The sequence below is a fragment of the Sphaerisporangium sp. B11E5 genome (assembly GCF_039871875.1).
Classification (GTDB): domain Bacteria; phylum Actinomycetota; class Actinomycetes; order Streptosporangiales; family Streptosporangiaceae; genus Sphaerisporangium.
This window is the reverse complement of sequence record NZ_JBDPMD010000022.1, coordinates 1-111497: the sequence shown is the minus strand read 5'-3', so window position 1 is coordinate 111497 and position 111497 is coordinate 1. Positions and strand designations below refer to the sequence as shown.

Here is a 111497-nt window from a genome sequence, read left to right as displayed (position 1 = left end):
TTGATCACCACCCCATCGGGCACGCAACGGGCACGCTCACTGGGCCGTCCCCTGGTCCTCCCCCGTCCTCCTCGTCGCTGCTGCCCCCAGGGCGAGGTCGCCGTGTCAAGGGTCAACGAAGTTGATCGCGCAGCGACGCCGAAGGCGCCCTTGACTCGGTGGCCTCAACCGGGACACTCAAACAGCGAGGAGGATGGAACCTGCGGATTAAAGGGGCTCGGATGATCATGGTTCCAGACAGTCCAGTCCGCTCCTCGCGGGCTCTCTCGCTCGGCCCGTTGTGACATCCTGCTTCAGCTGCAAATCGGCCTAGACCCTGTGAAAACGCGTATCGGCGATTTTCGATCAAGCATTAGGCGAGCGAAGAGGTGGGTCATCCAGGGATTGCTGCACGTATGCAGCTGCTTCGGAATGGCCATAGTCGATGGCCTGCCGGAAAGCTGCCTGGGCACCCTCGACATCCCCCCGCTCGGCCAGCAGGCTCCCAAGGTTGACCGCCGCTGCTGGCGCATGCTGGATGTGGCCGGAGTCGATGGCCCGCTGATAGGCGATCAGGGCACCCTCGACGTCCCCCTTCTGATTGAGCAAAACCCCCAAATTAAACGTCGCTGCCGGCGCATGGTCGATGTGGCCGGAGTCGATAGCCAGTTGATAGGCGGCCCGGGCACCCTCAGCATTCCCCTGCTCAGCCAGCAGGACCCCCAGGCCAAGCGCTGCCGTCGGCAGGTGGTCGGCCTCGTCAGAGTCGATGGCCCGTTGATAGGCGGCTCGGGCACCCTCTACGTCCCCTTGCTCGGCCAGCAGGACCGCAAGGCCGAGCGCTGCTTTCGGTGCCTGGTCAACGTGGCCGGAATCGATCACCTGCCGGAAGGCGGTCAGGGCCCTCTCGACGTCCCCCCGCTCGGCCAGCAGGACCCCAAGGTTGACCGCCGCTGCCGGTGCCTCGTCGACGTGGCCGGAATCGATCACCTGCCGGAAGGCGGTCAGGGCACCCTCGACGTCCCCCCGCTCGACCAGCAGGAGCCCCAGGAAGGACCCCGCTGCCGATGCATATTCGATGTGGCCGGAGTCGATGGCCTGCTGGTAGGCCGCCCGGGCCCCCTCGACGTTCCCCTGATCGGCCAGCAAGCCCCCCAGGAAGGTCGCCGCTGCCGGCGCATGATCGGCGTGGCCGGAATCGATAGCCCACTGGAAGGCCGCCCGAGCCCCCTCGACGTCCCCGTGCCGATCGAGCAAGCCCCCTAAATAGATCGCCGCTGCCGGTGCACGGTCGGCGTGGCCGGAATCGATGGCCTGCTGGAAGGCCGCCTGGGCACCCTCGACGTTCCCCTGATCGGCCAGCAAGCCCCCTAAGAAGAACGCCGCTGCCGGCGCATGATCGGCGTGGCCGGAATCGATGGCCTGCTGGTAGACCGCCTGGGCACCCTCGACGTTCCCCTGATCGGCCAGCAAGCCCCCTAAGAAGAACGCCGCTGCCGGCGCATGATCGGCGTGGCCGGAATCGATGGCCTGCTGGAAGGCCGCCTGGGCACCCTCGACGTCCCCCTGATCGGCCAGCAAGCCCCCTAAGAAGAACGCCGCTGCCGGCGCATGATCGGCGTGGCCGGAATCGATGGCCTGCTGGAAGGCCGCCTGGGCACCCTCGACATCCCCCTGATCGGCCAGCAAGCCCCCCAGTAAGGACGCCGCTGCTGATGCTTTGTCGACTTCGTGGCATGCCATGGCTTTACGGGCTGCGGTGATCGCGTGGTTGATCTGCTTGCGCAAGTAGGCGGCCACGGCGACGGCCAGGGCATCGAAGGGGGTGATGAGGCTGAGCAGTTCGGGCCACATCTCATCGGGGATTGGGCGCGGAGGGTGATCGGTAAGCGTGCCTTCGTCGGCGGAGATCGCGTGGTCGAATACGACCCACCCGCTTTGCCCCGCCTTATGCTCGTCGCCCGCCGGGGATGCGGTCGGAGTGAGCAGTGCCACCTGAGAGGCGATCGGGCGGGCTGCCCACTGGTGCAAGCCGTTGCGAAAGGCGATGGTGGTGGCGGGCATTCCGGCGCGGATGAGCGGGAGATACACAGGGAACAGCCGGTGAAGTTCGGCTTGGGTGATGGGCCGGTTCATCCCGATGCGCCGCCAGTCCACCGCTGCCTGTACCAGCGCACATCCGGCGGGGTCATCGTCTTGCCCGGCCCGGTATCTGGCGATCAGTTCGGCGCCGCCGACCAGGGTTTCGGCGATGCTGCCGCGAAATACTTCCGCCGGGTACAGGCGTTTTGCCTGTTGGTGTTCCTGCGGGGTGGGGGGCCGGAAGGTTAGTTCGTGGTTGTGGGCGCGTTCTACGGCGGTGCGGGCGGTGCGGGTGATGTCGCCACCGGAGGTCAGAATCTGGCTGCGGCGTTTGGCGGTGATGGTGGCGGCCAGCACGGCCCGGCCGCAGATCGCGTCCAGTACGGGGGAGGTGAGGGCTTCGAGATCGGCGGCGGTTAGATCATCCAGGTAGACCAGGCTCGGTGTCTGTTGGCATCCGGGTAGGCCGCTGTGGACCAGTTCGGCTAGGGCCTGGCCGTTGACCGGGATCACCACCGGGGTGTCGGCGGGCAGGATGGCGCGTAGGGCTTCGGCCAGGATCCGGGATTTTCCGGCTTTGGTGGCTCCCCACACCAGCACGAACGGATACGGCGGCCCCGAGTTGGTCAACGCGGCGCGGATCTGCTCATCGTCGGGGATGCGAGGGATGTAGGGGGCGTTGCCGTCACGGGTGTAGCGGGTGGGGGTGGCGCCGAGTTGTACGTTGGTCACCTCCGCCAGTTGGGGCAGGCGGTGTGTGTTGCCTACGGCCAGAAGGGCGGTGCGGCGGCGGTGCTCTTGTTCCAGTGCTTCGGCCTGTCGCTGACGTTCCTCGACCCGGTGTCCGGCCATTGGCAGCACGATGGAGACCGTCAAAAGCACGAGCACGGCCAGAATCGACAAGGTCACGACTTGATCGCTTTGGCCGGGCAGTTGCATCACCATCGTTACCAGGGCGATCAACGCACCGTTGACAGCGGTTGCCGCGATGATCCAGTTCAGCAGATGACGGCGGGCCACCACCGACAGCCGACGTATCGAAGTGCCCGGGTGCGGAGTACGTGCCGCCTGTGGCATCCACTTCCGCCCTTCCCCTCTGACCCGTTGCGGGCAATTATCCATTCACGCGGCGAATCGGCATGCGAACTTAAAAAGCCGTGATCGCTGCAGCGTGGCCCGGAGCTGGCCGCGCGCGAGAACGGCCGAAGGCCGCATGCGCAGCGTGCGGACGAGCGCAGGGCCGCGCGGCGGCGCGAAGCGCCGCCTTGATACATAACAGCGAAATTCGGCAAGATCTTCGATGCTCTTGGCCGACTGCTTCAGAGCAGGTGTGTGCCGTCGTGGTGTCGGATAGCCGGCGTGGGGTCGTCGCGCATGGCGTCCAGGACGCGGACAGCGAAAGCTTCGGATGCGAGAGCGCGAACCTCGTCGGCGGTGATCCAGCGGAATGAACGGGCTTCGTCGGTTTCGGTGAGGGTGCCGCTGATGACCTTGCAGCGGAAGACCAGGGCGATGATGCCTCGGGTCATGTTCTTGTAGACGCCGGTGAGGGCGATGGGGTCGATGTCCAGACCGGTTTCCTCGCGGACTTCGCGGCGTAGGCCGGTGAGGATGTCTTCGTGGTGTTCGAGGACTCCTCCGGGGGCTTCCCAGTGGCCGTTGTCGCGGCGTTGGGTGAGGAGGGCTCGGCCTCGGTCGTCGATGATCACGCCTGCCACGCTGACGGAGTGCGTGTTGTGGTGATCCATCGGGATTACCTCCGGCGGTGTGGGTGGCTGCCTCGTCGAGTAAGGGCGACGCCGATGAGGACTACGAGCATGCCGGCGGTGATGGGGATGGTGATGGGCTCGTTGAGGATGGCGGCGCCGAGGATGACGGCGACTACCGGGAGGAGGTAGTTGACGGCGGAGGCGGTTGTTCCTTCGTCGGCGATGAGGCGGTAGTTCAGGACGTAGGCCGCGCCGGTGCCGAGTGCGCCGAGGATGGTGAGGGCTGTTAGGACGTCCCAGGTGAGGTTGGGTGGGTGGAGGCCGCCGGTGAAGGGGGTGATTAGGGCGAGTTGGGCGGTTGCGGTGATGAGTTGGGCGGTGGAGAGGGCTAGGGGTGGGTGGCCGCGGTTGGTGAGGTGGCGGGTCATGTAGACGTAGCTGATGCCGTAGCTGGCGGCGGCGGTGAGGGCGGCGAATCCGCCCCATGTGGTGATCTGCGAGGCGGATTGCCAGGGGGAGAAGATCAGGAGAGTGCCGAGGAAGCCGGTGAGCAGGCCGGTGAGTTTGAGGGGGGATGGGTGGCGCTCGGTGGCGGTGGTGATGGCGAAGAGGGTCGTCCATATGGGGGTGGTGGCGTTGAGGACGCCGGCGACGCTTGAGGTGATGTGTTGTTCGGCGATGGCGAAGAACGTGTAGGGGATGACGTTGGCGAACAGGGCGGCGATGGTGAGGTGCAACCATAGGGCCGGTTGTTTGGGGAGTTTGAGGTGTTGTGCGCGGGTGACGGCCAGCAGGACCAGTGCGCCTAGGGCGAGGCGGGTGAGGGTGATTTGTGTGGGGGTGGTGCCGCGTAGGGCTATGGCGATCCACAGGAAGTTCGATCCCCACAGCAGGGCGAGGGTTGCTAGGCGTAGCGTGCTGGCCGTGCTTATGGGCATGGTGGCTGCTCGGGGTTATTCGATGGGGGTGTCGTAGAGCAGGCCGGTGAGGTCGGCTCGCATGACGAAGCGGGTGAGTTCGTAGGGGTTGTGGTCCTGGTCGATGCTGAGGTGCAGGACGTCTAGGACGGGGACGGCTGGGGGTAGGTGGAGGTAGCGGGTTTCGTCGGGTTTGGGCATGCGGGCGCTGACGCTTTCGCGTAGCCGGGTCATGGTATGGCCGCGTTCTTCGAGGATGCCGTGGATGCCGTAGGGGTGACCTACTTCGGGGTTGAGCAGGCCGGTGCCTTCGGCGATGGTCCATGGGATGTAGGTGGTGACGCGGTGTACGGGGTCTTGGTCGGCGTAGAAGACGTTTTCGCGGACCAGGACGGAGGGTTCGCTCATCGGCAGGCGTAGGTGACGGGCCACTTCGGCGGACGGCTGGGTCTGCTCGATGCTGAGTACTTCGAAGCGGCCGGTCTTTCCTTGTTTGGCGCATTCCAGGAGGAAGGGGGAGAGTCCGGATTCGCGGTACTTGTGGGAGTAGCGGTCGTTGCCGAGTCGGATGAGGGGGGATTCGCGGCGGACGAACACGCCGCGTCCGTGCTCGGGGATGACCAGGCCTTCGTCGGTGAGCAGGCGGATTGCTTCGCGGGCGGTGTTGCGTGCGGTGCCGTATTGGCCGGCTAGTTCGCGTTCGGAGGGCAGGCGGGCGCCGGGGAGGAGTTCGCCGGTTTCGATGGCCTGGCGTAGGTCGTCGGCGATGCGGCGGCTTGGGAGTTGCCGTGCGTCGGGTCGTTGGGTGTTCATCAGTGCTCTCCCCGTCTTGAGTAGCAGCAGGCTACCGGATGGCTCACGCCATCTACTCAACAGGCTTGAGCCAGTAGGTGGTCATGTGCTCTACTGGCCACAGAGAGAAACTGGCTTGAGCCACTTTAACAGGTGGCTCAAGTAGGTGCAAGCACTCTGGTTCCTCGGGTCCGTTGAAGGCGGTGAAGCGTGATGGTCGATGACACCCCGTGCCCGTCATGTAAGGGACGGAGGTGGAAGTACGTCAGTCCTCGCCGTGGATTACTCGCCGTGGCCGGTGCGGTCGCTTCCTCCGCTCGGGTGCGGCAGCCGTGCTCCTCATGCTGGGATACCGCAGCGTCCGCCGGCGTCGATGAGGTGGCGTCGTGAGCGGCAGGCATCGGCCCGTGCAGGAGATCGGTTCGCAGGGGCGTCCGGTGGGGCGGCATCGGCCGGGACGGCGGCCGGAGAAGGTCACGCGGCGGAGGTTCGACGCTGATGCCATCGCTCAGGCGGCGATGCTCGACCAGCTCGAACCCGGATGGTTGGTGTGGTACGGGCCCTACTTCCGGCGGTTCTACGCCGTCGCGATGAGCGGCAAGGTGGGGCCGTTGTGTGTGACGGCGCGGTCGTGTGAGGCGTTGCGGACGCAGATGCGTGAGGCGGAAGCCGTGGTGCGGGTGGCGGTGAGGGCATGACCCTGCCTGAGGAGATCACGCCGCGGCGGGCCGTCGCACATCGCAGTGCGCTGAGCAAGCTGAGTGTCACTTTGCTGGCGGCCGGGTTGCGCTGTCTGCTGGTGGAACGGGTGCACCTGACGATCACCCGGTCCTACGGCCCTCGGGCCTACCTGCCGCCGTACCTGGAGGTGCGGAACAATCAACGCTTGGTGGCGACGGTCCGGGTGCACGATCGGATCGGGAAGCGGTCGCACTTCGTGATGACGTTGCCGGGCGGACTTGATGTCCAGATGGGTGAGGCCAAGGATGCCGACTCCCTCGCCGGCTACGTCCTTCAGGTCCCCGGCCTGCAACAGAGCGTGGACGATGCCGTCACACGGTGAGGACGTGCCGGTGTCGCTGGCGGGGCTGACCGATACCTACGGCCGTCACTGGGAGATCATGGATTCTGCGGGTGGCGGGTGGATTGCGGTGCGGCGGCATGGGGTAGCCGGTAGTGCGCTGGCGCGCGGGCTGTCCAACGTGCGGTGCGCCGAGACATTGACCGAGCTGGCCGGGCACCTGGCGAAGGAAGCGAAGTTGGAGCAACGGCCCCCGCGTTTCGCCGCGACGTCGGCTGTGGTGGTGCCCTCGCCTCGGCGGTCATCGCGCAGGGGGTGAGCGCACATCGTTCTAACGATCTTCTTGGGTTCGGCTAGGCAGCGTGGGTGCGGCTCAGTATCCTGACGATAAGTCGAGTAGTGGGGTAGTCATGTCAGTGTCCGATGGTGAATACGCGCCGCCGAAGTACGCGCAGATCGTGACCGCGATCCGGCGGAAGATCGAGGACGGCACCTACCCTCCGGGGTCGCAACTGCCCTCGGAGACGCAGCTCGTGCGGGAGTTCGCGGTGAGCCGGCCGACGGTGGTGCGTGCGCTTCAGGTGTTGCAGCTTCGCGGGATCATCGACCGTGAGCATGGCCGTGGGTCGTATGTGAAGGCGGCCCCGCCGGTCGGCCAGGGGGAGACCTCCCGGCCGGGTCGCGCGGTGCTCGATCAGGTCGAGACCGAAGAGGCGGCGGCGGTGCTGACCGCTGGCACGGCTCCGGCGCCGGCGAACGTGGCGGGGATGTTCTCCTTCCCTGCTGGGACGCCGATGGTGCGGCGTCAGGTGTTGCTCAGTGCGGCCGATGAGCCGTGTGAGCTGGTCACGTACTGGTGCCCGATGGAGATCGGGCAGAGTACCGACCTTGGTGGTGAACGACCGCTCACGGTCAATGTGCGGCAGCATCTTCAGGCGGTGGCGGGGGTGCGGCTGGAACACGTGGTGGAACGCCTGGCCGCGCGTCACCCGATGGCCGATGAGGCGAAGGTGTTCGACCTGGGGAAGACGGCGGCCGTGCTCGGGGTGGTGGCGCAGGTGTATGACTCGGCCGGCCGGTTGGTCCTGGTGGTGGAGATCGCGCTGCCGGGGGCGTTGCATGAACTGGAGGACTCCTACCCGCTGTGATGTGAGGTAGGTCACACAACTCCGGCGAAACCTGTTCGTCCGCTCAGGCGTTGCAGGAGTTAGCATCAGCTTGACAGTACGAGTTAGCGACAGAACGACAGGAGATCAACAGCTATGGCTATCCCGCACAACTTCCGCGTCACCTTCGATGAGGCGTTCCCGCACGGCTGCTACATGGTCGGGGAGGTCGAACAGGTCAAGGACTTCGAAGCGTCCACCGCGAGTAAGCCGGTGTTCGCCCGTGACAAGGCCACCGGTGAGTTCGTCTGGCAGGTCACGGTGGTCGACTGCGACCCCGAGGCGCGCGACAAGACGGTCAAGATCAAGGTCAGTTCCCCGGTGCGGCCGGTGCCCCCGGCGCCGCTGGCCGGGCTGCCGTTCATCCCGGTCGAGTTCGACGGCATGACCGTGACCCCCTGGCTCAACGGGCAGCGCATCGCCTACTCGGTCCGGGCCCGTGAGATGCGCGCTCCGCGTGCGGCCGGCAAGCCCTCGGCCGGTTCGGCTGCCGGTAAGGACGCGGCCTGACCGGTGTGGTGGGGCCGCTGGAAGCGGCAACTTCCGGCGGCCCCCAAAAACCTCTCCCCAACGACTCTCACATCACGGAAAGAGGCACCCAGCTTATGTTGCGCAAGCTCCCCGGAGATCACACCCGCGACATCGTCTCCACCGTCCCCACCCAGGTCGTGTTCCGGCCTGTCGTCGTCCCCACCCCCGCCATCGTCACCATCCTCGTCGCGCTGTTCCGGGCCGTGGCCGGGGTGGTGCGCACGGTGTGGCGTCACCCGGTCGCCTGCCTGGCCGCCGCTGTTCCGGCCGGGTTATGCCTGCTGTACGGCTGGCGTACCGGCCTGCTGGCGCCGGTGGCCGTGCTGTCGGCGCTGACCGGGTGGCGCTTCACCCACCCCGCATCGTTCACCCGGTGGGTCGGGCTTCGACTGGGGGCCTGGTGGGGCCTGGTGTGGGTGTACCGGCGACACTGGCAACCGGTCATGGTCGTCTCCGGCCTGGCCAAGCACATCGGTGGCCGGGAGTACCTCCCCCGGCTGCTCAAGGTCACCTGCACCCTGACCGCCGATGTGGTCCGCGTCAAGATGCTCGCCGGTCAGTCGGCCGACGCCTGGCAGGAGCGGGCCGACAATCTCGCTCACGGCTTCGCTCGGCCCCAATGCCGCGTCACGGTCGGCTCTCCTGGCCGGGTGGTGCTGACCTTCCCCCGGCAGGATGTGCTCGCCACCCCGATTCCGGCGCTGCCGATCCCTTCGGTTCCGGTGGTGGCGTCGGTGCCGATCGGGCTGCGGGAGGACGGCGCGCCGTACCTGCTCAAGCTGCACGGCACTCATGTCCTGGTGGCCGGCGCCACCGGTGCGGGGAAAGGGTCGTGGCTGTGGTCGGCCGTGCGTGGACTGCTGCCTGCTGCGGCGGCCGGGCTGGTCCAGTTGTGGGCGCTCGATCCCAAGCGGATGGAGCTGTCCTACGGACGTGCGCTGTTCGGCCCCCGGTATGCGGCCGATCCGGCGGACTGTGCCGACCTGCTCGAAGAGGCCGTCACCGTCATGCAAGAGCGCGCGGACCGGTACGCCGGCATCCAGCGCACCCACACAGCGACGACCGATGATCCGTTTGTTGTGGTGCTGGTGGATGAGGTGGCGTTCCTGACCGCCTACCAGACCGATCGCAAGCTCAAAGAACGCACCCTGGCCGCACTGGCGACTCTCACCACACAAGGCCGCGCCGTCGGCATAGCGATCGTCGCCGCGCTTCAGGACCCGCGCAAAGAGGTGCTGTCGATCCGCAACCTGTTCCCCGACAAGATCGCCCTGAGACTGGACGAACCCTCTCAGGTGGATCTCGTGCTCGGTGACGGGGCGCGTGACCGGGGTGCTTTGGCCGATCAGATCTCGTCCTATCCCGAGACTGGGGCCGGTGTTGGGTACGTGCGGCTGGAAGCCGACCCCGAACCGGTCCGGGTACGCGCCGCCTACGTCAGCGACACCGACATCCTCGCCATGGTCCGCCAATACGCCGGGACCGGTGAGGCCCGATGACGACCCTGGCGCACTTCCTGACCGGCCTGCGCTGCGAGGTCTGCCGATGCCTGGACGTGCTGTGGCTGGATCCGGTGCGCGGCGTCGTCGAGTGCCGCAACTGCCACCAAACCGCGCTGGTCGCCGTCGATGAGACCACGGGTGAGGCCCGGTGACCCACCCTGCCGACCGCACCATCCCCCGCGCCGTACGCGCGTCCATGCCGATGGCCCTGGACGTCATCGAGGAAGTAGCCCGGCAGCATGGCGTGTGTGTGCGGCCGGTTCCGCTCAAGCGCACCGACATCACCACCGGACAGGTCGAGTACGTCAACATCCCCTGCGGCGCCACCCTGGAAGCCAAGTGCGAACCCTGCGCCAAGCGGGCCGTGCAGCTACGTAAGGCGCAGTGCCGGGAGGGCTGGCACCTGGATGATGAACCGGTCGCCGAACCTGCCTCGCCGACCGAACGGCAGCGCTGGCTGATCGAAGAACGTGCCGACGCGCACACCGGCCGGGAGATGGCCCAGGAGTGGGGGGATGACCTCGCCTCGTGGGATGAGGCCATCACCATGATTGAGGACGAACTCGCCACCAGTGGTGTGCGTGGCACGGTGCTTCCGGCTGAGGGTAAGCCGCGGCGGTCCCGCTCCACGCGGCGGCGTCAGGACGCACCTGATCTGCCCAAGCGGCCTCGTGAGGATCGGACCGTGGGGCGGACGTTCGCCGCACCGGATGGCAGGGTGTACCGGCCGTCGCTGTTCATCACCCTCACCTGCGACACCTACGGCAAGGTCCGCCACGACGGCACACCGGTCGACCCGGCCACCTACGACTATGTCCGCGCCGCGCGGGACGCGATCCACTTCCCCAAGCTGGTGGACCGGTTCGTACAGAACCTCCGGCGGGTCGCCGGATACGACGTGCAGTACTTCGCCACCGTCGAACCCCAACGCCGGCTGGCTCCGCATCTGCACATGGCGGTGCGCGGCGCCATGCCACGAAGTGAAGTCAAGGCCGTTGCGGCGGCCACCTACCACCAGGTGTGGTGGCCTTCCTGCGACCGGGTCCGGTTCGACGGCGAACACCTGCCGGTCTGGGTTCCCGACGAACACGCCGCCGACCGCAGCGACGGGCAAGCCGGCGACTACCTCGACACCGACACCGGCGAACTACTGCCGACCTGGGAACAGGCACTCGACCAGCTCGGCACCGACCCCGACGCCGAACCACTGCACGTGGTCCGCCTCGGCCCACAGGTCGACGTCAAAGGCGTACTCGCCGGATCCCCCAGCGCGGACAAAGGCCTGACCTACCTGACCAAGTACCTCACCAAGTCACTGTCCACCTGCCACCAGGTCACCAGCGAGGCGCAACGCGCGCACCTGGAACGGCTGATGGCCGTACTGCGGTATGAGCCGTGCGCACCCACGTGTCCGAACTGGCTGCGCTACGGGGTCCAACCCAAGAACGCCAAGGCAGGGATGCGGCCGGGGGCATGCCGCAGTAAGGCGCACCGGTCCGAACACCTCGGCTACGCCGGACGGCGGGTCCTGGTCTCGCGCAAGTGGTCCGGCAAGACCCTGTCCGAACACAAGAACGACCGCCGGGCCTGGGTGCTGCAACAGCTCGGACTTTCGGCAACCGACGACCACGACGCTCCCGCTGACCCTCACCGGTACCTGTGGCGGCCGGTCAGCCCTGCCGACCACGACGTGCCACCACTGGCCGCACGCCTGCTCAAAGAGATCGCCAACCGGCAACGCTGGCGCGCCGCACTCGACCACGCACGAGCACGCGCGGACGGACAACCCATCGACGAACTTTCGGCAACTGAGGCAGTTGGGAGGGCGGCATGACCAGGAAGAGCGGCCAGGAGCCGGCGGCGCTGCTTCCGGAGTTGGCTCGGGGGCGGTTGCTCACGGTTCAACAGGCGGCCGAACGGCTGAACACCTCGGTTCGGTTCCCTCGTCGCCTGATCGAAGAGCGCCGGATCACCTTCGTGCACGTCGGCCGGAACGTCCGTATCCCCGAAGCGGCGTTGGAGGCGTTCATCGCGGCCGGAGTGGTCCAAGCGATCAACGTTTCGAGACGTAGGAGCGCGGTGTGACGACCAAGAGGCGGTTCGGCCGGGTCCGGAAACTGCCCTCGGGGCGGTGGCAGGCTCGTTATCCCGGTCCGGACGGAATCGATCGGCCTGCGCCGGATACGTTCGCGACCAAGAAAGACGCCGAGATCTGGCTGACCAGGCAAGAGGCCGCGATCTTGGATGACGAGTGGATCGATCCCGACGCGGGAAAGGTCTCGCTCGGCGAGTACGGGCGGACCTGGATCGATGAGCGGCCGAGACTGCGGCCACGCACCGTCGAGTTGTACGGCTATCTGCTCCGCGTGCACATCGCGCCAACTTTCGGGGACAGAGCGCTGAGCGACGTCAAGGACCCGCACGTGCGGCGGTGGCGTAAGAAGCTGCTCGACCAAGGCGTGAGTGAGGTCACGGCGGCGAAGGCGTACCGGCTGCTCAAGGCCATCTTCACGACGGCTGTGGATGATCAGCTCATCAAACGTAACCCGTGCCGGATCAAAGGGGCCGGTCAGGAGAACTCGGCAGAACGGCCGGTGCTCACGGTGGCTCAGGTCTACCGGCTCGCGGACGTCATCGAGCCGCGTTTCCGAGCGCTGGTGCTCCTGGCGACGTTCGGCAGTCTGCGGTGGGGTGAGCTGACGGGGCTTCGCCGGCGGGACGTCGACCTGACGGCCGGAACCGTGCGGGTGGAGCGGCAACTCATCCGCGTCACGGGTAAGGGGCTGGTGTTCACCGAACCCAAGTCCGCGGCCGGCAAGCGGACGGTCGTGATCCCTGAGCTGATCGTCAAGGACCTGGAAGAGCATCTGCGGTACTTCGCGCAAGGCGGGGATGAGGGGCTGATCTTCGCGGGGCCGGACGACGGGCCGCTGTGGAACAGCAACTTCAACCGGCGCTTCTGGGGTCGGGCTCTGGCTGCCGCCGGGCTTCCGAAGATCCACTTCCATGACCTCCGGCACACGGGCAACACGCTCGCGGCGAACGCCGGGGCGTCGATCCGAGAGCTGATGGATCGGATGGGGCACACGAGCACGCGCGCGGCGATGATCTACCAGCACGGGTCGCACGAGCGGCAACGTGAGGTGGCGCGGCAGCTCGACTCGCTCGCGCGGGGGCAGCTCACCAAGGCATCGGGCACGCAACGGGCACGAGGCGAGTGACAGGGTGGATGAAGCGGAAAACCCAGGTCGCCGCGTATGGGCTGACCTGGGTTTTCTTGCGGTGGAGCCTAGGGGATTCGAACCCCTGACTTCCTGCTTGCAAAGCAGGCGCTCTGCCGGCTGAGCTAAGGCCCCTTGGTAGGGAGAGCTTACCTGGCTGTGGTTACTACGGGGGTGGGGGTGGGGGTGGTGTCTAGGACCAGGGCGGGGAAGTCGGCTATGGAGTCGATGATTCTTGTGGCGCCGCCTCTCAGGAGGCGTTCGCGGCTGTGGACGCCTGTGAGGACGCCGGCGACTATGCGGGCGCCTGCCCTGGTGCCGCTCAGCATGTCGCTTTCTGAGTCGCCTGCTACGGCTACTTCTCGGACGGAGCCGATTTTGAGGCGGAGGACGGCGGTGAGGACCATGTCGGGCCAGGGGCGGCCGCGGCCGGCGTCTTCGGGGCAGAGGGCCAGGTCTACTTTGTCCATCCAGCCTACGGCGCTGAGGACGCGGCCTAGGGTGGCGCGGCTGAAGCCGGTGATCAGGCAGATCTTGATGCCGGCGGCGCGGAGTTTCTCCAGGGCTTCCACGGTGCCGGGGACGGGGTAGAGGCCGGCGCGTTCTATGGCGCCTTCGTAGGAGCGTTCGAAGGTGAGGTTGGCGGCTTGGGCTTGGGCCTCGTTGCCGGGGAAGATGCCGCGGAAGACTTCGATCTTGGGGTTGCCGCGAGAGTGGTGGACGTGGACCATGGCACGTGCGTACGCGCTGGTGCCGGGGACTATGCCCTGGGTGGCGATCGCCTCGGCGAAGGCCCGTTCCACCATGGAGATGTCGCCGATCGTGGTGCCGGCCAGATCAAGGCAGGCGAGTTTGATGGACGTGCCGGTCATGCCGTCGTCCTCACCGTGAACCGTAACCATCGACGCGCCCGCATCGTCAGCCGGTGGTCAGTTGTCGCCGCCGGTCGCCTCAGTCCACAGGTCGAGCTCGGCGCGGTCTGCCTTCACCTTGCGCCAGACCAGCAGACCACCGACGGCGAGGATCGCGAGGACGATCAGCTTCTTCACGGTGCAACCCCACTTCTCAACGGTCTCACCAGTAGCGGCTGAGACTACGCCGGGTTTCCAACAGATGATTGCAGCCTAGCAAGGGATCGGGTCGCACCTTTGGCCGCACGAGAAGCGGTTGCCGCCAATCTTCCGACAGGGAACCGTCTTCCCGACGTCTGCCGCACACCTCGGCGCGGTGTGATGGACTCGGAGGTTCTCCCTCTGAGACCTCCCTATGCCATTTTCTCGTTACTCGCCACCCCCTATAGGGGGTGAACCCCCTGACAGCGTCGGCCGTCCACAGCCTGTGGACGGCCGGGCGGCACGAGCGGAGGTCAGGGCAGTTCGTAGTCGAGGACGTAGGCGTGGCCGCCGTCCTCCTGGATGACGATGTCGCCGCCGCCGGTGACGCCCTTCAGCTCACCGGTGCCGGAGTCGGGCAGGATCGTCCAGCTCAGTGACCGCTCCCCCCCGGAGCCCGAGGCGGTGTGGTGCAGGACGAAGGAGCCCTTGCGCCCGTGTGCCGTGCCGGTGAAGCGCTCGAAGGCCACGTACGCGGCCGAGCCCTCCACCTGACCGGCGGCGGTGAGCAGATCGGCCGTACTGGTGCCTTCCAGGTCTCCATGGAAGGTCTTGGTGACGTGGACCCGGCCGATCGTGGCCCCTTCGCGGTCGTCGATGGTCTCCTGATCCCAGCTTTCGATGTGGAAGCCGCCGGTGGCGCGTGGCACGGATTTCCCCCTTCGTCGTGGAACAGTGCCGATTCTTCCCGCCATACCTGACAGCCACCGACAGGTACGGCGACCGGTCATCGAGCATGAATTGCGACAATCGACCTGGTACCGCTCCGCCCGCTACCATGCGATCGCGGTAACTCGCCCGGTGAGCAGTTCTTTCTGCACGTATCGGCCCTGACGTACACGGAGAGATGATGGCCCTGTTCGACCTGCCCCTGGAACAGCTCCGCGACTACCGCCCCGAGCGGGACGAACCCGCCGACTTCGACGGCTTCTGGAAGAGCACCCTGGCCGAGGCCGCCGCCCATTCGATCTCCCCCACCTTCACGCCGTACGACGCCGCGATGGCCGGCGTGGACGTGTTCGACACCACATTCGCCGGATGGGGCGGCCACCCGATCAACGCGTGGATGATGGTGCCCCGCGGCGCCACCGGCGTGCCGTGCGTCGTGCAGTACATCGGGTACGGCGGCGGACGGGGCCTGCCCCTCGACCACCTGCTGTGGCCCGCGGGCGGCTACGCCACGCTGGTCGTCGACACCCGCGGCCAGGGCGCTCAGCACCACAACAGCCCCGGCTCCACACCTGACCCGCACGGCGGGCAGAACATGCAGGCCCCGGGCATGATGACGCGAGGCATCCTCGACCCCGAGCACTACTACTACCGGCGGGTCTTCACCGACGCGGTGCGGGCCGTGGACGTCGCGGCCGCCCACCCGTCCGTGGACGCCGACCGCATCGTGGTGGCCGGGGCCAGCCAGGGTGGCGGCATCGCCCAGGCGGTCGCGGCGCTGCAGCCGAAGGTCGCCGCGGCGTTCATCGACGTGCCGTTCCTCACTCACTTCCGCCGTGCGGTCGAGATCACCGACAGCGACCCCTACCAGGAGATCGTCCGGTTCCTCTCCACCCAGCGGGAGAGCGCCGAGCAGGTGTTCCGCACGTTGTCGTACTTCGACGGGCTGAACTTCGCCGCCAGGGGAGAGGTGCCCGCGCTGTACTCGGTGGCGCTGATGGACTGGATCTGCCCGCCGTCCACCGTCTACGCCGCGTACAACCTGTGGGCCGGGCAGAAGGACATCACGGTGTGGCCGTGGAACGGCCACGAGGGCGGCGGCGGCAAGCAGCGCGACATCCAGTTGCGTTATCTGCGCGACCTGTTCGCCGGCTGAGCCCGGTCACGGCGCCACGGCGGGCGCGTCCACGCCGTACGCCCGCGCGATCGCCCGGGCCCCGGCGAGCAGGGGTTCCACCAGCCGGGGCAGTTCGCGCGCCCGCCGGGACGACACCACGATCCCGACGGCGGCGATGGGGCGCCCGCCCACGATGATCGGCGCCGCCGCCGAGCACGAGCCGAGCGTCATCTCCTCGCTGGTGAGCGCGTACCCCTGGGCCCGCACGGCCGCGAGGTCGCGGGCCAGCCGGCCCGGCTCGGTGATCGTGTGCGGGGTGGGCCGTTCGAGCTCACGGGCGAGGTACGCGGCGACGAACCGGTCCGGCTCCTGCGCCAGCAGCGCCTTGCCGACACCGGTGGCGTGCATGGGCAGGCGCGTGCCGGTACGCGACATGATGGGCACCGCGTTGACGCCGTGCACCTTGTCGACGTACAGCACCTCCATGCCGTCCCGGACGGCCAGGTGGACGTTCTCGCCCGTGGCGGCGAACAGCTCCTGCAGCCACGGGTGCGCCACCTCCCGCAGGCGGCTCGGCGCGAGCTGACCGAGCTCCCACAGGCGGGACCCGATGTGATAGCGGCCGTCGGGGTCCCTGGCCAGCGCGTGCGACGCCTCCAGCTCGCGGACCAGGCGGTGCGCGGTGGACAGGGCGACGCCGCTGCGCTCGGCGATGGCGGTCAGGGTGAGGCGCTGGTGTGCGGCGTCGAAGGCACAGAGGACCGCCATCACCCGGGACGTGACCGACCGCCCGGGTTCACGTGATCCACCGGACACGAGCGTCCTCCCGGCGCCGGGGAAACCTGCCCCGAAATTCTGGCACCGGTTCCCACTGAGCGGAAGCGAAGGCTCGTTCGGGACGGCCCGTCCGCAGCATGCTCGTCATCATGCGGACTCAGGTCGCGATCATCGGTGCGGGCCCGGCGGGTCTGCTGCTGTCCCACCTGCTCCACCTGCGTGGCATCACGTCGGTCGTGCTGGAGCTGCGTGACCGCGCGTACGCGGAGGGCCGGGTACGCGCCGGGGTGCTGGAGCAGGGCACGGTCGACACGCTGGTGGCCGCGGGGCTGGGGGACCGGCTGCTGCGCGAGGGCATGCCGCACCACGGCATCGAGCTGCGCTACGGCGGGCGGGGCCACCGCATCGCGTTCGAGGAGCTCGTGCCCGGCCGGGCCATCACGGTGTACGGCCAGCAGGAGGTCGTCAAGGACCTGATCGCCGCGCGGCTGCGGGACGGCGGGGACATCAGGTTCGAGGTGACCGACGCGGCGGTGCACGACGCCGGCACCGATCAGCCGTACGTGACCTTCGGCGGCGAGCGGCTGGACTGCGACTTCGTGGCCGGGTGCGACGGCTTCCACGGCGTGACGCGGCCGTCCGTTCCCGCCGGCGTGCTGACCGAGTACCGGCGGGAGTACCCCTTCGCCTGGCTGGGTGTGCTGGCCCGGGTCAAGCCGTCGTCCGAGGAGCTGATCTACGCTCGCACCGACCGGGGCTTCGCCCTGCACAGCATGCGCTCCCCCGAGATCAGCCGTTTCTACCTGCAGGTCGCGCCGGACGAGGACGTCGCGAACTGGCCCGACGACCGCGTGTGGGCCGAGCTGAAGACCCGGCTGGAGACCGTGCCGGGCTTCACCCTCGCCACCGGGCCGATCATCGACAAGAGCGTCACGCCGATGCGGGGCTACGTCGCCGAGCCCATGAGGTACGGCCGCCTGTTCCTCGCCGGGGACGCCGCCCACATCGTGCCGCCGACGGGGGCCAAGGGCCTGAACCTGGCGGTCGCGGACGTCCGCCTGCTCACCGGCGCGCTGGCCCGCTGGTACGCGACCGGCTCGGCCACGCTGCTGGACGCCTACTCCGATGCCTGCCTGAAGCGGGTGTGGCGGGCGCAGCACTTCTCGTGGTGGATGACGACGCTGCTGCACACGTTCGACTCCGACGACCCGTACGGGCGGCGGCTCCAGCTCTCCCACCTGGACCAGGTGACCTCCTCACGCGCGGCGGCGACGACGCTGGCGGAGAACTACGTGGGGATCCCCTACGACGAGACGGCTCCCCTGAAGTCATGACTCCTCGGGGTCCCTGGGGGCGAGCACGGGGACCCGGTCGAGCGTCATGCCGAAGTGTGACGTGTAGGCGGCGAGCACCTCGGCGTCCGACCCGAGCTCGTGCTCCCGCCGCTCGCCGGCGGCCGAGGTCTCGATGAGCGTGCGGCCGCTCAGCGTCACCCGCCCGTCGTCGGTGCGGCGCGAGCAGGTGAGCGACCGGGTGAAGTGGGACCGCGGCGAGGTCTGGTGCCACCAGCAGGTCGGGGTGAAGTCCCGCAGGTCGTACGGCCGGGGATCGATGCGGTACTCCAGCGCGCCGTCCTGCACGACGTCGATGTCGCCGTAGCCACCGTGGCGGACCATCGAGAACACCCCGCAGGGGTCGTGCTGGTCGCCGTCGTGGTCGAGGCGCAGGGGATGGTCGCTGAACCGGCCGTACCCCACGTCGACCAGCCACGGCTCGTCGACGTCCACCCGGAGCACCAGGTGGTCGAACGGCGGGCCGGGCTGCTCACCGTCGAACACCCGGGCCGACAGAAGCGACACGCGGTACCCCAGGGCCCGCAGCAACGCGCCGAACGCGCCGTTGAGCTCGTAACAGAACCCGCCTCTCCCCCGCGAAACGATCTTGTCGAGGAGCGTGTCCTCCTTCAGCACGATGGGCTCGCCCATATGGATGCTGAGGTTCTCGAACGGTACCGCCGTCAGGTGCGCGAGCTGCAGGTCACGCAACGCGCTCTCGCCGGGCGACGCGGGGCGCTCCGCGCCGATCCGCGCCAGGTAGGCGTCCACCTGTGATGGCTCCATCGTGCCTCTCCCTCCACCGCCGCCTCGATCAGCCACGGCCGATCCTCCCAGAAGCCGGGCCGGCCGGGGACCGGCCTGTGGACAACCCGGGGACGCGCGGGGTCATTCGACGGGTGGGGAAGCGTCCCGGCCATAGGGTCAGCCCATGGCCACGGACACGACCGTAGGAAGCGGTGAACGCACCGGCCGCAGAGCCATGGTGGCGGCGGCCGTCACCGTGCTGCTCTGGGCATCGGCCTTCGTGGCCATCCGCAGCGCCGTGCACAGTTACTCCCCCGGCGCGCTCGCCCTCGGCCGCCTGCTGGCGGGCGCCCTGACCCTCGGCGCCATCATGCTCGTGCGGCGGGAGGGGCTGCCGCCGCGCGCCGCCTGGCCGGGCATCGCGGTGTCCGGGGTGCTGTGGTTCGGCGTCTACATGGTCGCGCTCAACTGGGGCGAGCAGGAGGTCGACGCGGGTACGGCCGCGATGGTCGTCAACATCGGCCCGCTGCTCATCGCCCTGCTCGGCGGGTGGTTCCTCAAGGAGGGGTTCCCGCGGCGGCTGCTGTTCGGCATGGCCGTGTCGTTCACCGGGGCGGCCATCGTGGGCGTCTCCACGTCCGAGCACATGGGGTCGTCGGCGCTCGGCGTGGTGCTGTGCGTGGTCGCGGCGGCGTCGTGGGCGGCGGCGGTGCTGGCGCAGAAACCCGCGCTGCGGCACGCGTCGGCGCTGCAGGTGACGACGTTCGGCTGCACGATCGGCGCGGTGGCGTGCCTGCCGTTCGCCGGGCAACTGGTGACCCAGGTGGCCACGGCCCCGGCGTCCGCGACGCTGAACCTGCTGTACCTCGGCGTGTTCCCCACCGCGCTGGCCTTCACCACCTGGGCGTACGCGCTGGCCCGCACCACCGCGGGGGCCATGGGCGCCACCACCTACATCGTGCCCGCCCTGGTGGTGCTGATGGCCTGGGGAGCGCTCGGCGAGGTCCCCGGCCCTCTCACCTTCGCGGGCGGCGCGCTGTGCCTGATCGGGGTGGCCATCTCCCGTAGACCCAGGAAATAGGCGCTCACCCTCTGCGCACTATGGCGAGATCGGCCTGCTGTGGCGAGCGCGCCGACCCGCGGGAATCGTCGGCGACCGCGGCGAATCACCGGTGCAGGAGCCGCTCGGGCACCGGCACGTCCAGGTGCTCCAGCAGGGCGGCCAGGTTGTGGTCCAGCTCGACGCCCACCGCGGTGACGTGGGGGTCGCCGAACGACGCGAACGTGGCGCCGGGCTGGTCCACGCTGAACCAGGTCGTGCCCCGGACGTCCTCGTGGATCGTGGTGCGCAGCGGCGCGTACAGCATGACGCCGGGGTCGTGGCGGTACATCCGCTCGGCTGTGGTGTGGTTGCCCATGAGGTACTCGACGCAGCGCAGGTGATGGCCCGCGAGGCCCATGAGGGGGGTCGCCTCGAAGCTCCAGTAGATCATGAAGTGGTGCGGGGCGTTCGCCGCGGCGGCGCGCAGCACCTCGTCCCAGCCGGCGCCGTCCCTGATCATGCGGGCGAGCGTGGCGTCGTCCATGGCGGGCACCGCCTGCTCGTACCGCCCGCGGAACACGTCGAACGGCAGCCCGACGTCGATGTCGAGGCGCCGGACCTCATGCGTGGCCTCCAGAACACCGCCGGAACGGGTCATATCACTGTCCCCCCTTTTCTCTGTGCCGTACCCAGCGGCCCAGAACGCGGAACTCCTTCAGAAACTTTCAGCTACGACGTCGATACTTTCCGATCAACCGCCCTGGTGATTGACGAAATCACCGGTGGAAACCTAGCGTCACGGCACCGAAAACAATCGGCGACCGAGGAGCACCCATGAGAGGGAGAACGGTCACGCTGATCACCGCGGCGGCGATGGTGACGAGTCTGTTCGCCACGGCACCGGCCGACGCGGCCATGTCGCTCGGCTCCCTCGCGGCACAGCGGGGCAAACACTTCGGGGCGGGCATCGACGTCGGGCAGCTCCGCGACGTCCCCTACACCACGATCCTCGACCGTGAGTTCAACGCCGTCACGCCGACGGACTCCATGAAGTGGGACGCGACCGAGCCGACGCGCAACCAGTTCAACTTCACATGGGGCGACCGGATCGTGGCGTACGCGCAGCAACGCAACATGATCGTCCGGGGTCACACCTTGGTGTGGCACAGCCAGGTGCCCGCCTGGACGCAGTCCCTCAACGCCACCATGCTGCGCGAGTCCCTGACCAACCACGTCACACGGCTCGTCGCGCACTACCGTGGCGCGGTCTACGCGTGGAACGTGGTGAACGAGCCGCTCGACGACAGCGGCGGGTACCGCAACTCGTTCTTCTACCAGCGGCTCGGTGCGTCGTACATCGCGGAGTCGTTCCGCGCGGCGCGAGCCGCCGACCCCGGCGCGAAGCTGTACATCAGCGAGTCCGGCGCCGAGGGGTACAACGCCAAGAGCACCGGGCTGTACAACCTGGTGCGCTCGCTGCTCGCCGAGGGTGTGCCCATCGATGGCGTCGCGTTCCAGGGGCACGTGGCGATCGGGCAGGTGCCGCCCGGCATCGCGCCGAACTTCCAGCGCTTCGCCGACCTCGGCCTGGACATCGTGATCAGCGAGCTGGACGTCCGCATGCCGATGCCCAGGACCGCCGCCAAGGACTACCAGCAGGCCACCGACTACTCCACCATGGTGCGCGCCTGCCTGGTCGTGCCGCGGTGCAAGGGCGTGACCCTGTGGACGTTCTCCGACAAGTACTCGCAGATCCCCTATTCGTTCCCCGGCCAGGGGGCCGCGACGCCGTGGGACGTCACCATGCAGCCCAAACCCGCCTACAACGCCATCTACACCACTCTGATCGGCGGATGACGGCCCGCTGACCGGCCGCGGGCCAGGCCCGGCGCGGGGCCGGCCCGCGTGCCGCCGGGAAATGTCGGTGCGGTACGCCATCATGGCCGCATGCTCGATCACTTCGGAATCCAGTGCGCCGACCTCGCCGCAAGCTCCTCGTTCTACGACACCGTTCTCGCTCCTCTCGGCAACGCCCGCGTCATGGATTTCGGCGTCGCGATCGGCTACGGGAAGCCGGCCAAGCCGGTGTTCTGGATCAGCAGCCAGGAGAACGGCTCGGGGTTCCGTGAGTCGCACATCGCCTTCTCCGCGCAGGACCGCGCGTCCGTGCGCGCGTTCTTCGAGGCCGCCGTGGGCCAGGGGGCCGCCGTGCTGCACGAGCCGCGCCTGTGGCCGGAGTACCACCCCGACTACTACGGGGCGTTCGTCCGCGACCCGGACGGCAACAACGTGGAGGCGGTCTGCCACCTGCCCGAGTAGCCCGCGGGCCCTCAGAGCAGGCGCGCGATCACACCCGACTCCAGCACGATCACGGTGCCGATGACGACGAACACGACCGGCACCAGCCAGTGGCCGTACCGCTCCACCACCTCGATGACCTTCTTGTGCGACCCCAGCCAGGCCCCCGCCGCGCACCACACCCCCACCAGCACGGCGAACACCGCGACGGTGACCAGGCTGCCCGTCACCCCGACGGTGCGGAACAACGGCGTGTAGACCGAGATGTTGTCCGCCCCGTTGGCCACGGTGACACCCGCCACCGGCAGCAGGCCACCCGCGACCGCGGGCGGCCCGTCGCCGCCCCCGCCGCCGCTCCGCACAGCCGCGGCCAGTCCGCGTACCCCGAGGGCGAGCGGCACCAGACCGAGCAGGCCCACCCACTGATCGGGCACCACGGTGAGGCCCAGCGCGGCGACGGCGGACACGGCCACCAGGGCCGCGATGCCGGCGTACTGGCCCGCGACCACCTCCCACGGCCGGGGCCGCCCGTTCGCCCGGCCCGCCAGGAACAACACCGTCAAGACGATGATGTCGTCGACGTTGGTGCCCGCGAAGACCGCGACGGCGGTGCCCATCGTCCCGATCAGATGGCTCATGCCCGATGAGCATAGATACCCGACAGCTCCTAGAGTTGAGGCATCTGCCGCCGCGTCAGGTAGAAGGCGATCCTCATGGGCATCGAGCGGCCGTTCTGGCGCGCCATCGCGGTCTACCGCGTCGCGTCGCTCTGTTATGCCGCGATCCTGCTGCTGACCGCCGGCGGGTACGCCCACCCCGTCGCGGGCTGGGCCGTCATCGGGGTGATGGCGTCGTGGACGGCCGGCGCGACCTACGCCTACACCAGCCGTCCCGGACGCACGCTGCTCGCGGCCGACCTGCTCGTCGCCGTGGGGTGCCTGCTCGCCTCGCGGTATGTCCAGGGCGCCGACGCCGGACCGGCCGGGGTCATGCCGGTGACCGCCACGTGGGTCGGCGGGCCCGTGCTGGCCTGGGCGGTGTACGGCGGGCGGCGGGCGGGCGCGGCGGCCGCCCTCGTGTTGTCGGCCGCCGACCTGTGGCTGCGCGGCGTGCGCCACCTCGACTTCGGTGTCCCTCTCAACGGTGCGGTGCTGCTGCTCATGGCCGGTGTGGTGGTGGGCCACGTGGCCCGGCTCGCCAAGCGGGCCGAGGCGCGGCTGCAGCGGGCCGTCGAGATGGAGGCGGCCGGCCGTGAACGTGAACGGCTCGCGCGCGGCATCCACGACTCGGTGCTGCAGGTCCTGGCCCTGGTGCAGCGGCGCGGCCTGGAGATCGGCGGAGAAGCCGCCGAACTCGGCAGGCTCGCCGGGGAGCAGGAGGTGGCGCTGCGCGAGCTGATCCGCAGCGAACCGGCCGGCGCCACACGTGACGACGAACGCGACGCGAACGGTGCGGCGCTCACCGACGTGGGCGCGCTGCTGCGCCGGTACGGCACGGCTTCCGTCACCGTGTCCACCCCCGCGATCCCGCTGCTGCTTCCCGCCGGGCACGCGCGCGAGGTGGCCGCGGCGACCGGGGCGGCGCTGGACAACGTCCGGCGGCACTGCGGCGCGGGCACGCGGGCCTGGATCCTCGCCGACAGCGGCGAGGGCACGCTGATCGTCACGATCAGGGACAACGGGCCCGGCATCTCCGACGGCCGCCTGCCGGAGGCCGAGGCCGAGGGGCGGCTGGGCATCGCCCGGTCGATCCGCGGCCGCATCGCCGACCTGGGCGGCACGGTGTCCGTCGTGTCGCACCCCGGGCAGGGCACCGAGATCGAGCTGGTCGTCCCCGTTCCCTCCGCGGGCCGATGGCCGGCCGTGCGAGCCCGGTGGACCGGGCGGAGGCGGGCCCGGGCCGGGGAAACGGCCTAGAGTTGCGGTCGTGGACGCTGTGCGGGTGATGGTGGTGGACGACCACCCGATGTGGCGGGACGCCGTCGCCCGCGACCTCACCGAGGCGGGGTACGAGGTGGTGGCCACCACCGGCGAGGGCCGGCAGGCGCTCCGCATCGCCGGGGCGGCACGGCCGCACGTGGTCGTCCTGGACCTGCGCCTGCCCGATCTGTCCGGGGTCGAGGTGGCGCGCGGCCTGTCGGCGGCCGACGGTTCCCCGAGGGTTCTGGTGTTGTCGGCGAGCGGGGAGCAGCAGGACGTCCTGGAGGCCGTGAAGGCCGGCGCATCCGGATATTTGCTGAAATCGGCGAGCAGGGAGGAGTTCCTGGACGCCGTGCGGCGCACCGTCGAAGGCGACGCCGTGTTCACGCCGGGCCTGGCCGGCCTGGTACTGGGGGAGTACCGACGGCTCGCCACGCAGACCCGGCCGAGCGACGGCCCGCGTCTGACCGAACGCGAGACCGAGGTGCTGCGCCTGGTCGCCAAAGGCCTGTCGTACAAGCAGATCGCCGAACGGCTGGTGCTCTCCCACCGCACCGTCCAGAACCACGTCCAGAACACCCTGAGCAAGCTCCAGCTTCACAACCGCGGCGAGCTCATGAGATACGCCATGGAACAGGGGATCGACGGGGACTGACGCCGCACGCCGTCCCCGCCCTCCTCCGGCTCCGCCCCCGCGAAGACACCGGTCAGAGCTGTTCGACCTTGAAGGGATCGTGCTCGGCGAGAAGCTTGTCGAGCCTGGCCTGGTCGACCCTGCTCGTCACCTGGGAGACCTCCTGCCGGTCGCGTACGCACTTGGCGAGCCCGAAGGACGAGGTCACCGTGTACAACACGGCGACGGCGAGGAACGCACGCACCCACGTGTCGACCGGCAGATACAAGATGCCGATGACAACACTGCCGAGCGCCAGGCCGAACGAGATGATGCATTGGACGTAGTAAGCGGTGGTCATCACGGGTTGCACTGGTTTCGTCATGTCTCCAACGTCGGCCATCGCCACGCCCGAGGCATGAGTACACGTACTCAGCCGTCCCTGGTCGATGTACTGAGGTGCTTCCGGCGGGCACCTACAGCCGGCCCAGCCACAGCTCCGCCACGGTGGGGAAGTACATCACCAGCACGAAGGGCCCGAGCAGCAGCACCGTGCAGAGCGGCCAGTAGAGCCGGGCGGGCAGGCGCCAACGCCTCCGGATCCACAGGTTGACCGTCGTCCACAGGGTGAGGAAAAGCGCGGCGACCGTGAGCAGGAACAGGTGGGCCTCGATGCCGTCGTTGTCGGTGGGGTCACCTTCCGTCAGCCCCAGGGCGTCCAGGGGGTAATTGGTGAGGAAGTACCGGACGGACTCCAAGGGGAAGATGGCGAGATGGCCCGCCACCAGGTTGACGGCGATCGCGACCACCCAGGCGACCGGCCGCCGCGGAAGGTCACCCATTGCGTCTCACCGGACAAAAGTTACCTCCGAGCCGACGCCGCCCACCGCTGTTTCATGGGTGACAGCGCTCGACACCCGGCACGTGGTACACGCCGCGACTGGAGGCTTTCGACTCGCCCCTGCGCGCCTTCATGGAGATCGGCTGACCTGCAATGACACGAGGCCTGGCGGACCCCGCCAGGCCTCGTTCCAGGCGTCAGGCCCAGAGGAACCAGCGGTATTCGTTGTAACCGAAGGGCGTGGCGACGCATCTGTAGCTCGTCCACCACCCCCACTGGATTCCCAGATTCCCGCCGTTGTAGCAGTCGGACTCGTAGTAGTACACGTACCGGATGCTGTCGGCCTGCGCGGGCGCGCTGCCGAACGAGAACAGAACACCGGCGGCGATAGCCACCGACACGACCAGGGCCCGTAACCTACGCATCGATCCTCCACTACGGGAACGAGGGCACCCCGCCGTTCCACCCGATCCCACGGCGAACGGCACCCGCACTATCGCACCCGCATCCACCCCTGAACAGGTCCACCACCCCGCCCCCACCACCTCATCCGGCATGACCTCGGCGATGAGCACAACACCTACCTGATCCCTGTGAAATGTTCAGGACAAAGCTGACACACCGGGCTACGCAGGTCTGCTCATGGAGAGCGAGGAGACGTAGGCTGCGGGTCAGGTACACGTCGGCAGCGCTAGCCGTATGAGTATTACGCCCTGATGAAGTACCCGTCCTGTAGTTCGTGGGTGGCTCACCGTGGTGGTCATGCCACTTCCGTTAGTGTCCCGGTTGCGTCCGCTGAAGCGTCGCGGGACTGCTGAGGACCGCTCGGTCGATCTGCTGCCCATCGGTGTCGCGCTGGCGGTGACGCTGGTGGCCGCTGCCGGTCTCGCCGCCGTGTTGCTGCTCGGGGCGTTCGCGTGGCTGGGGCCGCCGGCGGTGGGGCCGGGCGGGGTCGGGCTGACGGCGTTGCTGGACATCATCAAGATCGCCCTGGCGGTGGTCGGAGGGATCGGCGGCGCCGTCGCCCTGGTGGTGGCCTACCGCCGCCAACGCCTGGCCGAGGAGGACAACCTGCGTGCCCGGCAGGCCGCGCGCCGTGACGACACCAAGCTGTTCAACGAACGATTCACCACCGCCACCGGCCAACTCGGCAACGACTCCGCCGCCGTCCGCCTCGCCGGAGTGCACGCCCTGGCGGCACTGGCCGACGACTGGGCCGGCGGCCGGCAGATGTGCATCGACGTGATGTGCGCCTACCTCCGTCTGCCCCAACGTCCCGAGCCCGGACCGGGTGGCGCGCCAACGCTCACACCGCCTGGCAGGCCATGGGCGAGGTCCGCGCCACCATCTGGCGCCTGATCACTACCCACCTGCACAAAGGTGCCGCCGTCTCCTGGCACGGCGCCGACCTGGACTTCACCGGCATCCCCATCACCACCGACCTCGACTTCACCAACACCCTCTTCCCCAGCGGCACCGTTCGGTTCGACCAAGCCAACTTCTCCGCCGGCACGGTCAACTTCCGCGAGGCGAAGTTCTCCGGCGGCGAGGTCCACTTCATCGGGGCGAAGTTCTCCGGCAGCACGGTCGACTTCCACGGGGCGAAGTTCTCCGGAGGCACGGTCGACTTCAAGGAAGTGCATGACTGGTCCCACCCAGCCATCGGCCTGCCTGAGCGCGCACCCGGCTTGCGGCTTCCTCCGCCTGTCGCCGGAGAGCCCACCTCAAGGCACGAGTAACGAGCAGGAGAGCGAAAGACGTAGGCACCCGGCGGAGACAAGGCGGAAGGCTTACGCGGTGTCGTGGGCTCTCGGCGCCGGTACAGGTGTCACGACACGGTTCGATCTACGCAGGACTGCCTCGCATCATCACACGCGTACGTCGATCTTCCAGGGCTGACGCTCAGGTCAGGTCGGCAGGCCCTGCGGCCCGCAGTGAAGGCCCATCACGCGGCGACCGGACGACCACACGCGCGGGCTGTCCGGGTCGACGCCAGGAACAGGTGACCGTAAGCGCTTCCGGGTCCCTGGCGTGGGCGGCGGTGCCGGGCAACCCTGGCGCCATGGACACTGTTCCCAAGTGGTTCGTCACCCTGGCCGAGTTACTCGCCGTGCCCTCGGTGGCGGACCGCCCCCCTCGAAAAGGCTCGTTGAGCTGGGTGGTGGGCCTACCAGGACTCTGCTGGAGTGCGCGGAGCTCAGTGCAGCAAGGCGGAACCAGATGACAAGCAGCGACATCTTCCGCCAACGCCAGGCAATCCCGTACACCCCGTGCGAGATCTGCAAGCCAAGATCGGACAATTCGTCGTCCCGGCGCCTCTCGCTGATGTGCAGTCCCTTAGGGCGGTTGTGATACAGCCGGATTGGGAGCCAGTAGATTTATTTCTGCGGCACCAATACTGTAAGCCGCACTGCGGTAACCACCTGGGCGAACTTGATAAGGAACCCGCCGGAATTGCTTTCGGACTGCCGTAAACACTATTGCGCAACTCCCAGAGAAATGCCATTCTATGTCTGCCGCAACCACGGCTCTCTCCAACAGACCTCCGACCAACAAATTTCCATAACGAAAAGGTGTGCTCATGCGTAAGGATTTCACGCGTCTCACAGCACGTACGTTCACCGTCTTAGCTGCGGCAGTGATCGCCGGGGCGACCGCGCTCCCAGCCTCGGCGGCCGGACGGGCCGCCATGCTCGGAACGTTCTGCACGTGGCAGGCCGTGGACTTCCGCGGCGCATCCGAGTGCTTCTCGGCACCTGGCGGCGTTCTCACGTACAACAACAATCTGGTCAGCTCCGTGTGGAACGACACCGGCTACTTGTTGTGCGCGCGAGACACCGCAGGGGGGAGCTTCGAGTTGGCCGTTGACCACGGCCACTATTACAAGGATCTTCGCAAGGACACCTATCCAGGCGGCGGCAACTGGAACGACCGTATTTCCGTGATCGAACCCTGCTGATCGCCTTCACCAGAAGTCGCGCATCGACTAATAGCCATCACCCGCAGCGGAGATCCTCAAAAGCAGGCCGAATCTTTTTTCGCCGTACCTGAAATACTCCAAAATGCCCTGTCGTTCTGGAGAACGGCGGGGCATTGCAATGCCTGCGCAAAGACATCCCGTCGTCCGTCTGCGCACGATCGGCCTGCCAAGCCAGCATGGCCGCATGAGCACATCAGCCCTCAGGATGGTCGGCACCGGCAAGACAGGTGAGGATGACAGCAGCGCGGTGGGCTGAACTGACTGTTCTGCTGAACGATCAGCAGCGGCTTCCTGCCGAGTATCCCAAGGTGGCCGACTACCTCGACATGGCGACAGGGCTGTCGGGAACTGGTGATGTTCAGATGGATGCGGCGTTTGACTTGCGGTTCGTGCACTAGGAGTAGGGACCCGAAGCGTTCGGGGAAGGCCGGGCAGTACTTCAGCGTCCGGAAATGCGCCTCGAAGTAGGGGGTGTCGTTGGAGATGCGGGGCCCGCTGTGGCTTTGCGTGATGTTCAGATCGGCCGGCAACGCGGCGACGGGCTTGGAAGTCATCGAGGTGCCCCGGTCGGCGTGCAGGTGCGCAGGCGCTTGACCGCCGTTGGCGCGGACGGCCGCGGCGATGAACTGCTGGGCCAACTCGGCGTCCTCGCGGGCATGGACCTGCCAGTGCACGACGTAGCGCGAGTAGCTGTCAATCATGACGTACAGGTCGTAGTAGACGCCCTTGACCGGCCCCTTCAGCTTGGTGATGTCCCAGGTGAACACCTGCGAGGGGGCACGGGCGACCAGTTCGGGCCGCACCCGGGCCGCATGTGTGGCCTGCCGCCGGCGCTCGCGCACCTCTTGGTGCTCGCGCAGCAACCGATACATCGTGGAGATCGAACACAGGTAGAGACCCTCGTCCAGCAGCGTGGCCCATACCTGCGCCGGCGTCTTGTCGACGAACCGCGGTGAGCGTAAGACCGCCGGCACCTACGCCCGCTCCTGCTCACCGCCTCACGTGGCCGTGTGGCGTTCTGTACGCACTGGGGGAGACGTCAAGACCCGGAAGTCTCGGCGGGCTCTGGCGCTGCCTAAGCGCTGCGTAGACGCGCTCAAAGGCCACCGTGAGTCTCAGCAGCGCGAGCAAGGTGAAGCCTGGCGGAACGTGGGCTTGTCTTCGCCTCTGCCGCCGGCACCGAACTGGACGCCGCCAACGTACGGGCGCGTTCCGCCAGGTGATCAAGAGCACCACCTTGGACCCGAAGAACTGGACACCACGCGAGCTTCGCCACAGCTTGGTGTCCCTCTCCGACAACGGGACTCCCTTGGGGAAGATCTCGCGGTTGGTCGGACAAAGCACGGCCGTGACAGAGCTGGTCTACCGGTAGCAGATTCGGCCTGTACTTCAGGGTGGCGCGGTGGTCGTGGATCGCATCTTTGAGACGTGATCGGGGAACGGTAGTCACGCAGATAGACACGCAGAAAGCGAAAGGGCCGCTCTCCGATGATCGGATAGCGGCCTTTTGGCTGTTCGGATGGGGTGGGGCTACCAGGACTTGAACCTGGGACCTCTTCCTTATCAGGGAAGCGCTCTAACCGAGCTGAGCTATAGCCCCGTGGGGTGGTGTAGAGAACCCTATCGCTTCCTTGAGGCGGAGGCGAATCGGTTTCCGACACCGGAAAGCTTACCTTGTTCCTGGGGTTGGGGGGACCGTTGAGGGCGCCTGACCGAGCCCTCAACGGTGGATCTCCCCTTCGGGTCCCCCTCGCCTGGCGGGTGGGAGGGGGTGGGTTATTCGGCTTCGCTGAAGGTGACTTCTACGCCGCCTACCAGGTCGGAGGCCACGTTGTAGATCACGGCGCCCAGGGTGGAGAGGGCGGTGATCAGGACGACGTTCACGGCGCCCAGGAGGGCCGTGTAGCCGAGGATGCGGACGGGTTCGAACCAGGACTTGATGTCCAGGCCGCTGCTGGTGTTGCCGTCGGGGACGGTGAGCTGGGTCACCGTGTTCACGATCGAGTCGAAGACGCCGAGCGCGGACAGGACGCCGTACAGGACGGCGACGGCGACGAACAGCACCACGAAGCAGACCAGGGAGACGACGAAACTGAACTTCATCGCCGACCACGGCTCGACCCGGCGCAGGACCAGGTGGGCCTTGCGGGGGGCCTTGGCGGACGGGCGGTCCCGGTCGCGCTGCTCGGTGCGGGCGGCGGGCTCGGTGGACGAGGCCAGTGCGGACATCGAACCCAGGCCGGACTGCTTGGTGCCCGAGGCGGACGACTTGCCGCCCGTGGTGGACGGCTTGCCGGACGGGCGGGGGGCGCCGTCGGGGGTGGGCCGGGTCTCGGACGGCGGACGGGCCGCGGGGCCTGAGCCGACGCGGGTGCCGGAAGACGGAGGCGGTGGTGGCGGGGTGCCGCCGGGGCGCGGCGGGGCGCCGGACGGGGTGTCCGCCGCGGTCGTGGCGCGGGACGGGCCGGCCGGGTCGGGGCGCGGGCCGTCGCCGAAGCGAAGGGAGTCCCCGGGGCGCGAAGGGCCGCCGGACGGGCCGGACGCCGGGCCACCGGGGCCACCCGGGCCGCCTGGGCCGGAACCGGGGCCACGGGACGCCGGAGAGCCGGAGCCGGGGGCACCGGACGACGAACCGCGCGGCGCCGGGCCGGCGGGGCCGCCGGAACCCGGGCCACCAGAGCCGGGCCCACCGGAACCGGAACCGCCTGGGCCGCCGGAACCGGGGCCACCGGAACCGGGGCCGCGGGACGCCGGACCGCTGGAGCCCGGGCCGCCGGGGCCGCTGGAGCCCGGGCCGCCGGGGCCGCCGGACGCCGGGCCGCCGGGGCCGGCGGACGACGAGCCGCTCGGCGCGGGGCCCTTGGCGCCCACGGGCCGGGGGCCGGGGGGCGGCGGGTCGGCGGGCTTCTTGAGGGCCCGGGTGGGGCCGGCGGGTTCGCGGGCGGGGGTCCAGGGGTCGTCCGACGGGACGGCGGACGAGCGGATGCGCAGGGTCGGGTCGCCGTTCTCCTCGCCCGTGGTCTTGGGACTCTTGGGCGAGGTCGCGGCATCGTCGTTGGACACGACGACCACCCTGTCATCACTCGGCTCCGCAGGTGAACGTCCCGGGGCCGTACCGTCCGATTTGTTTACGGTCTCCGTGACCTGATCACGCGTCGGGGAGTTCGCCGAGGTGCGGGGGTTCTTGGCGGGTCCGCGCTTGCGACTGGACGAGCCGGGCGGTTTGCCGGTGCCTCCGGAGGTGGACTGCGGGCTCATTGCTCGTCATCTCCCACGGTGTCCTCGCCGTCCAGCGCTTCGGCGTTGCGGGCGAGCGCAACGACGCTGTCTCCGTCCGAGAGGTTCATCAAGCGCACTCCCATGGTCTGGCGGCCGGACTGCTTGATCTCGCCCGCACTGGTCCGGATGACCCCGCCGGCCGAGGTGATGGCGAACACCTCGTCCTCGGGACTCACCATGACTGCTCCGACCAGCTTGCCACGAGCACTGACAATCTTCGCAGTCAGCACGCCCTGTCCGCCCCTCCCCTGAACGGGATACTGGTCGGCGGGCGTCCGCTTCGCATACCCACCTTCTGTGGCGATAAGCACATCAGGGCCGTCACTGATGACGTTCATCGCCAGAAGCTCGTCACCGTCCATGAAACGCATGCCGATGACGCCGCTGGTGGCGCGCCCCATGGGCCGCAGCGCGTCGTCCGAGGCGGTGAAGCGGATGGACTTCGCGCCGGTGGACACCAGCAGCAGGTCGTCGTTCTCGGAGACGAGACGGGCCGCGATGACCTCGTCGTCCTCACGCAGGTTGATGGCGATCAGGCCGCCGGACCGCGGCGAGTCGTACTCCGCGAGCCGGGTCTTCTTCACCAGGCCGCTGCGGGTGGCCAGCACGAGGTACGGCGAGACGTCGTAGTCACGTAGGTCGAGCACTTCCATGACATGTTCGTCGGGCTGCATCGCCAAAAGGTTCGCGAGGTGCTGCCCGCGGGCGTCGCGCCCGGAGTCGGGGAGCTCGTACGCCTTGATGCGGTAGACGCGGCCCTTGTTGGTGAAGAACAGCAGCCAGTGGTGCGTCGTGGTGACGAAGAAGTGCTCGACGATGTCGTCCTGCCGGAGCTGCGCGCCCCGCACACCCTTGCCGCCGCGCTTCTGCGCGCGGTAGAGGTCGGTCTTGGTGCGCTTGGCGTAGCCGCCACGGGTGATCGTGACGACCATGTCCTCCTCGGCGATGAGGTCCTCGATGGACATGTCGCCGTCGTAGGCGATGATCTCGGTGAGGCGCTCGTCGCCGAACTTGTTGACGATGTCGGTGAGCTCGTCGGAGACGATCTGGCGCTGCCGCGGCTCGGACAGCAGGATCTCCTGGTAGTCCGCGATCTGCGTCATCAGCGACTCGTACTCGTCGATGATCTGCTGGCGCTCCAGGGCGGCGAGCTTGCGCAACTGCATGTCGAGGATGGCGCCGGCCTGGATCTCGTCGATCTCCAGGAGCTCCATCAGGCCGCCGACGGCCTGCGACGCCGAGGGGGAGCGGCGGATCAGGGCGATGACCTCGTCCAGGCGGTCCATGGCCTTGAGGAGGCCGCGCAGGATGTGGGCGCGTTCCTCGGCCTTGCGCAGCAGGTAGCGGGTCCGGCGGACCACGACCTCGATCTGGTGGGCGACGTAGTGCTTGACGAACTGGTCGAGCCGCAGGGTGCGCGGCACGCCGTCCACCAGCGCGAGCATGTTCGCGCCGAACGTCGTCTGCAGTTGGGTGTGCTTGTACAGGTTGTTCAGCACGACCTTGGCGACGGCGTCACGCTTGAGCACGATCACCAGCCGCTGGCCGGTGCGCGAGGAGGTCTCGTCGCGGACGTCGGCGATGCCGGTGACCTTGCCGTCCTTGACCAGCTCGGCGATGGTCAGCGCGAGGTTGTCCGGGTTCACCTGGTACGGCAGGGCGGTGACCACCAGGCACTGCCGGCCCTTGGCGTCCTCCTCGACCTCCACGATGGCCCGCATGGTGATCGAGCCGCGGCCGGTGCGGTAGGCGTCGTCGATGCCGCGGCGGCCGACGATCAGCGCGCCGGTGGGGAAGTCAGGGCCCTTCACCCGGGCGATCAAGGCTTCCAGCAGTTCCTCGTCGGTCGCCTCGGGGTGCTCCAGGCACCAGCGGACGGCGTCGGCCACCTCGCGCAGGTTGTGCGGCGGGATGTTGGTGGCCATGCCCACCGCGATGCCGGCCGCGCCGTTGACGAGGAGGTTCGGGAACCTGGACGGCAGGACGATCGGCTCCTGGGAGCGCCCGTCGTAGTTGGGCTGGAAGTCGACGGTCTCCTTGTCGATGTCCCGGAGCATCTCCATGGCGATCGGCGCGAGGCGGCACTCGGTGTACCGCATGGCCGCGGCCGGGTCGTTGCCCGGCGAGCCGAAGTTGCCCTGGCCGTCGACCAAGGTGTACCGCAGCGACCAGGGCTGGGCCAGCCGCACCACGGTGTCGTAGATGGACGCGTCACCGTGCGGGTGGTACGACCCCATCACGTCGCCGACCACGCGGGAGCACTTGAAGTAGCCGCGGTCGGGACGGTACCCGCCGTCGTACATGGCGTACAGGACACGCCGGTGCACGGGCTTGAGACCGTCCCGGACGTCGGGCAGGGCCCGGGACACGATGACCGACATCGCGTAGTCCATGTAGCTGCGCTGCATCTCGGACTGGATGTCGACCGGTTCGATCCGGTTGGCAGGTGTCCCAGGTGGAATATTGACTTCCGTCACGGGTGATGCGTCCTTTTCGAAGAAGAGTCAGTCTGTACGGCCGCCGCAGCTACACGTCGAGGAACCGGACATCCCGTGCGTTGCGAATGATGAACGATCTACGCGCCTCGACGTCCTCGCCCATGAGCACGGTGAACATCTCGTCGGCCTGGGCGGCGTCGTCCAGGGTGACCTGGAGCAGGACCCGGGTCTCCGGGTTCATGGTGGTCTCCCACAGCTGCGAGGCGTTCATCTCGCCGAGACCCTTGAAGCGCTGCACGCCGTCGTGCAGGCGCGGGTCGCGCTTGCCCTGGTCGATGCCGGCCTGGATGACGGCGTCGCGCTCGCGGTCGGAGTAGGCGTAGCTGGCGTCCTCGCCCCGGCGGTCCCACTTGATCTTGTACAGCGGGGGCTGGGACAGGTAGACGTGGCCGGCCTCGATGAGCGGCCGCATGAACCGGAACAGCAGCGTGAGGAGCAGCGTCGTGATGTGCTGGCCGTCGACGTCGGCGTCCGCCATGAGGATGAGCTTGTGGTAGCGGAGCTTGGCGATGTCGAACTCGGCGTGCACGCCGGTGCCGAGCGCCGTGATCAGGGCCTGGACCTCGTTGTTCTTCAGCACCCGGTCGATGCGGGCCTTCTCGACGTTGAGGATCTTGCCACGGATCGGGAGGATCGCCTGGTACTTCGGGTCGCGGCCGCCCTTGGCGGAGCCACCGGCCGAGTCGCCCTCGACGATGTACAGCTCGCACTTCTCCGGCTCGGTCCACTGGCAGTCCGCCAGCTTGCCAGGCAGGCCGGATCCCGCCTCGAGCAGTGACTTGCGCCGCGTGAGGTCGCGCGCCTGACGTGCGGCGATGCGGGCGCGGGAGGCCTGGAGGGACTTGTTGATGATGTCCTTGGCCTCGCCGGGGTTGCGGTCGAACCAGTCGCGCAGGAAGTCGTTGCAGGCCTTCTGCACGAACGACTTGGCCTCGGTGTTGCCCAGCTTGGTCTTGGTCTGGCCCTCGAACTGCGGGTCGGCGAGCTTGACCGAGATGATGGCGGTCAGGCCCTCGCGGACGTCGTCACCGGTGAGGTTGTCGTCCTTGCCTTCCTTGAGGAACTTCTGCTCGCGGGCGTAGCGGTTGACGATGGACGTCAGCGCCGCGCGGAAGCCCTCCTCGTGGGTGCCGCCCTCGGCCGTGTTGATGGTGTTGGCGAAGGTGTAGACCGATTCGGTATAGGACGCGTTCCACTGCATGGCGATCTCGACGGAGATGCCCTCGGCCTCGGACTCGAAGTCGATCACGGAGGCGTGGACGGGCTCCTTCTTCGAGTTGATGTGCCGGACGAAGTCGGAGATGCCGCCCTCGTAGTGGTAGGTCACCTCGCGGGGCTCGCCGTTGACGTACTCGGGCCGCTCGTCCCGCAGGACCATCGTCAGGCCCTTGTTCAGGAACGCCATCTCCTGGAAGCGCCGGGACAGGGTCTCGAAGCTCCAGGTGGTGGTCTCGAAGATATCGGCGTCGGCCCAGAACGTGGTCGTGGTGCCGGTCTCGTCCGTCGGCTCGCCCTTGGCCAGAGGCGCCTCGGGGACACCTCGGATGTAGGACTGCCTCCAGTGGTGACCGTCGGTCTTGACGTCGACCTTCAGGCGGCTGGACAGCGCGTTGACCACGGCCGCGCCCACGCCGTGCAGGCCGCCGGAGACGGCGTACGACTTGCTGTCGAACTTGCCGCCGGCGTGCAGGACGGTCAGGACGACCTCGACGGCGGGCCGCTGCTCGCCGGGGACGATGCCGACCGGGATGCCGCGGCCGTTGTCCTGGACGCGGACGCCGTTGTCGGGGAGGAGAGTGATCTCGATGTGGTCGGCGTAGCCCGCGAGCGCCTCGTCGACGGAGTTGTCGACGATCTCTTGGACGAGGTGGTGGAGCCCGCGCTCACCGGTCGACCCGATGTACATTCCTGGGCGCTTGCGAACCGCCTCAAGCCCTTCGAGAACGGTGATAGAGCTAGCATCGTAGGACAAGTGCGAAATCCTCCTGCCGCGGACACGCGGCATGGGGAAACCATCATGTGGCTGCCCGTGCCGTGCCCGTCACCGTCGTGAGTGCCTCGATGCGACCACCCGGGGGATCGGCAAGTAAGCCGGGGTGTCCCGCATGCGGACGTGTCCGGAATCCGATTTCATTCTACCGGTCATCAGCGGTTCAGGTGGCATTGACGGCCGCTGTGGTGGCCTGTCGAGCGCTCACCCCCCCTTCCAGCATCCCCCCACCGGAGAGGGGGGTCTGCCGCGCCACCGCGAATCTGATCGGTTCCGGCGGGGGTCATCCCCTCTCGTCGGCCGAGGTGCCCCCACTTGACCTGCCGTCAGCCGTACGTGTCACGGGGACCGCGGCTGCCGGTCACCCGCAGGCCACCGGTGGGTTTCGGGCCGTTCTGCGGGCCGCGCACCCTGACCCGCTGCACGGTGCCGTCGCCGAGCTCCTCGTTCAGGCGCCTGACCAGGCTGGACGCGAGCATCCTGAGCTGGGTGGCCCAGGCGGTGGAGTCGGCCACGACCAGCACCTCGCCGTCGGCGAAGGTCTCCGGTTTGGTGTGCGCGGCGAGATCGGGCCCGACGATCTCCTTCCAGCGGCCGAACACGCCCCCGACGGCGACCGGCTGCTCCCAGCCGCGGTCGGACAGCAGATCGCGGATCGCGCGGCCGAGCAACTGGGGGTCGGCGGCGTCCCTGCGGGGGGACGAGCGGCGCCGGGGCTCGCGGCGGGGCAGCTGCCCCCGCTTGGCGGCGTCGGCCTTGGCCTGGGCGAGTTTCTCCCGCGCGAGTGCCGCGCCCTTGGCGGCGGGGCTCTCGGACGGGCCCGGCGCCCCGGCGGACGGCTCAGCGGACACGGGTCACGCTCCCCTCGGCGACGTCGAACCAGGCACCCGCGAGCTGCGCGGGTACGTCCTCGGCCACCGCGGCGGTGATCAGCACCTGCTCGGCGGGGGCCACCATCTCGGCGAGGCTGCGGCGCCTGCGGGCGTCCAGCTCGGCGAACACGTCGTCGAGGATCAGCACCGGGTCGCCGCCCTCGGCCCTGAGCAGGTCGTACGCGGCCAGGCGCAGCGCCAGGGCGAACGACCAGGACTCGCCGTGGCTGGCGTACCCCCGGGCGGGCAGCGGCCCGAGCCGCAGCAGCAGATCGTCCCGGTGGGGGCCGACGAGCGTGACGCCGCGCTCCAGCTCGGCCTGCCGCACCTCCAGCAGGGCGGCCCGCAGTGTCTCCTCCAGCACGGCGCGGTCGGCCACAGGGCCACGCGTGCCTGTGGACGGCGGGGGCTCCTGCCCGCCGGGCCCGGAGACCTCCGAGGAGGCGGTGGCGGTGCTCGCGCGGTATTCCATGTCGGCCGGGGCCGAAGCGGGCGCCAGCGTGGCGTAGGCGCGCGTGACGAAGGGGCGCAGCGCCTCGACGAGGTCGAGGCGGGCGGCGAGGAGCTCGGCGCCGAAGCGGGCGAGGTGGGCGTCCCAGACCTCGAGGGTGCTCAGGGGGTCGCCGGCGCCGGCGGCGGTGAACGCGGCCTCGGCCTCGTCGCGGCGGGCGCCGCGGCGGCGCCCCGGACGGCTCTGCGCGGCGGTGCGCAGCAGGGCGCCGCGCTGTTTGAGCACCCGCTCGTAGTCGGCGCGAACCCCCGCGAAACGGGGCGCACGGGCGACCAGCAGATCGTCCAGGAAACGGCGGCGCTCGGCCGGGTCGCCCTTCACCAGCGCCAGGTCCTCAGGGGCGAACAGCACGGTGCGCAGCAGCCCGAGGACGTCGCGCGGCCGCGGCACCTGCGCGCGGTTGAGCCGGGCGCGGTTGGCGCGGCCCGGGTTGATCTCCAGCTCCACCAGGGCCCGCCGGTCGTCGCGGACGACGACCGAGCGGATCACCGCGCGGGACGCCCCCTGCCGCACCAGCGGCGCGTCCGTCGCGACCCGGAAGCTGCCGAGTGTCGCGACGTAGCCGAGGGCCTCGACCAGGTTGGTCTTGCCCTGGCCGTTCGGCCCCACGAGTGCCGTCACCCCGGGCTCCAGGGCCAGCTCCACGGCGGAGTAGGACCGGAAGTCGGTCAGCGACAGATGGGCGACATGCACCCCACGAAGGTTAGTGGCCCCCTACGACAACAGCAGCCCCGCCGGCGTCTCAGGCGCTCGGCGGGGTGACGTCGGCACCGGGGGAGTCGGCGCCATTGGCGTGCATGCCCTCGGCCGACGAGACGGCGTGGCCGCCGAACTGGTTGCGCAGCGCCGCGACCATCTTCATGGCGGGGGAGTCGTCCTGGCGGGAGGCGAAGCGGGCGTACAGGGCCGCGGTGATCGCCGGGAGGGGGACGGCGTGGTCGACGGCGGCCTGGACGGTCCAGCGGCCCTCGCCGGAGTCCTCGGCGTAGCCCTTGAGGTCGGACAGCTCGGGGTCCTCGTCCAGGGCGCGCACCAGGAGGTCGAGCAGCCAGGAACGGATCACGGTGCCGGCCCGCCAGCTACGGAACGCGCCCGGGACGTCGGTGACCACCTCGGTGGCCTCCAGCAGCTCCCAGCCCTCGGCGAACGACTGCATGATGCCGTACTCGATGCCGTTGTGGACCATCTTGGCGAAGTGGCCCGCGCCGACGCTGCCGGCGTGGACGTAGCCGTAATCGCCTTCGGGCTTGAGCGAGTCGAAGATCGGCTGGAGGATTCCCACATGCTGGGGATCGCCGCCCGCCATCAGCGCGTAGCCGTTCTCCAGGCCCCACACCCCGCCGCTGACGCCGACGTCGACGAAGCCGATGCCACGCTCGGCCAGCTCGACGGCGTGCTTCTTGTCGTCGAGGTAGTTGGAGTTGCCTCCGTCGACCACCACGTCACCGGGGGACAGCAGCTCGCCGAGCCGCATGACGGTGGTCCTGGTCGGCTCCCCCGCGGGCACCATGACCCACACGACGCGGGGGGCGCTCAGCCGCCCGGCCAGCTCCTCGAGGCTCGCGACGTCGCCGACCTTGGGATCGCGGTCGTAGCCGATCACCTCGTGCCCGGCGCGGCGCAGCCTCTCGGCCATGTTGCCGCCCATCTTGCCCAGCCCGACCATGCCGATCTGCATATGCGCCACCCCTCGTCGAGGTCGTCCGTGGTTCACCGGCGTACGGCTCGCGTACCCCGCCAGGCCGGGAGCATGCCCGGCCGACCGGATCCTAGCTGGACAGCCTGATGGGCATGATGAGGTACCGGTAGTCCGGTGCCCCGCCGTCGTCCACAGGCTTTCCACCTGTGAGGATGGCCGGCTTGGTGGACGTGGTGAACTGCAGCCGCGCCACGTCGGAGTCGAGCGCGCCGAGGCCCTCCAGCAGGAACTGGTGGTTGAACGCGATGTTGATCTCGTCGCCCTCGAACTCGACGGGGAGCACCTCGACCGCCTGGGCCTCGTCGCCGCTGCCGGCCTCCAGCACGACCTCGCCGCTGCGGAACGCCAGGCGCACCGGGGTGTTGCGTTCGGCGACCAGCGCGACGCGCTTGACCGCCTCCACGAAGGACGACGTGGTGATGTCGGCGTGCGCGGAGAACTCGGTGGGCAGCAGCGAGCGGTACTTGGGGAACTCCGGGTCCAGCAGGCGCGTGGTGGTGCGGCGGCCGGAGCTGGAGAAGCCGATCATGCCCTCGCCGGTGCCGCCGGTGGAGCTGAGGGCGATCTCGACCTCGGCGCCGGTGGTGAGCGACTTGGCGGTGTCGGCCAGCGTGCGGCCCGGGATCATCGCGATGGCCGAGAAGTCGGGCTGGCCGGGCTGCCACTTCAGCTCCCGCACGGCGAGGCGGTAGCGGTCGGTGGCGGCGAGGGTGACGGTGTCGCCCTCGATCTCCATGCGCACGCCGGTGAGCATGGGCAGGGTGTCGTCCTTGCCTGCCGCGACGGCCACCTGGGCGACGGCGGAGGAGAACACGTCGCTGCCGACCCGGCCGGCGGCGGGGGGCATCGCGGGCAGGGACGGGTAGTCCTCGGCGGGCATCGTCAACAGGGTGAACCTGGCGCTTCCACAGGTGACCACCGCCTTGGCGCCCTCCACCACGAAGTCCACAGGCTGTGCGGGAAGCGCCCGGGTGATCTCGGCGAGCAGGCGGCCGGAGACCAGGACCAGGCCCGGGTCACCGGTCTGCAGCTCCAGGGTCACCTCGGCGGACACCTCGTAGTCGAAACCGGAGAGCTTGAGCTGCTGCTGCTCGGTGACCTCCAGCCTCATGCCCGCGAGCACCGGCACCGAGGGCCGTGCCGGCAGGCTCCGTGCGGTCCACGCGACCGCCTCCGCGAGTACGTCTCGCTCGACCCGGAACATCACGGGGATCCGCCTCCTGCTGTATCGGCTGTCTGTTGATCGCTTCGCCGGCTCCGCCGCCCGGTGCGCACTCGGTGCCGTGCACCCAAGTGTTCACTCTCCCGCGCGAGCGATGCGCCGGAACCCTTCTATGGGTCTTGAGTTCTTTGTAGGAGAGATAAGAGGTCATCTCATTAGGGGCCGTGGATATGTGGAAGTCTAACGTCTTCGCAGGTCAGGGGCCCTGCGTTGTCCACCGGGCCTGTGGGTGGGCGGTGGGTATCCGAGCCTCGCCTGGGGACGGCCGAGCGTTGCCCACAGGCCGTCCCCAGATCGGGGGGTCTTCATCCACTGCTTATCCACGAGGTTTCCACCGGTTATCCACGGGGTATAACGGGTCAATTCACCTGGGGTTCCACCTCGCCCACAAGGCGTCCCCAGGTTGTCCACGAGTAGTCCCCAAGTCTTCCCCAGGATGTCCCCAGAGTTGTCCCCAGGCTCTGAGCCCGGTTGAATCGGTCGTGCGCTTGGTTGGTCGGGCGATCCGAGGAGATTTCCGCGGATTCGCCAGTGCGGTCGCTGATCCACAGAGTTATCCACAGGCTGTGGATCATCAGGCGGTGCGGGAGTTCTGCTTGATACGGTTCGTCAGCTCCGTGACCTGGTTGTACATCGACCGGCGCTCGGCCATCAGGGAACGGATCTTTCGTTCCGCGTGCATGACGGTGGTGTGGTCGCGGCCGCCGAACTGCTGTCCGATCTTGGGAAGTGACAGGTCGGTGAGCTCCCTGGCGAGGTACATCGCGATCTGCCGGGCCGTCACCAGCACCCGCGAGCGCGAGCCGCCGCACAGGTCGTCGATGGACAGCCCGAAGTACGCCGCCGTCTGCGCCATGATCGTCGCGATGGTGATCTCGGTGCTGGAGTCCTCGGTGATGAGGTCCTTCAGCACCACCTCGGCGAGCTGCAGGTCCACCGACTGCCGGTTGAGGCTGGCGAAGGCGGTGACCCTGATGAGTGCGCCCTCCAGCTCGCGGATGTTCGTGGAGATCTTGCTGGCGATGTACTCCAGCACGTCCCCCGGCGCGGCCAGCCCTTCCTGTATCGCCTTCTTACGAAGGATGGCGATGCGCGTCTCCAGCTCGGGCGGCTGCACGTCGGTGATCAACCCCCACTCGAAGCGGTTGCGCAGCCGGTCCTCCAGCGTGACCAGTTGCTTCGGCGCCCGGTCGCTGGAGATGACGATCTGTTTGTTGGCGTTGTGCAGGGTGTTGAAGGTGTGGAAGAACTCCTCCTGGGTTTGCTCCTTGCCTTCCAGGAACTGGATGTCGTCCACAAGCAGGATGTCGACCGCGCGGTAGCGGGCACGGAAACCGTCGGCCTTGTGGTCGCGGATCGAGTTGATGAAGTCGTTGGTGAACTCCTCGGAGCTCACGTACCGCACCCGCGCGCCGTCGTACAGCCGCTGCGCGTAGTGGCCGATGGCGTGCAGCAGGTGGGTCTTGCCGAGGCCCGAGTCGCCGTAGATGAACAGCGGGTTGTACGCCTTGGCCGGCGCCTCGGCGACCGCGACGGCCGCGGCGTGCGCGAAGCGGTTGGACGCGCCGATGACGAAGGTCTCGAAGGTGTATTTCGGGTTCAGCCGGGCGGGCTCGCTGGGCTTCCCGCCCCGGTTGTCGCGGTTCTCCCTGCCGTCCCAGCGGCCCGGCGCCGGGCGGTCGAACTCGTCGGAGTCCTGTCGCGGGCGCGGCGGGCGGCCCTCGGAGCGTCCGGTGAACGAAGTGTCCGGCGGATATCCACCGGACTGGCTGGGGGAGAACGCCTGGTCGCCGTACGCCGCGGAGGGCTCGCCGGGCGAAGGCTGTGGAGAAGTCTGGGACTGTTCCTTCCCCGGCCGGCCCGGGAAATCGTCCTGATGGGGGAAGTTGTCCCGCTGGTACTCGTCGGGCAGGTACGGCTGCACCGGCTCGGGCGCGGCGCCGTAGGAGCCGTCGGAGTTACCCCCATAGGGGTAGGTGTACGGCTGGGACTGTGGGCGACCCTGTGGATAATCGGTGGACGGCGTGTGGCCCTGGTACGGCTGATGCCCCATAGACCCCTGCCCACCAGGGGTTCCGTAGCCCTGGTTCGGTTGTCCACCTTGTGGATAACCGCCCGGGGACGACTGGGGATAAGCGTCCGGACGTGGGGCCGGGACCTCGCCGGCGCCGGCCATCGGGTCGACCATGACCGCCACCCGCATGGGCCGGCCGAACTCCTGCGACAGCGCCTGGGCGATCAGCGGCCGGAGCTTGGTCTCCAGGACGTCCTTGGCGAAGTCGTTGGGCGCGGCCAGGATGATCGTGTCGTTGACGAGACCGAACGGGCGGGTCATGGTCAGCCACGCGCGCTGTTGCGGCGGGACGCTGCCGTCCGCGAAGGTCCCCAAAGCCCGGGCCCAGATCGGGCCGAGGTCGACACCATCCATGGCTTCGGCCCCTCCTCCCTTGACGCGGCCCCCGCACGCTCGCCGCGGTTCGTTATCCACATGGGCGTCCGCGGGAGCAAGCTCCGTGGGCGCCCGGCCTCGCGGCTGTCCCCACAGCGTCGTCCGCAGGCTCCTTCCGCTGATCCACATCGTTTCCACACGATGTCCACAGCCCTCGGATGCGCGACGGTGCGCATCTGCGAGTTAGAGGGAAGGTTCGGAGGGCCGACAGTAGCGCTGTGCACACCCCTGTTCAAGACGTTGTCCACAGACTAGTGGCAGGTTGGGGGAGACATGATGCACATACTGTGGATGAAGGGGCCCCAGTGGATAACGGGGCTGTGGAATAGTGGATAACCTAGTGGGGCGAACGGCATCACCGTTCCGGTTTGACCTCCGGGCCACTCGCCCCGTAACGTACGACGGTCGGCTTGTCGCGCGACGGCACTTTGGCGTGCCCGTGCATCCGGCAGGCCAAGCCCTGTGTGTCTGTCGCCCGCACGCCGTGCGGGCGGAATCAAGCCTGGAGCCCACTCGTGAGCAAGCGTACTTTCCAGCCGAACAACCGTCGCCGCGCGAAGACCCACGGCTTCCGGCTGCGCATGCGCACGCGTGCCGGTCGCGCGATCCTCGCCGCCCGCCGCCGCAAGGGCCGCTCGGAGCTCTCCGCCTGACGACGCGGAGCGCCCGGGTCTCGGTCGGCACGCCCGTCGGTTCCCGCCGGCGGGCGACAGCCTTCTGAAGGCCCGTGTCCGTCTGAGAGCAGGTCCAGTCGTGTTGTCGTCCGCCTTCCGCATGCGCCGCGGCGATCAGTTCGTCAGCGCGATCAAGGGAGGACGGCGTGCCGGACGCCCCACCTTGGTCGCCCACTTGAGCGATCGCGGAGACCCGGCGGACCCCCCACAGGTCGGGTTCGTGGTGAGCAAGGCCGTCGGGGGCGCGGTGGTGCGCAACCGCGTCAAACGCCGTCTGAGACATCTCATGCGGGACCGCCTCCACTCCCTACCGCGAGGTAGCCTGCTTGTTGTACGCGCCAATCCCCAGGCGGCGTCCGCGCGTAGCGAGCTCCTCGCCGCCGAGCTGGACGTCGTCCTGGAGCGATTGATCGGCCGCCGGTCACGGCGGGCCGATCGCCCGGCCGCGACGGACGGACCAACATGAGCGGCGGTGAGTCGGGTGCCCGAGCCCAAGATGCCCCTGGAACGAGCTTCCGGCAGGCGGTCGTGACCGCGCACACCCCGCGTCAGGTGACGCCGGTGTCCCCCGCGGCCCGCGTCCTGATCATCCCGATCCGGTGCTACCGCGCCTTCATCAGCCCGCTTCTCGGGCCGCGGTGCCGGTTCGAGCCGTCCTGCAGTGCCTACGGACTCGAAGCCATCGCCGTGCACGGAGCATTGCGAGGGCTATGGCTGACCATCCGGCGAATCGGGCGTTGCCACCCCTTCCACCCGGGAGGTTACGACCCGGTGCCTCCGCGCCCGGTCCGGCCCCACGACGAAACGCAAGGGAGCTAGCTCGGTGGAGCTGTCATGGCTGAATTGGCTATATGAGGCCGTAGCCCAGGTCATCGCGTGGATCCACGCGGGCTACAGCACGTTCATCCCCCCGGACAACGGCCTGAACTGGGCACTGACCATCATCACGCTGACCGTGCTGATGCGTCTGCTGATCTTCCCGCTGTTCATGAAGCAGATGCGTTCGTCGCGGAAGATGCAGGAGCTCGCTCCCAAGGTTCAAGAGCTGCGCAAGCGTTACAAGAACGACAAGCAGCGCATGAACCAGGAGGTGATGAAGGTCTACCAGGAGGCCGGGGCCAACCCCCTCGGCGGCTGCCTCCCCATCGTGGCGCAGTTCCCGATCTTCATCTCCATGTTCACCGTGCTGCAGGCGATCGCGCAGGACCAGGCCAAGTACGGCATGTCGCAGGAGATGGTGGACAGCGCCCGCTCCGCGCACGTGTTCGGCGCGCCGATCCCGGCCACCTTCTTCACCAGCTCCGAGCACATCGTGGCGCTCGGCGCCGAGCCCGTGCTCACCAAGATCGTTCTGGGGATCTTCGTGGCGGTCAGCTCGCTGACCACCTTCCTCACCGTCCGGCAGAGCGTCACCCGTTCGATGGCCCAGATGCCGGACAACCCGATGGCGCAGCAGCAGAAGATCCTGATGTACATCTCGCCGCTGTTCGCGATCTTCAGCCTGAACTTCGCGCTCGGCCTTATTCTTTACTGGGTCACCACCAACCTGTGGACGCTCGGTCAGCAACACTGGTTCTACAGCCGTCACCCGATGCCGGTCGTCGACGCCAAGGGCAACGTGGTGCAGCCCGAGCCCAAGCCCGGGTTGTTGAGCAGGATCCTGCCCGGCAAGTCCGCCGCCAAGGAGCCCGCCGACGAGCCCGTGGCCGAGCCCGCGCCCAAGGTGATCCGGCAGCAGCCCACCCGGCAGCCGCGCAGCAAGCGCACGGGCAGCAAGAAGTCCTAGCCGGTTGTCTCGAAGGGGAGTTCGGACGTGACCGAAGTCAACGAGGGGCAGGCCCCGCAGGCCGCACCCGATATCAACGCCCTGGAGCAGGAGGGCGAGATCGCGGCGGACTACCTCGAAGGGCTGCTGGACATCGCCGACCTCGACGGCGACATCGACATGGACGTCGAGGGCGACCGCGCGCTGGTGTCCATCGTCGACATCAAGGGCGGCGACCTGGTCGGCGAGAACGGCGAAGTGCTGGAGGCCCTCCAGGAGCTCACCAGGCTCGCCGTGCACCGGCGCACCGGCGAGCGTTCCCGGTTGATGCTCGACGTCGCCGGCTACCGCCACGGCCGCCGGGTCGAGTTGAGCAAGCTCGCCACCAAGACCGCTGAGGACGTCAAGCGCTCCGGGGAGGCGAGGTCGCTGCAGCCGATGACGCCGTTCGAGCGCAAGATCGTGCACGACGCGGTGGCCGCGGCCGGTCTGCGCAGCGAGTCCGAGGGCGAGGAGCCCCTGCGTTTCGTGGTGGTGCTCCCGGCCTGAGCCCCAAGCTCGTGAAAGGGCCGCCGATCCCGATGGATCGGCGGCCCTTTCGGTTACCTGGCCCCTGAGCCGACGTTCGCTGAAGTTCGCTGACGTCCGCCGAACGAGCCGGGCAACCCGATGCGTCTCCTCCATTGGTAGTCCCTCTCCCCCGCCTTCGCATGGGTGCCGTGCGGCTTGGCCGGAAAATCCGGTCATGATCTGACCGTCCCATGACCCTCTGATGACGCATGGAGCGTGTGCGCCGTCCACAACCTCTCGCGTCGATCACGTTGTGGTCTGCCGGGGCGGCTACCCTTACGCGGGAGATGTTCTGACCGTTCTGGTTGAGTGAGTGATGGCGGAAAGCGATCAGCCCGAAGTGCCCGCCGAGGCGCGCGAGGTCTTCACCGGCGACGCGTGGCCTCGTGCCGAGGCGTACGCGAACATGCTGGCCGGTCCCGGCGTGGTCCGAGGGCTGCTCGGTCCCCGGGAGGTGCCGCGCGTCTGGGACCGCCACCTGCTCAACTGCGCGGTGGTGGCCGAGGCGGTCCCGCAGGAGGCGAGCCTCGTCGACATCGGCTCGGGCGCCGGGCTGCCGGGCATCGTGCTCGCCATCGTCCGCCCCGACGTCACGGTCACCTTGCTGGAGCCCTTGCTGCGCCGCACCACCTTCCTCGAGGAGTGCGTGGCCGAGCTGAAGTTGTCCAACGTCGAGGTGGTGCGCGGCCGGGCCGAGGAACTGGCCGGCAAGCAGGTCTTCGACGTCGCCTCGGCGCGGGCGGTGGCGCCGCTCGACCGGCTGCTGTCATGGTCCATGCCGCTGTTGCGGGAGGGCGGGCAGCTGCTGGCGATGAAGGGTGAGCGCGCCGCGGCGGAGTTGGAGGCCGCGGCCGAACAATTACGGTCGTATGGAGTGCGTACCGCCGAGCTTGTCACCGTCGGGCGCGGTAGGGTCGTTCCGCCCACGACTCTTGTCCGGGTGGTCGCCGGACTCCCGGCGCGGAGCGCGCAAGGTGCGCGCCGCCGACGGAAGAGGTGACGGTCATGCCGGGTGCGTCCACCGGCCTTGGCTGGCCGGATCGTCACGTCGTCGCGTCGGAGGGGAGGCCCTCCGGTCTCGGCTGGCCTTCCGGGCCCACTCGCGCCACGCCGGTGGAAAGGACGACGACCGTGTCCCAGCCCCCCTACACCCCAGGCGATTCGCCGCTGGTCCGAGAGGCGCTCAGCTCAGTGGTTTCACGTGAAACAGCTCCGTCCGCACCCGTTTCGATCGGCTACCCGCCCTCCCGGCAGGAGGGAGACTGGCCGCGCCCGCCGCGCCGCCGGGTCATCACCATCGCCAACCAGAAGGGCGGCGTCGGCAAGACGACGACGGCCGTGAACCTCGCCGCCGGCCTGTCGATGCACGGCCAGCGTGTGCTCGTCGTCGACCTGGACCCGCAGGGCAACGCGTCCACCGCCCTGTCCGTCGAGCACCGCGGCGACGTCCCGTCGGTCTACCAGGTGCTCGTGGAGAACATGTCGCTGCAGGAGATCGTGAGTCCGGTCCCGGACATGCCGAACCTCTACTGCGCCCCGGCCACCATCGGCCTGGCCGGCGCCGAGATCGAGCTCGTCTCGCTGGTGGCCAGGGAGGCCCGGCTCAAGCGGGCGCTTGAGGCGTTCGACTCGATCGACCTCGACTACATCCTCATCGACTGCCCGCCGTCCCTCGGCCTGCTGACTGTGAACGCCATGGTCGCGGCCGAGGAGGTCATGATCCCGATCCAGTGCGAGTACTACGCCCTGGAGGGGGTCAGCCAGCTTCTGCAGAACGTGGAGCTGGTCCGCGTCCACCTCAACCAGACGCTGCGGGTGTCCACGATCCTGCTCACCATGTACGACGGCCGCACCCGGCTGGCCTCGCAGGTGGCCGAGGAGGTCAGGTCGCACTTCGGTGAATCCGTGCTCAACACGGTGATCCCCCGCAGCGTCCGGGTGTCGGAGGCGCCGAGCTACGGGCAGTCGGTGCTCACCTACGACGCGGGCTCCAGCGGCGCCATGGCGTACATGGACGCGGCCCGCGAGGTCGCCTTCCGCGGCGCGGCGGTCACCGGAAGCTGATCCGGTCCCGGTGCCGGTACGCTCCTGTGGAGCGTGCCCGCGCCGATCCGGCGGAACGTCAGGACGAGGACGAGGCGCGGCCGGGGGCGGTGGCCGCCCGAGCGAGACCGGCTGGGCGAGGAGGAGTCGTGGGTCAGCAGAGGCGTGTTGGACTGGGGAAGGGGCTCGGGGCCCTGATCCCCACGGGGCCGCTCGTCGACGTGCGTACCCCGCCGGGCGGCACGGCCACGGCGCCACCGCAGGGCGACGACGGGCTCAAGCCGATCGACGGCGCGTACTTCATGGAGGTCCCGCTCGACGCGATCACCCCGAACCCGCGGCAACCCCGGGACATCTTCGACGAGGACGCTTTGCAGGAGCTGGCCGACTCGATCCGTGAGGTCGGCCTGCTCCAGCCCATCGTGGTGCGTCAGACCGCTCCCGGCCGGTACGAGCTGATCATGGGGGAGCGGCGCTGGCGGGCGTCCCAGCTCCTCGACCTCAAGGTCATCCCCGCCATCGTGCGCGACACCCAGGACGACGCCCTGCTGCGCGACGCCCTGATCGAGAACCTTCAGCGCGAGCAGCTCAACGCCCTGGAAGAGGCCGCCGCCTACCGCCAGCTCCTGGACGACTTCGGCGCCACCCATGAACAACTGGCGCAGCGCGTGGGCCGCTCCCGATCTCACATCACCAACACCCTCCGCCTCCTCAACCTCCCCACCGCCGTCCAATGGCGCGTCGCCGCCGGCACCATCAGCGCCGGCCACGCGAGAGCTCTTCTGGCCCTGAGCAACCCCGCCGCTCAGGAACACCTGGCCGACCGCATCGTCGCCGAAGGCCTCTCCGTCCGCACCGTTGAGGAGATCGTCTCCCTGGGCGAAGCCACCGCCGCGCCCGCCCCCCGCCCCCGCCGCCAGAAGGCTCTCCCCGAACCAGCCCTCACCACCCTCGCCGACCGCCTCTCCGACCACTTCGAGACCCGAGTCCGCGTCGACCTGGGCCGCCACAAAGGCAGAATCGTCGTGGAGTTCGCCACCCTGGACGACCTGGAACGCATCATCACCACCATGGCCCCCCAGGCCGCCACCCCCCTGCACGCCACCGAAGAGTCCTGACCCGTAGGCGCCCGTACCTCGGTGCGTTGCCGATCGCGTTCCGGGGGCCGCGTCACTGGGCCACGGGTGGAGCTCCACCAGGTTTCACGTGAAACAGAGCGAGGGCGGGAGGGTTTCACGTGAAGCAGGGATGGGTCAGGGCTTCAGTGTTTCCTGGATGGCTTGGGCGAAGGTGTCCACGTCTTCTGGGGTGGTGTTGAAGCTGGTCATCCAGCGGACGGTGTTGCCTTGCCAGATGTGGAACAGGAAGCGGGATTGCAAGGTGGTTATGGCTTCCGGGGGGAGGGTGGCGAAGACGGCGTTGCTCTCCACGGGGTAGAGGATATCCAGGGTGGGGAGGTCGGTCACGGCGGCGGCCAGGCGCCGGGCCATCTGGTTGGCTTGGGTGGCGTTCTGGCGCCAGAGCTCGTTGGTCAGCAGTGCCGTCAGTTGGGCGGAGATGTAGCGCATCTTGGAGCCCAGTTGGAGGGTTTGGCGGCGGAGGTAGGGGACGGCTTCGGCCAGGTCGGGGCGGAGGGTTATCACTGCCTCACCCAGGAGAGCGCCGTTCTTGGAGCCGCCCAGGCTCACGACGTCCACGCCGGCGTCGGTGGTCAGGTCGCGGAGGGAGCACCCCAGATGGGCGGCGGCGTTGGACAGGCGGGCGCCGTCCACGTGGAGGAGCATGTCGTTGTCGTGCGCCGTTCTGGCCAGGGCGGCGATCTCGTCGGGGGTGTAGCAGGTGCCCAGTTCGGTGACCTGCGAGATGGAGACGATTTTGGGCTGGACGTAGCTGATGTTGCCGCGGACGGACAGGCGGGACGTCACGTCGTCGGGGGTGAGTTTGCCGTCGGGCGTGGGGACGGTGATCAGTTTGACGCCCAGGATGCGTTCGGAGGCGCCGGTCTCGTGGGTGGCGATGTGGGCGGTCTCGGGGCAGATGATCGCCTCGTACCGGCGGGTCAGCATCATGCTCAGTGAGATCATGTTGGCGCCGGTGCCGTTGAGGACCACGAAGCCGGACGCGTGGGCGCCGAACTCGGCACGGAGCCGGTCGTTCAGGGTGGCGGTCCACTCGTCGTCGCCGTAGGCGGGGGCGTCACCGATGTTGGCGGCGGCGACGGCCTCCATGACGGCGGGGTGGACGCCGGCGTGGTTGTCACTGGCGAAGCTCTTGGCGTAGCGGGATTCGATCACCAGGCCAGGCTACGCCGGGGCCTGGCGCCCTGCTCAGGTGGGGAACGTCAGCGGCGGCGCAGTGCCGCGAGCAGGAGGCCGCGGCACAGGGCGCCGAGGTCCTCGTCGGCCGCGGCGGCGGCCATCGGGAACAGCGAGGTCTCGGTCATGCCGGGGGCGACGTTGACCTCGAGGAAGTACGGCTCGCCGTCGGTGTCCACGATGATGTCGGTACGGGAGATGTCCCGCAGGCCGAGGGCGGTGTGCGCGGTCACCGCGAGCCGGGCGCAGGCGTCGGCGACCTCGGGACGCAGGCGTGCGGGGGCGAAGAACTCGGTGTGGCCGGCGGTGTAGCGGGCCGAGTAGTCGTAAACGCCCTCGTTGGCCACGATCTCCACCGGAGGCAGCGCGACCGGGCCGTCGCCGAGGTCGACCACCGACACCGCGACCTCGACGCCCTCGATGTACTTCTCGATCAGCGCGGTGTCGCCGTAGGCGAAGCACCCGACCATGGCGGCGGGCAGTTCCTCGGCCTTGCGGACGATGGAGCCGCCGAGGGCGGACCCGCCGCGGGACGGCTTGACGAACAGCGGCAGCCCGAGCCGCTCCACGATGCGCCCGAGCACCGCGGTGGCGCCGAGGTCGTGGAAGGTCTCCTTGGGCAGCACGACGGCTTCCGGCGTGCGGACCCCGACGGAGCGCACGACGGTCTTGGCGGTCGGCTTGTCGTACGCGACGCGGCACGCGTCCGGCGCCGCGCCGACGTAGGGCACCTGGAGCAGTTCGAGTACCGAGCGGATGGCGCCGTCCTCGCCGCTGCCGCCGTGCAGGGTGACGAACACGACGTCCGGCGGGTCGGCGAGCACCGCGGGCATCAGCGCGGCGTCGGTGTCGCGCGTCTCCACGTCGATCCCGTCGGCCTTGAGCACCTCGCACACCCGGCGGCCGGAGCGCAGGGACACCTCGCGCTCGTAGGACAAGCCGCCCGCCAGCACCAGTACGTGGCCGAGTTCGATCATGGAGGACCTTTCTGGCGTCGTCGGACCCGCCCGTGGCGGCCCGCGGCGGCGGGCCGCCAGAGCCTCCGCAGCGTATTACATCTTCAGGCTAGATCCGGACCGGGTGTGTCGACGCCCGGGTGGGGACGCATCGACCCGGTGCCGAACGTGTCGCGCAGCACGAGCTCCTGCTGGATCACCCCGGCGAGCCGCCGGACACCCTCGCGGATGCGGTCCGGCTCGGGGTAGCAGTAGGACAGCCGCATGGCGGCGGCCCCGGAGTCGTCGGCGTAGAACCCGGTGCCGGGCACGAACGCGACCCGCTCGGCCACCGCGCGGGGCAGGATCGCCTTGGAGTCCAGCCCCTCGGGCAGCGTCATCCACACGAAGAACCCCCCGGCGGGGCGGGTCCAGTGACACCCGGGCGGCATGAGGGCGGTCAGCGCGCCGAGCAGGGCGTCGCGCCGTTCGCGGTACAGCTCGCGGAACGTCTTGATCTGCTCGCGCCACGGCTGCGTCTCCAGGTACCGCCCCACCGCGAGCTGGGAGAAGCTGGAGTGGGACAACACGGCGGACTCCATGGCCAGCACGAGCTTGTCCTTGATCGGGTGCGGCGCGAGCGCCCAGCCCACCCGGAAGCCGGGGGCGAGGGTCTTGGAGAACGACCCGAGGTACACGACGCCGTCGGGGTCGTCGGCCCGCAAGGCGCGCATGGGCTCGGCGTCGAAGCCGAGCAGGCCGTAGGGGTTGTCCTCCACGACGAGCACGCCCGCGCGGCGGCAGATCTCCAGCACCCGGCGGCGGCGCTCCTGGGTGAGGGTGACGCCGGCCGGGTTCTGGAAGGTCGGCACGGTGTAGAGGAACTTGACGCGGCGGCCGGCGGCGGTGAGCGACTGGAGGGTCTCGGTGAGCGACTCGGGGATCAGCCCCTGGTCGTCCATCGCGACGTGTACCACCGACGCCTGGTAGGCGGCGAACGTGCCGAGCGCTCCGACGTACGAGGGGCCCTCGGCGAGGACGACGTCCCCGGGGTCGATGAAGATGCGGGTGATGAGGTCCAGTGCCTGCTGCGACCCCACGGTGACCACGACGTCGTCGGGGCCGGCGTCGATGCCCTCGAGGCGCATGACCTCGCAGATCTGCTCGCGCAGGTGGGGGTCGCCCTGGCCGGAGCCGTACTGCAGCGCGACGGTGCCGCGCCGGGCCACGAGGTCGGCGACCAGCTCGCCGACGGTGTCCAGGGGGAGGGCGGTGACGTACGGCATGCCGCCGGCCAGCGAGACCACCTCGGGGCGGGACGCGACGGCGAAGAGAGCTCGGATCTCGGAGGCGACCATCCCGGCGGCACGTGCGGCGTACCGGTCGATGTAGGCGTCGATGCGCGACCCTTGGGCCGCGGTCCTCCGACCGTGATCCGGCTCTTGCGTCACGGTCCACCTCCTGGCGATGCGATCAGTGATGCCGATTTGACGTTGCGAGACAACAGAGTACGGCAGTAGCCACTACCCCATTTGGTAATTCTCACCATGAAAGGGGCGAAGCGCCGCGGAAACGGGGCCTGGCCACGAGTTCAGGGGATCCGGAGAGTGCGCATGTCCCTCGTGGGGAGCGCGGCAACGGGGTGTCCCTCGGCTACCATGCCACTTTGGAGACGCCGTAGTTCGTGCGCTTTTCTGCCGTGAACTCGCGTCCGCCTCGCAAGGATAGGGGGCCCGGGGTGTCGCGCCGGCTGGTGAATGTCACGTTGGACAACCTTGACGATCTGCCACGCCGCTGCCGCCGGTGTGTCTTCTGGGAGCTCGACCCGGTCAGCGGGGAGCGCGCACAGAAGGCGGGCGATCCGGCGCTGGAGAAGGAGGCGTGGATCTCCGCCACCCTGCTCGAATGGGGAAGTTGCGGCAAGATCTGCTACGTCGACGGCGTGCCGGCCGGTTTCGTGCTGTACGCGCCGCCGCTGTACGTCCCCCGCTCGGTCGCCTTCCCCACCTCGCCGGTCAGCGCGGACGCCGTGCTGCTCATGACCGCGCACATCATCCCGGAGTTCTCCGGCGGCGGGCTCGGCCGCATCCTCGTGCAGGGCGTGGCCAAGGACCTGACCCGGCGCGGGGTGCGGGCCATCGAGGCCTTCGGCGACCTGAAGTGGGAGCAGCCGGGGTGCATGCTCCCCGCCGAGTACCTGCTCGCCGTGGGGTTCAAGACGGTACGTCCGCATCTGCGCTTCCCGCGGCTGCGGCTGGAGTTGAAGACCGCCGCCTCGTGGCGTGAGGACGTCGAGGTGGCCCTGGAACGGCTCCTCGGCTCCATGTCCCCAGAACGGGCCCTCCGCCCCGTCTGAGAGGCGCTCAGGGCCGCGCGAGCCCCTCCAGGCACATGGGCACCACCGGTCACGGAGCTCGGAAACCGCACAGAGCCCCTCGCGCCGGTGGCGCGGGGGGCTCCGCTGGGTGGGTGCCGCCGGGAGGGCGGAAGTACGGCCCGCGTGGTCGTGGAGGACCCCGGCCGCAGGGGCGTCTAGATGACGCCTTCGAGCTCGCGGAGCAGCATGGCCTTCGGCTTGGCGCCGATGATCTGCTTCACGACCTCTCCACCCTTGTAGACGTTCAGGGTGGGAATCTGGAGTACACCGTAATCGCGCGGAACGCGAGGATTCTCGTCCACGTTGATCTTCACGATGGTCAGCTTGTCCCCCTGCTCCTTGGCGATCTCCGCCAGCACGGGGGCGACCTGACGGCAGGGACCACACCATTCGGCCCAGAAGTCCACCAGAACCGGCTTGTCGCTCTTGAGGACCTCCGCGTCGAATGTCGCGTCGGTCACGGCCTTGATCTCGCTCACGATTTTCCCCTTGTCAACTGGTGTGGTCCGCGAGCCAGCGCTCCGCGTCCAGCGACGCGGAACACCCGGTGCCCGCTGCGGTGATCGCCTGGCGGTAGATGTGGTCGACGACGTCACCGCAGGCGAAGACTCCGTCGATGTTGGTGCGCGTGGTCGGCGCGTCGACCTTGACGTAGCCCTCGTCGTCGAGCTCGAGCTGGCCCTTGAACAGCTCGCTGCGCGGGTCGTGGCCGATGGCGACGAACAACCCGGTCACCGGCAGCTCGGACTCCTCGCCGGTCTTCAGGTTGCGCAGCGTCAGCCCGCTGACCCGGGTGTCACCGTGGATGTCCGAGACGACGGAGTCCCAGACGAAGCGGATCTTCTCGTTGGCGAACGCCCGGTCCTGCATGATCTTGCTGGCCCGCAGCTCCCCCCGCCGGTGGACCACGGTGACCGTGCGGGCGAACCGGCAGAGGAAAGTGGCCTCCTCCATGGCGGTGTCGCCGCCGCCCACGACCGCGATGTCCTGGTCGCGGAAGAAGAAGCCGTCACAGGTGGCACACCACGACACGCCGCGCCCCGACAGCCGCTTCTCGCCCGGCAGGCCGAGCTCACGGTACCCCGAGCCGGTCGCCACGATCACCGTGCGGGCCAGGTAGGTCTCCGTCACGGTCTTGACGACCTTGGGGTCCTGCAGCAGATCGACCTCGACGACGTCGTCGGCGACGAGCTCGGCGCCGAAGCGCTCCGCCTGCTTGCGGAAGTTGTCCATCAGCTCGGGGCCGAGGATGCCGTCGGGGAAGCCGGGATAGTTCTCCACGTCGGTGGTGTTCATCAAAGCTCCGCCTGCGGTGACGGAGCCTTCGAACACGAGCGGGTTGAGATCGGCGCGTGCCGCGTACACCGCGGCCGTGTACCCCGCGGGTCCCGACCCGATGATGATCACATTACGGACGTCGCTCACGCTCTCGCCTTCCTGCCGTGGCTGTCGCCCGCCCGGCCCCCTCCGGGTCGCCGGCGCCCGCCTCGACTCCGATTCATGGGGTGCCAGTGGCGTCAACAGATCCTAGGCGTCCGGGATTCCCGCCGGGGCCACGACCCGCCCCGGGTACACGGCGAGGCCCCGGTGAGCGGATCACCAGGGCCTCGGACGGTTTGACGCGGGAAGGCTACTGCCAGCGGCCCACCGCGGGCTTGCGCAGGCTCGCGCAGTTGCCGTCGACGACGTACACCCAGACGGCGTTGCGCAGGCGGTCCTTCCAGAAGGCCATCACCGTGGCCTCGTTGCCCTGGTAGAGCCCCTGGTCCACGCCGATCGGGGTCGGCGCCTTGCCGGTGCCGAGCTTGCGGCCCACCCGCGCGGCGATCTGCGACACGCAGTTCTCCACTCCGGGGTCCACCGACGTGGCGCCGCCGGAGCCGGGGCCGGTGGCGCCGACGTACGTCGCCAGCGGGCCGTCGAGCACGGCGTCGGAGTAGTTGAAGTCGCTCTGGCCGATGGCGTAGTTGCGGGTCGGGCTGTTGCCGTCCCCGTTCGAGGCGCCCTTGCCGGGGACGACGTTCTGCGGATTCGACTGCGGCGCGGACTCGGCCGGGACCGGAAGCGCGACGGCCGGCCTGGAGGGCTGCCCGCCGGACGCGGACAGCATGCTGGCCACGCCGACCGATCCGATGACCGCGGCCGCGGCGACGCTCGCCGCCACCGGCATCAGCCAGGACCGCCGCCGGGAGGACTTCCCGGCCCGGCGCCGGGCCGGGACGATCGAGCCGTCGTCCGCCACCACGCCGAACGGCGTCTCGCCGGCCGGGGGACCCGCCTGCGTGGGCACCGCCGGGGCCGTGGCCACGGTGGCGGTCACGGGCACCGGGCGTGCCTGCGGAACCGGCCGCAGGGGCCGGGCCGGCGTGAGCGCCGGCTCAGGCGCGGGGGCCGTCTCCCAGGGGGAGTCGCTCATGATGCGGTCCCAGTCGGGCGCCTCGTCGAGACGCAGCCCGCCTCCCGCCGTCCTTGACTCGGCCTCGGCGGCGAGGGCCTTGTCGATGCGCAGCGCGACGCCCATCGGCATCGCGGGAACCGGCACGGCCGCGAGAACCTCACGGACCGCCGCCAGCTCGGCGAGGCTTTCCCCACAGGAGTCGCAGACCGCGAGATGCTCGCGGACCCGCGCCGCCGTGGTGACGTCGAGGAGACCCTCGGCCAGTTCGGCGAGGACCTCGAAGTCGTAGTGCGTATCACCCGTCACGAAGTTCTGCTCCCTTCGGGGGATGAGACGCGACTCAGGTCGGAACGGTTCCGCAGATGCGAAAGAATCGGGGCGAGTTTCGCGCGGCCCCGTGCGCACCGGCTCTTGACGGTGCCCGCGGGCACGCCGAGCACCTGCGCGGCGTCCTCGACCGAGTAGCCCATCATGTCGACCAGCACCAGCGCGGCCCGCTGGTCGGCGGGCAGCAGCTTGAGCGCGGCAGAGACCTCCATGGAGACGTCCCGGTCCCCGGTCTGGTCGGGGATGGGGGTGTCCCGCTCGGCGGCCTCGACGAGCTCGTCGTCGGCCACGGGACGGATGGATTTGCGCCGCATGCGATCCAGGCAGGCGTTCACCACGATGCGGTGCAGCCAGGTGGTGACCGCCGCGTCGCCCCGGAAGCTCTCCGCCTTGCGATAAGCGGAGACGAAGGCGTCCTGCACGGCGTCGGCGGCCTCGTCGGGATCACCGAGCGTGCGCAGGGCGACCGCCCACATGCGGTCACGGTGGCGGCGGACGATCTCGCTGAACGCGTGGGGATCGCCGTCGATATGGCTCGTCAGCAGGTCGGCGTCGCTCAACGCCGACCGTGCGGCGTGCTCGACCGCCGGTGGACTATCGGGAGGAGGGTTCACAACGTGTGTTCCTGTTATGCCGATCCGGGAGAGTGCACGATTACGTCATAGATGGTGCCACGAAACTTCCCCTCAAAGGCTGGAAGGCGCGTAAACCAGATCAAAACGTACTGGCCGCTGACGGGTTTCTCCGGTGTGAGGGTCACCGTGCCCGACACGTTGTCCTGCTTGGCGGCCCGCCGCAGCGCGCCGAGGTCGGCGGCGTCGCCGACCCGCATCTCGATCGTGGCCCCGGGCGCGTCGCCGAGCGAGACGACCACGTCGGCGACGTTGACCTCCTTGCCCATGTCCAGCAGCAGGCCGACGCCTTCCTTCAGCCTGCCGAGCTCGGCGCTCTGGTAGGTGGTGGTGTGCCACTCGGTGGACGCCTTGCCGTCGATGGCGAGGCGGGCGATCTCTGGGTGTTCGGAACGGTCGTCGCCGAGGGGGTCGAAGCCGGTGGCACTGGCCGGCTTCACTGTGACGATCTTGGGGGAGGACTCGGAGGACGGCGTGGCGGACGCGGCCGGGGGCGGTGTGCGCTTGCCGAGGTTGCGGCCGAGTGTCCAGGCGCCGAGGCCGACCGCCGCGATGAGCAGCAGGACGACCACCGCCACCACGGCGCGGCCGAGCGGCCCGCCCGAGGACTGCCGCCGGGCGTGCCCGGCATGCCCGCCGTGCCCGCCGTGCGGCCCGTGACCACCGTGTTCGGAGGGACGGGGCGGGGCCTGGGGCCGTGGGGGGCGGCGGTCGTCGAGGTCGTCGGGAGCCTCGGAGCGCAGGCTCAGCGCCGGCGGCATGGCCGACACCGACACGGGCACCGGCGCCGGGCGCGGCACCTCGGCCAGGGCTTCCGCCACGGCGGCCGGGGTGGCGAGCGGCGGCAGCCCGCGGCGGGGCTCCTGCAGCAGCGCGCGGCAGGTGATGGCGTCCAGGAACCCGGGGACCCCGGCGCGCACCTGGCGCGGGGTGCAGACCTTGCCGTCGTCCAGGGGCGCGGGCGGCAGGCCGGTGTCGCCCTCACCCGGCCAGTGGCCGGTCAGCGCGGTGTACAGCAGCCGCCCGAGGCCCTCGGCGTCCTCGCGCGCGGGATCGTCGCTCTCGACGTCGCGCAGCGTGGCGTCCACGGCCAGGCCGAGCAGCTTGACGGTGCCGCCGGCGGTCCAGATCAGGCGGTCCGGCGTCAGGCACAGGTGGGGCAGGCCGGACTCGTGGGCGTGCGCCACCGCCTCGGCGGCCTCGGCCACCAGGGCCGCGGCCCGCTCGGGGGCCATCGGGCCGGAGGAGACGAGGTCGGTCAGGGTCTCGCCGGTCACCCACTCGCTGACGACGTACGCCTGCCCGCCTTCCTCGGCGGCGTCGAAGACCTGGGTGAGGCGGGGGTCGTTGAGCCGGCTCGCGCCGCGGGCGGCGGTCACGACCTCGGCGACGCGCGGGAACTCCTGCGACAACGTCAAGACGGAGACAGGCCGGGCAAGGACCTCGTCGATGGCCTTCCACAGCGTGGCGCCAGCCGACTCTCTGACGCGGTCCTCCAGGCGGAACCGGTCGGCCAGGCGGCCGCCGGGCTCCACGGCCGGGGCGCTCATGAGGTGGTCCTCTCCCTGGTCGCGGGCGATGTCCGGGTGAATACCCCCACGCCCCTCCTGATCTTAGTCGGCCGGTGGCTCCCGGTCGTCTCCGTGCACCGGGCACCATCGTAGTCCGCGGTGGCTCCGGTCCGTGTTGTCCTTTGAACGCGGCGAAGCGGACTTCCGGGTTACTTATGACTAGCGGCCTACCCGCCCGGCCACAAGTCCAATGATCGAACTGATTTCCGCGATTCTCATGCGGTGTGAGATGAGCAAGTACAGCAGGCCGCCGGCGGCGCCGCCGGCCACAAGCATGATGGCAGAGCTCAGGGGGGTGACGCCCGCCAGTTCGGTGGTCCCCCACAAGGCGATCAGCGCGACGGCGGCCGCGGGGACCGCCGCGACGTACATGCGGGCGAGCGCCGCGCCGACGGCCCGGCCGCCGAGCCCGCCGCCGACCTTGCGCGCCGCCAGGATCCAGGCGACCACGCCGCCGCAGGTGTAGGCGGCGGTGAACGCCAGCGCCAGCCCCATGACGATGAGATCGGGCGGCAGCGTGAGGTAGAGGACGAAGCTCACCGTGGCGCTGATCACGAGGTTGCCCAGCGCGATCAGCGTGGGGGTGCGGGTGTCGCCGAAGGCGTAGAAGACGCGCAGCAGCAACTGGTAGACGGAGAACGGCACCAGCGCCAGCCCGAACACCTGGAGCACGTTGCCGATGTCCACCGCCTGCGCCACCGAGGTGCTGCCGTGCCCGAAGATCAGCACGGTGACGGCGGGCCCGAGCACCATGAGCAGCAGGCCGGCCGGCACGATCACCGACGAGACCAGCCGCACGCCGGAGGCGAACTCCTCGGCGACGGCCTCGGGCCGCCCGTCGTGCACGTGGCGGCTCATGCGCGGCAACATCGCGGTGATCACCGAGACGGCGATGATGCCGTACGGGAGCTGGAACAACTGGAACGCGTAGCTGTAGGAGGCGATGCCCGCGACCTGCCCGGCGCCCTCGTCGGCCGCCTTGCCCGTGGCGCCGGTGGCGAGGTTGGTGATGATGATGAAGCTGATCTGGTTGATCACCACGAACGCGAGGGTCCACACCCCGGCCCTGCCCATCTCGCCGAGCCTGGCGTTGCGCAGGTCGAGGCGCGGCACGAAGCGGAAACCCGCCCGGTGCACCGCGATGACCAGCACGATGGACTGCACGACGATGCCGGCCGTGGTGCCGAGGCCGAGCAGCGCCAGGTCGCCTGGCGTCACGGCGTCGACGTTGCCGCCCGCGCCGCTGGCCACGAGGTACAGCAGCGCGACCCCGATGACCACGACGTTGTTCAGCACCGGCGCCCACATGGGGGCGGCGAACCGGTCGCGGGTGTTGAGGATGGCCCCGGCGATGGCGCCGACCCCGAAGAACGCGATCTGGGGAAGGATGTAGCGGGCCAGCGTGACCGCGGCGTCGTAGCCCCGCGGCGGCAGGTCGGTGGTGAGCAGCGACACCAGCAGCGGGGCGCACAGCACGCCGGCGACCGCGATGGCGACGAGCACCAGCGTGGCCACGGTCATCAGGCGCTGTTCGTAAGCGCGCCCGCCGTCCGGGTCGTGCTTCTGCGCCTTGACGATCATGGGCACGATCACGCTGCTCAGCACGCCTCCGATCAGGAGGTCGAACAGGATGAACGGGATCGTGTACGCGACGTTGTAGGCGTCGCCGAGCGCCGCCACGCCGATCGCGGACGCCAGCACAGCCGTGCGGGCGAAACCGGTCAGGCGGGAGACCATGGTGCCCGCGGCCATGATCGCGCTGGCGCGCAGCACCCGGCTCATGACTGTCCCTCTCTCTGTGCGGCCACCGCGGGTGGCGCCGTCCGGGGCGTGCGGCGGCCTCCGCCGACGCGGCGCGACCGGCGGCGCAGCACGCGCAGCGCGACCGCGGCGAGCAGCACGGCGAGGCCGCCGCCCACGATGACCAGGGCGATGGCGCCGTAGCCCGTGGTGGTCACGGTCAGCTCCACCGGCTCGTCGTACGGTGTGCCGTCGGCGGTGGTGAGCTGCACCTTGACGACGATCTGGCCACCGCCGTTGGCCACCATGGGGATGTCGAGCTGCCGGGTGCCCCCGGGGCCGATGGTCACCGGGGACTCGTACGCGCCGATGGTGAGCAGTCTGCGGTCCCGTGAGGTGATCTTCACCCCGACGGTGGCCTCCTGGTCACGCAGGTCGTTGCGTATGGTGATCGGCACGATGCCGTTCTTGCCGGCCAGGGTGCGCTGCTCGCCCGTGGTGACCGAGATGGCGTCGGTGCGCCGGGCGATGGCCCGGTCGACCTGCTCGACGTACGGCACCGCGCTGCCGGTGCGGCCGCGCCACGCCGAGGAGGTGAGGCGCAGCAGGGCGGTGTCGAACGGCCGCCGCTGGTCCCCCGTGACCGTCGCGGTGAGGGCCGCGCGGTCGCTGAGCTTCTCGACGCCCGCCATGTACGACCTGGCGAGCTCGGCGGCCCGGTCCTTGTCGGTGTAGGTGAGGTCGGCGCGGGGCACGGCCGGGCCGGACGGCTTGATCGAGGTCAGCGGCACCGGCTTGAGCCACGGCACGGAGGCCGCCGTGCGCAGCAGCCCGGTGACGAACTCGGGGTCGGGGCTCCAGCGCCGCGGCGGCGCGACCACCACCGAGCGGGCCCGCGGCGCGGGCTCGGCGCTGATCATGGCGGTCTCGGCGAGGAACCGCTGCTTGGCGAGGACGCCGGCGCCCTCGGCCGGGGTGACCAGATCGCTCAGCACCGGGTCGGCGAGCAGCACGCGGACCTTGCGCGCCACGGTCTCGAGCGAGGCGGCGGCGTCCGGCGTGTAGAGGGGGGGCGCGGACGGCGGCAGCGCGGCGGCGCCGAGCAGCACGGTGCGCACGTCGCCCACGGCCAGGGCGTCCAGGGCGTCGTAGTCGAGCACGCCGCCGACCGGCCAGTTGACGCTCGTGGTGACGTCCTTGCCGAGAATCTGGGTGGCGGTGGCGGCCCCCTTGGAGAGCGCGGCCCCGGTGGCGGTGTCCATGCCGGTGTGCACCAGGGCGGCGACGTCGGGGTCGGCGTAGGGCGTGGCGGTGACGGACGCCTCAGCCAGCGCGGCCCGGAGCCTGCCGAGCCACCCGGCGACGGCCTGGTCACCCGGTTTGGTGGTCCGCTCCTTGCCGTCCTCGCCGCCGCCGAGGGTGTAGCCCCGCGCCATGATCTGGGCGTCGTCGAGCAGACCCGGGTCCACGAACCAGCTCACGCCCTTGGCCGGGGTCTCGGCGATCTTCAGGACGCGGCCGAGCCGCCCCTCGTCGGCCAGGGTGCGCCGCAGTTCCTCGTCCACGAACAGGTCGTCGTCGGCGCGGTGGGGCTGGTCGACGACGGGGAGCGCCCAGGCGATCTTCGTGCGGGGCGGCACCTGGCCCTCGGGGGCGTACACGAGGAAAGTGCGCTGCGCGGCGAGCTGGCGCTGGGCCGAGTCGACGATCTCGACGGTCGCCGGGTAGACGCCGAAGCGGTACATGCCGATCTCGGCGGGCGTGAAGGTGAACTCCCAGGGCACGGAGGCGGACGCGGGGAGCTGGGCCACCGGCACGGCGCGCCTGCTGGTGTCGAGGATCTGCCCCCCGGCGGCGAAGGTCTGCATCTGCTCGCGGCCGGCGAACGGCTGGCGGGAGAACCGCAGGCGGACCTGCAGCCACTGCAGGGGGGTGGCGCCGGTGTTGGTGACCTTGCCGCTGATGGTGATGGGGGTGTTCGGCTCGCTCGGGGCCTCAGGGGTGATGTTCTCCACCGCGACCAGGGTGTCCTGGCGGGCCGCCGCCGCGCCTGCCGCCTCCCGCGCGCCCGCGGCCGCCGGTAGCCCGGCGGCGGCCGCCGCCGGGGCGAACAGGAACGCGGCGGTCAGCAGGGAGATGAGGGCGGCTCCGCGGGTCACGTGCCGGCCAGGGCTGGAGTTCGGCGCACGCCCAGAATGGTATGGCCTAAAGCCGGGCGGGCGGCGACCCGCAGCGAGGCGGGCTCACGACGGGCCGCACCTCCTTGGAGCCGGGCAGCCGCACCGTGCGGTGCCGGGGCGCCTGGAGGTCCACGTACTTGCCGGGCAGGAGGGTGACCAGGTCGACGGCCCGCAGGCGCAGCGCGGTGCGGCGTTCGCCGGTCGGCGAGTACATGGGGTCGTCGGGCTCGCGGACGTCGGCGAGGCGGTCGTCCACGAGCACGCGGAGGTCGGGCGGGAGCAGCAGAGGTGACACCGATGTGGCGGCGTAGTCGGTGGCGGCGTTCACCATGAAAGCGGGCGCGGGACGCACCCGGCGCGCGGCGAGCAGCGCTCCCACGGCTCCCGGTCGCGGCGGCGCGGCGACGGTGGTCACGACGGCGACCGGGCCGCGTGAATCACGGGTGGTGACCTCGAAGACCGTGACCTTCACACAGGAAGTGGGTTCGACGTCCAGAATGCCGGGCAGGTCGTCGACACACGTTAACGCCCGGGGAAGCCTTACGATTTCGTGATGGATCTGGTGGGACAGGAGCCAACGGTGGATCGCGAGGGCGTCTTTCATCGATTGTGCTCCTGTCCTCAGCGGGTGCCCCCGACGGATCCGCAGCCGTGACCCGGTGGCCGCCCGGGGTACGTCCCGTGGTGGGACGTATCAAGGCCGGTGCGGAGGATCGCAACCGCAATCGAAGGACCTACCCAGCTTGTCCGTGTCAAATCTGAGCGTTAGTCAGCAGAAGGCAGTGATCGACCTATTCCGGAGGATCGCACCGGTCGCCAACGAGCTCGGCGAGCGGTTCGCCGTGCACGGCCATCAGCTCGCCCTGGTCGGCGGGTCGGTCCGTGACGTCTTCCTCGGCCGGATCGGCAACGATCTCGACCTGACCACCGACGCGCACCCCGAGCGGGTGCTGGAGATCGTCAAGGACTGGGCCGACTCGATCTGGACCATCGGCATCGATTTCGGCACGGTGGGCGTCCGCAAGGGCAACTGGGTCCTGGAGATCACCACCTACCGCAGCGAGTCGTACGACCCCAAGTCCCGCAAGCCCGGCGTGGTCTACGGCCGGACGCTGGAGGCGGACCTGGAGCGGCGCGACTTCGCGGTCAACGCCATGGCGGTCCGCCTGCCCGGCCACGAGTTCGTCGACCCCTACGGCGGGCTGAGCGATCTGTCGGCCAAGGTGCTGCGCACCCCCGGCCCGGCCGAGCGGTCCTTCGACGACGATCCCCTGCGCATGCTCCGGGCGGCGCGGTTCGCCGCCCAGCTCGGCTTCACCGTCGACCCCGCCGTGGTGGCCGCGATGACCGGCATGGCGGACCGCATCGAGATCGTCTCGGCCGAGCGCATCCGCGACGAGCTGGACAAGCTGATCGGCGGGGCGCATCCGCGCGAGGGCCTCGGCCTGCTCGTGGACACCGGCCTCGCGGCGCACGTCCTGCCTGAGCTGCCGAAGCTCCGCCTCGAGATCGACGAGCACCACCGCCACAAGGACGTCTACGAGCACACCCTGATCGTGCTGGAGCAGGCCATCGCCCTGGAGCAGGCCGGGCCCGACCGGGTGCTGCGCTGGGCGGCGCTGCTGCACGACATCGGCAAGCCCAAGACCCGCAGGTACGAGGAGGGCGGCCGGGTCTCGTTCCACCACCACGAGGTGGTGGGGGCCCAGATGACCAAGAAGCGCCTGCAGGAGCTGCGTTTCCCCAAGGACGTCGTGGCCGACGTCGCGCGGCTGGTCGAGCTGCACCTGCGTTTCCACGGGTACGGCACCGGCGAGTGGACCGACTCGGCGGTACGCCGGTACGTCCGCGACGGCGGCCACCTGCTGGAGCGGCTGCACAAGCTGACCAGGGCCGACTGCACGACCCGCAACCGGCGCAAGGCACAGGCGTTGTCGCGCACCTACGACGAGCTGGAGCGGCGCATCTCCCGGCTCGCCGAGGAGGAGGAGCTCGCCAAGATCCGCCCGGAGCTCGACGGCAACGAGATCCAGCGGGTCCTCGGCGTGCGGCCCGGCCCGATCGTCGGCGAGGCGTACAAGTTCCTGCTCGAGATGCGCCTGGACAAAGGCGTGGTCGGCAAGGAGGCCGCCACCGAGGCGCTGCTCCAGTGGGCGCGCGAGCGGGGCGTCGAGGGCGCCTGAGTCCGGTCACGCCCTCCCGGGAGGGGTGCCACGCTAGGGTGGCCGGGTGAACGCCGATACGCTGCGTGATCTCGATCGCGCGCATCTGTGGCACCCGTACGCCTCGGCCGCCGCGCCGGCGCCCGCGTACCCCGTGGCGGGGGCGGACGGCGTGCGGCTGACCCTGGCGGACGGCCGGGAGCTGATCGACGGCATGTCGTCGTGGTGGGCGGCCATCCACGGCCACAACCACCCGCGGCTCAACGCCGCCGCCCACGCGCAGCTCGACGTGATGTCCCACGTGATGTTCGGCGGCCTCACCCACGAGCCCGCGGTGCGGCTGGCGGTGCGCCTCGCCGGGCTGACCGGCCTGCCGAAGGTCTTCCTGGCCGACTCGGGCTCGGTGGCCGTCGAGGTGGCGATCAAGATGGCCGTGCAGGCGACCGGCCGCGGGCGCCTGCTCACCGTCAGGAACGGCTACCACGGCGACACGTTCGGCGTCATGGCGGTCTGCGACCCGGTGAACGGCATGCACCACCTGTTCACGGACCTGCTGCCGCGGCACGTCTTCGCCGACGCGCCCCCCGGCGACCACGGGCGGCACCTCGGGCCGGACGGGGAGCGCGAGCCGTCCCCGCCCGACCCCGGCTACCTCGCCCACCTGGAGGAGCTGGTGGCGCGGCACGCCGCCGAGCTGGCGGCGATCATCGTGGAGCCCGTGGTGCAGGGCGCGGGCGGCATGCGGTTCTCCCACCCCGCCTACCTGCGCCGGCTGCGCGAGCTGGCCGACGAGCACGGCCTGCTGCTCATCGCGGACGAGATCGCCACCGGCTTCGGCCGCACCGGCGAGATGTTCGGCTGCGACCACGCGGGGGTGCGGCCGGACATCATGTGCGTCGGCAAGGCCCTGACCGGCGGGTACCTCACCATGGCGGCCACCCTGTGCACCGAGGCGGTGGCCGAGCGGGTCGGCGTGCTCATGCACGGGCCGACGTACATGGGCAACCCTCTGGCCGCGGCGGTGGCGGGCGCGTCGCTCGACCTGCTGGCCGAGCGGCCGTGGCGGCAGGAGGTACGGCGGATCGAGGACGACCTCGCCGCCGGGCTCGCCGGTGCGGCGAGGGCCCCCGGCGTGGCGGACGTGCGGGTGCTCGGCGCCATCGGGGTGATCGAGGCCACCGCGCCGGTGGACGTGCCGAAGGTGCAGGAGATCGTGATGGCCCACGGGGTGTGGCTGCGGCCGTTCGGGCGGCTGATCTACACGATGCCGCCCTACGGCGTCACGCCCGGCGACCTCGCGGCCGTCACCCGCGCGATGACCGCGGCCGCGGAGGCCCTGCCCGCCTAGCCCCCTACTGCTGGGGCAACTGCTCGGGTGCCCGGCGCCGGGAGCCGTCCCCGCCCACGGCCAGCCGGAACAGGCCCGCGGCGGCGATGTACCCGACCCCGGCGATGGTCAGCACGAGGGAGGACCTGCCGTTGGCCGGGAGCAGGAACGCGGCCACCGCCGCGGCGAGCACCAGCATGCCGTTGAAGAGCATGTCGTAGACCGAGAAGATCCGCCCGAGGTAGACCTCTCCGACGTCGCGCTGCACGATCGTGTCGGCGCAGATCTTCACGCTCTGCCCGGTGACGCCGAGCACGAAGCCCGCCGCGAGGAACCCCGCCTGGTGGAACGACAGGCACAGCGCCAGTTCGAGTACGCCCCCGGTGGCCAGCATGATGGGGATCCACCCCTCGGGACGGAACCGCTCGGTGGCCCACGGGGTGATGAGCGCGGCGACGAGGAATCCGGCCCCGGAGGTCGCGAGCACGCCGGTGACCTCGCTGAGCCCCGCCTCGGCGTCGTGCGTGAAGTAGTAGCGGTAGAGCATGACGGTCGTCACGACGAACAGGCCGTACATGAAGCGGTGCGCGGCCATGCCGCCGAGCGCCGCCGCGGGAGAGCGGCGGTGCAGCACGTGCCGCACGCCGTCCACGAGGCCGGTGACCACGTTGCGCACCGCCTCGCGCGCCTGGGGGAGGCTCTCGTCGTACGCCGGGCCCAGCAGGGGGCGCGCCATGGTGGCGGCGACCAGCGCGGACAGCCCGAACATCACGCCGGATACCACGAGGATCAGCGCCGTCCCGCCGTGGGAGGGCCCGAACAGCATGCGCAGCAGGAACCCGGCGCCGGCGCCGATGAACGTGGCGACGGTGCCCGAGGTGGGGGTCACCGCGTTGGCGGCGAGCAGCAGGCGCTCGCCCTGGACCACGTGGGGCAGCCCCGCGCTGAGCGCGCTCAGGAAGAAGCGGTTGACGCCGAGCACGAGCAGGGCGGTGCCGTAGAAGTAGAGGTCCGGGGCGTTCAGCGCGACCATCAGCGCCGCGAGCAGCAGGAGGCCGCCGCGCACGATCGGCGCGACGACGAGGATCTGCCGCCGCGACCAGCGGTCGATGAGGACCCCCGCGAACGGCCCGAGGACGGAGTACGGCAGCAGCAGCACCGCGAACGCGATCGCGGCCTCGGTGGCGCTCGTCTGCTTCTCGGGAGTGAAGAACGCGTACCCGGCCACCGCGAACTGGAAGACGCCGTCGGAGAACTGGGACACCAGACGGGTGGCGAAGAGCCGCTTGAAGTCCCGGCCTCGGAGGACGACCCTCAGGTCGGAGACGAAAGACACGCGCGTCAGCCTACTGGCCGGGTGGTGGGCGTCACATCGGGAACATCCCCGATATGGCACCAAGAGTGGGTTATAAGCCTCTTTGCGCGCCGTCGGCCAGGGGGGATGAGGGCTGACCCACCGGGGGTGAGCTTTGCCTCTCCCAGAGGGAAGGTGCTACGACGCGCCGGGCCGCGGCTTCGTGACGGCGACCGGGCACCGCCACGTAATCTCGGACACGTGACCCTTGACGAACATGTCGTGCTCCTCAACGCCGCCGGTGAGGCCGTCGGCACCGCGCCGAAGGCAGTCGTGCACGGCACCGACACGCCGCTGCACCTGGCGTTCTCGTGCTACGTGTTCGACGACGAGGGACGGGTGCTGCTCAGCCGCCGTGCCTCGCACAAGGCGACCTGGCCGGGGGTGTGGACCAACAGCGTGTGCGGGCACCCGCTGCCGGGGGAGGCGCCGGCCGACGCGGTGGCCCGCAGGCTTTCCTACGAGCTCGGCCTGACCGCCGGTCACATAGAGCTGATCCTGCCGGGCTTCGCGTACCGCGCGGTGATGCCGGACGGCACGGTGGAGCACGAGATGTGCCCGGTCTACCGTGCCGTGGTCGCCGGCGACCCGCGGCCCAACCCCGACGAGGTGGGCGACGCGCGGTGGATGCCGTGGAAGGAGTTCGCCGACGACGTGACGAGCGGGCTGCTCGCGATCTCGCCGTGGTGCGGTGAGCAGGTTCCCCTCCTCACCGCACTCGGCCCCGATCCGTCGGCGTGGCCCGCGGGCGACCCGGCCGGCCTGCCGCCCGCCGCGCGCCCCGGCCGTACCACCTGACGCCTGACGGCGGCGGGTGCGACCGGCGTCAGCGCTCGACCTCGCCGCGGATGAACTTCTCGACGGCCTCGCGGGCGTCGTCGTCGGAGTACTGCTCCGGCGGGGACTTCATGAAGTAGGAGGAAGCCGACAGGATGGGGCCGCCGATGCCGCGGTCCATCGCGATCTTGGCGGCGCGCACCGCGTCGATGATGACGCCGGCCGAGTTGGGGGAGTCCCAGACCTCCAGCTTGTACTCGAGGTTCAGCGGGGTGTCGCCGAAGGACCGGCCCTCCAGGCGCACGTAGGCCCACTTGCGGTCGTCGAGCCACGGCACGTGGTCGGACGGGCCGATGTGGACGTCGGCCTTGGCCATCTCGTGCGGGATCTGCGAGGTGACCGACTGGGTCTTGGAGATCTTCTTGGACTGGAGGCGCTTGCGCTCCAGCATGTTCATGAAGTCCATGTTGCCGCCGAAGTTGAGCTGGTACGTCCGCAGCAGCTCGACCCCGCGGTCCTCGAAGAGCTTGGCCATGACGCGGTGGGTGATGGTGGCGCCGACCTGGGACTTGATGTCGTCGCCGACGATCGGCACGCCGGCGTCGGTGAACTTCTTCGCCCACACCGGGTCGGAGGCGATGAACACCGGCAGCGCGTTGACGAAGGCGACGCCGGCGTCGATGGCGCACTGCGCGTAGTAGCGGTCGGCCTCCTCGGAGCCCACGGGCAGGTAGGACACCAGGACGTCGGCGCGGGCCTCCTTGAGGACGGCCACGACGTCGACCGGGGCCTCGTCGGACTCCTCGATCAGCTCGCGGTAGTACTCGCCGAGACCGTCGTACGTGGGACCACGCTGCACGGTGACGCCGGTGGGGGGCACGTCACAGATCTTGATGGTGTTGTTCTCGGACGCGACGATCGCCTCGGAGAGGTCGCGGCCGACCTTCTTGGCGTCGACGTCGAAAGCGGCCACGAACTCCACGTCGCCGACGTGGTAGTCGCCGAACTGGACATGCATCAGCCCGGGGACCCGGGTGGCCGGGTCGGCGTCCTTGTAATATTGCACGCCCTGCACCAGCGCCGCGGCGCAGTTGCCCACGCCCACGATGGCTACGCGCACGGAACCCATCGCACTCGCTCCTTTACTCGTTCGTCTCATCAGGAACGGGCTCGGCGGACTGCGCCTGTGCCCTCTCCGCTCTTGCCCGAACGGCTTGCTCCCGTTCGGTATCGATCAGTTCGTTCAACCAGCGCACCTCGCGCTCGACCGACTCCAAACCGTGGCGTTGCAGCTCAAGGGTGTAGCTGTCGAGCCGTTCGCGCGTGCGGGCGAGAGCGGTGCGGACCGCGTCGAGACGCTCCTCCAAGCGGCTGCGGCGGCCCTCCAGGATGCGAAGCCGCACCTCGGCCTCGGTGAGGCGGAAGAAGGCGAAGTGCACGCCGAAGCTCTCGTCCTCCCAGGAGGAGGGCCCCGCCTGGGTCAGCAGCTCTTGCAGTCGTTCCTTGCCTTCGGCGGTCAGCTTGTAGACGATCTTGGACCGGCGACCGGTGAGCGGCGGGGCGACATCGCTCTTGGCCGCCGTGCCGCAGCCGCCGTCCTCCGGAGGCTCCTCCGCGATCAGCCCGTCGGCGAGCAACTGCCGCAGGCACGGATAGAGCGAACCGTAGGAGAACGCGCGGAACATGCCGAGCAGGGCGTTGAGCCGTTTACGCAGCTCATAGCCATGCAGGGGTGTCTCGTTGAGCGAGCCGAGCACGGCCAGTTCCAGTACTCCGCCTCGTCCGACCGCCACTGGAACCGCCCCCTCTCGCGATGATGTGTTCCTGCGATGTATCGAGTCGATACATCCCCAGGATACGTCGGGCTGGCATACTTGGCAATCAAGAAACTCGTCAAGCGATTGACCTGAAAAGCGAAAAAAGTCGTAGTCTGGCGCTCGTGTGGTCACAGCGACGGGTCGTGGACTACGGCCTAGCGAAGCGGGCGACGGTACAGTCGCTACGCTCCGGTCGCACGACCAAACGCGACGTGTGCGATGCTCATCCCTACCTTCTGCGCGCAGCCAGATACCACGGTGAGCCCACGCAGCGCAGGTGCCCCATATGTGAGCACCAGAACGTGACCCATGTCACATACGTGTACGGCGACCAGCTCGGACGGGTCGCGGGACACGTAAAGGCAACGTCAGACCTTGTTCAGATGGCTCGCGAATACCCGGAATTCAGGGTCTACGTTGTTGAGGTCTGCCAAGGTTGTGCATGGAATCACCTGACGGTCTCCTTCGTCCTAGGCACTGATGGGCCACCGGGCGACCCCGATACGGACCGGCAGATCGCGGAGACCTAGCCGGCCCACGATCGAGTCCCCTGTTCCCTTCAAGGCGCGTGACGCCCCGCCTGCCGCACAGACGTCGAAGACCTCCAGATCGCCAGATGACCCGACGAGGACGCGTGAGTTACAGCAGCTATGGCCCCGAGCCGACCGGCCGCCCCGGCCCAGCCGAGGGATCCGGTGCATCAGCTCGTCCGGGGCGGCGCCGTCGCTCTACTCAGGGGAGCGCGCCCGCCGCTGGACACCAGGCCCCGCCACCGGGCTGGTCGCAGGAACCCTCACCGGGGCGCCGCGCCGCCCCGCCACGCCAGGAGGACCGCGACCGCGCCACCCCGCAGCCGCGGGACCGGGCCGTGCCGCAGGACCGGTACGGCGAGCAGCCGCGCCGCGCGGCGGCCGAGCCCCCGCCCCGGGCGGGCGACCCCCGGGCGGGCACCGGTGAGCGGCGTGGGCCCTCGGGCGCTCCGCGCGCCCGGCGCGCCGAGGCGGCGTACGAGGACACGCAGTCGATGGCCCGGGTCGCCGGGCAGGCGTCCCCGGCCCGTGGTCCCGCCGACCGCGGACCTGGGGCCCCGGGTGGCCCTGCCGGCCCAGGCGGTCCTGGCGCTCCCGGCGGCCCGCGCCGCGACCCCGGCGAGCGGCGCGCCCCGTCCGACGCGGAGACCGTCGTCAGCCGCGAACCGGGCACCCGCGCCGCCCGCCGCCGCGGCGCTCCCCCCGGTGGCCCGGGTGGTCCCGGTGGGCCTGGAGGCCCCGGCGGTCCCGGAGGCCCGGGAGGCCCGGGAGGTCCCGGCCGGCGCAGGGTGGCGAAGGGCGGGGAGCCGCCCCGCCGCAAGGGCTGGAAGCGGTTCCTGCCCAACTGGAAGATCGTGCTCGTCGGCTTCGCCGTGCTGACGGCGGGTGTCTTCGGCATGGTCGCCGTCGGGTACGCCAACACCGAGCTGCCCACGGAGAAGGACGCCCAGGAGGCGGCCGTCTCGCAGGGCAGCACCTTCTACTACGCCGACGGCTCCTACATGGCCCGCCTCGGCACCGAGCGCCGCGCAGTCAAGCTCGCGGACGTGCCGCAGTACGTCAGGGACGCGGTGGTCGCGGCCGAGAACGAGACGTTCTACAACGACGACGGCATCTCCTTCCCCGGCCTGGTGCGGGCGGCGTGGAACACCGCCACCGGCGCCCAGGTGCAGGGCGCGTCCACCATCACCCAGCAGATGGCGCGTGGCTACTTCAAGGGCCTCAGCAAGGATCGGGCGCTCAAGCGCAAGGTCAAGGAGATCTTCATCGCGATCAAGCTCGACAAGGAATGGAGCAAGGACAAGGTCCTCGAGTACTACCTCAACACCATTCCTTTCGGCCGCAACACCTACGGCATCGAGGCCGCCGCGAACGAGTTCTTCGGCCACGGCGTCAAGAAGCTCACCCCCGCCGAGGGCGCCTACCTCGCGGGCCGCATCCAGCAGCCTGGCGCGTTCGACATGGCGGAGGAGAAGAAGAACTTCTCCGGCACCCAGTTCCGGTTCACCTACGTGCTCAAGCAGATGGCCGAGCTGAACCCGCAGAAGTACGGCGCCTACCCCGCCACGCTGAAGTTCCCCAAGATCCAGCCCCGCAGGGACTCCTCGGCGTTCAGCGGCCTGCGCGGCTACATGCTGACCGAGGCGCTCAAGGAGCTGGAGGCCAAGGGCCTGCCGCGCGCGCAGATCGAGACCGGCGGCTACAAGATCTACACGACCTTCGACCGCAAGCTCATGCAGGCCGCCAAGACCGCCGTGAACCAGACCACCGCGGGCCTGCCCAAGGAGGTCCACACCGGCCTCGCGGCCGTGGACCCGACCAACGGGCGCGTTGTGGCGTTCTACGGGGGCAACAACTACCTCGGCAAGAACCCCGACCAGTTCAACGAGGCGTTCCAGGCGCGCAAGCAGGCCGCGTCGGCGTTCAAGCCGTACGTGCTCGCGGCGTGGCTGGAGGCCGGGCACAGCCTGAAGAGCTTCGTGACGGGCAAGCAGCCCCTGAAGCTGGAGGGCACGACCCCGATCTCCAACGGCCACTCCGCGCCGTCCTCGATGAACATCATTTACGCCACCCAGCACTCCATCAACACGGCCTACGGCCAGATGGGCTTCGAGGTGGGCCTGGACGCGGTCAAGCGCATCGCCGAGGACGCCGGGCTGAGCAAGGACGCCATGGAGAAGAGCGTCGCCGACCACAAGTACCTCTTCTCCATCGGCAGCGCCGGCGTCACACCGGTGGAGCAGGCGGCGGGCTACTCGATCTTCGCCAACGCCGGCAAGCACTACCCGACCCACACCGTCATCAAGGTGATCGACCCGAACAAGATTCAGATCATCACCGAGGACAAGACACCCAAGCAGGTCATCGCCGAAGAGGTCGCCGCCGACGCCGTCGTCGCGCTCCAGTCGGTGGTGAAGGGCGGCACCGGAACGGCGGCGGCGCTGTACGACCGTCCTGTGGCCGGCAAGACCGGCACCAACAACGACAACAAGGAAGCGTGGTTCGTCGGGTTCACCCCGCAGTTGTCCACCTCGGTCGGCATGTACAAGGAAGACCGCAAGACGGGCGCCGAGTTGTCCCTCGGCAACAACTTCGACGGCGGTACCGTGCCGGCCCGGGTGTGGCGCGCGTTCATGGCTGAGGCGATGAAGGGCAAGAAGGTCGTCGAGTTCCCCGCGCCGTCCAACATCGGTTCGCCGCTGGACCTCGCGCCGAAGCCCACCCCCACCCCGACGCCGACGCAGGATGAAACTTTCCCCGACGACGACGGTTTCCCGACCGACGACGGCTTCCCCGACGACAACGGCGACACCGGCGAGGGCTGCCTCCCATGGGACGACTCCTGCAACAACGGGGGCGGCCCGGACCCGTTCGGGGGCGACACGCCCGGCACCGGGGCGTCCACCCCTCCCCCCACCCCCGACCCGGCGCCCACGGGCGGACGACGCGAACCGGCCCGGTGAGGGATCATCTGGAAGTCCCGGCGCCATCGGGGTGCCGGGACACGGTGATGGGATGAGGTCATGAACCGATCGACGTACGCCCCGGGAACGGCCGGTTCCGTGGCGCGGGCCGCGGCGCCGTTCGTGCCCCTCGCGCTCTTCGCGGTGGCGGGGGCGCTGCTGGCCTATCTGTGGAAGTGGCCGTGCCGGTTCGGGGGCGCGTGGAACGACGGGACGCAGCAGTTCCTGAACTTCTGCTACACCGACATATATCCGCTGTGGTGGAACGAGAAGCTCGACCAGGGCATGGCTCCCTATTTCGGGCATCCTGTGGAGTACCCGGTCGGCATCGGCGCGCTGATGTGGGTGATCCAGCGCATCGTGTCCGGGCTGAACGAGCCGGGCGTGTGGTTCTACGACCTCACCGTGCTGCTGATGGCGGTGTCGCTGGTCGTCGGCGTGGTGATCATGGCGAGGCTGGCCCTGCTGCAGCGCCGGCCGTGGGACGCCGCGTGGTACGCGCTGGCCCCCGCGTTGATCCTCACCGCGTTCATCAACTGGGACCTGCTGTGCGGCGCGCTCGCCCTCGGCGCCTTCCTCGCCTGGTCCCGCCAGAAACACTTCCTCGCGGGCGTGCTGCTCGGCCTCGCGGTGGCGACCAAGTTCTACCCCGTGGTCTTCCTCGGGCCGCTGTTCCTGCTCTCGCTGCGGGCCAGGAAGATGCCCGCGTTCCTGTACGCCCTCGGCGGCATGGTGATCACCTGGGTGGTGGTCAACCTGCCGTTCATGATGCTGGCCTTCCAGGGCTGGAAGAGGTTCTACGTCTTCAGCAGCGAGCGCGGCGCCGACTGGGGGTCCATCTGGTACTTCTTCCAGATGAAGCAGTGGCCGTACCTCGGGGACTCGGCCCGGCTCGACACCCTCGGCATCGTGTCGTTCGGCCTGATGTGCGTGGCCATCGCCGTGCTCGCGCTCACCGCGCGCACCCGGCCGCGGCTCATGCAACTGTGCTTCCTGGTGCTGGCCGCGTTCATGATGACCAACAAGGTGTGGTCGCCGCAGTACGTGTTGTGGCTGGTGCCGTTCGCCGTGCTGGCCCGGCCCAACTGGAAGCCGCTGGTGTTGTGGCAGATCGCCGAGTGCTGGTACTTCTTCGCCATCTGGCTCTACCTCGTCGGCATCCAGCCGGGCAACGAGGCGCTCGGCATCAGCGACGTCACCTACTTCACCGCGGTGTGGGGCCGGGTGCTGACCATCGGGATCATGGCGGCGTTCGTGGTGCGCGACATCCTGCGCCCCGAGCACGACGTGATCCGGCAGGACGGCGTGGACGATCCCATCGGCGGCGTGCTGGACGGCGCGCCGGACCGCTTCGTGCTCCGCCTGGACCCGGCCGCCAAGCGCGAGGAGGCACCGGCCGCCCCCGCCTGACGACTAAGGCGAGAAACTTTCACGATCGCCCCGGCCGTCCGGCAGACACTCCGAAGTGCGCCGAGGCCGGGGTGATCATGCCTAGGGGGGCACGCCACGCCCTGGCGGGCCGCCGTAATCTAGTCGAGAGTCCGGGATGACCCTCTATTCTCCTCTGTGTGCAGACGTCCCCGCAGGAGGCCGAGGCCGTAGTCGTCGAGCAGTCCTCCACCCGTGACACCGCCGGTGAAGCGGCACTGCTGTGGACGCTCTCGCGGGCCGGCCTCGTCATCGCCGCGACGGTGTGGATCGGCGTACTCGCCCAGGACAAGGACAGCACGTTCCTGGAGCGGTGGCTGCACTGGGACGCCAAGCACCTGGTGGACATCGCGAAGTTCGGCTACGACGGCGACCCCGCGGGGCAACACGACCCCGGCCTGCCCGCCTTCTTCCCCGGGATGCCCCTGGCGCTGCGGCTGGTGCACGTGATCGTCTCGGACTGGACGCTGGCGGGGCTGCTGATCTCGTTCGTCGCGGGCGCGGTCGCCATGGTGGCGCTGGCGCGGCTCGGCGAACTGGAGGGCCCGCCCGGCACCGGGCGGCGGGCCGTGCTCGTGCTTCTGCTGTGCCCGACGGCGGTGTTCCTGTTCGCCGGGTACACCGAAGCCCTGTTCCTCGGCTTCGCGATCCCCGCCTGGCTCGCCGCGCGGCGCGGCAACTGGGTCGCCGCGGGGCTGCTGGCCGCCGGGGCGTCGTGTGTCCGCATCACCGGCTTGTTCCTCGCGCTGGCGCTGATCGTGGAGTTCGTCATGCGACGGCAGCCGGCGCGCCGGGCCCCATGGCTGCTGCTGCCGTTCGTGCCGCTGGTGGCGTACTCGGCCTACCAGTACACCCGCACCGGCGACTGGCTCGCCTGGCAGCACGCCCAGGAAGCGGGCTGGGGACGTTCGATGACGTGGCCGTGGGACTCGTTCATGACGACGTGGCACATGGCCGCCAACGACGGGCAGTTCGCCTGGCCGTTCCGCATGGAGATCGCGGGGGCGCTGCTCGGGGTCGCGGCCCTGCTGTGGCTGCTGATCGCGCGGCGCTGGAGCGAGTTCCTGTACGTCGCGCTGCAGCTCGGCGCGCTGCTGTTCTCGGCGTACTACCTGTCGATCCCGCGGGCGGCGCTGCTGTGGTGGCCGGTGTGGATCCTGCTCGCCCAGGCGGCGACCCGGCGAAAGCCGCTCCTGTGGGCGTACGCGCTGCTCGCCGGGCCGCTGATGGTGCTCAACACGCTGACGTTCCTCAGCGGGGCCTGGGCGGGCTGAGGCGGGCCGGCCTCCTCAGAGGTGCTTGCGCAGGAAGGCGATGTCGGCCGCCTGGCCGTCCCCGGGGGTCTCGACCACCACCGGCGCCCCGGCGGCGCGGCACACCGCGAGGATGAGCTCGGGGTCGATCGTGCCGTTGCCGAGGTTGGCGTGACGGTCGGCGCCGGAGTCGAAGGCGTCGCGCGAATCGTTGCAGTGGACCAGGTCGATGCGGCCGGTGATGGCCTTCACGCGGTCCACCAGGCCGATCAGCTCCTCGCCGCCGGCGTGCGCGTGACAGGTGTCCAGGCAGAAGCCGACGTCGAAGCCGTCCAGGGCGTCCCAGAGGCGGGCGACGCGCTCCAGCCGGCGCGCCATCGCGTTGTCGCCGCCCGCGGTGTTCTCGATCAGGACGGGGATGGGCTGCTCGAGGCGCTCGAACACCTTGCGCCAGTTGTCGAAGCCGAGCTGCGGGTCGTCGGTCTTGCCGACGTGGCCGCCGTGCACGATCAGGCCCTTGGCGCCGATCGACGCCGCCGCCTCCAACTGGGACGCGAGCAGCTTGCGGCTCGGGATGCGGATGCGGTTGTTGGCCGTGGCGACGTTGATGACGTACGGCGCGTGGACGTAGACGTCGACGGCCGAGTCGCGCAGGGCGTCCGCGCCGGCGGGGAGCACCGGCCCCTTCCAGCCCTGGGGGTCACCGAGGAAGAACTGGACCACCTCGGCGTCGCGGGCCGCGGCGTGGGCCAGAGGGTCGTCCTGGTCGACGTGAGCTCCGATGCGCACCATGGGTCGAGCCTAGCCGTTTCGGAAGGCGCCGTATGGGCAGTGGAGCGCCGCGTTGGTACGCCTAGAGACCCGCGTACCGTGACATATAGGAGACAAAAGTGGCCTACTACCGCCGCGGGGTCAGCCTTTTAGGGCTGATCTACATCTTGGTCGGCATTTACGTGGCATGGGTTCACGACTACATCACCCCCGCACTGCTCAGGCAGATCGCGCAGGCTCTTCTCGCGGTGTTCCTCTGGTTCCTCATCCTCCTCGGTGTCGACCTGCACATCGGTGGCAAGTGACGGCGCCGCTGACCACCGGCGGGGCGTCTTCGGGGAACGCCCCGCCCGCTGTCCCGGCCCCGCGACGGGTCCTCCGCGCTCTCAGGGGATGAACCCCCCGTGGAAGATGCCGAGGGCCACGCCGACGAAGGACATGATGATGCCCACGATGTTGATCGACCGTTCCGCTGTGGTGGCCGAGACGTACTGCGCGTACAGCCCGATCGGGAAGCCGAGCGCGCCGGCCCAGGACGCGGCGACGTGGGCTTGCACGATGAGCCCGCACGCCAGGGCCACGACGCCGAGGCCGAGCGCGGTCAGGGTGAGGGCGTTCTCCAGCGGGTGCCGCTGACCGTCGGAGTTGAGCGTGAGTCTCGGGGTCTTGAGTCTCAGCGGGCCCAGGGTGTGCGGCATGCCGGCCGCCTCCTTCCTCCTTGTCCTCCACTCCCTCTACTCGGCATGACGTTCCCGGTACGCGCACGCTTACGCGCCGCCCGCGAACGTCTCCGGCCGGTGGCGGAGCGCTGGTAGACTCGGGCGAGCTACGTCGGAAGTTGTGCGCGTGTCAGCACCGCGCGATCACCGGGCCGCCACCGAAGGCGGCGCGACGACGTCAGCGTCCTCCTGTCACGGCATGGTGTCGTGACCGCAAGAGTCCAGAGGAGGTTGGAAGTCCTATGCGTCGTTACGAGCTGATGGTCATCCTCGACCCGTCCCTCGACGAGCGCACGGTCGCTCCCTCGCTCGACCAGTTCCTCACCGTGGTCCGCAACGACGGCGGCACGGTGGAGAAGGTCGACGTGTGGGGCCGCCGCCGTCTCGCCTACGACATCACCAAGAAGTCCGAGGGCATCTACGCCGTCATCGACGTCACCGCCGCGCCGGCGACCGTCAAGGAGCTCGACCGTCAGCTCAACCTGAACGAGGGCATCCTGCGGACCAAGGTGCTGCGTCCCGACGTGCACTGAGCCGTGCCGCCGGTGAGGCCGAAGCCCGGTTTTTGTCGGGCGTTGGCCGTACTCTGGGCCCGATAGCTGCGCAGATTCACCCACGAAGGCGAGAGCGACCGATGGCAGCAGGCGACACCACCATCACCATCGTCGGCAACCTTGTCGACGACCCGGAGCTGCGTTTCACCCCTTCGGGGCAGGCCGTGGCCCGGTTCCGCATCGCGTCCACTCCGCGGTTCATGGACCGCCAGACCAACGAGTGGAAGGACGGCGAGAGCCTCTTCCTGACCTGCAACGTCTGGCGCCAGGCGGCGGAGAACGTCGCCGAGAGCCTTCAGCGTGGCATGCGGGTCATCGTCCAGGGGCGGCTGCGCCAGCGGTCGTACGAGACGAAGGAAGGCGAGAAGCGCACCGTCTACGAGGTCGAGGTCGACGAGGTCGGCCCGTCCCTGCGCAACGCCACCTGCAAGGTCAACAAGACCTCGCGCCAGGGTGGCGGCGGCGGTGGCGGCGGCTTCGGGGGCTCCGACGACCCGTGGGCCTCGGCCACGCCCGCGCCGCCCGGTGGCGGCTTCGGCGGTGGCGGCGGTGGCGGCTTCGGCGGCGGCTCGCAGGGCGGTGGCTACAACCAGGGCGGCGGCTTCGGCGGCGGCTCCCAGGGTGGCGACCTCAGCGACGAACCGCCCTTCTGATCCACGTTCCATCCACATCCAGTAACCGATATCGACCATTCCCGCGTAAGCGGGGCTCTCTAGGAGGAGCACCACGATGGCGAAGCCGGCACTGCGCAAGCCGAAGAAAAAGGTTTGCCTGTTCTGCCATGACAAGATCTCCTACGTCGACTACAAGGACACGGCGCTGCTGCGGAAGTTCATCTCCGACCGCGGCAAGATCCGTGCCCGCCGGGTGACGGGCAACTGCACCCAGCACCAGCGTGACGTGGCGACCGCGATCAAGAACGCTCGTGAGATGGCCCTGCTGCCGTACACGAGCACGGCGCGCTGACGGGAGGTCCCAGAGATATGAAACTCATCCTGACCACCGAGGTCTCCGGCCTCGGGGCCCCTGGTGACGTCGTCGAGGTGAAGGACGGCTACGGCCGCAACTACCTCATCCCCCGCGGGTACGCCCTGCTGTGGACCCGTGGCGGCGAGAAGCAGATCCAGTCGATCAAGAAGGCCCGCCAGGCCCGCGAGATCCGCGACCTCGACACCGCCAAGGAGGTCGCGGGCCGCCTCGGCAACCTGCGGGTGACACTGCGCACCCGCGCGGGCGACTCCGGCCGGCTGTTCGGCTCGGTGACCACCGGCGACATCGCCGACGCGGTGAAGGCCGCCGGCGGTCCCACCCTGGACCGCCGCCGCATCGAGATCAACAACGCGATCAAGAGCGTCGGCTCCCACCGCGTGTCCGTCCGCCTCCACCCGGAGGTCTCCGCCAACCTCGACGTCGAGGTCCTCGGCTCCTGAGCACGGCCCTCGCCCTTCACGGCGAGGCCGACCCGCTCGGCCCGCGACCCCTCCCCGGCCCTCCCGGGGAGGGGTCGCGTCGTTTCCGTGCCCGTGCTCAGGCGCCGGTGACGAGCCAGGCGCGGCCGTTCGCTCTGAGGGACAGGGTGACCGCGCGGGCGGCCATCCACAGGCCGAGGGCCGCCCACAGGGCCACGAGGCCGCCGCCGAGGTGGATGACGAGGTAGGCGGCCGGCAGGTAGACGACGGTGGTGGCGGCGGACGCCCAGGCCAGGTAGCGGCGGTCGCCCGCGCCGATGAGCACGCCGTCCAGCACGAACACCAGCCCGGCGAGGGGTTGCAGCAGCGCGACCAGCCACAACACCGACACCAGGTGGGTGGCGACGGTGGGCTCCGCGCCGAAGAGGTGGGGGATGACGGGCGCCAGCGGCAGGATCAGCAGGCCGAGCACCACGCCGTACCCGACGCCCCAGATCACCATGGTGCGGGTGGCGGCCCGGGTGCGCCGCACGTCCCCGGCGCCGAGGGCGTGCCCGGTGATGGCCTGGCCCGCGATGGCGATGGCGTCAAGCGCGAACGCCGCGAGCGTCCAGATCTGGGTGGCGATGGCATGCGCCGCGAGCGGTGCGTCGCCCATGCGGGTGGCGACGCCGGTGGCCACGAGCAGCACGACGCGCATGCAGACGGTCCGGATCAGCAGCGCGATGCCCGCCGTCCCGAGGGCACCGATGCCGGCGAGGTCCGGCCGCACCGGCACGCGGTGCCGCCGCGCGGCCCGGACCACGGTGGCCAGGTACACGGCGGCGCCGGCGGTCTGCGCGAGCACCGTGCCCCAGGCGGACCCGGCGATGCCCCAGCCGAACACGAGCACGAACAGGGCGTTCAGCACGGCGTTGAGGGTGAAGGAGCCGATGGACACCGTCAGGGTGGTCACGGTGTCGCGCAGGCCGCGCAGCACGCCGGTGCCGGCCAGGATGACGAGCATCGCGGGGGTGCCGAGGAGGCTGATGCGCAGGTACGTGACCGCTTGGTCCGCGACGTCCGGGGTGGCGCCGAACAGCTCCACCATCCACGGGGCGATGGGCCAGCACACCGCGATCAGCGCCGCGCCGATGGCGATGGCCAGCCACATGCCGTCCACCCCCTGCTTCACCGCGCGCGGCAGGTCGCCCGCGCCCGCCTGCCTGGCCACCGCGGCCGTCGTACCGTAGGCGAGGAAGACGCAGATGTTCACCAGAGTGGTCACCGCGGCGCCCGCGATGCCGAGCGCGCCGAGGGCGGTGGTGCCGAGGCGGCCGACGATGGCGTAGTCGGCGAGGATGAACAGTGGCTCGGCGATCAGCGCGCCGAACGCGGGGACGGCCAGGCGGAGGATCTCCCTGCCGTCCGCACGCGATGTAAGAGTCACCCGCCTATTTTGCCTATTACGCCCGGGTGGCCGTCACCCGGGGTGGCCGTTCAGGGCGTGTCCTGCCCACTTTCTTTTCTCCACAGCCGGTGGATACGGTTTTCGCTGCTCAGTCGGGGTTGTGGACAACCGCCCCTGAGTTATCCACAGAGTTGTCCCCAGTGTGCCCACACCCTGGGGCGAGAACTGCACACGTTATCCACAACCTTGTCGACAGGACACGTTGCCGGTTCTCACGGAACCGGCGAAACTGTCACCCCGGCTACCTCGGGGGTGCCGGTGGGTTCAAGGAGGGGCGTCCGGATGAGCAGCGAAGTCGCCTCGCCGTTCGAAACACCGTTCGAGCGCACGCCGCCCGCCAACATCGAGGCCGAGCAGTCGGTGCTCGGCGGCATGCTGCTGTCCAAGGACGCCATCGCCGACGTGGTCGAGGTGCTGCGCTCCGACGACTTCTACCGGCCCGCCCACCAGATCATCTACGACACCATCCTCGACCTGTACGGCCGCGGCGAGCCCGCGGACTCGGTGACGGTCTTCGGCGAGCTGTCCAAGCGTGGCGAGATCGCCCGGGTGGGCGGCGGCGCGTACGTCCACACCCTGACGGCCGTCGTGCCCACCGCGGCCAACGCCGGCTACTACGCCAAGATCGTGCGCGAGCAGGCGATCCTGCGGCGGCTCATCGAGGCGGGCACCCGCATCGTCTCCTACGGGTACGGCGGGCAGAACGAAGAGGTCGACGAGCTGGTCGACCGCGCCCAGGCGGAGATCTACGCGGTCACCGAGCGGCGCACCAGCGAGGACTACCGGCCGCTTTCCGAGATCATGCCGGGGGCGCTGGACGAGATCGAGGCCATCGGGAGCCGCAGCGGCCAGATGGTCGGGGTGCCCACCGGCTTCCAGGACCTCGACGCGCTGATGAACGGCCTGCACCCCGGCCAGATGATCGTGGTGGCCGCCCGCCCCGCCATCGGCAAGGCGCTGGCCCTGGACACCCCGCTGCCCACACCCGGCGGCTGGACCACGATGGGCGAGGTCCGCCCCGGCGACCTGCTCATCGGCGCCGACGGCAGGCCCACCCGCGTCGTCGCCGCCACCGGTGTGCTGCGCGGCCGCCCCTGCCACGAGGTGGAGTTCGACGACGGCACCGTCATCGTCGCCGACGCGCTCCACCAGTGGCGCGTCACCCTTCCCGCCCTCGTGCCGTCCCCACGCGGCACCGCTCCTCGTTCCCTCCCCACTGAGCCCACCGCCGCCCGTTCCCTGGTCCTCACCACCGGGCAGATCGCCGCGGCCCTGCCGGGCTCGGACGTGGTCGTCGAGCCGGCCGCGCCGTTCGAGCTGCCCGCGCGCGACCTGCCCGAGCAGCCGTCCGTGCTCGCGGCGCGGCTCGGTGACCTCGGGCGCATCCCGCGGGTGTACCTGCGCGGCTCGGTCGCGCAGCGGCGGGAGCTGCTGGCCGCCCTGTGCGCCACGGCGGGCCGCCGCGCCGATGGTGTGGTCGAGCTGGATCTCGGCGGGCCGGGTCTCGCCGCGGACGTGCGCGAGCTGGCGCTGAGCCTCGGCGCCACCGCCACGGTGCGGGCCATGGCCGTCCACGGCGCCCCGGCCACCCGCCACGTGGTGTGCTTCACGGACGCGGAGATCGCGGGGGTGCGGCCCCGTCCCCGGCGCGTCGTGGCCGTGCGCCCCGTGCCGTCCCGCCCGGTCCGCTGCGTCGAGGTGGACAACGCCGACCACATGTACCTCGCCGGCCGCTCCTGCGTGCCGACGCACAACAGCACGCTCGGCCTGGACTTCGCGCGGTCCGCCGCCATCAAGCACCACATGACGACGGTGGTGTTCTCGCTGGAGATGTCCCGCAACGAGATCACCATGCGCCTGCTGTCCGCCGAGGCCCGCGTCGCGCTGCACGCCATGCGCGCGGGCACCATGAACGACGAGGACTGGACCCGCCTCGCCCGCCGCATGAGCGAGGTCGCCGAGGCCCCCCTGTTCATCGACGACTCCCCCAACATGTCGATGATGGAGATCCGCGCCAAGTGCCGCCGCCTCAAACAGCGCCACGACCTGCGCTTCGTCATCGTCGACTACCTCCAGCTCATGAGCTCCCCCAAGAAGACCGAGAGCCGTCAGCAGGAGGTCTCCGAGATCTCCCGCGCGCTCAAGCTCCTCGCCAAGGAGCTGGAGGTCCCTGTCATCGCCATCTCCCAGCTCAACCGCGGCCCCGAGCAACGCACCGACAAGCGCCCCCAGGTATCAGACCTACGCGAATCTGGATGCCTGACGGCAGATACTCGCATCTTGCGGGCCGACACCGGGGCCGAAGTCTCGCTCGGCGAGCTGCTGGAGACAGGTGCACGTGATGTTCCGGTCTGGTCTCTCGATGAGCGGCTCCGGCTCGTCCCCCGAACAATGACTCATGTCTTCCCTAGCGGCGTCAAAGAGGTGTTCCGGCTCCGGTTGAGGTCGGGGCGTGAGGTCAAGGCCACCGCGAACCACCCCTTCATGACCTATGAGGGATGGCAGCCCCTCGGCGAGCTCACGACCGGCACGCGGCTCGCGGTCCCTCGCCACATCCCCGCTCCCACCGAGCTGCGGGAGTGGCCGGACGACGAGGTCGTCCTGCTCGCACACATGATCGGCGACGGTTCGTTCGTGCGGCGGCAGCCGATCCGGTACGCGAGCAGAGACGAAGCATGCCTCACGGCGATGTCCCAGGCTGCGAAGCACTTCGGGGTAGAAGCGGTCCGTGACGACTATGCCGCTGCTCGGGTCACCACCGTGAGACTTCCTTCCCCGTACCGGCTGGCACGGGGAAGACGTAATCCCATCGCCGCCTGGCTTGACGGATTGGGACTCTTTGGCCTTCGGAGTCATGAGAAGTTCGTCCCGGAGGGGATCTTCGCACTACGGAGAAGGCAGATCGCGCTGTTCCTCCGCCATCTGTGGGCCACGGACGGCAGCGTCTCCTGGGATGAGAAGCATGGTCAGGCGAGGATCTACTACTCTTCCACGAGCCGGCGCCTGGTGGACGATGTGGCTCAACTGCTGCTGCGGTTCAATGTGATGACCCGCGTGAAGGAAGTGCGCAAGAGCGGTTACCGGCCGGGGTACCACCTGTATGTCTACGGTTCTGAGAACCAGCTCCGGTTCCTGAACGAGGTGGGCGTGCATGGTGAGAGGTCGGCCAGGGCCACCCGCTGCCTCGCGATGCTCGTGGCGATCAAGGCGAATACGAGTCTCGACACCGTGCCCCGCGAGGTCTGGGACCATGTCCGGGGCGTTCTGACGGAACGGAGTATGACTCACCGAGAGTTCTCCGCCCGGCTCGGGAGCCAGTTCTGTGGCAGCACTCTGTGGAAGCATGCTCCAAGCCGGCAGCGGCTGGGCAGGGTGGCCACGATTCTCCACGATGCCGATCTCGAGATGCTCGCGACGAACGATGTGTTCTGGGATGAAGTTCAGTCAATTGAGAGCCTCGGCGAACAACCGGTCTACGACGCCACGGTGCGAGACACCCACAACTTCGTGGCGAACGGCGTATCGGTCCACAACAGCATCGAGCAGGACGCCGACGTCGTCATCCTTCTGCACCGGGAGGACGCCTACGAGCGGGAGTCGCCGCGGGCGGGTGAGGCCGACCTCATCGTGGCGAAGCACCGCAACGGGCCCACGGCGACGGTGACGGTGGCCTTCCAGGGGCATTACAGCCGGTTCGTGGACATGGCGCCGCACTGACCGTCGCTTTCCTTGAGTATGGTTGAGGTCCGCGGACGGTGATCGGTGGTGGTCGTGGACGGCATCAGCTTCGAGCTCACCGTCGGGGAGCTGGCGGCGCGTAGCGGTGTGGCCGTGTCCGCGCTGCACTTCTACGAGCGGCAAGGGCTGATCAGCAGTCGCCGCACGGCGGGGAACCAGCGGCGGTACCGGCGGGACATGTTGCGCCGTGTGGCCCTCATCCGCATGGCGCAACGCGTCGGCATCCCCCTGGCGGACATCGCCGCGGTCCTCGCCACCTTCCCTCCGGACCACGTGCCCACCCGCGCCGACTGGCGGCACATGTCCGAGGTCTGGCGAGAGGAGCTGGACGAGCGCATCCGCCGTCTCCAGCAGATCAGGGACGACTTCAGCGACTGCATCGGCTGCGGCTGCATGTCCCTGGACCGCTGCCCGCTGATCAATCCCGGCGACCGGCTGGGCCACCACGGCCCAGGCCCCCGCCGCCTCCTCGGCGGCTGAGCCCACGGCCGGGCGGCCGGCTCCTCGGTCTGAAGGCGTCCGGCGGCCCGGACCTGATCCGGGCCGCCGGGGCCCTTTTCCGGAGCCGGGGTCATTCCCAGCGGAACAGGCGAGCCGCCGCGATGCTCGCGAGGAGGGTCCAGGCGGCGAGGACGGCCAGGTGAAGCGGCTCGGGGGTGGTGCCGGCCCAGGCGTCGCGCAGGGTCTGGCCGAAAGGGCCGGTGGGGGTGAAGTCGCTGATCTGACGGAGGAGCTCGGGCATGGCCTCCCTGGGGACCCACATGCCGCCGAGGAACAGCAGGGGGAACATCACCACGGCGCCGATGGCGCCGGCCGCGCGGCTGCTCGGGATCGCTGCGGCGAGCAGCAAGCCGATCGCGAACATCGCGCCGACGCCGAGCACGAACGACACCGCGAACCAGCCGAGCTGGGCGGGCAGCCGCGAGTCCAGCAGGAGATGCCCCATGACGATGGTGAGCGCGGTCGCCACCACGGCGGAGGCCAGGTTGACGACGAGCTGCGCGCCGAGCAGCCGGGACGGTGGGACGGGCGTCACCGACAGCCTGCGCAGGATGCCGCGCTCGCGGTAGACGGCGAGTGCCGCCGGGATCGCGCTGAACGCCGACGTGGACACCGACAGAATGATCATCATGGCGGGCAGTTGAGTGTCCACGACCCGCTGGCCCCCGAACTCCGGCAGCGGGACGCGGAAATCGGGGATCGAGAGGCCGAGCCCCAGCAGCAGCCCGATCGGCAGCCCAAGCGTCATGAACGTCGCCATCGGCTCACGCAGATAGATCAGCGCCTCGGTCGTCAGCAGCATGCGCATGCCCCCGGCACGCGTACGGCGGCGAACCGGCCGCGGATTCCTCGTGGCAGCGGACTGCCGGACAGGCGTGGCCATGCTCATTCCTCCCCCGCGACATCGTGGTCCGCGTGGGTTCGGCGTGGAGCGGAGGTGTCGTGGCTGTCGTCGGCGGTGTGGCCGGTCAGGGACAGGAAGGCGTCGTCCAATGTCGCGCGGTCCATCGTGAAGTCTCTCGGGGTGATGTGGTGGGCCGCCAGGGCGGTCACCACCGCGAGCAGGAGGTTGCCTGAGCCGGTCACGGTGTGCCGGTCGCCTTCCGTGGTGACGGTCGCCGCCTCGGGTAACGCCCGCAGCACGGCCCCGGCCTCCGGGGCGGCCCGGAAGCGCAGCCGCTGGCCGTTGTCCACGCGGGCGATGAGGCCTTCCGGTGTGTCCACGGCCGCCACCCGGCCGCCGTCCAGCACGGCGACGCGGTCGCAGAGCCGCTCGGCCTCCTCCATGAAGTGGGTGACCAGCAGGATCGTGACGCCCCGGGCCCTGACCTGCTCGATGAGCTCCCACGTCTCCCGGCGCGCCTTGGGGTCCAGGCCGGTGGTGAGCTCGTCCAGGATCGCCACACGCGGCGAGCCCACCAGGGCGAGGGCGATGGACAGCCGCTGGCGCTGCCCGCCGGACAGCTTGGCGAACGCGGTGTCCCGCTTGGGGCCGAGGCCGACCTCTTCCATCAGCGCGCGCCAGTCGGCCGGGTGGTCGTAGAAAGAGGCGTAGAGGCGCAGCGCCTCGCCCACCCTCAGCTTGTCGGGCAGCGTGCAGTCCTGGAGCTGCACGCCGAGGCTCCTGCGCAGCTCCGCCCGGTCCTCACGCGGGTCCAGGCCCGCGACGCTGACGGTGCCGGCGTCCGGCACCCGCAGGCCGGAGACGCACTCCACCGTGGTCGTCTTGCCGGCGCCGTTGCGGCCGAGTACGCCGAACACCTCGCCTTCCGCAACGCTGAACGAGACGTCGTCGATCGCCGCCCGCCCGCCGTACCGCTTGCGCAGGCCGTTGATCTCGATGATTTCCATACTCATCGACGGTAGGAACGGGCGGCCGCGGCCGGAATGCGGCTGCGGCCCCGGCGGGGGTGTATCCAGGTACACCCCGGCTGGGCAGCCACGCCCAATGACCGGCGCGGCGCCGGTGCCGCAAACTGACCCTATGATTCTTCGGACGCTCAGAGGGCTGGGCCACAGCCTCGCGCTGGTGACGCTCGCGGTTGCCGATCTCGCGATCGCGGCGCTTGTCGTGTGCCTCCACGCGCTGAGCTTCGGGCTCGGGCTGGTGTTCCTGTACCCGTGCAGCGTGCGGCTGCTCCGTTCCCGGTGCGGCCAGGCACGTGCCCTGGCCGAGGCGTGGTCGGAGATCCCGATCGCGCCGCCGTACCGTCCCGCGCCGCCGCCGCCCCTGCCGGACCGCGACGGGTGGTACCGCGAGGGGTCGATGCGCTACCGCACGTCCCTCGTCCCGCGGTTCAACCGCGAGTTCGACTGGATGATCCGCGACCCGGCCACCTGGCGCGACTTCGCGTGGTTGGTCGCCAACCCCGTGGTGGGGCTCGCGCTCGCGGCCGCGCCGCTGCTGATGCTCGGCGGCGGCATCGTGCTCATCGCCACGCTCGCCCCGCTGAAGGTCCTCGCCGGCCTGGTGCTGCTGGCGGCGATGCCGTGGGCGGCGGTCCGCACGCCCGAGATGCACGCCCGGTGGACCCGCACTCTGCTGCGCCCCACGATACGGGCCCGCCTGGACCTGCAGGTGAAATACCTCAACCGGTCCCGCACCGAGGTCGTGGACGCGCAGGCGGCGGAGTTGCGGCGCATCGAGCGTGACCTGCACGACGGCGCGCAGGCGCGCCTGGTGGCCATCGGCATGACCCTCGGCGCGGCCGAGGAGCTGGTGGAGAGCGATCCCGCCGCCGCGCGGGCGCTCATCGCCAAGGTGCGTGAGGCGTCGGCCGCGTCGCTGACGGAGCTGCGGCAGCTCGTGCGCGGCATCCATCCGCCGGTGCTCGCCGAGCGCGGCCTCGGCGACGCGGTGCGTGCGCTCGCGCTGGACAGCTCGCTGGACGTCATGGTGGCGGTGGACCTGCCACGCCGGCCCGAGGCGCCCGTCGAGTCCGCCGCCTACTTCGTCATCAGCGAGCTGGTGGCCAACGCCGGGCGGCACTCAGGGGCCCGGTCCGTCACGGTGGACATCAGCCATCGGGGGCCCGCCCTGCGCGTCACCGTCATCGACGACGGGCACGGCGGCGCCGACCCGGCCAGGGGGAGCGGCCTGCGCGGCATCGAGCGGCGGCTCGCCGCGTTCGACGGCGTGCTCGCGTTGCGCAGCCCGGTGGGCGGGCCCACCACGGCGACGGTCGATATCCCGCGGGCCTTCCCGGGGGAGCCGTGCTCAGCGCTGCCCGTGTGGCGGCGCCGCCTGGTGAACATCTGCTGGACGTTGTTCTGGCTGCCACTGTTCCCGCAAGGTCTGGCCGCGGGCGCGTTCAAGCTCTTCGAGATGCCGGAGCGTAGCTGGTTCCTCGCGCTGTACATGCCGGAAAGGCTGCAGTGGCCGATGATCCTCGGCATGATCAGCTTGGGTGCGGCTATGGTGGTCTTCGCCGCGCAGAGCCTGCGCGCGGTGAAACGGGCGGAGCTGGAAGCGGTCACGTGAGAGTTGTCATCGCCGAGGACCTTTTCCTGCTGCGGGACGGCCTGGTCCACCTGTTGCGGGCGCACGGGTTCGAGATCGTGGCGGCGGTGGAGTCCGGGCCGGAGCTGCTGAAGGCCCTGCTGGACGAGCGGCCCGAGGTGGCGGTGGTGGACGTCCGCCTGCCGCCGACGTTCACCGACGAGGGCCTGCAGGCGGCGCTGGCGGCCCGGCGCAGCATCCCCGGCCTGCCGGTGCTGGTGCTGTCGCAGCACGTCGAGCAGTTGTACGCCCGCGAACTGCTCGCGGACGGCACCGGCGGCGTCGGCTACCTGCTGAAGGACCGCGTCTTCAACGCCGGCCAGTTCGTGGACGCCGTACGCCGCGTGGCCGGCGGCGGCACCGCCATGGACCCCGACGTCATCGCCCGCCTGCTGGCCAGCAACGCCCGCAACGAGCCCCTCGGCCGCCTCACCCCCCGCGAGCGCGAGGTGCTGGAACTGATGGCGGAGGGCCGTTCCAACGCCGCCATCGCCCAGCGCCTGTTCCTCAGCGAGAGCGCCGTGGCCAAACACACCGCCGCCATCTTCGCCAAACTCGACCTCGCCGTCTCCGACGACGACAACCGCCGCGTCCTCGCCGTCCTCGCCTACCTGAACGGCACCAGGAAGTAGCCTCTCCCGCCGCGCGGATGCCCCCGCGGACGGGTGGTTGGCCGTCAAATGTCTGAGCTACGCGTTACCTTTGCGTGGACGGACGTTTTTGAGGGGATGGAGCGGCGTGAAGTTCCAGGTGAACCGAGATGTCCTGGCCGACGCGGTGGCATGGAGCGCGCGGGTGCTGCCGGGGCGGCCGACCGTGCCGGTGTTGTCCGGGATCATGCTGGATGCGTCGGACGCCGGGGTGCTGCTCTCGGTGTTCGACTACGACGTCTCGGCTCGGGCCTCCGTCGAGGCCGACGTCGCGGAGCCGGGGAAGGCGGTGATACCGGGCCGGGTGCTGGCCGAGATCACCAAGAGCCTGCCGAACGAGCCGGTCGAGATCGCGACCTCCGGCAGCGAGGCGGTGCTCACCTGCGGCAGCACCGAGTTCGGCCTGCTCACCCTGCCGGTGGCCGACTTCCCGACGCTCCCGGCGGCGCCGCCGAAGGCCGGGTCGGTGGGCGGCGGCGTCTTCGCCACGGCGGTGGGGCAGGTCGCGGTCGCGGCCAGCAAGGACAACTCGCTGCCCATGCTCACGGGCGTGCGGGTGGACGTGGACGACGTGAACGTGTCGCTGGCGGCCACCGATCGCTACCGCATCGCGGCACGGGACTTCCTGTGGCACCCGGAGGCCTCCGGGCAGCGGCTGTCGGCGATGGTGCCGGCCCGGGTGATCGCCGAGGTGGCGCGTTCCCTGCGGACGGGCGAGGTGTCCATCGGGTTCGGCGACGGCATCGCCGGGTTCGAGTGCGCGGGCCGTGCCACCACCGTGCGCCTGATGGACGACCAGTTCATCGACTACCGGTCCCGGCTCAGCGACGAGTGGCCCATCCGGGCGGTGCTGAAGGTCGCGCCGTTCGTGGAGGCCGTCAAGCGCGTGGCGCTGGTCGCCGAGCGCCACACCCCGGTCCGGTTGTCGTTCACCAGCAACCAGGTGCTGATCCAGGCGGGCGGCGGCGACATCGGCCGCGGCGCCGAGGCGCTGCCCGCGGAGCTGGACGGCGACGAGCTGCAGATCGCGTTCCAGCCGCATTTCCTGCTCGACGGCCTCGCCGGCGTCGAGACCGAGGACGTCCGGCTCAACATGGCGTCCCCCACCCGGCCGGTCCTCGTCACCGACCACGACGACGACCCGGCGTTCCGCTACCTGGTGATGTCGCTGCGGCTCGGCTGACGCCGAGGTGCCGGGCTAGTCCTGCTGCTCGGTGAGCGCGATGGCGATGTGCTCCATGCAGGCGTGCCCGGCGCGCTCGGCCGCGGTCGCGTCGCCGTCCGCGATGGCCCGGGCGATGGCGTCGTGCGGGATGTGACCCGCGAGCGGCGCGCCCGCCGCCGCGATGCTGGCGCGCAGCGCGGCGGAGAAGTCCTTGTAGAGCTCGATGAGCACCCGGTTGTGGGTGGCCTCGACGACCGCGATGTGGAACGCCAGGTCCGCCTCGACGAAGGTGTCGGTGTCGGCGGCCGCCCAGGCCTCGTCGCGGCGCTTCAGTGCTTCCTCGATGAGCTCGATGTCCCCCTCGGTGCGGCGCACCGCGGCGAGCTTGGCCGCCTCGATCTCCAGCGCGCGGCGGACCTCGAGGATCTCGAGCTGCTCGGCCGCACGCAGACGGCGCGCCATCGCTCCCGACAGCTCGCTGATGGCCCGGACGTAGGTGCCGTCGCCCTGGCGGCATTCCAGCAGGCCCGCGTGGGTGAGGGCGCGCACCGCCTCCCTGACGGTGTTCCGGCCGACCCCGAGCTGCTCGGCGAGCACCGTCTCAGTCGGGATCTTGGCATGCATCTGCCAGGAGCCCGAGGTGATCTGGTCCTTGAGCTGCTCGATCACCTGATCGACGAGGGAAGCCCGCTGTGCCGTACGCAGACTCACAGTCTGCCTCCTCCGAGGTAACCAATCATCCCACGAGTCAATGATTGGTTGACCTTAGTTATTCCCGTGCCTCGGCGCCAAATCCGAAAGCGCAGGGAAGGAGGCCTACCGGGCGAACACCGCCGATGTCACGACCCCGGCGACGGTCGACCTCACCCCGACCGCTTCGAGTGCCCTACGATACGCCCGAGCCTGCTGATCACGGTGACCGGCCCTGCCCCACAGATCGCCGAGCTCGCGCCAGACCCGGGCGATCTCGCGGTCGCGGACCGTTCCCGTGGCGGGAGCGGCGTCCAGCAGGGTGACGGCCTGCCGCAGGCTGAACGCGGGGTCACCGTCGGACCGTGCCAAGGCGGACTCGGCCTGCACCAGGTGCGCGGACGCGGCGACGGCCACGGGGCCGCCGGCCAGCAGTTCCAGCGCGCGGCCCGCGAGGTGGGAGGCGTCCAGGTGGTCGCCCGACCGCAGCCTGACCCGGGCCAGCACGATGAGGCTACGGCCGTGCTCCGCCGCGGCGGAGGGCAGCACGGAGAAGACCTCGCTCGCGCCCGAGACGAGACGGTCGAACTCCTCGGCCGCGACGTTGCCCCGTGCCGCCGACAGTTCCGCCCAGCGCATGGCGAGCTGGGCCATGCGGGTGGCGATCCTGGCGGGACGGCCGGCGGCCAGCGCGTCGTCGGCGAACCGCACGGCGAGCGCCGAGTCCTCACCCTCCGCGGCGGACACGCTGGCCTGCCACAGGGAGAGGATCTCGGTGGTGCGGTCCTCGGGGACGGGCACACCGGTCGAGTCGAGGACGTCCTCGACGTACGACAGGCCGATCTCGGCCTCCGCGAGCGCGGCGGCGAGCTCGACGGCCACGTCTCCGTGCATGAGCGGGAGCCGGGTCACGTGCTCCAGCGCCTGCGTGCCGAGGTCACGGGCGCGAAGAACGTCGCCCGCCCTCTGGTAGCAGCGGCACAGCGCCACGGTCAGAGGAAGGTCGGCCAGCCGCTCGGGGTGCGCGGCGGCCTCACGACGAAGCCGCTCGTACGCCTCGACGGCGCTGCCGATCTTGCCCTGGGCCTCCAGCGCGCGGGCGCGCCCGAAGCGGGCGTGCGCCGCGAGGAGCGCGTTGTCCTCACCCGCGGCCCGGACGATGTCGCCGAAGCGTTCGGCGGCAAGGGCGGGGTCGCCGTGGTTGAGTTCCAACTCGGCGTGGCGCAGCCCGAGCTCGGTGTCGATCCGCTGGCGCGGCTCGATCCCGTGCAGGAGGAACTCGGTGGTGCACCCGAGCCGCTCGGCGAGCAGACGGGCCACCACCGGCGTCGGCGTGCGCTTGCCGGACTCGATGAGAGAGACATAGCTGTCGGATAGGTCGGGTCCAGCCAACTGGGCCTGAGACATACGCCTGCTCAGCCGCAATCCGCGGACGCGGTCACCGATGGTTCCCTGACTCGGCATGTGATCTCTTAGGGCGAGGATTTGGTCAATGGTTCCGCCATGATGGCACGAAGGAGCCGAATCGGGTATACCCACGTCAAGAATCCCGAGGGAGACCCGTGTCTCACACCTCGGGATTCTGGACGAATCATGACTAATCGTCGTCGTTTGAACTCGGAAAGAGCATCTGGCAGACCTCCAGGTAGAGAGTCTCCGGATACGGGATGTAGGGAACCGTCGACAGCGCCTGGTCCTGGCCGGCCGACTCCAGCACGAACTCGCCGTACCCGAGCATGCGCCCGAGCAGCGACCGCTGGAAGCTCATGTCGGTGACCTTGCCGAGAGGCATCATGTCGACACGCCGGGTGATGAGACCTCTGGTCAGCAACATGCGCTTAGAGGTCACCACGAAGTAGTCGACCGACCACTCCGCCACCTTCCACACGAAGCGGATCAATAAGAGCAGCCACGCCCACCAGACGATCACCAATGCCTGGGAGCCGGTGCTCTCACCGAGCCACTTGCTCAGCAGCCCCGCCAGGATCAAGCCGCCGAAGACCTCGGCGACCGGCCGTAACAGCACCGCCGGATGGCGGCGTACCATGATGACCTGGTGTTCGTGGGGGAGAAGGTAGCGGTTGACCGACGACGGAGCAGAGTCCCCGTGCGTCACCAGCCTCATGTCAGCTTCGTGAAGAATAGAGCCAGCGAATCCGCGGCATTCACCACAGTGTCCATTGCTCCCTTGACCGCGCTGGCTGCGTCAGCCGGTCTGGTGAACAGGTAGAAAGCCACAAACGCTATGGCTGCGTACGTTAGAACCTTCTTGACCTGCACTGCCGCCTCCGATTACCACTCACCCACTGCACCCACCGTATAGATTACCCAGCCGCATGGCAGGGTAAAGCGCATCCTGACCCACCAGTCTTACTTAAGGGGTCTGGATGCTGGTCCGCGTCACCCTCGCTCGGTGGCGATCACGGCCAGCACCTGCAGGTGCTTGCGCGCGATGCGCTCCACCAAGCCCGGGTAGGCGTACCCGGTGACTTCCATCGCGCCGTGGTGAGCCGCTTCGATGCAGCGGGTCACCGTCGCGGCGGGATGGACTCCGGCGAACTCCATCGTGAGCACGGTCTCGACCTGTGAGTAGGTCGCGCCGTCCGGGTGATGGTCCATCGGTCTCCCAGGCGTGCCTCCCCGGCCCTGAGGCCGGAGACACGGATGACTGTCTTCGTCACTATGAGTACCCAGTGGGCGACAGTATGTAACAGCCTGCTTGGCAAGCTGCGGGAGAACGAAGGAAAAAGGGTTTCAGACGGCACCGTAAAGGCGGTCCCCGGCGTCCCCGAGGCCCGGCACGATGTAGCCGTGCTCGTTCAGCCGCTCGTCCAGCGCCGCGGTGACCACCCGTACCGGGGCGAAGTCGGCCAGCGCCTTCTCCATGTACGCCAGCCCCTCGGGTGCGGCGAGCAGGCAGATGGCCGTCACGTCCTCCGCGCCCCGCTCGAACAGCAGCCGCACCGCGGCGGCCAGCGTGCCGCCCGTGGCCAGCATCGGGTCAAGGACGTAGCACTGGCGGCCGGAGAGGTCCTCGGGCAGCCGCGTCGCGTAGGTCTGGGCCTTCAGGGTGCCCTCGTCACGGATCATCCCGAGGAAGCCGACCTCGGCGGTCGGCAGCAGGCGGGTCATGCCGTCGAGCATGCCGAGGCCCGCGCGCAGGATCGGCACCACCAGCGGCGCCGGGCGGGCCAGCCGCACGCCGTCGGCGGAGGCGACCGGCGTGTTCACCGTGGTCTCCACGACCTTGACGTCACGCGTGGCCTCGTACGCCAGCAGGGTGACCAGCTCGTCGGCGAGCCGGCGGAACGTCGGGGAGTCCGTTTGCTCGTCCCGCAGCGCGGTGAGCTTGTGCGCGACGAGCGGATGATCGACGACGAGGGTCTTCATGGCTGCCAACGGTATCCTCTGTGACCCGGTGAATGGTACAAGCGGGCTGGTAGCGACCATCGTGCGCTCGCGGGGCCTGACCGCTCGTTTTTGATCACAATTTGCCCGAGCGCCGTACGAGGACCCAAGGATTCTGGGAGCATTGCCAACTGTGAGAACCGCGTCGGTGGAGTGAAGATGACAGACGTAGACGCTCTTGACTTCGCCATCGTGGTCTACCGTGAGGACGACCAGTGGGAAGCCGAGATGCTGCCCGTGGGCCTCACCGAAGACCTGCACGGCCTCATCCACGCGCTCCGGCAGCAGCCGAGCATGGGTGCCACGATTGGCCTCGTCGCGGTGGGGGATGACTTCTTCGTGGCATTACGGGTCTTCGGCGATCGCGTCGACGTCTTCCTCTCCGACATCACCGCGTCCTGGGACTGGCCACTGGCGCAGCAGGTCCTGGAGTTCCTCGAGGTGCCCGTGCCGGAGGAGGAGGAGCTCGACATGGTGCTCCCCGCCGGGGACCTGTCGATCTTCGCCGACCTCGGGCTCGACGAGATGGAGCTCGGCGCCCTCTCCGGCGATCTCGAACTGCTGCCCGACGAGGTGCTTTCCAGCATCGCCGCCCGGCTGGGCTTCTCCCAGCCATTCGAACGTGCCGTCGATTCAGCCCTAGGCTGACCTCGGGAGCCCCGATCATGCCCTCGAGACCTTCACGTGGTTCTCTGTTCGCCGCCGCCTTCGTCCGCCTTCCCGACGGGTGGAGAGGTGCCGAGGTCGACCTCGGCACCGCCGAGATCGCCGACGACCTCGGGGACGCCCTCCAGGAGGCCCTCGGCCTCAGCGGGGACGAGCTGGCCCTTCTCTGTGTCGAAGTCGAGGATGAATGGTTCGCCATCGTCCGCTACGAGGACGAGGCCGAGCCGAGGGCGTTCGTGTCCGACGCGCACGCCGCGGCCAACGACCCGCTGGGCGAGTTGTTCAACGAGCTCGCCGGGGTGCTCGTGCCGGACAAGGAGGCCGACCTCGGCGTCCGGCCGGCGGGCGACTTCGAGTTGTTGAGTGACCTCGGGGTGTCTCCCGAGGAACTGCTTGAGCTGGCTATGGAAGAGGGCGTGCTTCCCGCCGACACCCTCTCGGTGATCGCCGAGAAGTTGTCGTTCGCCGACGAGCTCGACCGCCTGCGTTAGGGCAGGGCCGAAACTCCCGTGAGCACACCCGCCGCCGGGTTCGAGGAGCCGATGCGGCGGGCGCTGGCGCAGGCCGTACTCGCGGCCGGGCGCGGCGAGGTGCCGGTGGGCGCGGTCGTCGTGGGCCCGGGCGGCGAGATCCTCGCCGAGGCGGGCAACGACCGCGAGGGCTCGGCCGACCCCACCGCCCACGCCGAGGTGCTGGCGTTGCGCGCGGCGGCCCGCGCCCTGGGCGGGTGGCGGCTCTCCGGCTGCGCGCTCGTGGTGACCCTCGAACCCTGCACGATGTGCGCGGGCGCCGCGGTGCTGGCGCGGGTGGACCGTCTGGTGTACGGCGCGGTGGACGAGAAGGCGGGCGCCGCGGGCTCACTGTGGGACGTGGTGCGCGACCGGCGGCTCAACCACCGTCCCGAGGTGATCGCCGGAGTGCTGGCCGGCGAGTGCGCCGCCGTGCTGCGCGACTTCTTCGCCGAGCGGCGTGGTTGACCCGCAGCATTCCCCACGTTTCCCCACATGCCGGACGCTCACCGTGCACGAAGCAGGTGACCGATCCGGTAAGCTGCTCCGCGGTGGAGTCGCCTAGTGGCCGAGGGCGCACGCCTCGAAAGCGTGTGATGGGGCAACCCATCCGTGGGTTCAAATCCCACCTCCACCGCCACACCTCGGCGACTCCGATGCAGGTAGACGACCTGACCGGAGTCGCCGAAGTCGTCTCTAGGGCCCGATTGGTCACACAGTGGTCACAGACCCCGGTTTGATCATGGTGTTCAGCGGGTCACGACTCGGCGCCCGACACCAGCGCGGACACCTTTGCAGCGGCATCCGCCTGCATCTGAAGATCAACATGTGAGTACGTGCCCAAGGTGATCGCGACGTTGGCGTGTCCGATTCGCTCTTGCACGATTCGGGGTGAGATGCCGGCGCGGAGCGCGAGGGTGGCCCAGGTGTGCCGCGCGCCATGGACCGTCAGTCGCGGCAGCTTGAGCCGCTTCACGGTGTGGTCCCAGTGATAGGAAAAGGTCTTGGGGTGGAGCGGCCCGCCACCCACGGCACAGAAGACCAAGTCCTCATCGCTGTACCCGGCGCCCAACGCCAACTTCTCCGCGGCCTGCCGCTTCCGATGCTCGCGGAGTGCGCGAACCGATGCCGGGTCTAACGCCACTGTACGACGGCCCTTCTCAGTCTTTGGCTCCGACCACGCCATGCCCGGAGAGTCTTTACGTCGGGCGTCCACCGTGATCAACGCCCGGCGGATGTGCAGGCACGCGCCGTCAAAGTCAATGTCGGCCCACTTCAACCCGAGTAACTCACCTCGACGCATCCCAGTGGACAGCAGCAGCGCGAAGGCGCCGTACAGGCGGTGCTCGGTGGCTCCGGCCAGGAACGCGCGGACCTCTGTGGCGTTCCACGTTTGCATCTCCGGCTTCTGCGACTTGGGTGGGTCGGCATCGTCGGCAGGGTTGCGGACGATCGCTTTCCATCGGACAGCGTCCCTGAACGCCCGATGCATGATCGTGTGAATGTAGTAGACGGAGCGGCGGCCCAGCGCCCGGTGATCGTCGTCACCGGCCAGCAGTAGTGCGTACAGCGCGTTCAGGTGAGATCCCTCAACGGCCTGAAGCTTGCGTCCGCCGATCGGCCGTCCGGCGATGTGGAGCCGTACGTTGCGCGTGTAGGACTCAAAGGTGCTCCGGCGGATGGTGTGCTCAACGGCCGGCAGCCATGTCACGTTGAGGAACTCGCCAACGGTCTGGTTCTTCGGCGCCACATACGTCTGTTCGGCCAGAGACCCCAGGATGCGAGTCAGCTCGGCCTGTGCGGCTTTCTTGGTTTTGAACCCTCGCCGTCTGGTCTGCCTACGCGGTCGCACGCCCGGTGGCGTGATGTCCACCACCAGGTAATAGGTACCGTTCGTGTCCGGCTTGACGCTACCGCGGCGACCGTCGCTCATAGCTCTCCCGCCTTGCCTCTGATGCTCTCGCCGAGCTCTCCGGCGGCCCGAGCTGCCTTCACCCAGTGCCGGGCGGTTCGGTCAGAAGCTAGGCCGAAATGGTCGGCAACTGCCTTCGTCGGGTTGCCGTCAACATGTAGGCGGTAGACCTTTGCCACCTCGCGGAGGAGTTCGGGTGTGAGCTTGCGCCGCGCCTGAGTGCGTGCGACGCGAGTGTGTCTGACTGCGTCGAGTACGTCATCAGGCACATCACGCATGACGGCGGTTCGCGTCCCATCGTCGGCAACCTCAACATGCCAGGCAACGCGAGAGATGGCGTATTCGAGGTAGTCCTCGACCTTGAGCCCACGCGCGTCGCTACTTTGCACCTGCCGGCCATCGCTGGTTGCCACGATGTGGATTTCTCGACACTGCGGCACCCCATCCCTTACGGCGAACTCCATGCGTAGAGACGGCGCCACGCCGTCCGGGTCGTGCCACGTCAAGGTGAACAACTCGGGAACCTCCTGATGATCGCCGAATGGGACGTGTCGGACGCCCATGCCTCGCGAGACCTTCGGCAACCCCATGTCGTCTCTCCCGAACTAGGTAGATAAGTTGTCGGCTAGTTGCCTAGGACGTATGCTCCGCCATACACGAGACTACTTGCCGTGACTACTACGGACAACGTCCTACACAATCCGCACTCTACGGGAGTTCAGTTGCCTGACCCCAAGGTTGAGCCGACGATCAGCGTCCCCCGTGCGGGTGCGCTGGTCGGTCTCTGCCGTGACTCGTCCTACGAGGCCGCGCGACGTGGCGACTTGCCGACCCTGAAATTCGGTCGCCGGGTCGTCGTCCCTACCGCGCGGCTCCTCGCGATGCTCGGCCTCGACCAGGCCGAGGACGGCGGTGCCCTCTGATGATCTCCACCAACGCCGAAGGGCGGACCCCCGGCCAGGAGTCCGCCCTCAATTCGGCGCCCTACAGCACCAACAACGCTGACCCTCAGGGTACCGCCCAGACGGGCCCCCGTCACGGTGGTCAGCAGACGAGCCTCCCCGGTGTCGTCGAGGCCCTGCTGTTCATCGACGCCCACCGCGTGACGGCCACGCTGATTGTGGTCGGGTGTGAGCGGTGCGGTGGTGACCACGAGCACCGCTGCCCGCTGCCCGTGCCGTCCCTGACGCGGGAGAAGCGGGCCCGGTGCGGGCTCAGGTACCAGATCATGCCGCGCCGTCTCCGTGCCACCCGTCGCGGAAGGCGGGCGGCGTGATGTGCGACCACGACCACGTCGCCGAGCTCCGGCGCCTCCTGGCCGACCTCGACGGCCAGCGCGACCGGGAGAACGCCGCGTTCCGGCAGGGCTTCACGGTCGGGTTCGCCCACGGATTCGACCTGGGGGAGAAGAACCGGCTCCGCGAAGAGGCCGAGCTGTGGGCCGCTCTCGCCGAGAAGGTTCGCCAGATGGGGCGGTCCCGGTACCTGAACTTCGCCGAGTTGGAGCACGCCCGGTACGGCGGCCCGCGTGCCCTGGCCGGCCTGCCCCGTGACGGCGACTACCCCGGGAGGAACGCGTGACGTTGCGCGTGGTGGGACAGCAGTCCGGCGCCGAACTCCTCGACGAGTTGAAGAGCGCTCTACAGCGGTACATCATCCTGCCGTCCGATGAAGCCGGGGACGCGATCACGCTGTGGATCGCGGCCACGCACGCCGTCCCGGCATGGGAGATCGCTACCCGCCTGTTCATCAGCAGTCCGCAGAAGCGGTGCGGCAAGTCGCGGCTTCTCGACATCATCGAGGCCACCGCCCATGACGCGCTCGTGACGGTCAACATCTCGCCGGCCGCGCTGGTGCGCTCCATCGGCGAGGACCCGCCAACGCTGATGCTCGACGAGGCCGACACCGTGTTCGGGCCGAAAGCGGCGGGTGATCACGAGGACTTGCGTGGGTTGATCAACGCGGGTTTCCAGCGCAACCGCCCGTACATCCGGTGGGATGCCACCATCCGGAAACCCGAGGTGTGCCCGACGTTCGCCATGGTGGCGCTTGCCGGGATCGGCAACATGCCTGACACGATCATGGATCGGGCCGTGGTGGTGCGGATGCGGCGCCGGGCGCCCGGTGAGACGGTCAAGCCGTACCGCACGCGCCGCGACGGCCCGCCGCTCAACAACCTGCGCGACCGGCTTCACGTGTGGGTCCGGTCGCGGTTGAAGGATCTGGAGAACGCCGAGCCGGACATGCCGGTTGAGGACCGGGCCGCGGACGCGTGGGAATCGCTGATCGCTGTAGCCGATACTGCGGGCGGTGAATGGTCCAAGCGTGCCCGCGCCGCGGCGAAGGCGTTCGTTGAGCGCGACCAGCAGGCCGACGCGTCGGCGTCGGTGTCGCTGCGCTTGCTCACCGATCTGAGGGCCGTATTCGGGGATGAGCGCTACCTGTACACCACGACGATCCTGGACCGGCTGCACAAGATCGATGAGTCGCCGTGGGCCGACTACTACGGCCGGCCGTTCGGCCCCCGGGACCTGTCGAAGTTGCTCACCGCCTACGAGGTCGAATCGAAGAATGTCCGCGAGAGCGGCGGCCCTCCGAAGAAGGGCTACAGCGCGGATGATCTTTGGGATTCGTGGTCCCGGTACATCTCTAGGCAGGGGGAGCGCTACAAGGGCTACAAGAGCGACGATGCAGGTCAGGCCGGTAGCGGAGAAAATCCTGTAGCGGATGCATCCGCTACAGGCCAATCGTCCGCTACTGCTCTGACCTGGGAAGTCGCGGATGTAGCGCATGTAGCGCACATCCCGCCTAAGCCGCGCCCGAAGCCTCCCGAGCAGTGGCCCAACTCCTGCGTTGAGTGCAAAGGCATGCTCGACCCCGCCGCAGTCAAGGCCGGGCACACCAAGCACCGCGGATGCGAGTGACCGACGTGAGCAAGGGATTCTCCCCGTTGGAGCGTCGTCTCCTCCTCGCATTGGTCTCTCTTATCAGAGACCGCGAACCCGAACCGGACGAGCCGCCCGGCACCTGGCTACTCGACTGGATCATGCTCGGCGATTTGTATGAGCGCTGCTACCACTTCGACCCCGACAAGTCGTATGAGCTGCAACGCCGCAACCAGCGACAGGCCATGCGCCGCGCACTCGGACGGCTCTACAAGCACGGGTACGTCGAAGCACTCGCACTCGCCTGGCTCAACATCCGGGACGGCGAGGTCATGGAATGGCAGGGCGGTGGCCGGCGAGTAGGCCCATACAACGACAAGACCCCCAACTGGAGAGCCGTCTCGTTGAGCACGATCGGCCTGGAAGCCGCCCTGCTCTTGGAGGGCGAGGGCTGATGACCACCTCACCGGCCGGGCGCCATCGGAGGGCGCCCGGCCCCCTGCCTAGAAAGGACCGGCCCGTGACGACGTACGGCCCCGGGTACCACGCCCGGCTCTACCGCTACCCCCGCGGCACGTTCACCCCGACCGACCGGGGCGCCGCCGCGCTGTTCGGCATCACCGAGGAACAGGCCCGGCTGTACGGCAAGGCGTACACCGACCCTCCCGCCGCGTGGGTCAAAGCCCTGCGCAGGCTCACCCGGGAAGCCGCCGCCCACCTCGGCTACACCCCCGACCTCCGGCAGCTCCTCGACTACATCGCCGAGAGGGACACCGACGAGTGACCAGCACCACCACCGCGGCAGGGCCGATCTCCCCCGAGGGACTGGCCCTGCTCCGGCGCCTACGCGTCGACTACCGCGACCACCCCGCATACCCCGACCTGCTGACCCTCTCCGCCATCGCCCTAGCACTGAACGCATGTGCGACTACCGCAAACGGAAACGAACTGGTAATCGAGAAGGCACTCACGGGACAGTCAACCCTGACCACGCAGGACGTAGCGAACATCACCGGTCTCACCGACCGCGCCGTCCGCCTCGCCTGCCAGCAACAGCGGCTCCACGCCACCCGGCACGGCAGAGACTGGCACATCACCCACCTCGCCCTAGCCGAATGGATCACCACCCGCGCCGCCTGACCCCAGGGAGACCCGTGCCCACCGACCACACCAACCAAGCCGCACAAATCCGCGACGCCTTCACCCGCAAACTCGACAAGCTCCGCGACCACCACAACCGGGGCATCATCGGCACCACCATGCGCGACCACGAGATCGCCAAGGCCTACCGCGACGCCCGAGACCAGCTCGCCACCCTCGACACCCAGGAACAGGCCGCCCGCAAACAGCGCCGCGGCACACTCCTCCGCGAACTGTTCACCCCCGGCAAAGACGACGGCCACGACCCCGCCACCGCCACCCTGTCCTACCGCGACGCCCTCGACCGCGTCGACCGCATCGAAGACGCCGGCGCCGCCCGCACCCTGCTCACCCGCTCACTCCGCACCGGAGACAACCTCCTGGCCAAAGCACTCGCACAGAAGGCGTCCGAATCCGGATGGGGCGACGTCCTGACGACCTACTTCGAGAACCGCCCACCCCAAGACACCGAGCGCTACAACGAATACGCCACCCTCGCCCGCGACGACGCCAACCCCCAAGCCCGATTCAACCGCGCCGCCCAGTACGTCCTCTTCAACCCCACCGAGCTGTCCAAGCTCCAACCCCACCAGGTCGACCAGCTAGCCGACCGCGACCCCACCGCCGAGGCATGACCACCATGGCCATCCCCGTCCGCACATCCCGAGGCATCGCCGTCCCCTGGCTCCGAACCGTCCAAGCCACCCGCCGCAGCACCACCCGCCGGCGCCGCCGCACCCAGCGCCCCGACCAGGGCAAACGCGCCGCCACCACCACACGCAACCCCCTGACCAGCACAAACACCACCACCCCGGGGACCTGCCCTCCCCCCCACCCCGATTCCGAATCGGCGGGTACACGCGCTGCCAGTCTGGCTGATCAGCAGACCTCATCGGGGGTGCCTGGTGCCTGCTCCGCGTCCTGACCCGTCCAAGCCGCATAGCCGGTACAGGCAGCGGGTTCAGACGGTGGTGCTTCCTGCCGAGCATGATCTCCCGGTGCCGGACATGCCGCCGGGGCGGGTCTGGTCGGAGGATGAGCGGGCCCTGTGGGCTGATCTGTGGGGGTCTCCGCAGGCGTCGCAGTGGGATGAGTCGTACGCCTCCATCGTGGGGTTGTACGTCGCGCTGGTGGTGGGGTTGTTCAGCGGTGAGGGGAAGGCGTGGCAGGCCAGTGAGGCGCGGCAGCTCGCGGATCGTCTTGGGTTGACGCCGGCGGGGTTGGTGATGTGCGGGTGGCGGTTCCCGGATGGGGTTCCGGCGCCGGTGACGCCGTTGCGGGGGTTGGCGTGACGGCCCGGCGGCGTGCGCGTCTGGGCGTGGCCGCCGGGGCGGACCCGAATGTGCCGCCTGTGGAGTTGCATCGGTTCCGGCCTGCCGACTGGCTGACCGCCGAGGAGCTGGCCAACGTGGTTGACGCCGAGGTCGGGATGCGGCTTCCGCGTAGGTGGTATCGGGCGTGGCGCACCTACAGCGCCGCGCGGGCGGCGTGGTGCGAGCAGCGCGGCTTGAAGCCGTATGAGATCCGCCGGTTCATCCCGGCACCTGTACTGGATCACCAGAGCCCGGGGGGGCCGCGTGTCTGAGTTCACCGCTGGAGATGTGATCGTCCCGGTCGTCCCGAGTGCAGGCGGGTTCGTGAAGGATCTGCGCAAACAGCTACTCGGCGACGCGTACGACGTGGGGCGGGATATCGGCGCGGAGGTCTCGCGTGGCATCCGGAGCCAGTTGAAGGCCCTGCCGGTGGATGTGGTGGCGGACACGACGCGGGCCGCGCGGGACGTGGCGAAGTTCCGGGCCGAGCTGGACCGGCTTCCGGGCGTGGGTATCGAGGTGGATGCGGACACGTCGGCTGCCGATGCGGCGTTGGATGCGGTGGCCGATGCGGTTGATCGTCTCGACGGCCGGCGGGCCGAGGTCGACACGGTTGCCGAGGTGGGCGATGCGGTGGCGGATCTGGCGACGGTGGAGGCCGCGGCGGATCGGGTGGACGGCCGTACGGTGCGGGTGCCGGTGGAGGTGGAGGAGCGGGGGTTCGCCGGCGGGTTGCGGCAGGCTGTGTCGCGGGCGGGGGCGGTGGCCGCGGATGCGCTGAGTGGTGCGTTGGGTGCGGCGGCTAAGGCGTCGGGTCCGGTTCTCACGGCGGCGTTGGTGGCGGTCGCGGCCGGTGCGGGTGTCGCTGCCGCGGCTGCTCTGGGTGGCGCCCTGGTGCTCGGGTTAGGTGGCGCGTTCACCGCAATCGGGATTTCGCTGCTGCTGGCCAACGACAAGATCAAGAAAAGCTTCTCGGAGACGGCCGGCGAAATCAAGAAGATCATGACCGATGCGGCGCGTCCGCTGGTCCCGGTCATTCAAGAGGCTCTTGATCAGGCGAAACGGGTCGTGTCGGGGTTCAAGGACACGTTCAGGGAGGCGTTCCTCGACGCGCAGGGGCCGTTGAAGCACTTCCTTCGTGATCTCGGTGACGCGTTCTTGGAGCTCAAGCCAGCGGTCAAGCCGCTGATGGACGCGTTCACGCAGCTTCTCGGCGAGATCGGCCCGGAGTTGAAGGGCATTTTCCGGGACATCGGGGTGTCGTTCTCGGATCTGGCGCGGTCCGTGGGGGAGAACAAGACCGCGATCTCTGCGATCTTCACCGGCCTGTTGCGCACGATTCCGCTGGTCATCGGGGCGATCACCAAGGTCGTCGAGATGTACGGGTCGTTGGTCAGTACCTCGGTGAACGCTGCCGCGACGATCGCCCGAGGGTTCGCCAACGCCTCTGATGCGGTGACCGGGATCGTTGAGCGGATCTTGGGGGCGATTCGTACGGTTGCTGTGGTGCTGGGCAAGGTTCCGGGGATGGAGAAGATCAGCGGGCAGCTTGTCAGCGGGATTGATCAGGCGATCGGGAAGATCCGGGACTTCCGTGCGGCAGCGGAGGGTGTTGCCAATGCGGTTGAGCTGAAAGCCAACATTGTGGATCTTCAGCAGAAGATCGACAAGGCCGAGACGCTGCTCAACGACCCGACGTTGACCGCCGAGCGTCGCGCCCAGCTCACCGCGGACATCACCCGCTTGCAGGTGGCCAAGGCCGCAGCGATCAGAGACCTCGGTGATCCGAAGCTCACCGCGGAGTACGCCTCGACGATTTCGGCGAACATCGCGACCTTGCAGTCACGGCTGCGTGACGCACGGATCGATCTTCAGAATCCCGAGTTGACCAAGGAGCGGCAGTCCAAGTTGGTCGCGGACATCAGCCGCCTGTTGGCAGGGGTGCAGGCTGCCCGCGAGGCGCTGGCCACCCTGAAGGACAAGACCGTTCATGTTGAGATCGTTCGGACGACTCGCGAAAGGCTGATCAAGAAAGATAAGCAACTCGGTGCCGAGCGCGGCGGCATCATGCGGTACGCCCACGGCGGCATCGCCCAGTACGCCACGGGCGGGATACGTGACGTGATCCGCAACATCGGCCCCCACATCGCGACAGGGCCGACGCTGCTGTTCGGCGAAGGTCGGGACGATGAAGGATTCGTGCCGTATGACCGCCGGTTCCGGCCGCGTGCCACGAAGATTCTCGGCACCATCGCGAACGACTTCGGGTATCAGCTCATCCCGTCGCTGAGTGCCGCACGGCAGGCCGGTGCGTCGGTGATGGCCGGCGCCGCCGCCCGTACCCGCCCGATCTCCGCACCGAGCCTCCCGGGAAGTGAGGCGCCGCGCTCGCTGATGCGTGGCACGGTGGACCCGCTCTACAGCGGCGTGTACAGCCAGGAGTCGGCGCGCCAGGATCGGCACCTCGCCGCACTGCTCGCCCACGAGTCCCGCACCGGGCAGGGTGGCGGACCGTTGGTCAATGTCGAGCACATGCAGGTGACCCCAGAGCAGTCACCGATGGGCATCGCGAGGGATCTTCGGTACCTGCTCGGGTCGCAGGTGCGGCAGAAGTGACGTGACGGGCGCCGGGCGGTCATGGGTCCCACACCTGGACACGGGATCGGCGCCCGTCACGGTCTGTACGGCGGCGCGCCTGCCATGCCCGGGAATGCGCGCCGCCGCGTTTGCTGCGGGTACGACGGCAACCCCGGCGAGGGACATGCCGCCGTACCCGCACCCACCCCGGACCCCATGCGACAGGACAGGCCAGGGCGGGAGTCTGGTCTTACACGGCCTCCCCGGCGAGGATTTTCGCCCATAGCGCGACGGCCGCGTCCGGGTGCATGCGTACGGTCTCGGTGGTCTCGGAGGAGTGGAAGCGCCGTATCCACGCACCCCCGCCACCGGCCACCAGGACGTACACCACAGACCTGCACGAACACGTCCAGCGGAGTTCACGCTCCCGCTGTTCACGCTGAGCAGGCCACCACCGGATCTTGTCGGCGTTGTTGACCGGGTGAGGTACGTGGTGTCCGTGCTCGGTGGTGGCACCCTGCGCCGGAGTCAGGTCCGCTGTCACACCGACCACCCCGCGTCCCTCGACTTGGTCCAGCTCGAAGCGACCCGGATCGCGACGGCCATTGCCTCCAACTCGGGCCAGGACTCGCCGCTGATCGCCTCGCCGGACGTGTGGGTTGCGTGCCAAAGGCCGTCGTCGTCCTGGTGGACGTTGTCGAACTCGGCCAGTTCGGGCCTGTCGTCGCCCTGGGTGGTGGGTCGCATGGGGCCACCGTACGTGACTTCACCATGGTTCACCACTGGTGAACTGTGGGTATCTGGGGTCACGGGTGCGGAACTACGGTCGCCGGGTGGACGAGATCAACTGGCCACCTAACGTGATCAAGGCGAACTACATCGCCGAGACGATCAGGCAGCGCATCGCGGACGGCACCTACCCGCCCGACACTCCGGTGCCGTCTGAACACGCGCTCGTGCAGGAGTTCGGCGTGGCGCGCGGCACCGCACGCAAGGCACTCCGGCGCCTGGTCGACGCCGGCGACGCCTACGTGGTCCGCGGCCTGGGCACGTTCGTCACCCCACCGCCGGCCGAGAAGTCCTGATCCCCGGGCAGGCTCAAGAGAGGGTCAAGAGCGGGACCCCCAGGGTCAAGGACTTGAGGCAGGGTCAAGGGTTCTTGAGCCTGCTCTCGACCCTGCGGCCTGCGCTCTCGAGGCCCAGGCCCATCCGCGGCGGGCGGTTAGGTGCCGGGGTAACCGGGTTAGTTTCCTCACCTAGGGCTAACCCGGGCCCCATCCGGCTTCCCGCCTGCGGAAAGTTAGGTGAGTTAGCCGGTTAGGCCGGGTTAGGTGGGGCGCCTCGACCCCTCCCCCGCGACGTCTACGGAGAGGTCCACAGCAGATCACTAACCCCTCTCGGCGTGGTCCACGGAGACGTCCACGAGGCATGTTCTCGCGCGCCTACGCGTGTAGGGGGCCGGACGTCCACGAACAGACGATCTTCGTGGACTAGTGGTGATGGGTCATGACCCATCACCACTAGCTGACCCGTGACACTCGGAGAGTGATGGTTCGATTACGGATGCCTCGGTGACTCGTCGGGATCCCGACGAGTCACCCGCATTTACGCGGCGTAATAGTCACGCACAGCGACGACAGCCACGACGGGCAGAACGGACCAAGGAATCGTCCCAACCACCCATATACGAGCGGTGGGGGAGGGGCCAGGAACGATTCCCGAGAGGGGTCCCGCTGGGACAATTACGGTCACCGTGCGTGGCGCTGGTCGTCATGCGCGAGGTATCGTCACTTCCATCACGGCATGGCATGGCGAGGCGTGGGGCCGGGTTCACACTCCGGCCAGATCAGATACAGGCCAGTCATGACGTGAGAGGACAATTCATGAGCAAGCTCATCAGCGGGCACGCGCCCGGCGACCTGCGGAACCCGTTCCTTGAGGCGATCGAGGAACACGGCCTCGCGGCGGCCAGGGACATGCGGCGCCCCGGGTTCACGAAGCTGTGGAACTGCACCGACATCCTTCCGGGGTGGGCGTGCGATCTCCTGGACGTCCCGTCCGGGTCGACGTACGCGCAAGCGGTGAGATCCCTCCCGGCGTAGCGGGTGATGCCCGCGTGGTGCTGGTCACCGCGCGGGCATCTGTTTCGCTGGTCGCAACGGTCGCCGGCGCCGGGAACCACCGCTCCGAGGGCGGTGGTTGGGTGAGCTTGCCGACGCTGGCAAGATCAACTTTGGGCTACTGGTGATATTATCACCAGTAGTTTTCCCAGCTCAGCGCCCTATTCAAGGATGTGCCACATCCTTGCCCCCGCGCGCCCGGGGCGGACAAAGTCGGAATTCCGACTTTGAAGTCCACGCTCTCTCGATCCCCGCGCGCCCGGGGCGGACAGGTGTTGAGTACTCAACACCTGCCAGAAAGCCTTCCGATCCCCGCACGCAGGGGGCGGACCCTCGCCGAGCTGGACGGTCATGACAGCCGTCCAGCTCGGCACACTAGGTGCGCTCACGGAGCCCGGTTAGGTGCGCTCGGCGCCGGCGAGTGTGCCACCCGGGGAGCGCACTAGGCGACCGGCACGTGTGCACTTCTGCACACCTGGATTGCCCCGTTCGCTGCCCCGCCGGATGCCCCGGAGATTGCCCTACCGGTCGCGGTCCCGGTCACGAAACCGGTCGCGACCGGGGGCATGGTCGCGACCGGAACGGCGACCACATCCGCGACCACCACCGCGACCGGAAACCGGCGTGCCACCAGCGCAAACACCACGTGAACACGGCCCGACCGGCGGCACAGACGCGACCGCCGGCCGGGCCGCGGATCACCCGGTCAGACGCGGGGTGTGCCGTGCGGCATACGCCTTGCTCAAGATCGCCCACGCCGCACGCTCGGCGTCGTCGAGGGTCATCCCGGTGTCCATCTCGTAGCAGTCCAACCACACCGTGGCATCCTCACCCGGCATCCACGTGAGAGTCACCTCGTTCACCGTGCCGGACATGCACACCTGTTCGCTGTGGTCGGTACACCAGGACTGGCACCCGGTCACCGGCCCGCCTCCGTGCCCACCGCCGTGGCCAACTCATCGAACGAGTCGACCTGAAGGGCAACGGGCACGTACACGAACCGGTCACCCCACCGGGCGCCGTGCAGCACCTCGACGTACAGGCCGCCGTTCTCGGCGTGCCGGACCAGGCTGATACTGAACGTCGACTCGTCGTCCAAGTCGAGGCAATCGACGTGCTCGAAGTCTCCGGGGGAGAGCGTCATCAAGTCCTCCTAGGCCGCGGCCGTCACGCGGACGGTCGCGAGCAGCAGCCAGACCAGCGGCCAGGGCAACCGGTCGGATTTGGTGTTGTTGCAGGGGGCGCACGCAAGCACGAGGTTGTACGGCTCACTGCACCGCCACAGGCACGACGGCACGTAGTGATCCAGGGTCGCCAGCGTCGGGTCCGGGAACGGCAACCGGCAGTAGAAGCACCGGGCACCATCCCGCTGTGCGAGGCGCCGGCGGAGCTCCCGTCCCGCCTCGCCCCGAATCGCGCCGGGGCGGTGACGGTGCGGCCGGGCCTTGACCTTGGCGGTCACTCGCCGAGCACGAGCGCACCGGCCCGCGACAGCATCGCCCCCAAGAACCGAAGGTCACCCGCGGGCATGTGGGAGATCAGGCGCCCCAGCTCCGCGGCGGCGAGCGGGGAGATGTCGACGTGCCGGCCGGTGAACCGCCCGTCCGCCTCCCCGATGAACATCCGGACCCGGGGCGTGCCCTGGTCGCCCTCCTGCTGGAGGTCGATCTCGGTCGTCAGGCCCGGGTCACCGGGGTCGATCAGCTCGACGTTGCGGTCATGCAGGCGGGTCGCCGTCGCCCGGTCGGAGTGGTGGCCACGGCACCAGGTGATCGGGCACCGCGGCGGCACCGCGGGCTTAAGGTGATCCATCAGATCCGCTCCTGTGCGTGCAGGGGATGGGTTCAGGTCCGGCCCGGTGGTGAGACACCGGGCCGGACCGCTTACTAGGCAGGGCCGAAGAACTCGTGGGCGATGGATCGGCCCAGCTCAAGTCCGGCGCGAAGGCCCTGCTTGAACACGAACTCGATGCGCTCACCCTCGGTGCCGGTCGGCATGTCCGGGTCCGGCGACAGGATGATCATCGACTCGGATTTGGGGCCGTACACGATGACCTGCGATTCGGTGAGTCCTGGGACGTGAACGACGTTGAGGTTCATCGGGCCCCCCCGGGCCGACGTGCCCTACGCTCCGCGACCTGGTCGACCAGGACGGGTGTAGCCGCCTGCACGGCCGCGGCCTGCAACACCCGGTTTATGGTGTGCAGCGCGTCCGCCATGTCGCTGACCGCGCGGACCAGGGCGCTCGCCTGGTCGACGCTCAGCACCAGGCCGCTCACCGGGTCGCCCCGATCGCGTCGCGGACCTCTCTGTGCAGCTCGGCGAACTCGGCCCGTTGCAGGCGCAACAGCTCGGCGAACTCGGCCCGCTGGCGGAGCTCCATCGCGGCGAGTTCCTCGCGGAGGACTTCACGGATCTTGTCGACCAGTTCGGCAGCCTGGCCGGCGGTGAGTAGTAGGGGGTCACTCACTGGTCCGCCCCCCGGAGAATCTCGACGGCACGCCGCAACGCGTCGGCGAACTCCGGCATCCGGGTGGCCACCAACTCGGCGAGGAACCCGGCGTCCTTCACGGCCACGTGAACCTGTTCGGTGTCGCGGACAACGGCCACGAAGTCATTGGCCGGAATCGTCGTGTAGTCCCTGATCGCCAGCACCGTCGCGCCGTCCGTGTGGGCGGTGGCGTGGGTGTGCAGGGCGACCTGCCCACCGCTGTGGGCGTTGCGGCACCAAGCGGGGCACCGCAACACGGTCCGGAGGGCGGTGGTCACCGGACCTCACCGCCGTCATTGCCGAGAGCGGCCTGGTTCGCGAACCGGTACTCGGCCGAGGTGTGGGGGTGGTAGTCCCGGATGACCCGGGCCTTGGTCTGCTCGGTGGTCTCGTCCTTCAGGCGCAAAACACGGCGGTCGGCCTTGCCCTGCTCGTGGACCGTCAGGGAGGCGCGGTTCTCGGTGAAGGTGATGCCGAGGCCGGCGGCGAGGGTGCCGAGGGTGCGGGTGGCGGTGGGCTCGTCGGCCTCGGTGGCGTCGTGGCGGGTGGACGCGTCGGCCTCGGTGCCCAGCGCCACCGGCAGCACGTCACGGGAACGCATGTAGGCGATGGCGCCGTCGAGGATGGCGCCGTGGTTGTGCAAGAACCAGAACACGACCTCGACCAGGTCAAACCGGCCAAGGCTGTAGAGGAACGCGCGACGCTCGGCGTGAGTGAGGGTCGGGGGATTAGGCTTCGCCATTGGATCTCTTCCTGTTCGTGCAGGTGGGGATCAAGGGCCTGTCCGGTGTTCCAGCACCGGGCGGGCCCGTCTTGCTGAGATGACTGTATGGCTTGGGCATGCACCAGTCAATCCCCAACATGCGCGCGGTTTCGACATGCGCCATGGGCAGACATGCGTGACCCAAGGGCTTACACTCACGCGTATGGAGCGTCCTATTTCCCCGTGGAGACCTGTTGGCATCGACGGCATTGCCGAGCACCTCGGCGTATCAGAGAACACTGTCGTCGCCTGGCGCCGACGGTCAGCCAAGGAATGGGTCAACGTGGCCAAGTTCCCGGAGCCGGCGGGGAAGATCTCAGGTCGAGACTGGTGGTGGCTCTCGGACGTCATCGACTGGGCGAGGGAGACGGGGCGACTCAAGAGCTAAGCGCCGTCAAGCCCCAGTCCGCAGAGGCTAAGAGCTCCTAACGCAATGAGGTGAGGCGTCGCCAGCAGATGAGGGCGCAGCCGAGGCTGAGGAAGGCTCGGTGGATGTCCTCGCGGATCTCCCAGCGGATGCGCAGCCGTCGGAAGTGGTGCA

120 protein-coding genes, 3 tRNA genes and 2 pseudogenes are annotated in these 111497 nt (G+C 69.3%); 63 read left to right on the top strand and 62 right to left on the bottom strand.

Features of this window, described 5'->3' with window-relative positions:
* Positions 1 to 345: 345 nt before the first annotated feature.
* The 4 genes from ABGB17_RS20875 to ABGB17_RS20860 form a co-directional block, all read right to left on the bottom strand.
* Positions 346 to 3084 carry a tetratricopeptide repeat protein gene (locus tag ABGB17_RS20875; RefSeq protein ID WP_347631984.1) on the bottom strand — a complete coding sequence of 913 codons (2739 nt, stop codon included), beginning with the start codon at positions 3082 to 3084 and terminating at the stop codon, positions 346 to 348.
* A 296-nt stretch (positions 3085 to 3380) separates the two neighbouring features.
* Complete coding sequence (locus ABGB17_RS20870) at positions 3381 to 3809, bottom strand: NUDIX hydrolase (RefSeq protein WP_347631982.1); 429 nt, start codon at positions 3807 to 3809, stop codon at positions 3381 to 3383.
* 5 nt (positions 3810 to 3814) lie between these two features.
* Positions 3815 to 4708 (bottom strand): DMT family transporter, encoded by an 894-nt coding sequence (locus ABGB17_RS20865; protein WP_347631980.1) that lies wholly within the window; start codon positions 4706 to 4708, stop codon positions 3815 to 3817.
* A gap of 15 nt (positions 4709 to 4723) precedes the next feature.
* Positions 4724 to 5500 carry a GntR family transcriptional regulator gene (locus tag ABGB17_RS20860; protein ID WP_347631979.1) on the bottom strand — a complete coding sequence of 259 codons (777 nt, stop codon included), beginning with the start codon at positions 5498 to 5500 and terminating at the stop codon, positions 4724 to 4726.
* A gap of 365 nt (positions 5501 to 5865) precedes the next feature.
* On the opposite strand from ABGB17_RS20860, the gene ABGB17_RS20855 reads away from it, so the two are divergent.
* From ABGB17_RS20855 to ABGB17_RS20815, 9 genes are all read left to right on the top strand, one after another.
* Positions 5866 to 6177: a hypothetical protein gene (locus tag ABGB17_RS20855; RefSeq protein ID WP_347631978.1), complete on the top strand. Its 312-nt coding sequence runs from the start codon at positions 5866 to 5868 to the stop codon at positions 6175 to 6177.
* A complete protein-coding gene (locus tag ABGB17_RS20850) occupies positions 6174 to 6542 on the top strand; it encodes a hypothetical protein (protein WP_347631977.1) in 369 nt (122 codons plus the stop codon). Before ABGB17_RS20855 ends, ABGB17_RS20850 begins: the two co-directional genes overlap by 4 nt.
* A 320-nt stretch (positions 6543 to 6862) precedes the next feature.
* On the top strand, positions 6863 to 7648 hold the full coding sequence (locus tag ABGB17_RS20845; RefSeq protein WP_347631976.1) for a GntR family transcriptional regulator: 786 nt from the start codon (positions 6863 to 6865) through the stop codon (positions 7646 to 7648).
* A gap of 114 nt (positions 7649 to 7762) precedes the next feature.
* Positions 7763 to 8176, top strand: coding sequence for a plasmid replication, integration and excision activator (locus tag ABGB17_RS20840; protein ID WP_347631975.1), 414 nt, complete (start codon positions 7763 to 7765; stop codon positions 8174 to 8176).
* 95 nt (positions 8177 to 8271) lie between these two features.
* A complete protein-coding gene (locus ABGB17_RS20835) occupies positions 8272 to 9696 on the top strand; it encodes an FtsK/SpoIIIE domain-containing protein (RefSeq protein ID WP_347631973.1) in 1425 nt (474 codons plus the stop codon).
* Positions 9693 to 9851, top strand: coding sequence for a hypothetical protein (locus tag ABGB17_RS20830; RefSeq protein WP_347631971.1), 159 nt, complete (start codon positions 9693 to 9695; stop codon positions 9849 to 9851). The genes ABGB17_RS20835 and ABGB17_RS20830 overlap by 4 nt, the downstream gene beginning before the upstream one ends.
* A 50-nt stretch (positions 9852 to 9901) precedes the next feature.
* Entirely contained in the window at positions 9902 to 11533 is a 1632-nt protein-coding gene (locus ABGB17_RS20825; RefSeq protein ID WP_347631969.1) for a replication initiator, read from the top strand.
* The gene (locus tag ABGB17_RS20820) at positions 11530 to 11784 is read left to right on the top strand and encodes a helix-turn-helix domain-containing protein (protein WP_347631967.1); all 255 of its coding nucleotides are present in this window, start codon (positions 11530 to 11532) and stop codon (positions 11782 to 11784) included. Before ABGB17_RS20825 ends, ABGB17_RS20820 begins: the two co-directional genes overlap by 4 nt.
* Complete coding sequence (locus ABGB17_RS20815) at positions 11781 to 12920, top strand: site-specific integrase (RefSeq protein WP_347631965.1); 1140 nt, start codon at positions 11781 to 11783, stop codon at positions 12918 to 12920. Before ABGB17_RS20820 ends, ABGB17_RS20815 begins: the two co-directional genes overlap by 4 nt.
* Before the next feature lie 62 nt (positions 12921 to 12982).
* On the opposite strand, the gene ABGB17_RS20810 is transcribed toward ABGB17_RS20815, so the two are convergent.
* The 4 genes from ABGB17_RS20810 to ABGB17_RS20795 form a co-directional block, all read right to left on the bottom strand.
* Positions 12983 to 13055 (bottom strand) — tRNA-Ala (locus ABGB17_RS20810).
* Between the two features lie 14 nt (positions 13056 to 13069).
* Positions 13070 to 13792: an HAD family hydrolase gene (locus tag ABGB17_RS20805; protein WP_347631963.1), complete on the bottom strand. Its 723-nt coding sequence runs from the start codon at positions 13790 to 13792 to the stop codon at positions 13070 to 13072.
* A 57-nt stretch (positions 13793 to 13849) separates the two neighbouring features.
* On the bottom strand, positions 13850 to 13969 hold the full coding sequence (locus tag ABGB17_RS20800; protein WP_347631961.1) for a DLW-39 family protein: 120 nt from the start codon (positions 13967 to 13969) through the stop codon (positions 13850 to 13852).
* 317 nt (positions 13970 to 14286) lie between these two features.
* Complete coding sequence (locus tag ABGB17_RS20795) at positions 14287 to 14682, bottom strand: DUF3224 domain-containing protein (protein ID WP_347631959.1); 396 nt, start codon at positions 14680 to 14682, stop codon at positions 14287 to 14289.
* 200 nt (positions 14683 to 14882) lie between these two features.
* Between ABGB17_RS20795 and ABGB17_RS20790 the strand changes: the two genes are divergently transcribed.
* On the top strand, positions 14883 to 15857 hold the full coding sequence (locus ABGB17_RS20790) for an acetylxylan esterase (protein WP_347631957.1): 975 nt from the start codon (positions 14883 to 14885) through the stop codon (positions 15855 to 15857).
* Positions 15858 to 15863: 6 nt separating this feature from the next.
* Here ABGB17_RS20790 and ABGB17_RS20785 read toward each other — a convergent pair whose 3' ends face one another.
* Positions 15864 to 16586 carry an IclR family transcriptional regulator gene (locus tag ABGB17_RS20785; RefSeq protein WP_347631955.1) on the bottom strand — a complete coding sequence of 241 codons (723 nt, stop codon included), beginning with the start codon at positions 16584 to 16586 and terminating at the stop codon, positions 15864 to 15866.
* A gap of 158 nt (positions 16587 to 16744) precedes the next feature.
* On the opposite strand from ABGB17_RS20785, the gene ABGB17_RS20780 reads away from it, so the two are divergent.
* Positions 16745 to 17929, top strand: coding sequence for a 4-hydroxybenzoate 3-monooxygenase (locus tag ABGB17_RS20780; protein ID WP_347631953.1), 1185 nt, complete (start codon positions 16745 to 16747; stop codon positions 17927 to 17929).
* Here the strand turns inward: ABGB17_RS20780 and ABGB17_RS20775 are convergent.
* Entirely contained in the window at positions 17924 to 18715 is a 792-nt protein-coding gene (locus ABGB17_RS20775; RefSeq protein WP_347631951.1) for an arylamine N-acetyltransferase, read from the bottom strand. The genes ABGB17_RS20780 and ABGB17_RS20775 overlap by 6 nt on opposite strands.
* Positions 18716 to 18860: 145 nt before the next feature.
* Between ABGB17_RS20775 and ABGB17_RS20770 the strand changes: the two genes are divergently transcribed.
* Positions 18861 to 19757, top strand: a complete 897-nt coding sequence (locus ABGB17_RS20770; RefSeq protein WP_347631949.1) for a DMT family transporter — start codon at positions 18861 to 18863, stop codon at positions 19755 to 19757.
* A gap of 85 nt (positions 19758 to 19842) precedes the next feature.
* Here ABGB17_RS20770 and ABGB17_RS20765 read toward each other — a convergent pair whose 3' ends face one another.
* Positions 19843 to 20376 (bottom strand): hypothetical protein, encoded by a 534-nt coding sequence (locus ABGB17_RS20765; protein ID WP_347631947.1) that lies wholly within the window; start codon positions 20374 to 20376, stop codon positions 19843 to 19845.
* Positions 20377 to 20552: 176 nt separating this feature from the next.
* Between ABGB17_RS20765 and ABGB17_RS20760 the strand changes: the two genes are divergently transcribed.
* Entirely contained in the window at positions 20553 to 21575 is a 1023-nt protein-coding gene (locus tag ABGB17_RS20760) for an endo-1,4-beta-xylanase (RefSeq protein WP_347631945.1), read from the top strand.
* A 90-nt stretch (positions 21576 to 21665) separates the two neighbouring features.
* The gene (locus ABGB17_RS20755) at positions 21666 to 22037 is read left to right on the top strand and encodes a VOC family protein (RefSeq protein ID WP_347631943.1); all 372 of its coding nucleotides are present in this window, start codon (positions 21666 to 21668) and stop codon (positions 22035 to 22037) included.
* An 11-nt stretch (positions 22038 to 22048) separates the two neighbouring features.
* On the opposite strand, the gene ABGB17_RS20750 is transcribed toward ABGB17_RS20755, so the two are convergent.
* Entirely contained in the window at positions 22049 to 22654 is a 606-nt protein-coding gene (locus tag ABGB17_RS20750) for a cadmium resistance transporter (protein WP_347631941.1), read from the bottom strand.
* A 75-nt stretch (positions 22655 to 22729) separates the two neighbouring features.
* Here ABGB17_RS20750 and ABGB17_RS20745 point away from each other — a divergent pair, with 75 nt between their 5' ends.
* Positions 22730 to 23932, top strand: a complete 1203-nt coding sequence (locus ABGB17_RS20745) for a DUF5931 domain-containing protein (RefSeq protein ID WP_347631939.1) — start codon at positions 22730 to 22732, stop codon at positions 23930 to 23932.
* 28 nt (positions 23933 to 23960) lie between these two features.
* Positions 23961 to 24590 carry a response regulator transcription factor gene (locus ABGB17_RS20740; protein WP_347632024.1) on the top strand — a complete coding sequence of 210 codons (630 nt, stop codon included), beginning with the start codon at positions 23961 to 23963 and terminating at the stop codon, positions 24588 to 24590.
* Positions 24591 to 24642: 52 nt separating this feature from the next.
* Here ABGB17_RS20740 and ABGB17_RS20735 read toward each other — a convergent pair whose 3' ends face one another.
* The 3 genes from ABGB17_RS20735 to ABGB17_RS20725 form a co-directional block, all read right to left on the bottom strand.
* The gene (locus tag ABGB17_RS20735; protein ID WP_347631937.1) at positions 24643 to 24933 is read right to left on the bottom strand and encodes a YiaA/YiaB family inner membrane protein; all 291 of its coding nucleotides are present in this window, start codon (positions 24931 to 24933) and stop codon (positions 24643 to 24645) included.
* A 91-nt stretch (positions 24934 to 25024) separates the two neighbouring features.
* The gene (locus tag ABGB17_RS20730; protein ID WP_347631935.1) at positions 25025 to 25390 is read right to left on the bottom strand and encodes a hypothetical protein; all 366 of its coding nucleotides are present in this window, start codon (positions 25388 to 25390) and stop codon (positions 25025 to 25027) included.
* Positions 25391 to 25586: 196 nt separating this feature from the next.
* Positions 25587 to 25814: a hypothetical protein gene (locus ABGB17_RS20725; protein WP_347631933.1), complete on the bottom strand. Its 228-nt coding sequence runs from the start codon at positions 25812 to 25814 to the stop codon at positions 25587 to 25589.
* A 337-nt stretch (positions 25815 to 26151) separates the two neighbouring features.
* Between ABGB17_RS20725 and ABGB17_RS20720 the strand changes: the two genes are divergently transcribed.
* The 3 genes from ABGB17_RS20720 (at position 26152) to ABGB17_RS20710 (ending at position 28348) form a co-directional block, all read left to right on the top strand.
* The gene (locus tag ABGB17_RS20720; RefSeq protein WP_347631931.1) at positions 26152 to 26748 is read left to right on the top strand and encodes a hypothetical protein; all 597 of its coding nucleotides are present in this window, start codon (positions 26152 to 26154) and stop codon (positions 26746 to 26748) included.
* Positions 26715 to 27128: a pentapeptide repeat-containing protein gene (locus tag ABGB17_RS20715; RefSeq protein ID WP_347631929.1), complete on the top strand. Its 414-nt coding sequence runs from the start codon at positions 26715 to 26717 to the stop codon at positions 27126 to 27128. The genes ABGB17_RS20720 and ABGB17_RS20715 overlap by 34 nt, the downstream gene beginning before the upstream one ends.
* Before the next feature lie 842 nt (positions 27129 to 27970).
* Positions 27971 to 28348: a peptidase inhibitor family I36 protein gene (locus ABGB17_RS20710; RefSeq protein WP_347631927.1), complete on the top strand. Its 378-nt coding sequence runs from the start codon at positions 27971 to 27973 to the stop codon at positions 28346 to 28348.
* Between the two features lie 419 nt (positions 28349 to 28767).
* Here the strand turns inward: ABGB17_RS20710 and ABGB17_RS20705 are convergent.
* The 10 genes and pseudogenes from ABGB17_RS20705 to dnaA all read right to left on the bottom strand — a co-directional run.
* Positions 28768 to 29343: pseudogene (locus ABGB17_RS20705) on the bottom strand (DDE-type integrase/transposase/recombinase); the annotation flags it as partial.
* Between the two features lie 551 nt (positions 29344 to 29894).
* A tRNA-Ile gene (locus tag ABGB17_RS20700) sits at positions 29895 to 29969 on the bottom strand.
* Positions 29970 to 30145: 176 nt separating this feature from the next.
* A complete protein-coding gene (locus ABGB17_RS20695; protein ID WP_347631925.1) occupies positions 30146 to 31432 on the bottom strand; it encodes a DUF3566 domain-containing protein in 1287 nt (428 codons plus the stop codon).
* A 191-nt stretch (positions 31433 to 31623) separates the two neighbouring features.
* Positions 31624 to 34125: a DNA gyrase subunit A gene (gene gyrA / locus ABGB17_RS20690; protein WP_347631923.1), complete on the bottom strand. Its 2502-nt coding sequence runs from the start codon at positions 34123 to 34125 to the stop codon at positions 31624 to 31626.
* 49 nt (positions 34126 to 34174) lie between these two features.
* Positions 34175 to 36151: a DNA topoisomerase (ATP-hydrolyzing) subunit B gene (gene gyrB, locus ABGB17_RS20685; RefSeq protein WP_347631921.1), complete on the bottom strand. Its 1977-nt coding sequence runs from the start codon at positions 36149 to 36151 to the stop codon at positions 34175 to 34177.
* Positions 36152 to 36462: 311 nt separating this feature from the next.
* A complete protein-coding gene (locus tag ABGB17_RS20680; protein WP_347631919.1) occupies positions 36463 to 36987 on the bottom strand; it encodes a DciA family protein in 525 nt (174 codons plus the stop codon).
* Positions 36977 to 38212, bottom strand: coding sequence for a DNA replication/repair protein RecF (gene recF, locus ABGB17_RS20675; protein ID WP_347631917.1), 1236 nt, complete (start codon positions 38210 to 38212; stop codon positions 36977 to 36979). Before recF ends, ABGB17_RS20680 begins: the two co-directional genes overlap by 11 nt.
* Before the next feature lie 49 nt (positions 38213 to 38261).
* On the bottom strand, positions 38262 to 39206 hold the full coding sequence (gene gnd, locus ABGB17_RS20670; RefSeq protein WP_347631915.1) for a phosphogluconate dehydrogenase (NAD(+)-dependent, decarboxylating): 945 nt from the start codon (positions 39204 to 39206) through the stop codon (positions 38262 to 38264).
* Positions 39207 to 39288: 82 nt separating this feature from the next.
* Positions 39289 to 40425, bottom strand: coding sequence for a DNA polymerase III subunit beta (gene dnaN / locus ABGB17_RS20665; RefSeq protein ID WP_347631913.1), 1137 nt, complete (start codon positions 40423 to 40425; stop codon positions 39289 to 39291).
* Positions 40426 to 41014: 589 nt separating this feature from the next.
* Positions 41015 to 42868, bottom strand: coding sequence for a chromosomal replication initiator protein DnaA (gene dnaA, locus ABGB17_RS20660; protein WP_347631911.1), 1854 nt, complete (start codon positions 42866 to 42868; stop codon positions 41015 to 41017).
* 536 nt (positions 42869 to 43404) lie between these two features.
* Here dnaA and rpmH point away from each other — a divergent pair.
* The 8 genes from rpmH (at position 43405) to ABGB17_RS20620 (ending at position 49059) form a co-directional block, all read left to right on the top strand.
* Positions 43405 to 43542 carry a 50S ribosomal protein L34 gene (gene rpmH / locus ABGB17_RS20655; RefSeq protein WP_013885212.1) on the top strand — a complete coding sequence of 46 codons (138 nt, stop codon included), beginning with the start codon at positions 43405 to 43407 and terminating at the stop codon, positions 43540 to 43542.
* 121 nt (positions 43543 to 43663) lie between these two features.
* On the top strand, positions 43664 to 44029 hold the full coding sequence (gene rnpA / locus ABGB17_RS20650; RefSeq protein WP_347632022.1) for a ribonuclease P protein component: 366 nt from the start codon (positions 43664 to 43666) through the stop codon (positions 44027 to 44029).
* 86 nt (positions 44030 to 44115) lie between these two features.
* On the top strand, positions 44116 to 44382 hold the full coding sequence (yidD, locus tag ABGB17_RS20645) for a membrane protein insertion efficiency factor YidD (protein ID WP_347632020.1): 267 nt from the start codon (positions 44116 to 44118) through the stop codon (positions 44380 to 44382).
* A 4-nt stretch (positions 44383 to 44386) separates the two neighbouring features.
* Positions 44387 to 45349 carry a membrane protein insertase YidC gene (gene yidC, locus ABGB17_RS20640; protein ID WP_347631908.1) on the top strand — a complete coding sequence of 321 codons (963 nt, stop codon included), beginning with the start codon at positions 44387 to 44389 and terminating at the stop codon, positions 45347 to 45349.
* A 27-nt stretch (positions 45350 to 45376) separates the two neighbouring features.
* On the top strand, positions 45377 to 45877 hold the full coding sequence (locus ABGB17_RS20635) for a R3H domain-containing nucleic acid-binding protein (RefSeq protein ID WP_347631906.1): 501 nt from the start codon (positions 45377 to 45379) through the stop codon (positions 45875 to 45877).
* A gap of 337 nt (positions 45878 to 46214) precedes the next feature.
* Positions 46215 to 46898 carry a 16S rRNA (guanine(527)-N(7))-methyltransferase RsmG gene (gene rsmG / locus ABGB17_RS20630; RefSeq protein WP_347631904.1) on the top strand — a complete coding sequence of 228 codons (684 nt, stop codon included), beginning with the start codon at positions 46215 to 46217 and terminating at the stop codon, positions 46896 to 46898.
* Between the two features lie 230 nt (positions 46899 to 47128).
* Positions 47129 to 47962 (top strand): ParA family protein, encoded by an 834-nt coding sequence (locus ABGB17_RS20625; protein ID WP_347632018.1) that lies wholly within the window; start codon positions 47129 to 47131, stop codon positions 47960 to 47962.
* Positions 47963 to 48090: 128 nt separating this feature from the next.
* A complete protein-coding gene (locus ABGB17_RS20620; RefSeq protein WP_347631902.1) occupies positions 48091 to 49059 on the top strand; it encodes a ParB/RepB/Spo0J family partition protein in 969 nt (322 codons plus the stop codon).
* Positions 49060 to 49194: 135 nt separating this feature from the next.
* On the opposite strand, the gene ABGB17_RS20615 is transcribed toward ABGB17_RS20620, so the two are convergent.
* The 3 genes from ABGB17_RS20615 to ABGB17_RS20605 form a co-directional block, all read right to left on the bottom strand.
* Positions 49195 to 50235, bottom strand: coding sequence for a low specificity L-threonine aldolase (locus tag ABGB17_RS20615; RefSeq protein WP_347631900.1), 1041 nt, complete (start codon positions 50233 to 50235; stop codon positions 49195 to 49197).
* 47 nt (positions 50236 to 50282) lie between these two features.
* Positions 50283 to 51233: a D-alanine--D-alanine ligase gene (locus ABGB17_RS20610; protein WP_347631898.1), complete on the bottom strand. Its 951-nt coding sequence runs from the start codon at positions 51231 to 51233 to the stop codon at positions 50283 to 50285.
* 83 nt (positions 51234 to 51316) lie between these two features.
* Positions 51317 to 52549, bottom strand: coding sequence for a PLP-dependent aminotransferase family protein (locus ABGB17_RS20605; protein ID WP_347632016.1), 1233 nt, complete (start codon positions 52547 to 52549; stop codon positions 51317 to 51319).
* 380 nt (positions 52550 to 52929) lie between these two features.
* Here ABGB17_RS20605 and ABGB17_RS20600 point away from each other — a divergent pair, with 380 nt between their 5' ends.
* The gene (locus tag ABGB17_RS20600) at positions 52930 to 53547 is read left to right on the top strand and encodes a GNAT family N-acetyltransferase (protein ID WP_347631896.1); all 618 of its coding nucleotides are present in this window, start codon (positions 52930 to 52932) and stop codon (positions 53545 to 53547) included.
* A 176-nt stretch (positions 53548 to 53723) separates the two neighbouring features.
* Here the strand turns inward: ABGB17_RS20600 and trxA are convergent, their stop codons facing one another.
* The 8 genes from trxA to ABGB17_RS20560 form a co-directional block, all read right to left on the bottom strand.
* Complete coding sequence (gene trxA / locus ABGB17_RS20595; protein WP_347631894.1) at positions 53724 to 54047, bottom strand: thioredoxin; 324 nt, start codon at positions 54045 to 54047, stop codon at positions 53724 to 53726.
* A 13-nt stretch (positions 54048 to 54060) separates the two neighbouring features.
* Positions 54061 to 54993 (bottom strand): thioredoxin-disulfide reductase, encoded by a 933-nt coding sequence (trxB, locus tag ABGB17_RS20590; RefSeq protein WP_347631892.1) that lies wholly within the window; start codon positions 54991 to 54993, stop codon positions 54061 to 54063.
* 205 nt (positions 54994 to 55198) lie between these two features.
* Positions 55199 to 56272, bottom strand: coding sequence for a hypothetical protein (locus ABGB17_RS20585; RefSeq protein WP_347631890.1), 1074 nt, complete (start codon positions 56270 to 56272; stop codon positions 55199 to 55201).
* Positions 56269 to 56853, bottom strand: coding sequence for an RNA polymerase sigma factor SigM (gene sigM / locus ABGB17_RS20580; protein WP_347631888.1), 585 nt, complete (start codon positions 56851 to 56853; stop codon positions 56269 to 56271). The genes ABGB17_RS20585 and sigM overlap by 4 nt, the downstream gene beginning before the upstream one ends.
* 68 nt (positions 56854 to 56921) lie before the next feature.
* A complete protein-coding gene (locus tag ABGB17_RS20575; protein ID WP_347631886.1) occupies positions 56922 to 58475 on the bottom strand; it encodes a protein kinase family protein in 1554 nt (517 codons plus the stop codon).
* A 180-nt stretch (positions 58476 to 58655) separates the two neighbouring features.
* Entirely contained in the window at positions 58656 to 60278 is a 1623-nt protein-coding gene (gene murJ / locus ABGB17_RS20570; protein ID WP_347631884.1) for a murein biosynthesis integral membrane protein MurJ, read from the bottom strand.
* Positions 60275 to 62395: a DUF6049 family protein gene (locus tag ABGB17_RS20565; RefSeq protein WP_347631882.1), complete on the bottom strand. Its 2121-nt coding sequence runs from the start codon at positions 62393 to 62395 to the stop codon at positions 60275 to 60277. Before ABGB17_RS20565 ends, murJ begins: the two co-directional genes overlap by 4 nt.
* A 46-nt stretch (positions 62396 to 62441) precedes the next feature.
* On the bottom strand, positions 62442 to 63020 hold the full coding sequence (locus tag ABGB17_RS20560; RefSeq protein WP_347631880.1) for a YbaK/EbsC family protein: 579 nt from the start codon (positions 63018 to 63020) through the stop codon (positions 62442 to 62444).
* A gap of 154 nt (positions 63021 to 63174) precedes the next feature.
* Here ABGB17_RS20560 and ABGB17_RS20555 point away from each other — a divergent pair, with 154 nt between their 5' ends.
* Both ABGB17_RS20555 and ABGB17_RS20550 read left to right on the top strand, forming a co-directional pair.
* Positions 63175 to 64599, top strand: a complete 1425-nt coding sequence (locus tag ABGB17_RS20555) for a CCA tRNA nucleotidyltransferase (protein ID WP_347632014.1) — start codon at positions 63175 to 63177, stop codon at positions 64597 to 64599.
* Between the two features lie 46 nt (positions 64600 to 64645).
* A complete protein-coding gene (locus ABGB17_RS20550) occupies positions 64646 to 65926 on the top strand; it encodes an adenosylmethionine--8-amino-7-oxononanoate transaminase (protein ID WP_347631878.1) in 1281 nt (426 codons plus the stop codon).
* Between the two features lie 4 nt (positions 65927 to 65930).
* On the opposite strand, the gene ABGB17_RS20545 is transcribed toward ABGB17_RS20550, so the two are convergent.
* Entirely contained in the window at positions 65931 to 67241 is a 1311-nt protein-coding gene (locus ABGB17_RS20545) for an MFS transporter (protein WP_347631876.1), read from the bottom strand.
* Between the two features lie 219 nt (positions 67242 to 67460).
* Here ABGB17_RS20545 and idi point away from each other — a divergent pair, with 219 nt between their 5' ends.
* Entirely contained in the window at positions 67461 to 68057 is a 597-nt protein-coding gene (gene idi, locus ABGB17_RS20540) for an isopentenyl-diphosphate Delta-isomerase (RefSeq protein WP_347631874.1), read from the top strand.
* 28 nt (positions 68058 to 68085) lie between these two features.
* Here the strand turns inward: idi and ABGB17_RS20535 are convergent, their stop codons facing one another.
* Both ABGB17_RS20535 and ABGB17_RS20530 read right to left on the bottom strand, forming a co-directional pair.
* Positions 68086 to 69165: an inositol-3-phosphate synthase gene (locus ABGB17_RS20535; protein WP_347631872.1), complete on the bottom strand. Its 1080-nt coding sequence runs from the start codon at positions 69163 to 69165 to the stop codon at positions 68086 to 68088.
* Between the two features lie 13 nt (positions 69166 to 69178).
* Positions 69179 to 69829, bottom strand: coding sequence for a PadR family transcriptional regulator (locus tag ABGB17_RS20530; RefSeq protein ID WP_347631870.1), 651 nt, complete (start codon positions 69827 to 69829; stop codon positions 69179 to 69181).
* Positions 69830 to 69849: 20 nt separating this feature from the next.
* Here ABGB17_RS20530 and ABGB17_RS20525 point away from each other — a divergent pair, with 20 nt between their 5' ends.
* The 4 genes from ABGB17_RS20525 to ABGB17_RS20510 all read left to right on the top strand — a co-directional run bounded on the left by ABGB17_RS20525 (position 69850) and on the right by ABGB17_RS20510 (position 76048).
* Positions 69850 to 70383, top strand: a complete 534-nt coding sequence (locus tag ABGB17_RS20525) for a DUF5318 family protein (RefSeq protein WP_347631868.1) — start codon at positions 69850 to 69852, stop codon at positions 70381 to 70383.
* A 338-nt stretch (positions 70384 to 70721) separates the two neighbouring features.
* Positions 70722 to 73346 carry a transglycosylase domain-containing protein gene (locus tag ABGB17_RS20520; protein WP_347631866.1) on the top strand — a complete coding sequence of 875 codons (2625 nt, stop codon included), beginning with the start codon at positions 70722 to 70724 and terminating at the stop codon, positions 73344 to 73346.
* 60 nt (positions 73347 to 73406) lie between these two features.
* On the top strand, positions 73407 to 74756 hold the full coding sequence (locus ABGB17_RS20515; protein ID WP_347631864.1) for a glycosyltransferase 87 family protein: 1350 nt from the start codon (positions 73407 to 73409) through the stop codon (positions 74754 to 74756).
* A gap of 158 nt (positions 74757 to 74914) precedes the next feature.
* Positions 74915 to 76048: a mannosyltransferase family protein gene (locus tag ABGB17_RS20510; protein WP_347631862.1), complete on the top strand. Its 1134-nt coding sequence runs from the start codon at positions 74915 to 74917 to the stop codon at positions 76046 to 76048.
* A gap of 15 nt (positions 76049 to 76063) precedes the next feature.
* Here the strand turns inward: ABGB17_RS20510 and ABGB17_RS20505 are convergent, their stop codons facing one another.
* Positions 76064 to 76819: a deoxyribonuclease IV gene (locus ABGB17_RS20505; RefSeq protein ID WP_347631860.1), complete on the bottom strand. Its 756-nt coding sequence runs from the start codon at positions 76817 to 76819 to the stop codon at positions 76064 to 76066.
* A gap of 98 nt (positions 76820 to 76917) precedes the next feature.
* Here ABGB17_RS20505 and ABGB17_RS20500 point away from each other — a divergent pair, with 98 nt between their 5' ends.
* Complete coding sequence (locus tag ABGB17_RS20500) at positions 76918 to 77103, top strand: hypothetical protein (RefSeq protein ID WP_347631858.1); 186 nt, start codon at positions 76918 to 76920, stop codon at positions 77101 to 77103.
* A gap of 81 nt (positions 77104 to 77184) precedes the next feature.
* Here the strand turns inward: ABGB17_RS20500 and ABGB17_RS20495 are convergent, their stop codons facing one another.
* Positions 77185 to 77496 (bottom strand): hypothetical protein, encoded by a 312-nt coding sequence (locus tag ABGB17_RS20495; protein ID WP_347631856.1) that lies wholly within the window; start codon positions 77494 to 77496, stop codon positions 77185 to 77187.
* 263 nt (positions 77497 to 77759) lie between these two features.
* Here ABGB17_RS20495 and rpsF point away from each other — a divergent pair, with 263 nt between their 5' ends.
* The 4 genes from rpsF (at position 77760) to rplI (ending at position 79501) form a co-directional block, all read left to right on the top strand.
* A complete protein-coding gene (gene rpsF, locus ABGB17_RS20490; RefSeq protein WP_347631854.1) occupies positions 77760 to 78050 on the top strand; it encodes a 30S ribosomal protein S6 in 291 nt (96 codons plus the stop codon).
* Between the two features lie 101 nt (positions 78051 to 78151).
* Positions 78152 to 78724 (top strand): single-stranded DNA-binding protein, encoded by a 573-nt coding sequence (locus tag ABGB17_RS20485; RefSeq protein ID WP_347631852.1) that lies wholly within the window; start codon positions 78152 to 78154, stop codon positions 78722 to 78724.
* Positions 78725 to 78800: 76 nt separating this feature from the next.
* Complete coding sequence (gene rpsR, locus ABGB17_RS20480; protein ID WP_061256131.1) at positions 78801 to 79037, top strand: 30S ribosomal protein S18; 237 nt, start codon at positions 78801 to 78803, stop codon at positions 79035 to 79037.
* Positions 79038 to 79054: 17 nt separating this feature from the next.
* Positions 79055 to 79501, top strand: coding sequence for a 50S ribosomal protein L9 (gene rplI, locus ABGB17_RS20475; RefSeq protein ID WP_347631849.1), 447 nt, complete (start codon positions 79055 to 79057; stop codon positions 79499 to 79501).
* A 97-nt stretch (positions 79502 to 79598) separates the two neighbouring features.
* On the opposite strand, the gene ABGB17_RS20470 is transcribed toward rplI, so the two are convergent.
* Complete coding sequence (locus tag ABGB17_RS20470) at positions 79599 to 80909, bottom strand: MATE family efflux transporter (protein WP_347631847.1); 1311 nt, start codon at positions 80907 to 80909, stop codon at positions 79599 to 79601.
* 303 nt (positions 80910 to 81212) lie between these two features.
* On the opposite strand from ABGB17_RS20470, the gene ABGB17_RS20465 reads away from it, so the two are divergent.
* Together ABGB17_RS20465 and soxR are read left to right on the top strand one after the other, a co-directional pair.
* On the top strand, positions 81213 to 84647 hold the full coding sequence (locus tag ABGB17_RS20465; RefSeq protein WP_347631845.1) for a replicative DNA helicase: 3435 nt from the start codon (positions 81213 to 81215) through the stop codon (positions 84645 to 84647).
* A gap of 45 nt (positions 84648 to 84692) precedes the next feature.
* Positions 84693 to 85148 carry a redox-sensitive transcriptional activator SoxR gene (soxR, locus tag ABGB17_RS20460; protein ID WP_347631843.1) on the top strand — a complete coding sequence of 152 codons (456 nt, stop codon included), beginning with the start codon at positions 84693 to 84695 and terminating at the stop codon, positions 85146 to 85148.
* A gap of 91 nt (positions 85149 to 85239) precedes the next feature.
* Here soxR and ABGB17_RS20455 read toward each other — a convergent pair whose 3' ends face one another.
* Together ABGB17_RS20455 and ABGB17_RS20450 are read right to left on the bottom strand one after the other, a co-directional pair.
* Positions 85240 to 85971: an ABC transporter permease gene (locus tag ABGB17_RS20455; protein WP_347631841.1), complete on the bottom strand. Its 732-nt coding sequence runs from the start codon at positions 85969 to 85971 to the stop codon at positions 85240 to 85242.
* A gap of 83 nt (positions 85972 to 86054) precedes the next feature.
* Positions 86055 to 87020 carry an ABC transporter ATP-binding protein gene (locus ABGB17_RS20450; RefSeq protein WP_347631839.1) on the bottom strand — a complete coding sequence of 322 codons (966 nt, stop codon included), beginning with the start codon at positions 87018 to 87020 and terminating at the stop codon, positions 86055 to 86057.
* Between the two features lie 133 nt (positions 87021 to 87153).
* On the opposite strand from ABGB17_RS20450, the gene ABGB17_RS20445 reads away from it, so the two are divergent.
* The 3 genes from ABGB17_RS20445 (at position 87154) to dnaN (ABGB17_RS20435) (ending at position 90501) form a co-directional block, all read left to right on the top strand.
* Complete coding sequence (locus ABGB17_RS20445; protein WP_347631837.1) at positions 87154 to 88650, top strand: histidine kinase; 1497 nt, start codon at positions 87154 to 87156, stop codon at positions 88648 to 88650.
* Positions 88647 to 89300, top strand: a complete 654-nt coding sequence (locus ABGB17_RS20440; protein ID WP_347631835.1) for a response regulator transcription factor — start codon at positions 88647 to 88649, stop codon at positions 89298 to 89300. Before ABGB17_RS20445 ends, ABGB17_RS20440 begins: the two co-directional genes overlap by 4 nt.
* A gap of 106 nt (positions 89301 to 89406) precedes the next feature.
* Entirely contained in the window at positions 89407 to 90501 is a 1095-nt protein-coding gene (gene dnaN / locus ABGB17_RS20435) for a DNA polymerase III subunit beta (protein ID WP_347631833.1), read from the top strand.
* A 15-nt stretch (positions 90502 to 90516) separates the two neighbouring features.
* Here the strand turns inward: dnaN (ABGB17_RS20435) and ABGB17_RS20430 are convergent, their stop codons facing one another.
* The 5 genes from ABGB17_RS20430 to upp all read right to left on the bottom strand — a co-directional run bounded on the left by ABGB17_RS20430 (position 90517) and on the right by upp (position 94563).
* A complete protein-coding gene (locus tag ABGB17_RS20430; protein WP_347631831.1) occupies positions 90517 to 91194 on the bottom strand; it encodes a FadR/GntR family transcriptional regulator in 678 nt (225 codons plus the stop codon).
* A gap of 105 nt (positions 91195 to 91299) precedes the next feature.
* Entirely contained in the window at positions 91300 to 92637 is a 1338-nt protein-coding gene (locus ABGB17_RS20425; protein ID WP_347631829.1) for a helix-turn-helix transcriptional regulator, read from the bottom strand.
* Positions 92638 to 92770: 133 nt separating this feature from the next.
* On the bottom strand, positions 92771 to 93298 hold the full coding sequence (locus ABGB17_RS20420; protein WP_347631827.1) for a PH domain-containing protein: 528 nt from the start codon (positions 93296 to 93298) through the stop codon (positions 92771 to 92773).
* Positions 93299 to 93573: 275 nt separating this feature from the next.
* Complete coding sequence (locus tag ABGB17_RS20415; protein ID WP_347631825.1) at positions 93574 to 93792, bottom strand: hypothetical protein; 219 nt, start codon at positions 93790 to 93792, stop codon at positions 93574 to 93576.
* A gap of 135 nt (positions 93793 to 93927) precedes the next feature.
* Positions 93928 to 94563, bottom strand: a complete 636-nt coding sequence (upp, locus tag ABGB17_RS20410) for a uracil phosphoribosyltransferase (RefSeq protein ID WP_347631823.1) — start codon at positions 94561 to 94563, stop codon at positions 93928 to 93930.
* A 177-nt stretch (positions 94564 to 94740) separates the two neighbouring features.
* On the opposite strand from upp, the gene ABGB17_RS20405 reads away from it, so the two are divergent.
* From ABGB17_RS20405 to ABGB17_RS20390, 4 genes are all read left to right on the top strand, one after another.
* On the top strand, positions 94741 to 95229 hold the full coding sequence (locus tag ABGB17_RS20405) for a tRNA adenosine deaminase-associated protein (RefSeq protein ID WP_347631821.1): 489 nt from the start codon (positions 94741 to 94743) through the stop codon (positions 95227 to 95229).
* A gap of 17 nt (positions 95230 to 95246) precedes the next feature.
* Positions 95247 to 95738, top strand: a complete 492-nt coding sequence (locus tag ABGB17_RS20400) for a tRNA adenosine deaminase-associated protein (RefSeq protein ID WP_347631820.1) — start codon at positions 95247 to 95249, stop codon at positions 95736 to 95738.
* 51 nt (positions 95739 to 95789) lie between these two features.
* A complete protein-coding gene (tadA, locus tag ABGB17_RS20395; RefSeq protein WP_347632012.1) occupies positions 95790 to 96224 on the top strand; it encodes a tRNA adenosine(34) deaminase TadA in 435 nt (144 codons plus the stop codon).
* Positions 96225 to 96306: 82 nt separating this feature from the next.
* Positions 96307 to 96396 (top strand) — tRNA-Ser (locus ABGB17_RS20390).
* Positions 96397 to 96513: 117 nt separating this feature from the next.
* On the opposite strand, the gene ABGB17_RS20385 is transcribed toward ABGB17_RS20390, so the two are convergent.
* On the bottom strand, positions 96514 to 97689 hold the full coding sequence (locus ABGB17_RS20385) for a site-specific integrase (protein ID WP_347631818.1): 1176 nt from the start codon (positions 97687 to 97689) through the stop codon (positions 96514 to 96516).
* Positions 97686 to 98258 carry a hypothetical protein gene (locus ABGB17_RS20380; protein ID WP_347631816.1) on the bottom strand — a complete coding sequence of 191 codons (573 nt, stop codon included), beginning with the start codon at positions 98256 to 98258 and terminating at the stop codon, positions 97686 to 97688. The genes ABGB17_RS20385 and ABGB17_RS20380 overlap by 4 nt, the downstream gene beginning before the upstream one ends.
* 132 nt (positions 98259 to 98390) lie before the next feature.
* On the opposite strand from ABGB17_RS20380, the gene ABGB17_RS20375 reads away from it, so the two are divergent.
* The 11 genes from ABGB17_RS20375 (at position 98391) to ABGB17_RS20325 (ending at position 105622) form a co-directional block, all read left to right on the top strand.
* Complete coding sequence (locus tag ABGB17_RS20375; protein ID WP_347631814.1) at positions 98391 to 98591, top strand: hypothetical protein; 201 nt, start codon at positions 98391 to 98393, stop codon at positions 98589 to 98591.
* Complete coding sequence (locus ABGB17_RS20370; RefSeq protein ID WP_347631813.1) at positions 98591 to 98944, top strand: hypothetical protein; 354 nt, start codon at positions 98591 to 98593, stop codon at positions 98942 to 98944. The genes ABGB17_RS20375 and ABGB17_RS20370 overlap by 1 nt, the downstream gene beginning before the upstream one ends.
* The gene (locus ABGB17_RS20365; protein WP_347631811.1) at positions 98944 to 99249 is read left to right on the top strand and encodes a hypothetical protein; all 306 of its coding nucleotides are present in this window, start codon (positions 98944 to 98946) and stop codon (positions 99247 to 99249) included. The genes ABGB17_RS20370 and ABGB17_RS20365 overlap by 1 nt, the downstream gene beginning before the upstream one ends.
* The gene (locus ABGB17_RS20360) at positions 99246 to 100592 is read left to right on the top strand and encodes a DUF3631 domain-containing protein (RefSeq protein ID WP_347631809.1); all 1347 of its coding nucleotides are present in this window, start codon (positions 99246 to 99248) and stop codon (positions 100590 to 100592) included. The genes ABGB17_RS20365 and ABGB17_RS20360 overlap by 4 nt, the downstream gene beginning before the upstream one ends.
* Before the next feature lie 50 nt (positions 100593 to 100642).
* Positions 100643 to 101008: a hypothetical protein gene (locus ABGB17_RS20355; protein ID WP_347631807.1), complete on the top strand. Its 366-nt coding sequence runs from the start codon at positions 100643 to 100645 to the stop codon at positions 101006 to 101008.
* A 65-nt stretch (positions 101009 to 101073) separates the two neighbouring features.
* On the top strand, positions 101074 to 101337 hold the full coding sequence (locus ABGB17_RS20350; RefSeq protein WP_347631805.1) for a hypothetical protein: 264 nt from the start codon (positions 101074 to 101076) through the stop codon (positions 101335 to 101337).
* On the top strand, positions 101334 to 101693 hold the full coding sequence (locus ABGB17_RS20345; protein ID WP_347631803.1) for a helix-turn-helix domain-containing protein: 360 nt from the start codon (positions 101334 to 101336) through the stop codon (positions 101691 to 101693). Before ABGB17_RS20350 ends, ABGB17_RS20345 begins: the two co-directional genes overlap by 4 nt.
* 14 nt (positions 101694 to 101707) lie before the next feature.
* Positions 101708 to 102328: a hypothetical protein gene (locus ABGB17_RS20340; RefSeq protein WP_347631801.1), complete on the top strand. Its 621-nt coding sequence runs from the start codon at positions 101708 to 101710 to the stop codon at positions 102326 to 102328.
* A 372-nt stretch (positions 102329 to 102700) separates the two neighbouring features.
* Positions 102701 to 102985 (top strand): hypothetical protein, encoded by a 285-nt coding sequence (locus ABGB17_RS20335; protein WP_347632010.1) that lies wholly within the window; start codon positions 102701 to 102703, stop codon positions 102983 to 102985.
* 59 nt (positions 102986 to 103044) lie between these two features.
* Positions 103045 to 103278 carry a hypothetical protein gene (locus ABGB17_RS20330; protein ID WP_347631799.1) on the top strand — a complete coding sequence of 78 codons (234 nt, stop codon included), beginning with the start codon at positions 103045 to 103047 and terminating at the stop codon, positions 103276 to 103278.
* Positions 103271 to 105622 carry a hypothetical protein gene (locus ABGB17_RS20325; RefSeq protein WP_347631797.1) on the top strand — a complete coding sequence of 784 codons (2352 nt, stop codon included), beginning with the start codon at positions 103271 to 103273 and terminating at the stop codon, positions 105620 to 105622. The genes ABGB17_RS20330 and ABGB17_RS20325 overlap by 8 nt, the downstream gene beginning before the upstream one ends.
* A 211-nt stretch (positions 105623 to 105833) precedes the next feature.
* On the opposite strand, the gene ABGB17_RS20320 is transcribed toward ABGB17_RS20325, so the two are convergent.
* Both ABGB17_RS20320 and ABGB17_RS20315 read right to left on the bottom strand, forming a co-directional pair.
* The gene (locus tag ABGB17_RS20320) at positions 105834 to 106127 is read right to left on the bottom strand and encodes a hypothetical protein (protein ID WP_347631795.1); all 294 of its coding nucleotides are present in this window, start codon (positions 106125 to 106127) and stop codon (positions 105834 to 105836) included.
* Positions 106124 to 106330, bottom strand: coding sequence for a hypothetical protein (locus tag ABGB17_RS20315; protein ID WP_347631793.1), 207 nt, complete (start codon positions 106328 to 106330; stop codon positions 106124 to 106126). The genes ABGB17_RS20320 and ABGB17_RS20315 overlap by 4 nt, the downstream gene beginning before the upstream one ends.
* Positions 106331 to 106416: 86 nt before the next feature.
* Here ABGB17_RS20315 and ABGB17_RS20310 point away from each other — a divergent pair, with 86 nt between their 5' ends.
* Both ABGB17_RS20310 and ABGB17_RS20305 read left to right on the top strand, forming a co-directional pair.
* Positions 106417 to 106668, top strand: coding sequence for a GntR family transcriptional regulator (locus ABGB17_RS20310; RefSeq protein ID WP_347631791.1), 252 nt, complete (start codon positions 106417 to 106419; stop codon positions 106666 to 106668).
* A gap of 798 nt (positions 106669 to 107466) precedes the next feature.
* Positions 107467 to 107685, top strand: a complete 219-nt coding sequence (locus tag ABGB17_RS20305) for a hypothetical protein (RefSeq protein ID WP_347631789.1) — start codon at positions 107467 to 107469, stop codon at positions 107683 to 107685.
* Positions 107686 to 108401: 716 nt separating this feature from the next.
* Here the strand turns inward: ABGB17_RS20305 and ABGB17_RS20300 are convergent.
* The 8 genes from ABGB17_RS20300 to ABGB17_RS20265 all read right to left on the bottom strand — a co-directional run bounded on the left by ABGB17_RS20300 (position 108402) and on the right by ABGB17_RS20265 (position 110935).
* On the bottom strand, positions 108402 to 108542 hold the full coding sequence (locus tag ABGB17_RS20300) for a hypothetical protein (protein WP_347631787.1): 141 nt from the start codon (positions 108540 to 108542) through the stop codon (positions 108402 to 108404).
* A gap of 80 nt (positions 108543 to 108622) precedes the next feature.
* Entirely contained in the window at positions 108623 to 108847 is a 225-nt protein-coding gene (locus ABGB17_RS20295) for a hypothetical protein (protein WP_347631785.1), read from the bottom strand.
* Positions 108848 to 108856: 9 nt separating this feature from the next.
* Complete coding sequence (locus ABGB17_RS20290) at positions 108857 to 109165, bottom strand: HNH endonuclease signature motif containing protein (RefSeq protein WP_347631783.1); 309 nt, start codon at positions 109163 to 109165, stop codon at positions 108857 to 108859.
* Positions 109162 to 109515, bottom strand: coding sequence for a hypothetical protein (locus tag ABGB17_RS20285; RefSeq protein WP_347631781.1), 354 nt, complete (start codon positions 109513 to 109515; stop codon positions 109162 to 109164). Before ABGB17_RS20285 ends, ABGB17_RS20290 begins: the two co-directional genes overlap by 4 nt.
* Positions 109516 to 109589: 74 nt before the next feature.
* Complete coding sequence (locus ABGB17_RS20280; protein ID WP_347631779.1) at positions 109590 to 109802, bottom strand: hypothetical protein; 213 nt, start codon at positions 109800 to 109802, stop codon at positions 109590 to 109592.
* Between the two features lie 175 nt (positions 109803 to 109977).
* Positions 109978 to 110172 carry a hypothetical protein gene (locus ABGB17_RS20275; protein WP_347631777.1) on the bottom strand — a complete coding sequence of 65 codons (195 nt, stop codon included), beginning with the start codon at positions 110170 to 110172 and terminating at the stop codon, positions 109978 to 109980.
* Positions 110169 to 110471, bottom strand: a complete 303-nt coding sequence (locus ABGB17_RS20270) for a hypothetical protein (RefSeq protein WP_347631775.1) — start codon at positions 110469 to 110471, stop codon at positions 110169 to 110171. The genes ABGB17_RS20275 and ABGB17_RS20270 overlap by 4 nt, the downstream gene beginning before the upstream one ends.
* Positions 110468 to 110935, bottom strand: a complete 468-nt coding sequence (locus ABGB17_RS20265) for a hypothetical protein (protein ID WP_347631773.1) — start codon at positions 110933 to 110935, stop codon at positions 110468 to 110470. The genes ABGB17_RS20270 and ABGB17_RS20265 overlap by 4 nt, the downstream gene beginning before the upstream one ends.
* 184 nt (positions 110936 to 111119) lie before the next feature.
* Between ABGB17_RS20265 and ABGB17_RS20260 the strand changes: the two genes are divergently transcribed.
* Positions 111120 to 111344, top strand: a complete 225-nt coding sequence (locus ABGB17_RS20260) for a hypothetical protein (RefSeq protein WP_347631771.1) — start codon at positions 111120 to 111122, stop codon at positions 111342 to 111344.
* A gap of 37 nt (positions 111345 to 111381) precedes the next feature.
* On the opposite strand, the pseudogene ABGB17_RS20255 reads toward ABGB17_RS20260, so the two are convergent.
* Positions 111382 to 111497 (bottom strand): annotated as a pseudogene (locus tag ABGB17_RS20255) (IS5/IS1182 family transposase); the annotation flags it as partial.

Bases quoted from the DNA above. Each gene is read 5' to 3' on its own strand.
- ABGB17_RS20870 (WP_347631982.1), bottom strand. From the start codon at position 3,809: ATGGATCACCACAACACGCACTCCGTCAGCGTGGCAGGCGTGATCATC.
- ABGB17_RS20865 (WP_347631980.1), bottom strand. From the start codon at position 4,708: ATGCCCATAAGCACGGCCAGCACGCTACGCCTAGCAACCCTCGCCCTG.
- ABGB17_RS20860 (WP_347631979.1), bottom strand. From the start codon at position 5,500: ATGAACACCCAACGACCCGACGCACGGCAACTCCCAAGCCGCCGCATC.
- ABGB17_RS20850 (WP_347631977.1), top strand. From the start codon at position 6,174: ATGACCCTGCCTGAGGAGATCACGCCGCGGCGGGCCGTCGCACATCGC.
- ABGB17_RS20840 (WP_347631975.1), top strand. From the start codon at position 7,763: ATGGCTATCCCGCACAACTTCCGCGTCACCTTCGATGAGGCGTTCCCG.
- ABGB17_RS20835 (WP_347631973.1), top strand. From the start codon at position 8,272: ATGTTGCGCAAGCTCCCCGGAGATCACACCCGCGACATCGTCTCCACC.
- ABGB17_RS20830 (WP_347631971.1), top strand. From the start codon at position 9,693: ATGACGACCCTGGCGCACTTCCTGACCGGCCTGCGCTGCGAGGTCTGC.
- ABGB17_RS20825 (WP_347631969.1), top strand. From the start codon at position 9,902: ATGGCCCTGGACGTCATCGAGGAAGTAGCCCGGCAGCATGGCGTGTGT.
- ABGB17_RS20820 (WP_347631967.1), top strand. From the start codon at position 11,530: ATGACCAGGAAGAGCGGCCAGGAGCCGGCGGCGCTGCTTCCGGAGTTG.
- ABGB17_RS20805 (WP_347631963.1), bottom strand. From the start codon at position 13,792: ATGACCGGCACGTCCATCAAACTCGCCTGCCTTGATCTGGCCGGCACC.
- ABGB17_RS20790 (WP_347631957.1), top strand. From the start codon at position 14,883: ATGGCCCTGTTCGACCTGCCCCTGGAACAGCTCCGCGACTACCGCCCC.
- ABGB17_RS20785 (WP_347631955.1), bottom strand. From the start codon at position 16,586: ATGGCGGTCCTCTGTGCCTTCGACGCCGCACACCAGCGCCTCACCCTG.
- ABGB17_RS20780 (WP_347631953.1), top strand. From the start codon at position 16,745: ATGCGGACTCAGGTCGCGATCATCGGTGCGGGCCCGGCGGGTCTGCTG.
- ABGB17_RS20775 (WP_347631951.1), bottom strand. From the start codon at position 18,715: ATGGAGCCATCACAGGTGGACGCCTACCTGGCGCGGATCGGCGCGGAG.
- ABGB17_RS20770 (WP_347631949.1), top strand. From the start codon at position 18,861: ATGGCCACGGACACGACCGTAGGAAGCGGTGAACGCACCGGCCGCAGA.
- ABGB17_RS20765 (WP_347631947.1), bottom strand. From the start codon at position 20,376: ATGACCCGTTCCGGCGGTGTTCTGGAGGCCACGCATGAGGTCCGGCGC.
- ABGB17_RS20760 (WP_347631945.1), top strand. From the start codon at position 20,553: ATGAGAGGGAGAACGGTCACGCTGATCACCGCGGCGGCGATGGTGACG.
- ABGB17_RS20755 (WP_347631943.1), top strand. From the start codon at position 21,666: ATGCTCGATCACTTCGGAATCCAGTGCGCCGACCTCGCCGCAAGCTCC.
- ABGB17_RS20750 (WP_347631941.1), bottom strand. From the start codon at position 22,654: ATGAGCCATCTGATCGGGACGATGGGCACCGCCGTCGCGGTCTTCGCG.
- ABGB17_RS20745 (WP_347631939.1), top strand. From the start codon at position 22,730: ATGGGCATCGAGCGGCCGTTCTGGCGCGCCATCGCGGTCTACCGCGTC.
- ABGB17_RS20740 (WP_347632024.1), top strand. From the start codon at position 23,961: ATGGTGGTGGACGACCACCCGATGTGGCGGGACGCCGTCGCCCGCGAC.
- ABGB17_RS20735 (WP_347631937.1), bottom strand. From the start codon at position 24,933: ATGACGAAACCAGTGCAACCCGTGATGACCACCGCTTACTACGTCCAA.
- ABGB17_RS20730 (WP_347631935.1), bottom strand. From the start codon at position 25,390: ATGGGTGACCTTCCGCGGCGGCCGGTCGCCTGGGTGGTCGCGATCGCC.
- ABGB17_RS20725 (WP_347631933.1), bottom strand. From the start codon at position 25,814: ATGCGTAGGTTACGGGCCCTGGTCGTGTCGGTGGCTATCGCCGCCGGT.
- ABGB17_RS20720 (WP_347631931.1), top strand. From the start codon at position 26,152: ATGCCACTTCCGTTAGTGTCCCGGTTGCGTCCGCTGAAGCGTCGCGGG.
- ABGB17_RS20715 (WP_347631929.1), top strand. From the start codon at position 26,715: ATGGGCGAGGTCCGCGCCACCATCTGGCGCCTGATCACTACCCACCTG.
- ABGB17_RS20710 (WP_347631927.1), top strand. From the start codon at position 27,971: ATGCGTAAGGATTTCACGCGTCTCACAGCACGTACGTTCACCGTCTTA.
- gyrB (WP_347631921.1), bottom strand. From the start codon at position 36,151: ATGCCGCGTGTCCGCGGCAGGAGGATTTCGCACTTGTCCTACGATGCT.
- dnaA (WP_347631911.1), bottom strand. From the start codon at position 42,868: ATGGATGGTGTCGACCTCGGCCCGATCTGGGCCCGGGCTTTGGGGACC.
- rnpA (WP_347632022.1), top strand. From the start codon at position 43,664: ATGCGCCGCGGCGATCAGTTCGTCAGCGCGATCAAGGGAGGACGGCGT.
- rsmG (WP_347631904.1), top strand. From the start codon at position 46,215: ATGGCGGAAAGCGATCAGCCCGAAGTGCCCGCCGAGGCGCGCGAGGTC.
- ABGB17_RS20610 (WP_347631898.1), bottom strand. From the start codon at position 51,233: ATGATCGAACTCGGCCACGTACTGGTGCTGGCGGGCGGCTTGTCCTAC.
- ABGB17_RS20605 (WP_347632016.1), bottom strand. From the start codon at position 52,549: ATGGTCGCCTCCGAGATCCGAGCTCTCTTCGCCGTCGCGTCCCGCCCC.
- ABGB17_RS20575 (WP_347631886.1), bottom strand. From the start codon at position 58,475: ATGAGCGCCCCGGCCGTGGAGCCCGGCGGCCGCCTGGCCGACCGGTTC.
- murJ (WP_347631884.1), bottom strand. From the start codon at position 60,278: ATGAGCCGGGTGCTGCGCGCCAGCGCGATCATGGCCGCGGGCACCATG.
- ABGB17_RS20560 (WP_347631880.1), bottom strand. From the start codon at position 63,020: ATGAAAGACGCCCTCGCGATCCACCGTTGGCTCCTGTCCCACCAGATC.
- ABGB17_RS20535 (WP_347631872.1), bottom strand. From the start codon at position 69,165: ATGGGTTCCGTGCGCGTAGCCATCGTGGGCGTGGGCAACTGCGCCGCG.
- ABGB17_RS20525 (WP_347631868.1), top strand. From the start codon at position 69,850: ATGATGTGTTCCTGCGATGTATCGAGTCGATACATCCCCAGGATACGT.
- ABGB17_RS20515 (WP_347631864.1), top strand. From the start codon at position 73,407: ATGAACCGATCGACGTACGCCCCGGGAACGGCCGGTTCCGTGGCGCGG.
- ABGB17_RS20505 (WP_347631860.1), bottom strand. From the start codon at position 76,819: ATGGTGCGCATCGGAGCTCACGTCGACCAGGACGACCCTCTGGCCCAC.
- ABGB17_RS20495 (WP_347631856.1), bottom strand. From the start codon at position 77,496: ATGCCGCACACCCTGGGCCCGCTGAGACTCAAGACCCCGAGACTCACG.
- rpsF (WP_347631854.1), top strand. From the start codon at position 77,760: ATGCGTCGTTACGAGCTGATGGTCATCCTCGACCCGTCCCTCGACGAG.
- ABGB17_RS20485 (WP_347631852.1), top strand. From the start codon at position 78,152: ATGGCAGCAGGCGACACCACCATCACCATCGTCGGCAACCTTGTCGAC.
- rpsR (WP_061256131.1), top strand. From the start codon at position 78,801: ATGGCGAAGCCGGCACTGCGCAAGCCGAAGAAAAAGGTTTGCCTGTTC.
- rplI (WP_347631849.1), top strand. From the start codon at position 79,055: ATGAAACTCATCCTGACCACCGAGGTCTCCGGCCTCGGGGCCCCTGGT.
- ABGB17_RS20465 (WP_347631845.1), top strand. From the start codon at position 81,213: ATGAGCAGCGAAGTCGCCTCGCCGTTCGAAACACCGTTCGAGCGCACG.
- ABGB17_RS20455 (WP_347631841.1), bottom strand. From the start codon at position 85,971: ATGCTGCTGACGACCGAGGCGCTGATCTATCTGCGTGAGCCGATGGCG.
- ABGB17_RS20450 (WP_347631839.1), bottom strand. From the start codon at position 87,020: ATGGAAATCATCGAGATCAACGGCCTGCGCAAGCGGTACGGCGGGCGG.
- ABGB17_RS20445 (WP_347631837.1), top strand. From the start codon at position 87,154: ATGATTCTTCGGACGCTCAGAGGGCTGGGCCACAGCCTCGCGCTGGTG.
- ABGB17_RS20425 (WP_347631829.1), bottom strand. From the start codon at position 92,637: ATGCCGAGTCAGGGAACCATCGGTGACCGCGTCCGCGGATTGCGGCTG.
- ABGB17_RS20420 (WP_347631827.1), bottom strand. From the start codon at position 93,298: ATGAGGCTGGTGACGCACGGGGACTCTGCTCCGTCGTCGGTCAACCGC.
- ABGB17_RS20415 (WP_347631825.1), bottom strand. From the start codon at position 93,792: ATGGACCATCACCCGGACGGCGCGACCTACTCACAGGTCGAGACCGTG.
- upp (WP_347631823.1), bottom strand. From the start codon at position 94,563: ATGAAGACCCTCGTCGTCGATCATCCGCTCGTCGCGCACAAGCTCACC.
- ABGB17_RS20405 (WP_347631821.1), top strand. From the start codon at position 94,741: ATGACAGACGTAGACGCTCTTGACTTCGCCATCGTGGTCTACCGTGAG.
- ABGB17_RS20400 (WP_347631820.1), top strand. From the start codon at position 95,247: ATGCCCTCGAGACCTTCACGTGGTTCTCTGTTCGCCGCCGCCTTCGTC.
- tadA (WP_347632012.1), top strand. From the start codon at position 95,790: ATGCGGCGGGCGCTGGCGCAGGCCGTACTCGCGGCCGGGCGCGGCGAG.
- ABGB17_RS20385 (WP_347631818.1), bottom strand. From the start codon at position 97,689: ATGAGCGACGGTCGCCGCGGTAGCGTCAAGCCGGACACGAACGGTACC.
- ABGB17_RS20380 (WP_347631816.1), bottom strand. From the start codon at position 98,258: ATGGGGTTGCCGAAGGTCTCGCGAGGCATGGGCGTCCGACACGTCCCA.
- ABGB17_RS20370 (WP_347631813.1), top strand. From the start codon at position 98,591: ATGATCTCCACCAACGCCGAAGGGCGGACCCCCGGCCAGGAGTCCGCC.
- ABGB17_RS20365 (WP_347631811.1), top strand. From the start codon at position 98,944: ATGTGCGACCACGACCACGTCGCCGAGCTCCGGCGCCTCCTGGCCGAC.
- ABGB17_RS20335 (WP_347632010.1), top strand. From the start codon at position 102,701: ATGCCGCCGGGGCGGGTCTGGTCGGAGGATGAGCGGGCCCTGTGGGCT.
- ABGB17_RS20315 (WP_347631793.1), bottom strand. From the start codon at position 106,330: ATGCGACCCACCACCCAGGGCGACGACAGGCCCGAACTGGCCGAGTTC.
- ABGB17_RS20305 (WP_347631789.1), top strand. From the start codon at position 107,467: ATGAGCAAGCTCATCAGCGGGCACGCGCCCGGCGACCTGCGGAACCCG.
- ABGB17_RS20300 (WP_347631787.1), bottom strand. From the start codon at position 108,542: ATGCCGGGTGAGGATGCCACGGTGTGGTTGGACTGCTACGAGATGGAC.
- ABGB17_RS20295 (WP_347631785.1), bottom strand. From the start codon at position 108,847: ATGACGCTCTCCCCCGGAGACTTCGAGCACGTCGATTGCCTCGACTTG.
- ABGB17_RS20285 (WP_347631781.1), bottom strand. From the start codon at position 109,515: ATGGATCACCTTAAGCCCGCGGTGCCGCCGCGGTGCCCGATCACCTGG.
- ABGB17_RS20280 (WP_347631779.1), bottom strand. From the start codon at position 109,802: ATGAACCTCAACGTCGTTCACGTCCCAGGACTCACCGAATCGCAGGTC.
- ABGB17_RS20265 (WP_347631773.1), bottom strand. From the start codon at position 110,935: ATGGCGAAGCCTAATCCCCCGACCCTCACTCACGCCGAGCGTCGCGCG.
- ABGB17_RS20260 (WP_347631771.1), top strand. From the start codon at position 111,120: ATGGAGCGTCCTATTTCCCCGTGGAGACCTGTTGGCATCGACGGCATT.